Source organism: Chryseobacterium sp. BIGb0232, from assembly GCF_024810195.1.
GTDB classification, from domain to species: Bacteria; Bacteroidota; Bacteroidia; order Flavobacteriales; family Weeksellaceae; genus Chryseobacterium; species Chryseobacterium pennae.
Genome location: NZ_JANUEH010000003.1, coordinates 1 through 115,343, shown reverse-complemented (window position 1 = coordinate 115,343; position 115,343 = coordinate 1). Strand labels below are relative to the sequence as shown.

The window sequence follows — 115,343 nt, the reverse complement described above, 5'->3', positions numbered from 1 at the left end:
GTGATCCTATTCATATTGCTTCTTCATTTGGGATTTTGGCAGAGCTGGCCATTCAGGATAAAAATTACGATTTGGCAAAATCTTATTTCCTGAAAGCCTCTATGGAAATTGGAAAAAGCCCTGTCAGAGATCATAATATAGAATTATCTATTCTTGAATCTTTATCGCGAATCAGCGAAGAACAGGGCGATTATAAAGATGCATTGACTTATTATAAAAGATATGTAGATCAATACAAAAGTGTTTATGATCAGGAAAAACTGGATATTACCAAAAGATTAGAGTCACAGTTTGAAAAAGAACGACAGGAACAAAAATATATAAAGCTGCAGCTTGAAAGTGATAAAAAAGCACAACAAATTAAACTGATCAACATTCTGCGTGCACAGCGCGAACAGGTATACAATAACTTAAAACTGGTAGAGGAAAATCAAAGGGAACGTCTAAAGTTTTCAGAACTTGAATCAGAGAAAAAAGAACAGCAGCTTCGTCTGGCAAAACTGGAAACCCAGCAAAAGAACAACGATATCAACAGTTATAAAAAGCTGTTGGCCTTCAAAGAAAAAATTAACACCTACTATATTGTTTTTATTTTCATCTTCATCATCCTGATTTTCCTATTGCTTTACGCCTATAAACAACGGGTAAAATCAATTAAGCAAAGAGACGAATTACATGCCTTAGCCATGGAAAAAGAAAAACAAAACTCCAAGATCTCTACGCTTACCGCATTGCTGGAAGGGCAGGAGCAGGAGCGTGGCCGCCTGGCGCGGGATCTTCACGACGGATTAGGAGGTTTACTTTCAGGAACGAAACTTCAGTTGTCTATTTTGAATCCTGATCAATCTGAAAACATAGAAGAAGGGATTTCAAAATCAATTAATCAGATTGATGGTGCGGTAGAAGAACTGAGAAGGGTAGCCCATAATTTAATGCCTGATTTACTAATGAAATACGGTCTGGTAGCTGCTATTCAGGAATTTGCTTCCCGAATGTCTAACAGCGCATTAAATATTCATACCGAATTTATCAATTACCAAAATTCTTTATCAGAAGAAAAACAGCTGCTTATTTACAGGGTCATTCAGGAATTGGTTAACAACGCCATAAAACATGCTAAAGCCACTGAAATTATTATTCAGATCAGTGAAGAAGAGAATATATTGCATCTTACTGTAGAAGATGACGGTAAAGGATTTAACCTCTCCGACTTAGACTTTAGAAAAACAGCAGGTTTTCATAATATAGAATCAAGAATACAATTTTTAAAAGGAACAATGAATATCAATTCCCAATTAAATATTGGGACCAGTATAGAACTTCAAATTCCTACCCATTAAACATGATAAAAGTAGCCATAACAGACGATCATCCGCTTCTATTGGAAGGGTTGAAAAATATTTTAGGAAATAACGAAAATATAGACGTTGTAGATTGCTTCAAAAATGCTTCAGAGATGAATGCCGGTTTGAAAAAACAGACAGTCGATATTTTACTCTTAGACATCAATTTAGCAGATATCAACAGCATAGAACTCATAAAACCATTAAAGAAAAAATATGAGAACCTTCAGGTTATTATGCTTAGCGTTCACAATGAATTGCCTGTCATCAACAGTACTTTAGCAGAAGGAGCATTAGGATACATTCAGAAAAATGCTTCAGTTTCCGAAATCCTGGAAGGGATTAATACCGTATATGCCGGTAACCGGTTTTTATGTTCGCAAACCCGTTCTGTTTTGGAGAAAAAATCATCAGACGGCTTAAGTCAGGTACCTAAACTGACGCGAAGAGAAAAGGAAATTCTGGCTGAAGCAGCAAAAGGATTGACTACCAATCAAATGGCCGAAAAGCTTTTTATAAGCCCGCATACCGTAGAAAGTCACCGAAAAAATCTTATTGAAAAATTCCAGACCTCTAATCTGAGCTCAGCCATTAAACTGGCTATAGAATATGGTTTGATTATCGAATAATCTATTGATAAGGAAGCGCAATCTGTGGGAGCTTAAACATAGGTTCTCACAGATTGTACAAATTTCACAGATGATATTGAAAACATTCTGGATAATTACTTCAAAATCTATGTCTTTATATGGTTAAATACCTTTAACGCATCAAAAACTACCGCTTCATCAGAATCGATAAAATCGATTCAATTCTTAGCTTTAGCCATTGGCTTACCTTACCTTTTCCTCTTAAAGATCTTAATGGTTTAATATATTGCAAAACTTTAGCCATATTCAAACAACAAAAAGGCCTGCTTACATCGTAAAAGCAGACCTTTTCTATATATAATCAAATAATTAGGTGTGTAATCTTTAGTCTTTGAATCTCAACGCAGCCTGGAATAGGTTTTTCTTTCCTGTCAAATCGTATTCTTTATTATATTTAGGCTGATACATCAATAGATAAACTCTTCCGTCAAAATCTTTTAAATTGATAGTTTGATCCACCATCACATCATAAAACCTTGTAATGGTTCGCGTAGCTGTCCATTGTTTTAAGTTGCCTTTAGGGTTTTTATCAAACCTGTGATCTTTTACATCTGTATAATACCAGTATGATGGTGCAGAATCCATTAATAATAGTTCTTTATCCTTGTTATAAAGTTCCTCTGCCATTCCTGTACTCTGAAACCATGGAACCTCCGTATTGAAAATACCTAAAGCCCCTGCATAGATATCCTTATCCGTTGTAGCTCCTACTAAAAAGCCTTCAAGATTAGTAGCCGTAAACTCAAATACAAAAGGTGATTTTTTCAGATCATAAACATCATTTACAGGTTCAATTACTTTTCCATCCTGCTTAATAACTACTTTTAAAGCTTGTGCGAAAGTCATAAAACTTAATAGACAGAAAAGGAATGTCAAACTTATTTTTCTCATGGTATATCTTTAAATAACTGCTGCAAAGATATTGGACTTTACACCCACAAACACTGGCTGATTTCAGGGGTTTTTATTTGATTCCAGGCTCAAATACAGTTTCTCTTAAAACAGATTATCCTTCAGCTGAATTTTTATAAAAGCAGTTTTTTGCTTTTTACCAGGTGCTGCTGCTGAATTAATAGGATACACTTCAGCATAAAAAGTTTTATCATCCTTCCAAAAGGCCTTCGTTTCGTTAGCAATTTTAAAATTGGTAAAGTTTACATACAAAAGGTTTTCTTGATTATGGGCTTGTTCCAGATATTTATTGATCTCAAAATTGCTTCCTACATCACTATTTGAAGAGATTGAAGAAATCCAGTTTTTTCCTGGAAGAATCTGAGGATATCCTCCTGTAAACAAAGCAAAATCAGCTGTTGATTTTACATTATAAAAAGAATAGTACGTATCTATGGTCTCTACGGAATTTTCTTTGAAAACCTCCAGGTGCAGATAAGGAGACTGTCCAATATATTCATTGGATAAAGTTCCGTCTTCTGTAGATACATTTTCATGTTGTGTAATCACGGTTTCTTTAGAGGTATCCGTATAGATCCAATTTTCGCCTTTTAATTTAATCTGAGGATTCTTTACTAAAATTTCATCAATTCTATTTTTAGAAGCTGTTATAAATTCCTGTTCCGAAATTTCGTTGATTGTACCATATTTACTGAATGATTTATTTTTTAAGTCCTGAGACTTCTTCAAGGTACTGCTTCTGATCTGATAAAGATCTACACCTTTTAAAGTAAGGTCAAATGAAGCCGTGAATTCTGATTTCAAAACAAAAGCTTCAATACTGTTTGAAATATTGTTGTTAATGCTGTAATGAATAGAGTAGAAGTCATCAAACTCTTCAAATCCATAATAATTATCGAACTTATTATAAGCTATTTTCAGATGGGCAGCGTCTTTATTCGGAGATATAAAAAACTGTACAGAATCCAGCTTGGTAGAGAGTTCAAAAGGGACCTCCTGCACATTATCTACTCCTTTTATCTTTTTAAAATCAGCAAATGTTATTGTTTTCTGGCTAACTTCAGTTTTTACATTATGTGTTTCTGATGTTTTATTTTGTGGGTTACATCCCATCAGAACCACTGTAGATGATATGAAGAATTGGTATAAGGGTTTCATTTTTTATTTTTTGACAAATGTATCGGTATTCAGATGAGTGGGCAACAAAACCCCTGAATATGGACAATAAATGGCTGAAAACAGGGATATATTGAATGATGAATTTTAGGCATTTTTGCAAATGATAAAACTAAGTATTGATTGCAGATGAAAAACGTAATAACCAGCTTTTCAGTTGCGGTCGCTTTATTGGCTTCCTGTTCACCTTCTACAGAGAAAAAAGGGAACAGAGCAGATGCTGCGGTTGCAAAAATAGATACCGTTTCCAAACCTATCCCTAAAAAGGATACTGTTTCAGCAATAGAAGAGATACCGGAAGATTTCTCGGCATTGGTTCCTATTGATGTATTGAATACAAAAAGTACAGATGTATATGAGAAATATGGTATAGAGTTCTCTGGAAACTGTTATTCGTGTGATTTGGCAAGTCTGTCCATAACAAAGAATAAAATTGAATGGACCAATGTCTGTGATGAAAAGGATGCTTTTGAAATTAATGATTTTTCATTTTCCGGCGAAGGAAATAAGATGATTGTAAAAACACCAGAGAGAATCTATATTTTAACTCAGATCGATAAGGCACCCGTTTATGAGCTGGCCGTAGAAGGACAGAAACTCGAATTAAAAAATAAAAGAGTAGCAAAATATTTTACGACCCGAAAAGCTTTACCGCTTTTTAAAGAGCATAACTGTGGTGATTTTGAAGGATAAAAACTAAGACTAACCTGTAGAAATGGGGGGCAATACAAATGATGACTACATAGCCCCTCTTTCTATTTCTGATGAAACGATACCATGAAAATTTAAAATAAAAAAACCTCAAAATAATTTGAGGTTTTTTTATATGTAAAATAATGACTTAATTATTTTGCTGGTTTTTTAGGACTCATCATCATAATCATTCTCTTTCCTTCAAGCTTAGGAAGTTGATCTACTTTACCCACATGCTCCAGTTCCTGAGCAAGTTTTAAAAGCAAGATTTCTCCCTGATCTTTAAAGATAATCGAACGTCCTTTAAAAAATACGTAGGTCTTCAATTTAGAACCTTCTTCAAGGAATTTTTCAGCATGCTTCTTCTTGAATTCGTAATCATGGTCATCCGTCTGAGGTCCGAAACGGATCTCTTTCACCACCACTTTTACTTGCTTAGCTTTAAGTTCCTTCTGTTTTTTCTTTTGCTCATATAAGAATTTTTTATATTCTAATATTCTTGCAATAAAAGGTTCTGCTTTATCAGAAATTACTACTAGATCCAATTCCTGTTCCGCAGCAATCTGTCTTGCTTTGTCAATTGGATAAATTCCTGGCTCTACGTTATCGCCCACCAAACGAAGCTCTCTCACACGAATTTTATCGTTGATCAAGTGTAAGTCCTCCTGTACAGGACGTCTTTGTGGGCCCCTGTTGTTAAATCTTTGTGCTATTGTATTATAATTTTATTGGTTAACTACTTATTGATATTAAAAGATTGAGAGATTTTGAAATTAATAATCTCTCAATACCTTATTTTAATTTATTAAATGGCAGCTTCCTTTTTGAAGTAAGCTACGAAATCTTCCATATTCATTACTCCAAGGTCTCCTTCACCACGTCTTCTTACAGAAATTGTACCATCCTTTTCTTCATTTTCTCCTACTACAAGCATGAAAGGAATCTTCTTCAATTCAGCATCACGGATTTTTTTACCTGTTTTCTCGTTTCTGTCATCAATCTGACCGCTAATATCGTGATTTTCCAAAAATTGTGAAACTTTTTTTGCATAATCTACATACTTTTCACTGATTGGTAGAATAATAAACTGATCCGGGCTCAGCCATAATGGGAAATCTCCGGCAGTATTCTCCAATAAGATTGCGATAAAACGCTCCATAGAACCGAAAGGAGCTCTGTGGATCATTACCGGTCTGTGCTTCTCATTATCATTTCCGATATAGTGAAGATCAAATCTTTCCGGTAAGTTATAATCTACCTGGATTGTTCCAAGCTGCCATTTTCTTCCCAATGCATCTTTCACCATGAAGTCAAGCTTAGGACCGTAGAATGCAGCTTCACCGTATTCAACAACTGTTTTTAAGCCTTTCTTCTGAGCAGCATTGATGATCGCGCTCTCTGCCTTTTCCCAGTTCTCATCAGAACCGATATATTTTTCTCTGTTTTCAGGATCCCTTAAAGAAACCTGAGTCACAAAATCTTCAAAACCTAAAGATTTGAAAACATAAAGTGTGAGATCAATTACTTTTTCAAATTCTTCAGAAAGCTGATCCGGAGTACAGAAAAGGTGAGCATCATCCTGAGTAAATCCACGAACTCTTGTTAATCCGTGAAGCTCTCCACTTTGCTCATATCTGTATACAGTACCGAATTCCGCATATCTTTTCGGAAGATCTCTGTAGCTCCATTGTGAAGTCTTGTAGATCTCACAGTGGTGCGGACAGTTCATAGGCTTCAGCAGGAATTCTTCTCCTTCATTCGGAGTTTTAATCGGCTGGAAGCTGTCTGCTCCATATTTATCCCAGTGTCCGGAAGTTACATACAATTCTTTGGCTCCAATGTGTGGAGACATTACGAATTCATATCCTCCTTTCTTCTGTGCATCAGAAAGAAAATTTTCTAATTTTCTTCTTAAAGCTGTTCCTTTTGGTAACCAAAGAGGTAGACCGGCACCTACTTTTTCAGAAAATGCGAAAATACCAAGTTCTTTACCCAGTTTTCTGTGGTCTCTTCTTTTAGCTTCCTCTAATCTTTCAAGGTATTCCGTAAGTTCTTTCTGTTTAGGGAAAGAAATACCATACACTCTTGTTAATTGAGGGTTCTTTTCATTTCCTCTCCAATAAGCTCCTGCAGCATTTAAGATCTTTACAGCCTTTACAATTCCGGTATTCGGAATGTGCCCTCCACGACATAAATCTGTGAAGTTATCATGGGTTACAAAAGTGATTTCTCCATCGTTCAGATTAGAGATCAGTTCCACTTTGTAAGGGTTGTCAGCATATGTTTTTAAAGCATCTTCCTTTGAAACAGGATATAATGAGAATGTAGATCCTTTTTTTGCATTTTCAAGGACCTTTTTTTCAATCTTTTCAAAATCTTTTTCAGATAAACTTTCATCCCCGAAATCTACATCATAATAAAATCCGTTTTCAATTGCCGGACCAATAGTCAGCTTAGCGTTAGGATAAAATTCCAGGATAGCCTGCGCCAAAAGGTGAGCAGAAGAATGCCAGAAAGCTTTCTTTCCAAGATCATCATTCCAGGTCAAAAGTTGTATCGTAGAATCCGTGGTTATAGGTGTGGTTACTTCTACTTGTTTATCATTAACAATTGCGGAAATGGTATTTCTAGCCAATCCCTCGCTTATAGATTTTGCCACATCTAGAGGAGTAACTGCTCCTTCGAATTCTTTGACACTATTGTCTGGAAGTGTAATTTTTATCATTGTTTACTAAAAAATTTTAAGATGCAAAAATACGCATTTTTTACATAAAATACTATATTAGCCCTATTAATATTTAATAATGAAAAAGATCTTCTTCGTTTTTGTCTCACTGACTTCTACATTAAGTTTTTCCCAGAAAAAAAGCCCTAAATTTTCTGTTGCCTACAACAAGAATATTGAAACATACTTCCTCGCAGAAATACTTTCAGCAGATCATCGTAAACATAATAAGGATTTTGAACTCTATAAAATAAAAGAATGTTCTGCTTATCAGCTTGTTGTGAAAAACGCATTAAAGAAATATGAACAATTGAAGAACTCTGATATTGCGGTTGCAACGGCAAGGATCAATGATCTTTTGCTGGAAAAATACGGTTCAGGCAATGATATTCTGATGAAACCTTTACTGTACCATAAAGAATTTCCTTCCACGGAATGGATCAATGAATACCGGTATGACAGCAATAATCTGACAAAGGAACAGAATGAAGAAGTTACCCGATTAATTAAAAATTATTTTTCTGAGCTGTCAAAATTCTACAATAAGGAAAATATTGAACAGTTTTTTGCCGAAAACAAGTCGTTTTATGATGGGGGAATAAAAGAATACAGCCAGCAGATACCGTCCGGCTTTACCAATGCAATGGAAGGCTTGTATGGTGAAGCATTTAACTCTTATACTGTTCTTATTTCACCCATGATGATGTGGCCTATTGAAGATAATGAAGGCAGAGGTATTGGGACAGATGTTATTTTAAAATCAGGAGCTCAAAATATCTATGAAATAGCAAGTCCTTTTGTGAAGGTACAGAAAGAGGGACAATTTGGGTATGACAATCAGTTTCAGGCAAGATTTCTCAGTGTTCATGAGTTTGGGCATTCTTTTGTAAATAAGGAAGTGTATCAATATAAAGATGAGCTTGAAAAGTTTAAAGATTTGTTTGAAAAATCAAACTTAAAGGAAACAATGATCAAAACAGGAGGTTATGGTGACTATCAAACCTGTGTTGCTGAGCATTTGGTGAGATTGGGAGAAATTGAGACGGCAAAAATCCAGAAAGATTTTGAAAGAGCCGAAAAACTGAAAGAATATCATTTAAAGAATAACTTCATTTTTATTCCTTTATTAGAAGAAAAATTGAAAGATTATAATTCCAACAGAAAAAAATACAAGAAATTCGGGGATTTTGTCCCGCAATTACTGGAGATTTTTGAAAATACAAACATTGAATTTATCAATAATGCTTTAACTCAAAACAAGAAATAAAAGCTATAAATTGCATCCTACTATGAATACAATAAACATTGATCTGCACTGTGACCTGTTATATTATTTACTGAGGTCAAATTCAACTATTGACGACAAAGAACTGGGATGTTCACTGCCTTATCTACAGGAAGGAAATGTAAAACTTCAGGTAATGGCCATGTATGCCGGAACCGGTGAAGGAAGTACAGCTTACGGATTGCAGCAAAGCCAATTGTTTTCTGAACTGATCAAAAATGAAAACTTTTTCCTGTTTGAAAATGAAAACTATAAAAACCCGGAGAATGAAAACCGGGTAGGAGTGATTGCATCCATTGAAAATGCATCTGCTTTCTGTGACGAAAATGAAAGCCTGGAATCAGGATTTAAGAATCTGGAAGCCATTATCGAAAATACTCAGAAAGTACTTTATATCGGAATTACCCATCATTCAGAAAACCGTTTTGGAGGCGGAAATAATGCTACTGTCGGACTAAAGGAAGACGGAAAAGTCTTGATTGATTATATTGCTGACCGGAAAATTGCCATAGATCTTGCGCATACAAGCGATCAGCTGGCTTATGATATTTTCAGTTATATCAATCAGAGAAATTATTCAATTCCTATTCTGGCAAGCCATTCCAATTACAGAACCATTTATAAGAACAACCGGAATCTTCCTGATGAACTGGCAAAAGAAGTGATCAACAGAAATGGACTGATTGGCCTGAACTTCATTAAGGATTATGTAGACCTGGAGGATCCTGAAAGACTTTATGAACACATCCAATACGGACTTGACCTGGGGGGAGAAGACAACATCGCCTATGGAGCAGATTATTTCTATTGGAAAGATCATCCGGACACCTCACGTCATCCGTTTTTCTTTGAAGAACATTCTAATGCATCGGTTTATCCATCTATTAATAAAGAAATTGAACAGAGATTCTCTGCTGAGCATGTAAAAAAGATCAGTCATCAAAATGCCTTAAATTTTATAAAAAACATTTATAAATAATAGAATTAGGTTTAAAAATGAATAAAAAATGTTTCGGCGGGCTCTTTGAGCCCGCCGAAACATTTTCACACCCTTCATCAGGTAAGTTTACCTGCTCACTCTTAGCTCCTTAAAAATATCCAGCCACCATCATAAAACTTTACGTATAAATAAAAAACCTCACGCAGATCAAGCAATATCGCATATTATAACTCCAATAATCTGCTTAATCTCCGAGATCAGAGAGAAAAATTCATTAGCCTTTCCTCTTGTATCTCACTTTCTGCTTAATAATCTCGATTACATCTACATTCTGAACCTTAGATTTTATCCACCCATGGATATCAATATAAAATAATGATCGTCTATAGTATTCATTGTGAGAAAAATCTTCTAACTTCTTATCAAAAATCTCAAAAGCCTTCTGTCTTTGATCCGGTAACTGATTATTCACATTTTTAAAAAACTGAATGCTTTCAAAGTGAAATTCCTCAGGTTTTTTCATCTTCCGGGCAAATTTCAGAGTAGAAGCAATGAACTCATCATAATCTTCATCATTTCCGGATTCATACTTGGACATCAGAATCAGAATTCGAGTGTGAAACAACAGGTCTTCCTGTACATTTCCCTTCGATTCTATAACTCTCATAGAGTATTCAATCGACTTTTTGTACATCTTGCTTCCAAAGAACATGGCAGCCATTTTAAGATAAAGGATCATAAAATGGTGCTCATCAATTCGTTCTCTAAGTTTTTCCATTTTCAATTCGATTTCAGGAATAAGCTTGGTTCCTGTAAAAAACTCACCTTTAACAAAATGAATGTTCATCAGCGTATTGTAATGCGTAAGGAAAATAAGGGACTGAAGATTCTCATTCTGAGAAAAATTTTCAGCATTAACTCTTATATTAAATTCCTTAAAATTCTCCTCCAGAATATCAATATTTCCGTACAGAAACAGGATTTTCAACAGATAAGTATTTCCTTTAATATACCAAACCGGATGGCTGAAGATCATTTCCGGACTTTTATGAAACAAATCCACCCATTGATAAGCATATTTCAAGGTGTATTTATAATCCTGTAACAACTGATTTTTCCAGACATGCGCTTTAAAATACCATAGTTTCTCTGTAAAATTCAGCTTGTCGAACCTTATATTTTTAATATGAGAATTGAAAATATCCAGAATTTCTTCACGATCTGTATCATTTTTTACATAACCATGAGTCAGCATTTCACTGTATAATTTCAGAGAAAGGTTGGATAATTTTGTAGTATAACGGTTTTGTTTGCTTAATTCCTGGGACTGTCTTATTAGCTCCTCCGCACGCCCTTCAATACTTCTGGTAATGAATTGGGATTCAATTACTTTTTCAAGGTCTATAACTTCGGAGGCGATACTTTTTTCATCCAATTCCAAAGCCGTCTGTTTGGTTTTGTCAAGGATCTTTAAAGCCTGTTTGTAAAGCCCTTTCTGGTACAGAATATTGGCAAAATCCAACTGTTCCCGGAGCTGAATTCTATAATTCTGATGACTGGGGTTCATGCGGAGGCTTACAAGAATTTGTTTATAAAGATGTGCTTTAAGATTAGAAAGCTGTTGTTTCGTAGATATTTTCTTCTCGATAATTATACTTTCATCATACTCTTTCATCTTATCCATTTCAGCAAATAAAAGCAGAAATTTAGCATCTACATTAATTCCGAGACGGTTCACATATAACTTAAACTGTCGCTTTTCGGAAGTCGTCAATGACTTTACCAATACAAACAAAAAATCTTTCTGCAATTCTGCCATTGTAAATTTTTAAAATTTAAATAATTAATTATCAATAAGATAAAACTAATTCTTCAACTGTTGAATATTGTAATTTTCTGGAAAACTGAAAATGAAAAAATATTGCAAGCTGTAGTTTTGAATCAAAATTAAGTAAAAAACTTCATTTATGAATTCCGAAAAAATTGAAATTTTTGATACCACACTACGAGATGGGGAGCAGGTTCCTGGTTGTAAACTGAATACAAAACAGAAACTGATTATTGCTGAAAGGCTTGATGAATTGGGCGTTGATATCATTGAAGCAGGGTTTCCTATTTCCAGTCCTGGAGATTTTGAATCCGTTTCTGAAATTTCAAAACTCGTACGAAATGCAAAAGTATGCGGATTGACAAGGGCAAATAAAAAAGATATTGATACTGCTGCTGAAGCTTTAAGGTTTGCAAAGAAACCAAGAATACACACAGGAATCGGTACTTCCGATTCACATATCAGATATAAATTCAACTCAACAAGAGAAAATATTATAGAACGTGCAGCTGAAGCAGTAAGATATGCCAAAAACTACGTAGAAGATGTAGAATTTTACGCTGAAGATGCGGGAAGAACAGATAATGCTTACCTGGCACAGGTTTGTGAAGCTGTAATTAAGGCTGGTGCTACCGTTCTGAACATTCCTGATACTACAGGATACTGTTTACCGGAAGAATATGGCCAGAAAATAAAATACCTGAGAGAAAATGTAAAAGGAATTGAAAAAGCAGTTCTGTCATGCCACTGTCATAATGATTTAGGCTTAGCTACTGCAAATTCTATTTCCGGAGCCATCAACGGAGCCCGCCAGATCGAATGTACGATTAATGGATTGGGGGAAAGAGCAGGAAATACAGCCTTAGAAGAGGTCGTCATGATTCTGAAGCAACACAAACAGTTGAATCTCCATACAGACATCAATTCCAGAATGTTGAATGAACTGAGCACTATGGTTTCAGATCTAATGGGAATGTCTGTACAGCCTAATAAGGCCATTGTAGGAGCCAATGCATTTGCTCACAGCTCAGGAATTCATCAGGATGGCGTGATCAAAAATAGAGAAACTTATGAAATTATTGATCCGGCTGAAGTGGGTGTAAATGCTTCTTCCATCATTCTTACAGCCAGAAGTGGACGTTCAGCATTAGCTTACCGTTTTAAACATATTGGTCATGATGTCACCAAAGATGAATTGGATTACCTGTATCAGGAATTCTTAAAAATAGCAGATCTTAAAAAGGAAATCGGTAATGAAGATCTGGCTTTGATCATGGAAACATGCAGCAGAAAAATAGGATAGGGTTTGATTTAATTCAAGATAAAGTAAAAATGAACGAAAATAGAAAGACACTTTTTGATAAAGTTTGGGATGCTCATGTAGTAGATACGGTTCCTGACGGGCCACAGGTCATCTATATTGATAAACATCTGATCCATGAAGTAACCAGTCCACAGGCATTTGCAGAGCTTGAATCCAGAAATCTGGAAATATTCAGACCGGAGCAGATCGTGGCTACTGCAGATCACAATGTACCAACACTTCATCAGGAAGAACCAATACGTGATGAATTGTCCAGAAATCAGGTTCAGCAGTTAACTGAAAATTGTCAGAAAAATAATATCGAATTATTCGGATTGGGACATCAGTATCAGGGAATTGTCCATATTATCGCTCCTGAACTAGGGATTACACAGCCGGGAATGAGTATTGTATGTGGAGACAGTCATACTTCAACGCATGGAGCATTTGGAAGTATTGCCTTTGGAATCGGAACCAGTCAGGTAGCTCAGGTATTTGCAAGTCAGTGCCTGTTACTTAACAAGCCTAAATCAATGAGAATTACTGTAAAAGGTAAGCTTAATGATAATGTTCAGGCTAAAGATGTTATCCTTTATATTATTTCAAAAACAGGAACTGATGGTGGCACAGGATATTTTTGTGAATATGCCGGAAATGTTTTCGAAGAGATGTCGATGGAAGGAAGGATGACGGTGTGTAATATGAGTATTGAAATGGGAGCCAGAGGCGGAATGATCGCTCCGGATAAAACCACTTTTGAATACGTTAAAGGAAGAACATTTGCTCCACAAGGAGAAGAATGGGAAGAAAAAATAGCGTATTGGAATACATTAAAGACTGACGAAGGAGCTGTTTTTGATCAGGAACTTACCTTCGATGCATCAGATATTTATCCAATGATTACCTATGGAACGAATCCAGGAATGGGGATTTCTATCCATGAAACTATTCCTGTCCCTCAAAACGAATCTGAAGCAAAAGCTTTACAGTATATGGGACTGGAAGCCGGACAGACTCCATCCAGTATAAAAATTAATTATGTATTTATAGGAAGCTGTACGAATGCAAGGATTGAAGATTTTAGATCCGCAGCTCAATATATCAAAGGGAAAAGTAAATCTGATGCTGTAAAAGCATTAATTGTTCCGGGTTCTCAGCAGGTTGTAAAACAGATCTATGAGGAAGGACTTGATGAAATTTTTAATGATGCGGGATTCCAGATCCGCCAGCCCGGATGCTCTGCTTGCCTGGCCATGAACGATGATAAAATTCCGGAGGGAGAGTATTGTGTCTCTACTTCAAACAGAAATTTTGAAGGAAGACAGGGGCAAGGCTCCAGAACAATTCTGGCAAGTCCGCTTACAGCAGCGAAAGCCGCAATAGAAGGTAGAATTTCAGCTTTTGAAAGTTTAAATTAAAATTACATGCAAAAATTAGTTATTATAAAATCCAGTGCAGTTCCATTGCCGGCAGAAAACATAGATACAGATCAGATTATCCCTGCAAGATTCCTAAAAAGTATTGACAGAAAAGGTTTTGGAGAAAATCTGTTCAGAGATTGGAGATACAATATTCACACCCATGAACCTAATCCTGATTTTGTACTGAACAATCCAAAATTCAGTGGCAAGATTTTAGTAGCAGGAAATAATTTCGGATGTGGAAGCAGTCGGGAGCATGCCGCATGGGCATTAACGGATTATGGATTCAAGGTTATTATTTCCAGTTATTTTGCTGACATTTTTAAAGGAAATGCTTTAAATAACGGCCTTCTTCCGGTAAAAGTTTCTGAAGAATTCTTAAAGGAAATTTTAGAAGGAATCAATGAAAATCCGGATAATGAAATTGCTATTGATGTAGAATTGCAATCCATCAGTTTCAAAGATACCACAGAAACTTTTGAACTTGATTCTTATAAAAAAATATGCCTTATGAATGGCTATGACGATATTGATTTCTTAATCAGCAAAAAAAAGGCGATCGCAGAATTTGAACTAAAGACACAGAAAAAAAATGAGCAACAATTATTTTAAAATCGCAGTACTTCCCGGAGACGGAATTGGGCCTGAAATCATCAGTGAAAGCATCAAGATTTTGGATGTGATTGCTGAAGCTTTCCAATATAAATTCCACTTTGATTACGGGTTGATAGGAGCAGAGGCTATTTTTAAAACAGGAGATCCCTTACCGGAAGAAACCCTTAAGATCTGTAAGGAATCTGACGCTGTGCTTTTCGGAGCGATAGGAGATCCTGTATTTGACAATAATCCTGATGCCAAGATAAGACCGGAGCAGGGACTATTGAGACTTCGTAAGGAATTAGGATTATTTGCCAACATCCGTCCTTTAAAAACATATGCTTCTCTGATTGAAAAAAGTCCACTTAAAAGAGAGATCATAGAAGGTGCGGATATTCAGATTTTCAGAGAACTTGTAAGCGGGATTTATTTCGGAGAAAAATTTACTGATCCGGAAGGAGCGTATGCTTATGATATATGCAAGTACAGCAGAGAAGATATTCTTCCTATTGCCCATATGGCATTTCAGGAAGCACAGAAAAGAAATAAAAAACTGACTTTAATAGATAAAGCTAATGTTTTAGATACTTCCAGATTATGGAGAAAGATCTGCCAGGAAATTGCTTCTGAATATCCGGATGTACAGTTAGATTATATGTTTGTAGATAATGCAGCCATGCAGTTGATCCTTAATCCAAAGCAGTTTGATGTTATTTTAACGGAAAATATGTTTGGGGATATTATTTCTGATGAAGCCAGTGTGATTGGAGGGTCTATCGGATTGCTTCCGTCGGCATCAGTAGGAGAGAATAATGCATTGTTTGAGCCTATTCACGGTTCTTATCCACAGGCAAAAGGAAAAGGAATTGCTAACCCTATTGCTTCTATTTTAAGTGTGGCAATGATGCTGGATCATCTTGGATTACAGTCTGCCGCCAACAAACTGAGGCAGTCTGTAGAGTATGCGATCGAAAATAAATATGTGACGATAGATCTTAATACCAAACAATATTATTCTACCAGTGAAGTGGGAAGCTTTATTGCGGATCATATCAGGTATTCCGAGAAGTCCTATTATAATTTTGAAAATGTAAAAATTGGAAAATCTACCATTGTGTAGTTATATATGAAGGTTCACTTAGATAGATAGTTAGAAGAAAGGATCTGCCTCTTATGAGACAGATCCTTTCGTTTTATTTCTGAAATATTTAAACCTTAACAGTTTTTTTACTCTTTTGTATTATCCGTTTTTCCTGATTTGTTTTTGGAAGCTTTTTGAATGTCTTCCTTGTCGATATCAGGGGGATTAACCTTTTTCGATGAAGCAGGAATATTCTGGAAATCCTGATTTTGCTTTTGGGTTTCTGCGGTATTGGCAGATTCCTTTTTCTTTTTATTTCCTTTTGAGTCCATTGCTGAATTATTTTTAGAGTCCAAGAATACCGATCTTTCCGGTCTTATCTTCTATAGTATAATTCAAAGCCTTTGCCAAAACAAAAATATTATCAAGATTTTCCATCAATTGCTTTCGTCCTTCAGTTCTCAACTGGTTCTGATCAATAGATTTAGTTGCTGTTTCCTTAGCTTTTGCCGTTACATTTTTAATATCCTTCTCAGAAATTCTATTAAAAAAGGAATCATCCAGGGATTGAATTTCAACGCTGGGTGTAATCCTGATGTCTGCATCAGGAAGTTCAGTGATGACCAGCTTCTTGTTGATGGAGTCTACTTCAATCTTCATTTTATTCAGATCATAAGAAACCTGTGCATTGGTTTTTGTAAAGGTAATAATACTGTTACTGGAAACCTCTTTACCCATGAATTCATAGCCCATTTTGGTTTTCTGCATGCTGGAATTGTTCTGTTCTATCACCACCATCTTATTCATTTTGGAGATCTGGTTGGTCAGGATATAATAATCTGACTTTTCCGTTTTCTTACCAAGATTAAGACAGGATTTAAGCCCAAAAAACAGAAGAACCATAACACCGGCCCCCGCTGCAAACGATAAAATTGGTTTATAATTTCTCAAATCTATTTAAAAATTTCTTTAATTATAGAGGAGTCATTCTTTTTCAGAATTTCAGCTAAATCTCTTTCAATATATCCACTGGTAGGCATTTCTACAATTCTACCTACTTCTTTTCCATATCTTTTCAGGATAATGGTAGGAACTTTCTGGATGTTATAAAGAGATTCGTCTCCACTAGGAGATTCTTTTTTACGGTTAACAGCGATAATGGTCAGCTTGCTTTCAGGATAGCTTATATCTTCCAGAATTTTCATCAGTCTTGGAAAATCTCTGTGACTGTCTTCACACCAGGTTCCCATGAAAACTATGATATCATAAGATCCCAGCCTTTCCTTTCTCAGTTCACTGACTGCCTTCTGGTCCAAAGCATATTCATCATGCTCTTTTACATACCAGTCAGCATAAGGAGCTTTCAAAAACTGTCCCTTCAACTGATGTCCCAGAAGCATTTTGCCATCTTTTTCGGTGGTGACTTCGCGGTTAACCACTACTTTCTGAGCACTAAGCTCTTGGGTAGCTAAAAATAAACTTGAAGCGGCAACAATATTTGTAATAAATTTTTTCATATTTTATTTTTCAATAATTGACTTTAGATCAGCAGGAGAGTAGTATTTGTTTTTTAATACTTTATGATCTGCTTTTCTGTACACATTGAACTTTTCACCAGATTTCTCATAAAAAGATTCTACGTCCTTTTCTTTATAGAATTCAACGGTTTCATTAGCCTGTTCCTCATTATCACATGCTTTAGACATATTAGAACGCTGAACTTCGTTGAATAGCTCTACAAATTTGTTGCCAAGTCCGAATTCCAGTACAGCACCACTTAAAACATACTGTAAATCACAAAGAGCATCTGCAATTTCTACAATATTATTGTCGGCAATTGCTTGTTTCAGTTCATTAAGTTCTTCCTGTAGAAGTTCTACTCTAAGATTGCATCTTTCCGGAGAAGGAATTTGTGGGGTGTCTAGAATAGGGGCTTTGAAAGTAGTATGGAATTCTGCTACTTGGTTCAAACTATCAATTTTATCCATGAAATTTTTTATTTACCACAAAGATAAAAAACGAATTGTAAACTCATAAAGTAAACTTTCACAAAATATCATGAATGAAGGGAAAATAGAAGAAATGTTGGATTGAAATAGGTTTCTAGACCACAGATGACGCAGATTTTCACAGATGTTTATGTTTTTAAATGGTTTTGGATAATTTTAAGTGTCAGTAATTTTTAATATGATACAAAAAACCACAACTCTAGAGCTGTGGTTCTTATTTAAAATCTATTGGTGGTATTCAATTTTAATTATTACAATTCCTGATATTCCCAAATTCCGGAGATATTTAATATTTCTAAACCTGGCTGTTTTTCTCCATAGCTAAATATACAAATATAGTTTGTGCTGCAGGATGTGCAGGTGGTTCCGAAGTATAATGTAGGCAGATCATTTACTGTTAATTCTCCATAATGTTGCATTCTCTGTGAGGTTTCGGTAACCATTCCCCTTTTTAACAGTTCTGATTTTGATGCTACGAGATCTTCATGGTAGATCTTCATGATCGGAAAACCCGACTGATAGGGAGAGATTTCAATTGAATTTTCATGACTGCATTCACAGCAGGAAAACTGGGTTATGGCTGCCGGAATTGCTTCGTCATTAATGAACCTGTCTTTCTTGAGCAGGGCTTTTTTACCAATTCTTATTTTTTTTGATATTGAATACATCTGAGCTTAATTGTTTACTGGATCACAGTCCCTTCCAGGTTAGGGTATTTTCCACTTGGGCTTTTTTTAATGGTAATTTTAATATATCCTTCTTCTGCTAATTTATTCCAAGTTTTCGGAAATCCGGTATTAATGTCAATGGGAATTTTCCACATGGTCTGTTTTCCGTTTCCGGTTTGATTAAACCAGGGAATAATATCTGCCGTTTGAGATCTAAAAGGTAATGCATTAAGGACATCTATCTGATAATAGAAATCATATTTGTTTTCAGGCTGGTTTAAAGCCCTTTCTGTGAAAGTATATACATACCCATTGATGATTGGGCTGGTAAAATTCCCGCCTAACGTTGGATTTCCGGTTCCGTTATAGCTTCCAACGGCACCACTATATCTGTCATATTTTTGTCCGGCCTGTATTGCAACATCATCTACAATATTGTAACCGCCGTTTGCCGGTGGCCAGCCGCTATTCAGGTTATTAGTCTGGAATAGTTTTTCAAGCTCTTTCCAGTTTCCCTGTTTATACAGGTCAAATGCCTGCATCCTGATTGTTTGGTTTACTTTATTGTCCGGATCATAAGTGGTCGCAAAATCATCAGCATTTTTGAAAAATACGATTTTTACCGGGCTTGGCTGGATAATAATTTCTTCTTCTCTGTCATCAGAGCTACAGGCCATAGAAAAAGATGCCATGGCCAGAAATAAAATGTACTTAAATAAATGTTTCATATATATAAATTAAATTATGTAAAAATTTAAATAGGTATTATCAGGGATGCAGGCCAACAGCAGTGCTTATATAGAATAGATTATCTTTTACAAGTGTACAGGTATTTTCTTTATCAAAGAATATTTGATTTAATATAATGAACCTTATCTTCTAAAATGAAGGAAAAAGGAATCAAAATAATAGAATGATCCATCATAAGAAAAGCTATGGAAAGCCTCCTTTAAATACAAACTGGTAACGGTACTGGTTTTGAGTGATAAATTTAAGTTAAAAAAATGAATTTATAGTATATTTTCAACATATAAGATTTATATTATGAATTATGTGATGTTTTTTGGAATTATAGAACTATTTTTGTTAAACATAAATAATTATGAACAGTTTTTTTATTTAAAAATTACTCATACACACCAACAAAAATATTATGAAAGAAAATCAAATCTTATTTAATGGATTAAGATCACAAATGTACAAACAGGCTCTTAACGATTATCCCGACGCAAGAGAAAGTGATATATATGTAATGAAAAAATATCTTGCTCCCCAATCTCATGAAGTTATTCTGGAAGCAGGTGCAGGAAGTGGATTCTTTTCAGGAATATTGGCGGATATGTTGCCTGCAGGGAAGCTTATTGTTTCTGACCCGTCAGACGATCAGCTTAATGGAGTTAAAGGATTAAAGAAAGAAAATATTGAGGTTTTACAAGAGGGAGCAGATCATATTTCGCTTCCAGAAGAAAAAGTTGATGCTGTTTGGAGCTTTGGTGCACTACATCATTGTTTTGATAAAACAAAAGCCTTTGGTAATTTTTCCCGTATTCTGAAAAAAAATGGCAGGTTGGTAATTGGTGATGTATGGTCATCTACTAAATTAGCTGATTATTTTGACAGACATGTTGCTAAACATTGTGTGACAGGTCATGAAGTCGCATTTTGGAGTGATGGCTTTACAGAAACACTTTGTGCAATAAGTGGATTCTCAAATCCTGAAATATATGATCTGCCGTTACAATGGAAGTTTAAAAAAGAGGAAGAGATTGGTGATTTTATATACAAGTTCCACGCAATGATTTCAACAACTCCTGAAGATTGCCTGAATGCAGCACATGAATTATTGGGAATTCAAAAACAAGAAGATGGGACATTTAATCTTAACTGGCCAATGAAAATTTTTGTTGCCACAAAATTGTAATTTTTAATAACCTGATATAAAAATAAGCTACTTCAAAAAATGAGGTAGCTTATTTTGTAATAATGTGTTCTTAATATGTTATTTTTTAATGAACATCTTGGAGAATTTCTCAATTTGAATAACATAATTTCCTTTGATCAGGCTGCTTACATTGATTGTTCCGTTCTGAAGAGCACCTTCCATGATCAGTTTTCCGGACATATCATAGATTTTGTATCTTTCTGACCTTGTATTGGAAAGGGTTAGGATATCCTTCACCGGGTTTGGATACAGCTTAATTTCTACAGAATCTTTCAGTTGAGTCTCTGCAGTAGACAACTCGCCGGCAGTTACAGAAATATCAGCGTTATTGATATCAAAAAAGATATGATTGCTTCCTTTTACCATGATTCTCCCCGAATTGGTTGCAACATTAGGGATTACTACTGGTTCAGAACCGTCATTCGGTGTTCCTGTCAATAAAGTAGTCCAGGTTTCTCCATTATCAGTAGACCAAAGGATATCTACATTGGCAGCATTGATATTATTAGAGGTTGTGCCTGCCACATTCCAGGTTATTGTTTGTGAGGTTCCTCCTACATAAGATACTGCAGCATTCTGTGATGTGATAATAAAAGGACCCGCAACAGCGTTCACTCTGATTTTTGCATCATCAGAATTGTTTCCTGCCCCTCCTAATCTATTGTCTCTTACGGTTAATCTGAAATTCAGATCTCTTGAAACGGAAGATAAAGCCTCCACTCTTATTTCTGATCCCATTGTTTCTGTTGCTCCTGTTAAAATAGTAGTCATTTTAGGGAAATATCTTACAGGTGAAGCAGAGGGCACCCATGATCTGAATGTTGGCCCATTTGTTTTTGTTGATGTGGCCGCAGAGTTACTTCCTGTTTGAGAAGAAGTTCCCTTATCCATCTGTTCCCAGATATAGGTAAGTGAATCTCCATCTGTATCAGTTCCTGAGCCTGTAAGTACAAATGGTGTACTTTTAGGAATAGTGTAATCTGCTCCTGCATTGGCTGTAGGAACTGAATTACCTGTAGGTGTATTTACAGAACAGGTTTTAGATTTAATAGTATTGGTGATCTGTTGAATGCTTATGGCATGGAAAAATGTATCAGAGTGAGGCTGAACATCATAACTTGTAATTCCGGCATATCCCATAATTGTAGATCCGGAGCCCGGTTCAACAGATTGTAAATCGCTTTGTGTAGAGTAGGACCATGTATGGTTTCCTCCGAATTGATGTCCCATTTCATGAGCTACAAAATCAATGTCGAAAGTATCACCTTTAGGACCTCCACTGGAAGGAGAGGTATAGCCACTTCCTTTATAATTGATAGGAGTATTAACGCCCTGACTTACAACAACAGACATGTCATTACTGCAAATACATCCTATACACCCTGCATCACCACCACCTCCTGTAGCTCCAAATAAATGTCCGATGTCAAAATTTTCATTACCTATTTTTGAATTCAGATCATTCATAAGCTCGAAGTTCCATTTGTACATTTCTATGGATAGAGAGTAAGGATCATTGTTTGCATTAGTATAAATAATTGTGTCATTATTAGGGATCAGAACCATTCTTGCAGCAAAATCATTTTCAAAAATACCATTGACACGGGTCATGGTATTATTCATGGCTGCTAAAGCATCGGCTTTGGTTCCTCCAAAATAATTTGCATATTCCCCGGTACAGGATAATGCCAGTCGGAATGTTCTTAATACTGCATCATCAGCATTTTTGGCTGTGATTACGTTGGATGTTCCCTTTTGTGCAGATTCCAGAACTTTGCATTCAAAATTATTCAGGTCATTTTTTCTGTCTGATCTTTTGTAAACAGCATAAGTGGAAAGATCTTTGGCATAAGGTTCAATAAAAACAGCTGATTTATCACCATAAATTTCCATAGAAGACAATCCTAAAGAAGAAATACTGAAATAAACCGTAGAAGTTTTATCTTCTATTCCCTGGCCAATATAAGATTTAATATCCGGATATTTGGCTGCTAATTCAGGATCGAAATTTGAATTTTCCGTTACCCTGAAACGCTCCATCTTTCCTGTTGAATTAGGAAGAGAAATAATAACTGAAGATTTTTCTGTTGCTCTTTTTGGTGTTCTTGTGAGTGCGCTTTTTAATCCATTAATATCCAAATGGAAAATTCTCGGATTGTCAATATTTTTCATATTCTCAAAAATAGGTGAAGAATTTTCCTGGGACCTTTTAGACCATAAACGGTCTGTTTGCGCAAAAGAAATGCCTGATAACACTAGCATCCCCATCATTAATAATTGTTTTTTCATGTTGCCGTGATTTTTTTAGATCATTCAAAACTAAGGAAATTTTTATTAAAATATTATTTTTCTTTAGAATAATTTAAAATAAGAATTTGATAAAATAGATAACTGACTGAAAATAAACAAATAAAAAACTGCCCTGTAATAGAGCAGTTTCACTTCTTTTAATTATTTATATTAAGGCAATTAATCCTTAATGAATCGTTTTGTTGTTTCTCCTATCTGAATCATATAGGCTCCTTTTATAAGGCTGCTTACATTAGCTGTGCCTCTTTGAAGTTTTCCTGAGTGTACCAGTTTTCCGGACATATCAAAGATTTTATATTCTTCAGTATTTGTATTTGAAATCGTTAGAACATCTTTTACAGGATTTGGATATAGTTTCATCTCTGCTGATGTTTCTCTCAATACTTCTTTACTTACAACTTTTGTAACCTTAGGAGTTACTGAGATATTGGCATTATTCACATCAAAGAAAATATGATTGGTTCCTTTTACCATAATTCTTCCAGATGTAGTAGCAGCATTGGGGATTGTTACAGCCTGCGAACCATCATTTGGGGTTGCCGCCAGTAGAGTAGTCCAGCTGTTTCCGTTATCAGTTGACCAAAGGATGTCTACATTGGCCGTGTTTACACCATTCGAAGTAGTTCCTGCCACATTCCAGGTAATGGTTTGTGTACTCCCTCCAGCATAAGAAACCGCACTATTCTGTGAAGTAATATTGAAAGGGCCTGCAGTAGCATTTACCGTAATCTTTGCATCATCAGAATTATTTCCAGATCCTCCAGCTCTGTTATCACGAACAGTAACTCTGAAGTTTAATGTTCTTGCTACTGAAGAAAGTGCTTCAACAGTAATTTCTGAACCTGCTGTAGTGGTTGCTCCAGTTAATATGGAAGCCATTCTTGGAAAGTATCTTATAGGTGAGGTAGTAGGCGTCCATGATCTGAAATTAGGGCCTGATTTTTTTGTAGCACTGGCTGCAGAGCTAGTCCCTTTTTGAGTAGATGAAGCATTATCTATTTGTTCCCAAATATAGGTAAGGGAATCCCCATTTGCATCGGTGCCTGATCCGGTCAGCATAAAAGGTGTACTTTTAGGAATGGTATAATCTAATCCTGCATTGGCTGTAGGAATTGAATTTCCTGTAGATGTATCTACAGAACATGTTTTCGTTTTAATATTATTGGTAATCTGCTGAATGCTTATAGCATGGAAAAATGCATCAGAATTAGGCTGAATATCCTGATCTGTAATTCCTGCATACCCCATGATGGTAGAACCTGATCCGGGCTCCATATTGACTCCAGAGCCTTCATTGTCAAAAGAAAAGGTGTGATTGCCGCCGAACTGATGCCCCATTTCATGAGCTACAAAATCAATATCAAAAGCATCACCGGATGGTGGGGTACCATTTGGGGAAGTATAACCGCTTCCTTTATTTTTATCTAAAGTATCTGATGTATCATTTACACAAATACAACCAATACATCCGGCATTGCCCCCGCCTCCTGAAGCACCGAACAAATGTCCAATATCATAGGCATCATTTCCTATGACATCAGTCAGCGTATTTTGTAATTGCAAACTCCAGCCTTTAGTATTATTACTATTGATTTTAGCGGGTCCTATGCTTGCGTCTGAATAAGGGTCTGTAGAGGCGTTAGTATAAATTAATTGATCATTATTAGCAATAATGACCATTCTTGCTGAAAAATCTTTTTCAAAAATACCGTTTACACGGGTCATAGTATTGTTCATCGCTGCTAACGCCAGTGCTTTCGTTCCACCGAAATACGTTGTGTATTCTCCTGTACAGGAAAGAGCTAATTTAAATGTCCTCAGTGTTGAATCATTGGCATTTCTGGCCGCAATTTTTGAAGAAGTTCCTTTTTGGGCTGACTCTAGTACGGTACATTCAAACTTACTTAAATTATCTTTTCTATCAGATTTCTTATAAATCACATAAGAAGATAAATCTTTAGTATAAGGTTCAATAAAAGTGGCCGATTTATCCCCATAAATTTCCATAAAAGAAAGCCCTAAAGGGGAAATACTAAAGTAAACTGTTGCATCAGGATTTTCTATACCTTCTCCAATGTAAGACTTAATGTCCGGGTACTTTGATGCCAGTTCGGGCTGGAAATTTGAATTTTCTGTCACCTTAAACTTTTCCATCTTACCTTCCGCATTGGGGAAAGAAATGATAATTTGAGATTTTTCACCAGCAGTCAATCTTTTAGGAGCACTTGCCAATGCATTTTTCAACCCATTGATATTTAATTGGAGAATTTTCGGACTTCTTATATTAAGCATGTTTTCAAAAACGGGTGAAGAATTTCTTTCCACCCCTTGAGTCCATAGATGATCTGTCTGTGCGAAGGAAAAACCTGATAATACAAGCATTCCCATCATCAATAATTGTTTTTTCATATAAAAGTGTAATTTTATTTATCTTGTTTAAAACTATGAAAAAAGGATTGTTTAAAATTTAAAATTACCATAGGATATTTCAATTATTAGCAATAGATCCTGTGATTAAATGAAAAATAACAATTAAAATAGCGATAAAAAGAAAGACTGTTCCATATAGAACAGTCTTTTGTGTTATTTTAATTTTAATAGTTATTAATTTATAATAAATCGTTTTGATACTTCACCGATCTGAATGGTATAAGCTCCTTTAATCAGGTTGCTTACATTCACAGATCCTCTCTGAAGTTTTCCTGAGTTAACTACTTTTCCTCCCATATCAAAGATTTTATATTCTTCAGATGTTGTATTGGAGATATACATAATATCTTTTACCGGGTTAGGGTATAGTTTGATATCTGTAATCAGATTATTTGTATTCGAAAGTTCTCCTCTTCCTGAAGAAACAATGTTAACAGTGTAATCTTCAACTTGTCCGTAGGTATAAGCTTCACAAGATGAAGTAGGAATAGAGCTGTATTTCATCATCACTCTCATTCTTGTTGAACCAAGAGCTGCTGTTGATGGAATAGTAACTGATCCTGTAACAGGCGTTGTTGTAGAACCTGCTTTTGACCATACAAGTTCACCACTGTCTGTAAAGTCTCCATCTCCGTTATAATCAATATAAACAGCATAAGCCTCATTGTACTTCGTAGAAGTCCAAACCGGAGTGATAGAAAGTGTATAAGCAGTTCCTTTCGTTACGTTAGTAGAAACGGTTGTAAAGTTTTCATATCCTGCTGTTCCTGTTGAAGTATTATTGATAGTCCCGAATTTCACATTTCCTATTCTTTCATCAGCAGTATTGGATGCTGAAGCTGAACAGTAAGTAACAGTTCCGCCACCGGCAAGTGTTGTAACATTCACTGTATTACTTGAAGAGGAAGCATTACCTGCTGCATCTTTTGCTTTTACAGAGAAGCTATAGGGAGTGGACGGAGTTAAGCTTGTTACGGTATAGGTAGTAGATGCTGTAGAACCGATTAATGAAGCTCCCATGTACACATCATATCCTGTAACACCTACATTATCTGTAGCACCTGACCAGGAAAGGTTTGTACTTGTAGAGGTAGTTCCTGAAGCTGCAAGGGTAGGTGCTGTAGGAGCAACCGTATCAGGGGTTCCTGATCCTGCATTTACAGAAATATTGGCATTATTTACATCAAAGAAAATATGATTAGATCCTTTTACCATAAGTCTTCCTGTAGTGGTAGAAGCATTAGGAATTGTTACAGCTTGTGAACCATCGTTAGGAGTTGCTGATAATAGAGTAGTCCATGTATTTCCGCTGTCTGTAGACCAAAGAATATCTACGTTAGCTGTATTTACACCATTGGCTGTAGTTCCTGCCACATCCCATGTTACGGTTTGTGAACTTCCACCGGTATAAGTTGTTGCTGAGTTCTGAGACGTAACAGCAAAAGGCCCTGCAGTGCTGTTTACTGTAATTACAGCATCATCTGAATTGTTTCCTGAACCTCCAGCCTTGTTGTCACGGGTGGTAAATCTGAAGTTTAATGTTCTTGCTACTGAAGAAAGGGCTTCTACAGTAATTTCCGAACCGGCTGTTGTGGTTGCTCCAGCTAAGATAGAAGCCATTCTTGGGAAATATCTTGTAGGAACAGTTGTTGGTGCCCATGATCTGAAGTTAGGACCTGAAGCTTTTGTTGCGCTTGCAGCAGAGCTTGCTCCGGTTTGAGAAGAAGAAGCATTATCCATCTGTTCCCAGATATAGGTTAATGAATCTCCGTCTGCATCTGTTCCGGTTCCGGTTAATACGAATGGTGTTCCTTTTGGAATTGTATAGTCCGAACCTGCATTTGCTGTTGGAATAGAATTTCCTGTATTCGTATTGACTGAACAGGTTTTAGCTTTAATATTATTGGTGATTTGTTGGATACTTACAGCATGGAAAAATGCATCGGAGTGAGGTTGAACATCCTGGCTGGTAATTCCTGCATATCCCATAATGGTTGATCCTGAACCCGGTTCCATATTCACACCTGTGCCTTCATTTCCATGAGAAAAGGTATGATTTCCACCGAATTGATGGCCCATTTCATGAGCTACATAATCGATATCAAAATTATCTCCTGAAGGAATTGAATCTGCAGGGGAAGTATAGCCACTTCCTTTTGAGCCATTGGTACAGATACAGCCAATACAACCTGCGTTTCCTCCACCTCCGGAAGCACCGAATAAGTGGCCGATATCGTAATTCGCTTCTCCAATAACAGACGTAAGTGTACTTTGTAACTGAGAATTCCAGCTGCTCATTCCGGATGAAGCAGAGTAAGGATCCGTAGAAGCATTCGTATAAATTACAGCATCGTTATTAGCAATAAGAACCATTCTTGCCGCGAAATCTTTTTCAAAAACACCGTTCACGCGGGTCATTGTGTTGTTCATTGCTGCCAGTGCCTGAGCTTTTGTTCCTCCAAAATAAGTAGTATATTCACCTGTACAGGATAATGCCAGTCTGAATGTTCTTAATTTAGCGTCATCGGCGTTAGGTCTTGCTGCAATACTGGTATTAGATACTCCTTTTTTAGCTACATCTATTACAGTACATTCAAATTTACTAAGATCATCATTTTTATCAGATTTTTTGTAAACAACATACGTAGAAAGATCTTTTGAATAAGGCTCAATAAAAACAGCTGATTTATCACCATAGATTTCCATAGACGACAGTCCTAGTGGAGAAATACTGAAATACACTGTTGAATTAGAATCTTCAAGCCCTTGGCCAACATAAGATTTAATGTCTGGATATTTGGCTGCCAATTCGGGAGTGAAGTTGGAATTTTCTTTTACTTTGAAATTTTCCATTTTACCATCAGAGTTCGGAAAGGAAATGATAACTTCTGATTTTTCGCCGACTGCCAGTCTCTTTGGTGCTTTAGCAAGGGCATTCTTCAATCCATCGATATTCAGGTTGAATAATTTGGGATTTCGAATGCTGGCTTTGTTTTCAAAAGGCTGTGAATCTGTTCTTGAAACTTCCTGAGACCAAAGGCGGTCAGTCTGTGCGAAGGCAACTCCGGTAATAAGAAGCATCCCAAGCAGGGTTAATTGTCTTTTCATATTAAATATTTGTTTTTATTATGGTAAATCGAAATTAATAAAAATTATATTACGAAAAACAAAAATTTTTAAGAATTTTTTTGATTGTTCATTTAACATATTATGTAATACATTGAATATCCTTAAAATGACAATGTCCCAAAATGAAAAAATGACATGCGTAATTTACGCATGTCATTCATTATCAATTAAAATAATTTTTAGTTACATTTTATCATCAGCAGTAGGGCCGTAAAGTCCGGGGACTTTATTTCCGGTTGATCTTAAATAAACAACCAGCTCACCTCTGTGATGGTACAAATGATTGTAAAGAAAACCTCTTACAACCTGGATTCTTGGAGAAGCAGGGGATATAGCATTCCCATTCATTTCCATCTTCCATTCGTTGAAATAAGTGCTTTCATCGGAATCTTCCAGGACTTTCTGTGCTCTAGCTACATTTTCTTCAAATTTCGCTACAATATTTTCAGCTTTGGAAATATCACCTTTATCGTACTGATAGTTACCCATGTCAAAAACATCCTGGTTAAAGGTAGGGTCGTACCAGTTGTAAACTTCTGCAATATGAGAGGCTAGCTGACCGGTAGTCCAGTTTTTTTCAGACGGTTTCCAGTCTAAAGCGCTGTCAGGGATTGCTTTTAAAATTTTTCTGGTGTTTTCCGCTTCATGCAGAAATTCACCTAAAAGCGCCTGTTTGATCATTTGTATGAAGATTAAAATTATTTTGTAATATCTCTTCCGATCACCAGTCTCTGGATCTCAGAAGTTCCTTCACCAATAGTGCAAAGCTTAGAATCTCTGTAGAATTTCTCAGCTGGGAAGTCTTTTGTATATCCGTAACCTCCGAAGATCTGAACAGCATTGTTGGAAATTCTTACACAAGCTTCAGAAGCATATAATTTTGCCATTGCTCCTTCTTTTGTCATTTTTTGTTTCGCATTTTTCAATGTTGCTGCTCTTTGGATCAAAAGTTCTGAAGCATCAATTTCTGTAGCCATATCAGCCAGCATAAAGTTGATTGCCTGGAATTCAGAGATTGATTTTCCGAACTGGTGTCTTTCTTTAGCATATTTTAAAGCTGCTTTGTAAGCTCCTCTTGCAGTACCTAAACTTAACGCAGCGATAGAAATTCTACCTCCGTCAAGGATTTTCATAGCTTGCTTGAAACCTTCACCTACTTCACCTAAACGGTGAGAATCCGGTACGCGTACATTATCAAAAATTAATTCTGCCGTTTCAGAAGCACGCATTCCTAATTTATTTTCTTTTTTTCCTGAAGTAAATCCGGGCATTCCTTTTTCTAAAACAAAAGCCGTAGAGTTATTTTTAGCTCCTATTTCACCTGTTCTGGTCATTACTACCGCAATATCTCCTGAAATAGCGTGAGTGATAAAGTTTTTAGCTCCGCTGATGATCCATTCATCACCATCTTTCACGGCAGTGGTAGACATACCTCCTGAATCTGAACCGGTGTTGTGCTCCGTTAATCCCCAAGCTCCGATTACTTTTCCGGAAGCCAACTGAGGAAGCCATTTATGTCTCTGTTCTTCATTTCCAAACTCATAAATATGATTTGTACAAAGAGAGTTGTGCGCTGCTACAGAAAGTCCAATAGACGGGTCTACCTGAGAAATTTCATCCAGGATAGTAACATATTCGTGATAACCTAAACCGGAACCTCCGTACTGCTCAGGAATTACGATTCCCATAAAACCCATTTCTCCCAGTTGGTGAAATAAATCTTTTGGAAAAGTCTGGCTTTCATCCCACTCCATAATATTCGGTCGGATATTCTTCTCTGCAAATTCTCTAGCTGTCTCCGCTATCATTTTGATGTTGTCAATTGTCTCTGTATTCATATTGATAATAGTTAGTTCCCAAAGATAACCAAATTGACGGAATGCTAAAAAAAATTATTACATCCATAATAGGAGCGTACCCAATATTTTAATTTCCAATTTTTTATATTTCAATATTTAATGTTTTCTTAATAAAATATTCAAACTTTTGCGTATTTTATTTTACTAATTTAGCCTCCCAATTTTTAAGGCATGAAAAAAATTCTACTTCCTATTATTTTGATTTCTTCTTATATTTCTGCGCAGGCTCCTGCCGGATATTATAATGGTACAGCCGGATTAACTGGTTATGCCCTGAAATCTAAACTTCATGATATTATTTCAGAAAAAACTGTCAATTGGCATTATGATGATCTTCCTGGACTTTACAGCCAGACGGATCTAGATAAATATTATGATCATAATGCTTCTAATACGGAATACCTTCTGGATATGTATTCCGAAATCCCATCAGGACAAGATGCTTATGAATACAAAATAGATCAATTGGTTTCAGGTGCAAGTGCTGAAGGAATGGGGTATAACAGAGAGCACATGATGCCTCAAAGTACATTCAGTACAAGCTCTAAGATTAGTGATTATCCCATGTATTCAGATCTGAATTTTATTGTTCCGGCAGACGCCAGAATCAATCAGCTAAGAAATAACTATCCTTATGGAATAGCAGGTACTACTAATTATTATACTTTCACCAACACTTCGAAGATATCCAAGGCTGCAATTCCTAATTATCCTTATGCAGGAAGGGTGTACGAGCCTATTGATGAATTCAAAGGAGATGTTGCGAGAACTTTACTGTATTTCGCTGTGAGATATGAAGGTAAATTAGGCTCGTTTAATACGGCATACAGCACATCTGCAACAATAACACCCGCTACAGATCAATGCCCGCTTGACGGGACAGAAGAAAGAGCAATTGATATTCCTTATGTTGCTATGCTTAAGCAATGGAGTGCAATGGATCCTGTTTCACAGAGAGAAATCGATAGAAATAATGCAGTATATACCATACAGAAAAATAGAAATCCGTTCATTGACCATCCCGAATGGATTGACATAATCTGGTCTGAAACCCCGGATAATATTGCTCCTGCAGCTCCCGGATCTCTGGTTTCAACGCAACAAAATGCTTATTTTGTCAACCTGAATTGGGCTGCATCTCCTGATACAGATATTTTAGGATACAGGGTGTATATGAATGACTCAGTAACACCTGTTGCCGTTACCAAAGGAACTTCTATAACTATAGATCACCTGAACCCGTCTACGACCTATACATTTACAGTAAAGGCTTTTGATAAAGGATATCTGGAATCTCCGTTCAGTAATGCCGTTATAGCTGCCACTATTGCTTCAGACTCATATGCTGCTGATCTTATGATCACAAAGTATATCTCAGGAACCAATAATATAACCAATACTATTAAGAATAATGCATTGGAAATTGTAAATAAGACGGGGCATGAAGTTAATTTAAATAATTATAGGATTAATATTCAGCTTAAGAATAATGTTTCAGGAGCTATTTATAATGCAGATACTTATGAATTGGAAGGTAAAATAGGCAATAATGAAATTTTTGTAATCCTGAATCCCAAAGCTACTTTATCATGTTATTCTAATGATCAGGCTAAATTTGTCACGGCTTCTGATCCTATGACTTTCAAAGGCGAAAGTTATGTAGAACTCGCTTATAATAAAACAATTACTGTAGATGCAATTGGTACAAAATACGTATCCAATAACAACGGTAATGTTTCATTATATAGAAAGAACTCAGTCAATCAGCCTAATAGTACATTTAGTATCGGAGAATGGGACTCTTATCCATCCAATTACTGTCAAAACCTTGGAACTCTATCTACGACAGAACTTATTGCATCCAAAGATAAAAAATTGGGAATATATCCAAATCCGGTATATGATCGCCTTTTTGTAAACGGAGAAATTGAAAAAATAAAAACAGCTCAGATCATTGATTTTTCAGGAAAAGTGATTCTCACAGAGAAAGATCCGTTCAGAAACAAGAAAGATATTTCTGTACAAGGAATTCCTACAGGAACCTATATTTTAAGACTGGATGATCACACCCAGCAGTTTATTAAGAAATAGAGCAAGAGTATATACTTCATACCAACCTAACAGGTTTTTGAAACTTGTTAGGTTTTATTTTTTTAGAGATAATTTAACCTTGCCGGGGTTTGAAACCCCTGGCAGGGTTATTTAGCCCTGATAGTAGCGGTTACCCCACAGCATACGGCAGGAAAAGCTGGGCGCGAGGAGTATGAGCGGATAGCAGGAAACAGCTTCTCTAATAAAAAAAATATAAAAAAAGGTGAGTTAATATTCCGCCCATCATGAAAATTTTTCATTTTATTTTACTTTTTTGTAATTTTAAAATTTACCTAAGGTCTTAAAAACCTTACAGTTACTGTATAATCGATATAAGCATATTCACTAATAATCAATATCTATAAGTGTTTCTGCTTATATTTTTTATTTATAAGTAATTATGCTTATATTTGCAGTATGATAGCGGTCATTACTGGTGATATTATAAATTCACAGCATGCAGACACTGAAGTTTGGATCACCAAGCTTAAAAATCTTCTCGAAACCTGGGGAAGTGCTCCTTATACATGGGAAATCTACAGGGGAGATGAATTTCAGTTTAAATGCAGTATTGACTCTGTTTTCTGGCGTTTTCTAGCCATAAAATCCCTTATTAAAAGTCAGGAAAACCTGGATGTAAGAATGGCCATAGGTATTGGTGAAGAAAGTTTTTCTTCTGAAAAGATCACTGAATCTAATGGTACTGCTTATGTGAATTCCGGGAGACTTCTGGACGATTTGAAGAGTGATGGGCACACCGTAGCAATTAAAACTTCAAACGATTCTGTAGACAGGGATCTTAATATTTTATTGAAATGGTCATCTAAGGATTTTGACAACTGGACTATGGCTACTTCAGAGATTATTCATGAAATGATCATGAATCAGGATATTACCCAGGAGGATCTTGCCAAAAGATTTGCTATTTCACAGTCTTCTATAAGCCAGAGACTGAAACGAGCCAACTATGAGCTCATCGTGGAAACCAATCAGTATTTCAGAAAGAAAATATCAGAACTATAAGCATGATCTTTATCAAACTCATATTGGCACATCTACTCGGAGATTTTATACTTCAGCCAAATTCATGGGTTGCTGATAAGGAGAACAATAAACTGAAAAGTAAGTTTTTATACTTTCATGTTCTGATTCATATCGCTTTAAGTCTTATTTTTCTTTGGGATCTCCAACTTTGGTGGGTTGCTGTATTAATTGGCATTACGCACTTCATTATTGATGCTGCTAAACTTAGTTTCCAGAAGGCAAAAACGAAAAAAAGATGGTTTTTCATAGACCAGCTGCTTCATGTTTTAGTGATTGCAGGGGTATCCTTTTATTTTGGTGAATTTAACTTCAGTTTTTTACAGAATCAGGAGTTTTTAAAAATACTTATGGCAGCCTTGTTTCTTACAACACCGGCTTCCATCTTTATCAAAATACTATTGTCATCCTGGACACCCGCTCCGGATGGACCCAACACTATTCAAACCGAATCTTTAACAAGTGCCGGAAAATATATCGGAATTTTAGAACGTCTGCTGGTATTCACTTTTATTATGGTGAATCACTGGGAAGGAGTAGGTTTCATGGTGGCTGCCAAATCTGTATTCAGATTCAGCGACCTTGCCCAGGCAAAACAGAGAAAGCTTACGGAATATGTATTAATTGGTACATTGTTAAGTTTTGGACTGGCGGTCTTAACAGGAATTATAATAAAATAAATCAATAAATCTAACTACAATTTAGAAAGTAAAATTATGAGTCAAAAGAAAGAAATGTTGTACGAGGGGAAAGCAAAACAGGTATTTGCTACCGATAATCCTGATGAAGTAGTAGTACGTTTCAAAGACGATGCTACAGCATTTAACGCTCAAAAGAAAGGCCAGGTTGACCTGAAAGGAGAGATGAACAACGCGATCACAACCCTTATTTTTGAATATTTAAATGAAAAAGGAATCAAAACTCATTTCATCAAACAATTGGACGAAAGAGAGCAGTTGGTAAAAAAAGTATCCATTATTCCTTTGGAAATGGTGGTAAGAAACTACTCTGCAGGAAGTATGGCACAAAGATTAGGAGTAGAGGAAGGAATCAAGTCTCCGGTAACAATCTTTGATATCTGCTATAAAAAAGACGAATTGGGAGATCCGCTTATCAACGATCACCATGCCGTATTTTTAGGAGCTGCTACTTATGAGGAACTTGATGAAATGTATGAATTAACATCAGACATTAATGAGATCCTTATCGATCTGTTCGATAAGATGAACATCATCCTTGTAGACTTCAAAATCGAATTAGGAAAAACTTCAGATGGCGAGATCATCCTTGCAGACGAGATTTCTCCTGATACATGCAGACTTTGGGATAAGGATACGATGAAGAAATTAGATAAAGATAGATTCAGAAGAGATTTAGGAGAAGTTACTGAGGCTTATGTAGAAATTTACAACCGTCTTAAAAATCTTTTACAGAAATAAGATTTCAGACATCAGATTTCACATATCAGACATTGGTGCTGAAAATACTTTGTTAGTTAAAACAAAATTAAAATTTGAAGTTAGCTTTTAGTCTGAGATCTGAAATCTGACTTCTAAGATCTACAATTAGAAAAAATAGAAATGAAAAGTTTAGACATTCATAAAAGTGAATATTTAAAACAGTTTGAAAACCAGGTTTACGGAAGGAATCTTTTCAGAACTCAAGAAGAGGAAAGATTAGATGCTCCTAATGAAGAATGTGGGATCTTCGGACTCTATTCAGATGAAGACCTGGATACTTTTTCTCTTTCACAGTTCGGGCTTTTTGCATTACAGCACAGAGGTCAGGAAGCATGTGGTATTTCCGTTTTAAAGGACGGTAGAATTACCAATATGAAAGATGAAGGACTGGTTTTAGATGTTTATAAAGACATTCAGGAACCTGAAACTTTTATGGGAAATTCTGCAATCGGACACACTCGTTATACGACTGCAGGAGATAAAAAGAAATATAACTTCCAGCCATTCTTCGCGAAAAACGAATATGACCAGATTATACTTTCTATAGCACACAACGGTAATCTTACCAATGCGAAAGAATTAAAAACAGAATTAGAAGCTGAAGGCGTAGTTTTCAGGGCGACTTCCGATTCTGAGGTGATCTTAAGGTTAATTCAGAAAAACCTTGATCTTGGACTTCGTGGAGCCATTAAAGCTACTATGGAGAAAATTAAAGGTGCTTATTCAGTAGTAGGAATGACAAGAAATAAATTCTTTGCTTTCAGAGACTTCAATGGTATTCGCCCATTAGTTTTAGGAGCTATTAATGAACACTCTTATGTAGTGGCTTCCGAATCTGTAGCATTAGATGCTGTAGGAGCTCAGTATGTACGTGATATTCTTCCCGGAGAGATCATTTATACCAATGAAAATGAGCCTGGAAAACTTCATTCTTATATGATGGATGAAGCCAAAGGAAAACAGAGAATCTGTTCTTTTGAATACATCTACTTTGCAAGACCTGACTCTACTTTAGAAAACATTAATGTTTATGAAATCAGAGAAAAATCCGGTGAAAAGATCTGGGAACAGGCTCCTGTAGATGCTGATTTGGTAATCGGGGTTCCTGATTCCGGAGTTCCTGCTGCTATTGGATTCTCAAAAGCTTCAGGAATACCTTTCCGTCCTGTTTTGATTAAAAACAGATACATCGGAAGAAGTTTCATTGTTCCTACACAGGAGATGAGAGAAAGGGTAGTGAACCTTAAGCTGAACCCGATTATTTCAGAGATGAAAGATAAAAGGGTAGTAATCATTGATGACTCTATTGTTCGTGGAACGACCTCTAAAAGACTGGTTAAGATTCTGAAAGATGCAGGCGTAAAAGAGATCCACTTCAGGAGTGTTTCTCCACCCATTATTGCTCCATGTTATCTGGGTATTGATACCCCGTCAAAAGATGATCTGATCTCAGCGAATATGTCTACAGAAGAACTTAGAAAGTATTTAGGAGTAGATTCTTTAGAGTTTTTAAGCATAGATAATTTAAAAGAAATTTTAGGATCTTCTAACCACTGTTTTGGATGCTTCACAGAAGAATATCCGGTAGGAAAAGGAGAGGAGGTAGAATTGTTTAATTAATACTTCTTATATAAAACGGAGAGCCAGACAATAAATGTCTGGCTTTTTTTATCGCATTGATGTATTTGTAATTCTGACCCAAATTGCTGGCTGCTTCAGAAACTTTATAAGAAGTCTGTTTTATTGGGTAAAAAAGTGGCTAACCTTTAGAAATTTAAAATCTTGATTCATTTTCATTCATTTTAAAAAGAGTTTGGGAATAAACTAAGTGAATCTTGAGCCAGTCTTAATGAAATAAAGTAATTTCCTCATTTTAGTTATGACAATCCTCAATTAGGTTATATCTGAAAAATTATTTGGTTCGACCTTTGTATCAATAATTTAAAATAAAATATGATGTCAGTTCAAAATCAAATTATTTCAGTAAGCCCAATAGTTCTAAAGGTTCCAAACCGTATTGTGGATATGGAAATATGTGTAACAGCACCCCTTTCAGGTGACAATCTACCGATTATTCTTTTTTCTCACGGGGGTGGATATTCCAATTTCCTCTCTTCCTATAAAGGCGGAGCTCCGCTTTCAGATTATTGGGCTTCGCAGGGTTTTGTGGTGATCAAACCTACGCATTTAAGTTCAAAGACTTTGAACCTTGGTGCTGAGACACCAGGTTATCCAATATACGCAGAATCCAGAGTGGAAGATATGAAATCTATTCTCGACCAATTGGATTTTATTGAAAATATTGTTCCAACACTTAAAGGAAGAATGAATCATGAAAATATTGCAGCAGCAGGACATTCCGGGGGAGGCCTTACTGCAGCAATGCTTTTAGGAGCAAGTTATACTCATGACAACGGCAATGAGATTTATTTGCCTGACAATAGAGTAAAAACCGCCATTTTATTGGCCGTGAGTGGTGAAGGAGATAAAGGAATGCCAGCTCCTTGGGGTAAAGTAGACATTGTAAATTCCTTCCGGTATACAAAAATGAATCCTCCTGCATTTGTGATTACAGGTGAAAAAGATATTTCGCCTATCAGTTCCCGTGGTGCAGAATATTATACAGATGCATACTTCAAAAGTCCTGGCGAAAAAACTTTGCTTACATTATTTGATGGAGAGCACATGCTTGGTGGCATAACTGGTTACGATGCCGAGGAAACAACAGATGAAGATCCTGAACGTGTGGCAATAATTCAGGAAATGACGACAGCATATCTTCATTCTATATTTAATCCTGAGAATAGAAGTTGGGAAGAAGCAGTGAAAAAAATGAAAACCATTCAAAATGCTTTAGGAAAAATAGAAAGTAAATAGATTTCTTCTTTAAAATGGACGGGTCTTTTGTGTAAATAATCCAATATTTATTCATGATATTATTTTAAAGAAATGAAAAAAGAAGAAAATAATTTACATAGGTTTGAATCTTTATCAGAATTACATAAAATTCTAGGTTTGCCAAAACCTTTGCATCCTTTGATTAGTTTGATCAGAAATGATAGCGATGCTATCCCACCAGAAAATTTGCCATCACCGTTTATTTTAAATTTTTATAAAATAGCTTACAAGCCCAATCTCAGCGGTAAGTTTAAATATGGACAATCTTATTACGATTTTGATGAAGGCGGACTATGTTTCAGTGCACCCAATCAACTTAAAGCGACAAGTGATAATGACTCTGACGATCACACAGGTCTTGGATTGTTTATTCATCCTGATTTTTTCCTTGGGTATCCATTGGCAAAAAAAATTAAGCAATACAGCTTTTTTTCTTATGAATTGAATGAGGCATTACACCTTTCAGAGAAAGAAAAAGAAACGATAATTTCCGTTTTTAAAATCATTGAAGAAGAATTGAATAGTAGGATTGACGATTTCAGCCAGGATGTAGTTATTGCACAAATCGATTTATTATTGACCTATACAAACCGATTTTACAACCGACAATTCATAACAAGAAAAGCCGTAAACAGTACCGTTTTCCAGAAATTAGAAAGAATTCTGAATGAATATTTCGATGATGAAAAAATGATCACTCAAGGAATACCAACAGTTCAACAACTTGCAGAACAAGTGAATATTTCGCCAAGTTATCTGAGTGATTTATTACGTTCTCTGCTTGGGCAAAATGCACAACAATTTATCCATCAAAAACTTATTGATAAAGCAAAAGAAAAACTTTCATCAACAACACTTTCAGTTTCAGAGATTGCCTATGAATTAGGCTTTGAGCATCCCCAATCTTTCAGCAGATTGTTTAAAGCAAAAACAAAACAAAGTCCCTTGGAATTTCGGGCAAAATTTAATTGATTATAAGACTTTTAAAGTAAAAAAGGTGATAAATACGTTTTTAATGGTGAGTCAATTTCTTAATAAAAATACATTTTATGACAACAACAGAAAACAAAAACAAAGTTTGGTTCATCACAGGTTCATCCAGAGGTTTTGGGCGTGTTTGGACAGAAGCAGCATTAAAACGCGGTGATAAAGTTGCGGCAACTGCCCGTAAACTTTCTTCTATTGCAGATTTAAATGAAAAATACGGCGAAAATGTTTTAACACTTGAAATGGATGTTACGAATCCTGAACAGATAAAGACTGCTGTAAATACAGCTTTCGAGCATTTTGGAAGACTAGATATCGTCTTTAACAATGCAGGTTATTCACTTGTAGGAACTATTGAAGAATCACCAATAGAAGATATTGAAGCTCTTTATAAGACTAATGTTTTAGGGCCTGTTTCAGTAATTCAGGCAGCTTTGCCCTTGCTTCGCAAGCAAGGCTTTGGGCATATCATTGGAACGTCAAGTAATTTGGGACATCAGACATATCCTGTGATCGGTTATTATTGTTCTTCAAAATGGGCATTTGAAGCTATTCATGAAAGTTTGGCCATGGAAGTAAAACCATTTGGCCTTAATGTAACCATTATAGAACCCGGTGCTTATGCCACAGAATTTGGTAGCCCGGATTCTTTCAAACTGGCACCTTCAATGGATGTTTATAGTGACTATAAGAATCATTTTTTCCAAAGTATGCAAAATTATGAAAGAGGAAACCCTGATGCTACATCCAATGCAATTCTTAAGTTGGTAGATGCTGAAAATCCGCCATTGAGGTTATTCTTAGGAGACAAAAATTTACTGGAAATTCAAAAAGTATATTCTGAAAGAATGAAAACATGGGAAGAATGGAATGATGTAGCGATTGCAGCACAAGGTTAAGATGGTATATTAAAGAATATTTTTGCTAATCAATTAATATTGATTAGCATTTTTTATTCAATTCCAACCTTTGAATTATCTTCACAGCTCTATGGCCTGTTTTTAGAATCATGAGCTTTATATAGGATAATGATTAAACATAGCAAAAGCTTAATATTCCGGTATCATACAGTACACAAGTAAGTTTTAATTTTATAAGATTAAAATCAAGGATATGAAGAATGCATTTTTATCAGGTATATTTCTTATTGCCACTCAACTTTATTCAGCACAAACTTTCGATAATCAGGCACATCGTGGTGGAAAATCCCTTTATCCGGAGAATACAATTCCAGCCATGAAAAACGCCTTAAAAATGAATGTTACCACTTTGGAAATGGATCTTGCCATTACAAAAGATAAAAAAGTGATCTTATCTCATGATTCTTTCCTTTCGCCTGAATTAGTCACAAAACCTGATGGAACTTATATTCCAAAAGATTCTGGTTTTTATTACAAAATTTATGAGATGCCTTATGCAAAAATTCAGACATTTGATGTAGGACTAAAGAAATTGGAAAATTATCCTGATCAGAAGAAAATGAAGGTACAGAAACCTCTTTTTTCAGACATTATAGATGCTTGTGAATCTTATTCCCGTGAGTTGAAAAGACCATTGCCTTATTATAATATAGAAACAAAAACACGTCCATTCTCTGATCATATTTTTCATCCGGAACCTAAAGAATTTGTAGACTTAATGATGAAAATTATTCTTGAAAAAGGAATTCAGGATAGAGCTATTATTCAGTCTTTCGACCCCAGAACACTTGAAATTATTCATAAAGAATATCCTAAAATAATGACAGCTCTACTTGTAGAAAAGGTTGATGATAAGAAATTAGCCCAACAGCAGTATTATTTTAAAAATATTCCCTTAGAGAAATTTAAACTCTATCCAAATCATCTGAATGGAGTATCAGGAGATATGAAATTTTTAAGCTTTACACCAACCATCTATAGTCCGGACCACAGATTGGTTACCCCTGAACTTATACAGGAATGCCATTCATTAGGGATGAAGGTAATTCCATGGACTGTTAATACCAAAGAAAGGTTACAGGAATTAAAAAATATGGGAATTGATGGGGTGATTAGCGATGATCCCAGGATATTTGAATAATAGTTTAATGAAGAAAGGGTGAAAGTGTCAAATTTATAGTTTCATTTCTGAACTGCATCAAATATATCAGTTTCCAGATCCTAATGAGCCAAAATATAAATAGCCGGAAGAAATTCTTCCGGCTATTTTATGCGATGCATTTGCATGCATCTGGAGTTAAAAAATTGGTTAGTATTGATTAAAACTTATAGTTTAGACCTAATTGGAAAACTCTATTGTTATTGTATGCAGCTGTACTCATTTTATCAATCTTTGTTAAGCTGTTGGTATATCTTGCGTTGATTCCGATATTATTAGTAATATCATATCCTAAACCTAGAGCTAAACCAAAGTTAAATTTATTGATCTCATCTTTGTTAATGTCCTCAGAGTGAGACTGGGTTACAGTAGTGGTAGTACCTCCTACAGTATTTTTAGTAGTTACATCACCTTTCATTTTTCCGTTAATGAAATAACTGAATTCAGGTCCTGCTTCCACATAAAATTTATCCATTGGTCTCATCTGAACCATTAAAGGAACTGAAATATAATTCATTGTTACTTTATCCTGAACTGTTGTAGTTTTATCATAAACTGTTTCAGAAGAGATCACATCTCTTGCTCCCATTTGGTTATATAAAACTTCCGGTTGTAAGCTGAATTGTTTAGAGATTGGAATGTTCACAAAAGCTCCTGCATGGAAACCTAATTTCTGGCTGTTCATACCAAATTTCTGAGCACTGAAATACGCTGAGTTTCCTCCGGCTTTAATACCAAACCTTACAGGTTGAACATCTTTTTTAAGAGGTGATGTATTTACAGTTGTTGATTCCTGAGCGAAAGCTAATGTTCCAGCAGTTAATGCCAGTCCTAAAAATAACTTCTTCATAATTTTATTTTTTAATTTTACTATTTACTACTTGTTATGATCTTTCAATCATTCGCGATTTATTTTGCAAAATGCTTGCCAAACTCAAAAAACATAGACATAGAGCTGTTCTCAGAAGGTTTTAAGATTTAAAAAAGATTCATAATATTATATTTTGTATAAAATATTTCAACATATATGGAATATTTGTGATAAATTTTATGTTAAATCTCTATCATATACCAAATATCTGTTAATCGAAAAAAAAATGTTTTTTTTGAAATCGGGAAATCGGTTTTTGCTGGTGTTTTTTCTTGTAAATAAAAATACCGGGTGCTGAAAACACCCGGCATACATCGAAAAATAATAAATATCTATTTGAATTTATAGGCTACACCTACCTGAAAGGCATTGTTTCTTACCTTGTAATCATTATCAATATCCATAACATTAGTAAGTCCCGCAGTAAACCTTGCCGTTACCCCAAAGTTTTGAGTAAAATAATATCCTGCACCAATACCTATTCCGAAATTGAATCTGTTATAAAGGTCCATATTTATTTTGTTAGAAAAACTGCTTCTATCAATGCTAGTTGAATTTCCTTGTCTTATTACAGTATTCTCATCTCCTTTATTCTTTCCTCCTAGTAATAATCCAAATTCAGGACCTGCCTCTACATAAAGCTGAGGAAGAATATTATACTGAACCATAATGGGAAGAACAAGATAATTTAAATTTGTTGTGTATTCTGTGTCCTGCCTGAAATGAGCATTACCATCAATAATATACCTGTATTTTTCTTCTGTTTTTGAACCTAATTGGCTAAAAAGAAGCTCAGGCTGAACACTGAATTTCTCTGCTACCGGAATATTAACAAAAACTCCTGCATTAAAACCTGGTTTCATTTTTTCATTACTGTCATACTCATCGTAAGTATAGCTATCATGACTACGGGAAAGAGTAGTAGCATTGAATCCTGCTTTCACTCCAAAAGTAATTGGAGAAGTTGATTTGGTTTTTTCCTGTGCATTAATTAAAAGACTTCCTGCAAATGCCAATCCTAGGAATAATTTTTTCATGATTATAAAAATTTAATTTTCTCACACTGTATCAAAATTCCCGCCAAAGAGGCAAAAATTGATAAAAGTCATATAAAAGCGAAAAAGTCAGATTTAACAAGTAAACCTGACTTTTTCTATTGAAATCAAAATGTATTTTATCTGTCTGGGAAATAATATTTCTCCCTTTATCTACGTCTCAGTTGTATATCCATATGTTTTTGGTTTTTCAACACTATCATAATCTGTAAAATCATAAAGTGAGATCTATACATTAAAGATACTTTTGAAATGGATACAATCAATACATCATACGCAAATTCCTTGCCAAAAATATTAAATTCAGACATAAAAAAACCGGATTAAATTCATAATCCGGTTTTTCTTTTAGTATAAGTTTATTATTAAACCTAAGTATAACTTAGAATTTATAAGCTAAACCAACTTGGAACGCTCCATTTTTAGAAGTATCAGCACCGCTAGGTCTGTTTTTAGCAATATCAGTTAATCCCGCAACATATCTTACGTTAACACCGATATTTGGAGTGAAATAATATCCTGCACCAAGTCCAAGAGCAAAATCAAAACCTTTAGTATAATCTTTCATATCAAAAGAGTTGTTGCTATCTTTCAATTTTGAATTGATCAGGAAGCTGAATTGAGGACCTGCTTCGAAGTAAAGGTTAGGAAGTGCATTATATTGGAACATTACTGGGATAGCGATATAATCCAAGTTCAGTTTTGTGTTGCTATCATAATCGTCTTTTGCTCCCATACCACTGTATAAAACTTCAGGCTGAACGCTGAAATCCTGAGCTACAGGGATATTTGCAAATACACCACCATAGAATCCAGCTTTAGATTTCATTCCGTCACCAGAAAGAGTAGAAACGTTAAGACCTGCTTTTAATCCAAATCTAACTGGAGAAGAAGAAGCTGTATTTGATGAAGTTTTTTGTGCGAAAGAGAAAGTACCTGCTACTAATGCAAGACCAAAAAGAATCTTTTTCATAAGTTTTTATTTAATAGTTTTTTTAGTTTTGTTTAACATTTTCTTTATAATCAAATTGTGTGCCAAAAAAAGCAAAAACGACGTCATTGATCTTTATAATAGAGCATAGAGGTTTTTTTCTACATTTTTAATATAAATAATTCATTAACATATTTTAACCTAAATTGGATTTAAGAATATTAACAGTAAAAAACTAAAGAGTAAAGGATTACAAATTCAGAGAAGTGGAGGCACAATCATTTTTTTATTTTCAGATTAGTCCTGTCCCTAAGCCTGAAACTGGTTTAATAAAATTCCTTTAAAAAGATTAGAATCATTCTTTCTGTCTTATCTTTAAACTTTACTCTGAATCCATATGTATATGAGACCTTATACAAAAAAGACCAGGCTAAAAATAACCTGATCTTTCTATTGAATATAAAATTTGTTACTGAATGTTAGTAAGCTTATTTGAATTTATAAGCTAATCCTACCTGGAATACATTGTTTCTTACTGCATCCGATCCGCTAGGTCTGTCTTTTGCAATATCCGTTAAACCTGCAACATATCTTGCTGTGATTCCTAAGTTTGGTGTGAAGTAATATCCTGCTCCAAGACCAATACCAAAGTTAAATGTACTCAGGTTGTCTTTGTAGTTATCTGTAGTAGATGACTGTCCTGTAGATTCATTTTTAAACTTGTTCTTAGCACTTACCATGAATCCGAACTCTGGTCCCGCTTCTAAATAAAGGTTAGGTAAGGCGTTGTACTGGAACATTACGGGTACTGTAATATAATCTAACTTAGTAGAAGCTGAATATTTAGTTCCTCCTAAAGTATAATCTGACTTATTACCATATTGTGAATACAATACCTCTGGCTGGATGCTGAATGAAGTGGCCACCGGTATGTTGGCAAATACACCTGCATTGAATCCTATTTTAGATTTCTGATCATCCAGACCACTATCCTTCGAAAGTGAAGAAACGTTCATGCCTCCTTTTACCCCAAATGTTACCGGATTAGAAGAAGTTGTCTGTTGAGCGAACGCTAACGTGCTTGCAGTTACTGCTAATCCTAAAATTAACTTTTTCATAACTTTAATTTTTAAATTTTACTCTTTCTTAATTTTAAATTTTACTACTTGTTCACATTTCTGTGGAACGCTGGAAATCTTTCAAATTGCTTGCCAAAAAAATATTTTTGTGGAGAAAATCAGTGAAAAACACATAATCAAGCACATGGAATTAATTTCAATTAATTGATTTTCAATGTATTATTTTATTAAATAAACATTTGTTTAGAAATTGTCTAAATTGACAATTTTGTCAAAAACAGGAGATAAAACAGGAGTGAATTTTATGAAATCAGGTAATATTCTTACTGTTTATTGTAAAATGAATCGCTTTAAAAGTGTCTTTTCGATTTGCGAATGGCCTTTATTATATAGCCCGGATTTATTTAAGCAGCACAACTAAATCCAGTCTATCTCATTTTGCTTTATTAATTTTGTAGATCTTATAAAATGATAACCTGATACTCTTACAAAACAGATCATTGGATTTTGTAAGGATTCACTAATCTCTAAAATATGAAAAAGTGCACATTGCTGCTGTTATTTCTTTTCTTTGAAAATACTTTCCAGGCCCAAATTGGTATTAATACCATAATGCCCAATCCTTCTTCCGTACTTGAGGTTGCAGGTTCTGACAAAGGAATCTTAATTCCCCGAATTGCATTGACTGGAAGTTCGGATACCATAACAATACCGTCTCCTGCTCATTCTTTAATGATTTATAATACATCTTCTGCAAATGGAATGGCTTCAGGATATTATTACTGGAGTACACCTGCCGGACGATGGACAAAGGTACTGGATGATTTAACCCCTATTGTGATGACAGGATGGAGCCTTACCGGCAACTCAGGTATGGTAAACGGAGTTAACTTTATAGGGACTTCTGATAATGTAGATGTTATTTTTAAAAGAAATAATATAGTATCCGGTGTATTAAATACGACCAATACTATATTTGGAGTAAATAGCCTGACGGCCAATACTACGGGGCTTAATAATACTGCGGTAGGTGTTAATAACTTAATTTCAAATACCATAGGCAGTATGAATACAGCTATAGGTGCAGAAGTATTGAGCAGCAATAAATCCGGAATACAGAATACCGGTTACGGATACCGGGCTCTCTATTCGAATCTGGATGGAAATAATAATGTTGCCAATGGTTATTTTTCCCTTTTTTCCGCTAAAAGTACTATAGCTAATGTAGGTATTGGGGCAAGTTCGCTTAGGGAACTGATCTCCGGCGATTATAACATTGGAATAGGAGGAGATGCTTTACGGATGATTCCCGGGGGAAGAGGAAATACTGCAATTGGCGGATCTGCAGGATCTAATTTAAATACAGCTAATAATTATAACACATTTATCGGTTTCCGGGCAGGTACAGGGCTTGTTTCGGGAAAATCGAATACCATTATCGGAGCCAATGTAAGTGGATTGCCGGCTTCTCTTTCAAATAACATTATTATTGCCGATGGGGATGGAAACAGAAGAATTAATATTGATCAGAACGGAAATATCGGTATTGGAACAGATACACCAAAATTCCCGTTGGATATTCGCTTAAAGACAGCCTCATGGCCTTTGGCAGCATCAAGTCTTACCTATTATGGAATAAGCCCGGATTCGGGATCTCCTGACGGGATATTAACTACCTATCCGAATTATACCAATGATATAGGAACTTTCAATAGTAACACGTCTATTTATGCAGATGGAAATATTATATCGGTAGGAAAACTGAGTGTGGCACAAACCTCTCTTTTTTCAGATAAAAGAATCAAAAATATCCTAGGAAAGTCAGACTCTGCAAAGGATTTAACGATCTTAAAAGAGCTGAATATTACCGATTATCTTATGAAAGATGAGGCTGTATATGGGAAACAAGAATTTAAAAAAGTGATTGCTCAGGAAGTAGAAACTGTATACCCGCAGGCAGTTAGTAAGAATAGTGTGAAAACTTTTATTCCTAATATTTATCAGCCGGCCCAACAAAATAAAGAGGTTTTTACCTTTGATAAACCTGTTGTTATTTCTAAAGATGATAAATTTCTTAAAGTATATGATGAAACCGGAGAAATTGTTTTGGAAATAAAAGATAGTACCCCTAACAGTATTACAGTTTATTTGAAAGATAAAAAAATTAAAGGAAAGCTATTTGTTTATGGTACAGAAGTATCTGATCTGAGAACAGTGGATTATGACGCACTATCTATGCTGAATATTTCTGCAACTCAGGAACTGGCAAAAAAAATAGAAACGTTAGAAAATGAAAATAAAGCATTAAAAAAATCGACTATGGACATGCAGCAAAAACAGATCATTTTGGAAGAACGTTTAAAACGGCTGGAATCATCTTTTGCAAAATAGAAACATTCTAAAAATTAATAAAATAAATAGTAAACCCTGCTGAATAAATAGCAGGGTTTTAATTTAATATGATGTCCAGATAATGCTATACAAAATGATTATGCATTATTCAGGTTTCTGTAGAAAGATAATGATTCAAGGATATTTTTTTGACTGCATTGGTGATCATAATTGCAGGCACCTATTTCTGTAAGCAGAGAGAAATTAATCTTACTGTCCACATTCTTTTTATCGTTTAATAATAAAGCGGTAATATCTTCATCTTTAAAATCACTGATATCTAAGTAAGGGTAGTATCTCTGGATGTTTTCAATGATCATTTTTGCATCTTCTTCTGAAATAAGGTTTTCCAGGTAAGCCAAATAAGCTTCACTGATCATTCCCATAGCAACAGCTTCTCCGTGGAGGATAGGATTCCCCTGCTGTAAACAAAGGCTTTCAACTGCATGCCCAATAGTGTGTCCGAAGTTCAGGGTTTTTCTGATATTACTTTCATGGAAATCTTTTTCGACAACGTTCTGTTTGATATCCATAGACGTCTGAATATGTGGAGTTACCGCTTCCACATCAATTTTACTAATCTGGGTAAGCTGGTTCCAATGTGCCTTATCAGCAATCAGTCCATGTTTAAGCATTTCAGCGAATCCGCTTCTTAATTCTTTAAAAGGTAATGTTCCTAAAAATTTAGGATAAATAAAAATTTGCTCCGGGAATGCAAATGTTCCGACCATATTTTTATAATGCATCAGATCTATTCCTGTTTTCCCGCCAATAGAAGCATCACACATGGATAAAAGGGTAGTAGGGATGTTGATAAACTGTATTCCTCTTTTATATGTAGAAGCTACAAAACCGCCCATATCTGTAATCACACCGCCACCAAGATTGATAATCAATGCTTTTCTGTCTGCCTGCATTTCCGTGAGAATTTCCCAAAGCTGGTTGGCTGTCTGGATATTTTTCATTTCTTCCCCTGCTTCAATCTCAAGAATTTCAAACCCAAGATCCGTTTCCATATTGCCTAGAAGAACAGGAAGGCAGTATTCATGAGTATTTTCATCCACCAAAATAAAGATTTTACTGAATGTTTTCCCGTGAAGGAAATCGTTGAGTTGAGAAAAATTATCGTTTAATATTGTTATCATCTTCGAAAATATGTAAGGTTAAAATGTAAACTATTCTGCAAAGTTATGATTCTTAATTTTTAACTCGTAACTAAATTACTATCTTTGCAGAAATTTTTAGAATGAGCAGAGATAATAATAATTCAGACAGACCAAAGAGACCAAGAATTTCAACCAAGAAAAGTTCTGATGATTCTCGTGCTTCCAGATCTGGAAATTCTTCAGGATCAAAACCTTTTAAAAAACCGTTCTCTAAAGACGGAGAAAGAAAAGGACCCGAACATTCAGGATCCAACTCAAGATTTGAAAAGAAACCGTTCAAGAAAAATACCGGGAGTTTTAATAGCTCAAGTGATGATTCTGAATCAAAATCGGAAAGCAGAGCTTATATCACGAATAAAAGTGAGAGCTATGAAAGAAAATCTTTTGGAAAACCTAAGAGAGGTGGAAAAAGCTTCGATACAAGAGACAAGTATGAAAGAGGTAGCCTGAAATATGGTAGAAGGCCATCTAATGGAGACGATAAAGGTGAAGATAAAACAAGATCTTTTGTACAAAAGAGAAGACTGAATAAGATTGAAAAAGATGTTCATAAAGACAGCATCCGTCTTAATAAGTATATTGCAAACTCCGGAATCTGCAGCAGAAGAGAGGCTGATGAGCTTATCACTCAAGGATTGGTAGAAGTAAACGGAAAAGCAGTAACTGAAATGGGATATCAGGTACAGAAAACCGACAGAGTTGTTTTTGACGGACAAAGTATTACACCGGAAAAACCTGTTTATGTACTTCTTAATAAACCAAAAGGTTATATTTCTACAACGAAGGATGATAAGGCAAGAAAAACCGTAATGGATCTTGTTGCTAATGCTTCTCCTTACAGACTTTTCCCGGTGGGAAGATTAGATCGTTCTACTACAGGAGTTATCTTATTGACCAATGACGGACACATGACTAAAAAACTGACGCATCCATCTTTTGATGCTAAGAAAATTTATCATGTAACCTTGGATAAAAAACTGACTGGTGAAGATTTACGTCTTATTGCAGAAGGAATTCGTCTTGATGAAGGAGTAGCAGTGGTGGATCAGATTTCTTATATTGAAGGTAAGCCTAAAAATGAGATCGGAATTGAGATCCACATCGGATGGAACCGTGTTATCAGAAGAATTTTCCAAAGATTAGGATATGAAGTAGAATCTTTAGACCGAGTAATGTTTGCCGGATTGACGAAGAAAAACATTAAGAGAGGGCACTGGAGAATCCTTTCAGAACTGGAAGTAAACAATCTTAAAATGCTTTAAAATAATGATGAGCTTTGAATTTTCAGATTCAGGCCTTGATTGAAATCATTATTGCTAAACAGTAATTTTAAGCGTAAAGAATAAAAAAGCGCGGAAACTAGTTTCCGCGCTTTTTTGTATTAATAATTTAACCTAAAGCTGTCTCATTTATTTGGAATGTATATTATTTTAAAATAAATGTCTCAAAAATGAGACATTTGTCGTAGTTTTGGGACAATAAAAAATGTATGAATACTCAGCAAAAAATTATTGATGCGGCGATATCAGTTTTAAATGAGAATTTTTCGGCAACATTGGAGGATATTGCAGTAAGTTGTGGTATTAACAGAAGGACACTTCACCGATATTTTAAAAGCCGAAATGAACTGTTGGAAGCATCTCATAAGAATATGATGGAGGCATGGGAGCAGGCAGCTATTAAAGCTTGTGACAGCTCAGAAGATCCTTTAGTACAGCTTGAATATTTATTATATGCTGGAATTGACAGCGGAACAAAGTATGCTTTTCTTATTAAACTGAATGACTATGGTAAATCCTCTTCAACAGCTTATGAAAGTAAACAGATTGATGCCTATTTAAAAAAAAGAAATCAATTATTTAACACCCTTCAGGAATTACAAAAACAGCAGATGATAGATGACCAGTTTCCATTACCTTGGATAAGAATTCTTTTCACCAGTGTGATCACGGCAACGATTGCTGCGTTAAGGTCCGGAGATATTGCTCAAAATGAAGTAAAAAGACTAGCCTGGTATTCATTCAGTAGAAGTATTGGTATACAATTAAATAAAATATGATACATTCCTTTTTAATGATAGGTCAGTCGAATATGGCTGGCCGGGGGTATAGTAAAGAAGTCCAGCCTATCTATGATGAACATATTAAAATGCAGAGAAACGGACTATGGCAAATCATGTCCGAACCTATTAATTTCGACCGTCCCAGTGCTGGTATAGGGCTTGCAGCTTCATTTGCAGCGTCCTGGAGGCTGGATAACCAGCAGGATGAGATAGGATTAATTTCATGTGCTGACGGAGGAACCAGCCTTGATGATTGGGCCGTAGATGGTGCTTTGTTTGAAAATGCAATTTCACAAGCCAAACTTGCCCAACGAACAAGCCGGATTGCAGGCATCCTGTGGCACCAGGGCGAAAACGACTGTTCGCCTGAAAAAGCTGAGAGATATGGTGAAAAATTTTCTGTGATAATAGAAAGGTTACGTCAGGAATTAAATATTCCGGAAGTTCCTCTTATTATAGGTGGTTTAGGAGACTTTCTATCCAATGGGATCTTTGGGCAGTATTTTGCTTCGTATCCTTTAATTAATCATGCACTGGAAGAATTTGCGACAACTCATGCAAACTGTTATTTTGTTACTGCAAAAGGACTTACAGCCAATGTTGACAGCATCCATTTTAATGCTTTGTCACAAAGGTTATTGGGTGTCAGATATTATAATGCTTTTCGGGATTTAAAACATCTTCCTGATCCTTATCATGATGAAGATAGTATATTGGCAACAATCTATAATCGTCCTTATACCAGAACCGAAAAAATTAAACTGCTGGAACATGAATTTGCAGTTGGAAATATGGACCCTAAAGATTTTCTGTCAGAATTAACCCTATTGAATCAGGCGTAATATTAATATCCAAAAAAATAAAACAGCATCAATGGTGATGCTGTTTTATTTTTTTGATACATTTTGGTATATCATTATTATTTTATCCCAGTATGGTTACTCCTTTCTCGATCATTTCATAAATAGCGTCTCTTCCATTATCCGGCTTTACATTTACAGCTTTGGTTCCGTTAAAGTGAAGACAAGTGATATATCCATTTGTTACAGCATCCTGAGCTGTGAATTTCACACAATAATCCATTGCTAATCCTACGATTTCCACTAACTGAATATCATGGTATTTCAGGAAATCATCCAATCCGGTTTTCATGAAGTGATTATTATCCTGGAAGCCACTATAACTGTCGATTTCAATATTCTTTCCTTTCTGTATAATATGAGTAACTTTACTTTGGTTTAGATCTTTGTGGAATTCTGCCCCGAAAGTTCCCTGTACACAGTGATCCGGCCACATAAACTGAGGAACACCATTAAGAATAATACTTTCTCCTACTTCACGTCCGTTACTGCTTGCAAAACTTTTATGTCCTGCAGGATGCCAGTCCTGAGTTAAAATGATCTGGTCATATTCATTTTCTTCCATCAGAAGATTGATATAAGGAATAATTTCATTAGCTCCCGGTACGGCCAATGCTCCGCCTTCACAAAAGTCATTCTGTACATCGACGATTATTAATGCTTTTTTCATATTTTGATTTCTCGAATTTTTGATAAATTTACAAAACTACCCCGCAAAAACTTGTCCAAAAATTAATTATCGGACAAATCGGCAAAAAAATAAAGGAGGGAAGCTGGAAGAAGGACGCTGGAAGTTACTTTTAGTGTTCCAACTACTAGCTGTCACTATAAAATAGCTTTTAATAGAGGAACTTTATTTTTTTACGATCATTATTACTTCCTTTTTCTGTCACTCATCATCCAGCCTTTTAGCGTATCTTTGCAGCAAATAAATAGTTTTTATGTCATTTGAATCGTTAGGATTATCACACAATATTATTCGTTCTGTCAAAAAGTTAGGATACTTAAAACCTTTTCCTATTCAGGAACAGGCGGTACCTGTTATTCTTGAAGGGAAAGATCTGATGGGAATTGCACAGACAGGCTCCGGGAAAACAGCTTGTTTTGTAATGCCTATTTTAGAAAAATTACAGAACACAGAAGCTAAAAAAGATCGTAATGTTCAGGTTTTAGTATTGGTTCCTACTCGTGAATTAGCGATTCAGATTGATGATGTTTTCAGGGCTTTTACAGAAAATCTGAAGCGTGAAATACGCACCATGGCCGTTTATGGTGGTGTTTCTATCAATCCACAGATGAAAGGAATGTTTGGTGTGGAAGTTCTTATCGCAACACCAGGACGTTTATTGGATTTAATAGATCATAATGCTTTGAGTATTTCAGGAATTCAGCATTTGGTGATTGATGAAGCAGATAAAATGTTTCAGCTAGGTTTTGGTGAAGAAATGAATAAGCTTTTTGCTTTAATGCCTGTAGTGAAACAAACCACTTTATTTTCGGCGACTTTAAATGATAAAGTGGCTGAAATGAAAGAACGTTTATCTATTAATCCTACGATTATTGAAATTAAAAAAGAGGAAGTTGAAATTGATAATATCGAGCAATTCGCTTATCATGTTTCTCCAGAAAACAAAGGACCTTTTTTAAGATATTTAATTAAAGAAAAGAAAGTTGAGAAAGCATTGATATTTGTTTCGTCTACGAGAGCTGCTGATAATTTGGTGGAAAAGCTTAAGAAGAATAAAATCAAAGCTGTAGCTATTCACAGTCAGAAATCTCAAGGTGCCCGAAGAAATAATCTGGAGGAATTTAAATCTAATGGAGCGCAAATCCTGGTGGCTACAGACTTAATTGGCCGTGGAATTCATATCGATTATCTGCCTTGTGTTATTAATTATGAATTACCGCGTTCGCCTTTGGATTACATTCACCGTATCGGTAGAACAGGGCGTGCCAACGAAAAAGGAACTGCTATTAATATTCTGACAGATGATGAACTGCAGCACTTCAGGGTCATTCAAAAGAAAATGGGTAAAAAAGTAACCTTAGAAAGAACAGAGGGAATTGATCTTCATGGTTACTAAACAATAAATTAAAATAAGAAGCTCCAATGATATAAATTTGGAGCTTCTTTATTTTTCATAAATAATCATTACAATTAACATTTTTTTCATATTCAGGTTTCTTGAATTTTAATAAATTTACAGAACCAGATAAAGTTTTGCCTAAAACTAAATTAAGAGCAATTCAACAATAATTAAAAGTTAAAAACCTGAACAATGAGTGAGCTTGAGGACAAAAAATTTCCAATAGGACCGTTTGAAGCACCGGAAAACATCTGTGATACTACTTTAGATACCTATATTAAAGCGATTAAAGACTTTCCCGGAAAATTGAAGAACCTCATTGAACATTTTACAGACGAACAATTTGATACGCCTTACAGAGAAGGAGGATGGACTGTAAGACAGCTGGTTAATCATATTGCTGACAGCCACGCCAACAGTTTTATCCGTTTTAAGTTAGCTCTTACTGAAGATAATCCAACCATAAAGCCTTATGATGAAGCTAAATGGGCTGAACTTCAGGACAGCATTCATATGCCTGTAAAACCGGCAATGAGAATGATAAAAGGAACACACCAACGATGGACGACACTCCTTAAAAGTCTTACCAATAAACAGTTTGAAAGAACTTTTCACCATCCTGAACATAACAGGAATTACAATTTAAGAGATAATCTTGCATTGTACGTCTGGCATTGTAACCATCATTTTACGCATATTGAAAATCTGAAGAAAGAAAAAGGTTGGTAAAAAAATACCTGAACAATCCAATATACTTTAAGGAAATTACAGACAGAATTTCCAGATTATCTGCCGACAGCCAAAGAAAATGGGGAAAAATGGATGTCTGCCAGATGCTAACGCACTGTGACCTAGTTCTTCAGGTTGCCTTGCTGAAAATTGAACTTCCCCGCATTAATCTTCTGTTTGAGACAATAGGAACCGTTACAAAACTGGAAATGTATGTTTTCAATAACGGAATTCCCAGAAACATGCCTACTTTTCAAAAACTAATCGTTAATTTTGAGTGTGATTTTGATGAATCAAAAACCAATCTTCTGAAAACACTGGAGGAATTCCGGGAATTCTGTGACAACAGAAAACTGCCGGACAGCCACAGATTATTCGGGAAAATGACTGAAAAAGATTGGGAATTTTTAGAGTATAAACATCTTAATCATCACTTAAAACAATTTAATGTATGAGTTTTTTTGACAAAATATTCGGTGGAAATAATCAAGCCTCTGATCAAAAATCTTTCTGGAAAAATATAAAGTCTGAAGAAGACCTGGAAAAAGCCATTGAAAGTTCTTATCAACACAGAATAGCGATATTCAAACATTCAACAAGCTGCTTTATCAGCAAGACTGTATTGAAGAATTTTGAAAAGGAGATTGAAAATGCAGATCAGGAGGTAGAAGTCTATTACCTTGATCTATTGGCTCACCGACCTCTTTCCAATAAAATAGCTGAGGATTTCGGAATAAGACATGAGAGTCCGCAGCTGATTGTTATTGAAAACGGAAAGCCCGTTAACAGCGCTTCGCACCAGGACATTTCTTTAAGCCAGATCGTATAATGAAGAATATTAATAATTATTTAGCCAAAGTTTTAAATGTTCCTCTTCAAAGTGTGAACACCTGCAGCCTGCATTATGAAGTGAAGAAGATTCCTAAGAACCAGTTTCTTCTTCAGTATGGCGAAATATGCAGACATATATTCTTTGTAGAGAAAGGATTGTTGAAAATGTATTCCATTGATAAGAACGGAAAAGAACACATTATACAGTTTGCCCCTGAAAGCTGGCTGATCTCTGACCGAAGCAGCCTTTATTTCAATGAAAAATCCAATTATTATATAGAAGCGGTAGAAGATTCAGAAGTTTTGTTTCTGCATCCTGATTTCTTCAACAAATTAGTAGAACAATTCCCAAACAGTATTGAACGCAGTGATTTTCTGCTTCAGAAGCATATCAGAAGTCTTCAAAACAGAATCAATTCGTTATTAGGGGAGACTGCAGAAGAAAGATATATGAAATTCATTAAAATGTATCCGGATTTACTTCTCAGAGTTCCTCAATGGATGATTGCTTCTTATCTTGGTATTACTCCCGAAAGTTTAAGCCGTGTAAGGAAAGAGTTGGCAAGGAAAAACTTCGTTCCGGATAATAAATAAAAAAAGGCTGGAAGCTGGAAGAGGGAGGTTGGAAGTTATATTGAACATAAAATGACTTTAACAGCTATTGTTGTAGCATTTTATAATTATCAATAAGAATACCTTCACGCTTCAATAACTTCCATCTTCCAGCCTCTCTCTTCCTTACTTCAAATAAATCCTTTTTGCTAATTGCCCAACCTGTCTGAGTTTAGCTTGCGTATCTTCTGACCATGGAAGTCCAAAGCAAAGCCTCATACAGTTTTCAAACTGTTCCTGAAAGGTAAACATTCGGCCAGGTGCTATGCTTATATTCTGCTTAATGGCAAGATCATAAAGTTCTGTAGTCCGAATTTTCTTATCGAATTCTACCCATAAGGATAAACCTCCCTGTGGACGGCTGGTTTTGGTTCCTTCCGGAAAAGATTCCGCTATGGTTTGTACATAATTCTGATAATTACTCTGCAGCGTTTTTCTCAGCTGTTGCAGATGCTTTTCATACCTGCCGGATTTCATGAAATTAGCCACCGCTTCATTGACTATCGAAATAGAGGAGGTGGAATGTAAAAGTTTAAGCTTTAAGATCTTGTCCTTGTATTTTCCAGGAGCAATCCAGCCTACACGGTATCCGGGAGCCAATGTTTTTGAAATGGAGTTGCAGTAGAGTACATTTCCATCCTTATCAAAGGATTTACAGCATTTTGGACGACTGGATCCAAAATAAAGATCTCCATACACATCATCCTCAATTAACGGGATGTTATTTTCTGACAGAATTTTTACAATCTCTTTTTTATTTTCATCAGGCATACAGCTTCCCAAGGGAGAATTGAAATTAGGAATCAACAGGCAGAGATCAATTTTCGGAATTGATTTCTTTAAAGCATCAATTTCTATCCCTGTAGTGGGGTGAGTGGGAAGTTCCAGAACTTTTAGCCCTAGTCCGTTAGCCAATTGCAAAATTCCTGGATAACACGGACTTTCAATCGCAATGGTGTCACCGGGTTTTCCCAATGCCATTAAACAGAAGGACAAGGCATTCATCCCGCCATTGGTCGTCACTATATCATTTTCATTAAGATTTCCGCCCCATTGCAGAGAACGGACAGCAATCATTCTTCTGAGTTTCAGATTTCCCTGAAGTTCTTCATACTCCGTTCCGCCTTCTTTTAATTCTCTGATGGCATGTACAATTTCTTTTTTCAGTTTAGCCTGCGGGAGAAGATCTCCGGACGGAATTCCAATGGAAAAGAACGTGATATCCTTTTTTCCCATATTTTCATAGACTTTACTGATCAGTTCATCAGGTTCGTCATTATTGGCAATTAAAGAAGGACGACTCACTTCAGGTAATGGAAGCTTCGCAGACAATAGCTGACTTACAAAATAGCCGGATTGTGGCTTAGATTCTACCAGAGACAGAGATTCCAGCTCAAGGAAAACACGTTTTGCCGTATTCATGCTCACCTGATGCTCACTGCATAACATTCTTACAGAAGGAAGTTTGTCACCCGCCTTTAATACACCGTTTCTGATCTGAGAAGCAATGCCGTCTGCAATTTCTGTATATAAAAATTCTTTACTCATCTTTTTCAACTGTACTCATGCAAATATACAAAACTGATACTGTGTTTGTTTAATTATCCTATTTAATTTTGCCTAATAATTAAAACTTTTCAAAATGATGACAGATACAATTTCAAAAGACCAGGCTGTAAGTGGCTGGATTAATGGTTTTATAGGAGTATTGCTTTTTAGCGGCTCTATGCCGGCGACCAAGCTCGCAGTGATGGAAATGAGTCCTATATTTGCTACTATTGCACGTGCTGTAATTGCCGGAGTTCTGGCTCTTTCAGTATTGCTGATATATAAAGAAAAACGTCCTGCAAAAAATCAGTTATTTTCTCTGGCTCTTGTAGCTATAGGCTGTGTAATAGGATTTCCGCTGCTTTCTTCACTGGCATTGCAATATCTTACCTCTGCCCATTCTATTGTATTTTTAGGAATGCTTCCTTTAGCTACTGCTATTTTTGGGGTGTTCCGGGGTGGAGAAAAACCACATCCGGTATTCTGGATTTTTTCTGTAATCGGAAGCCTTTTAGTGGTTGGATATGCTTTTTCTCAGGGAATCTCAGCTTCTCCAATTGGAGATGTCCTGATGCTTCTGGCTATCATCCTTTGTGGAATGGGATATGCAGAAGGGGCTAAGCTTTCTAAAACACTGGGCGGATGGCAGGTGATTTCTTGGGCACTCGTTTTATCTTTACCGGTTATGCTTCCTTTATTCTTTATTTATTTTCCCTCTAATATTGAAACGATAAGTTTCAAAGGATGGTTTGGACTGGGCTATATTTCCCTGTTCAGCATGTTCATTGGGTTTATATTCTGGTATAAAGGATTAGCTCAGGGTGGAATTACTACGGTAGGACAACTTCAGTTATTACAACCGTTTTTCGGGCTTGCTTTGGCAGCTTATCTTCTTCACGAGCAGGTAAGTATCGGAATGTTGGGAATTACTGTAGGGGTAATCTTATGTGTGGTAGGAACTAAAAAGTTTTCGAAATAATTAAAAATAAAATACATTATCGATATAAACAGCTGTTTCAAAACAGTCTATGTTAATCCATAACATTACAATATATAGAGTTAAAACCCCATTTTCACCTTTATGAAAATGGGGTTTTAAATTCATAAAAACACACATATTGTAATTTAATAAAAAAAACATCAATTAATATAAATAGGATAATTAATAAAAGGTATTATTTAAATATTGATTAATATATTTAACTTTGTTTAACATTAATAACAATAATTAAGGTTTGATTTTTGCATTTATTTGTCATCAATTCCTAATGATATTTTTACTAAGACTGAAAGAAGGAGAAAGCAATATTTAAAAAAGTAATTATGGTTATTGACGAAAGCATTTTACAATCAGCGGGAGCTGAAATAAGAGAATATAAGTCTACGGAAAATATTTTCTGTGAAGGAGATACTCCCAATTATTATTATCAGATCATTAGTGGAGAAGTAAAGCTCAACAATTATAATGAAGAGGGAAAAGAATTTATACAGAATTTTTTATCAGAGGGACAAAGTTGTGGAGAATCTATTCTTTTTATAGAGAAACCTTACCCTATGAATGCGGAAGCAGTTACAGACTGTAGCATTTTGCGGCTTCATAAATCTGCATTTTTTAGTCTATTGAATCAGTCTCCCAAGCTATGTATGGAAGTAAGCAGCTTTTTATCACAACGGCTTTATTATAAATTTGTTATGATGCTCAATATCTCTTCTCAAAATCCAGCCATCAGACTGAAAGGATTAATGGATTACCTTAAGAGTTTTCAGGATGATGAAAGTCCCTATTCTTTTATGATTCCATTAACGAGGCAGCAGATGGCCAGCCTTACAGGTCTTTGCGTAGAAACTGCCATTAGAACAATCAAACACATGGAAAAGGATAAGATAGTCAGAATTGAGAATCGTAAAATATTGTATTAATGATATAGCTTTTCGCAATTTTTCACTAAAATTTATATGACAATATGAAAACAATAAGCTGCATGAATATTGATGAGGACCTTCTTTATTCTTTTGGAGGAGAAGACAGAGTCTATAAAAAAAAGGAAATGATTTTTAAAGAAGGAGATCATGCACAGTATTACTTCCAGATCGTTAAAGGGAAAGTAAAACTTAATAATTATAATGAAGACGGAAAGGAATTCATTCATAATATTTTAGGAAAAAATCAAAGTTTCGGAGATCCACTTCTCTTTTTGGATCAGACGTATCCTTATCCCATGAATGCTGTATGTCTGGAAGGTTCTGAAATTATAAGATTGCCCAAAGATCATTTTATAGAAATGATAAAGAAACACCCTAATCTTTCTCTTGAAATGAATGCCTGTTTTTCACAGCAGGTTTATTTTAAACTCATTATGATGCAAAGTATGTCTGCTCAAAATCCGATACAGCGTCTGAAAGGACTTTTGAACTACCTAAAAAGCTATCATGACGGTGACTGCACTCAGTGTTTTACTATAGAGTTTACGAGGCAGCAGCTTGCCAATCTTACAGGATTGCGTGTAGAAACAGTGATCCGTACCTTAAAAAAAATGGAACAGGGTGGGGATATCCTCTTTAAAGACAGAAAAATTCTATATTAATATTCCATAACATGATTCAAGTCATAAAAAAGTGAGTTATTCGGACGTACATTTGATTGATCAGTTTTCTAAAGCTCCTACGAACAAAGGCATCCAAAAACTCAGAAACAATAACCAATTCTAACAACTAATAACTTTTTATATATGGTATTTGAAAATGACACTTTACAGCATTCTGAACTGAATGATAAAAATAATGTGATTGAAAATGAGTCTTTATTTCCGAGTATTATCAATTCATATGGAGTGACAGCCTTTCTGATTAAGTCTTTAGAAAAGGTGAAAAAAAATGCAAAATGTGAGATATTAAAAAATACTATTGATAACTATATAAAAGAATATATTCTGCATATCCGTGAATTTCATATTAGAAATGTAATAGTTATTTCTGATATGGATACTGAAATAAGAATTGACAATCCATCCTTTACTTTATATGCCAAAACTGCTTATTATAAAGTATTGAAAGAAGAAGAATCTATTAATAAACTGCTTAATATGCTGGAACATGGTAAGAAATAAACAGTGTTTCTTTTAATTACCTATAAAAACACCTTCACACCAATCCTCTTCAATATATTTATTATAAAAGAGCACTTTTTACCTTTATAGATCCTGAAATTGTTGTGGTAGCTAGCCAAAAGTAATTTTTATCTCCATGACCTTTAAAAATAAATGTGCAGAAACCCTAATCAAATTTTTTAAATAATAATGTTATGGAATTTCAAAAAAATCTTCTCGACTATATAAGCCATTGCCTGATGACGGCAGATGAAACCATTTCTGTCGCTGAAAGTGTAACATCAGGATGTTTACAACTGGCTTTTTCACAAATGCCTAATGCTTCTTTACTATACAAAGGTGGAATGACTACCTATACTTTACCAGAAAAAGTAAGATTATTAAAAGTAAACAAGAAAGAGGCTGAGGAATGCGAATGCGTTTCGGAAAATGTTGCAAAAACCATGGCATTACAGGTAGCTAATCTTTTTGAATCTGACTGGTTGGTCTATTTCTACAACGGGCTATTGTACCCCAATCCGCAACTCATCCTATAAAATCTTTGCCTATTTCTCATTTTCCTATAAAGGAGAGATCATTCTTACTAAAAAACTGGAACTACATCCCAAAACTCAAGCTCTGAATGCCCAGCTTTATTATACAGAGTTTATTTTAGGATGCTTTAAAAGTGAGCTCAACAGGCTTTTAATTTTAAAATAAATTTTCTTTTAAAAACTGAAGCAGAATCAGCAATATAAAAGCTTTAGCTTTTTGGCACTTTAGGTTTTGCTTTCATCACAGCAAAATACGATGAGGTAAAGGCAGAAAGACTTTGATAACCTACTTTATATGCCACTTCACTTAAAGTAAACTGTTGCATATCAATTAACTCAATACTTTTTAAAATCCGGGTCAGCTGAAGGTATTTTTGCAGGGTAATTCCTGTTTCATTCTTAAAAATTCTCTGCAGACTTCGAATTGACATCTGAGCCTTAGCCGCGAGAGCATCAATATCCAGGTTATATTTAAAACTGGAATTGATATCATTACACACAGGAATCAGTCTGGTGTCTTTGGGTATAGGAATTTCCAAACCATTACTTTCTTTACAAAAGTTAGGAAGACTTCTTAGAATTGCTTTAAAGAAAATATCCTGCTCTTCATTTTCAACCAATGATTGGTTCCATTTTGAAGCATAAAGCAACATTTCTTTTAAAACGGGAGGAACCGCAAATACGTGGACATTCTGATAGAACTCTTCTTCGAACACCGATTTAAATAAAAAAGCCATTAGATTAACCGTTTTTGCTTCGGAAGTAATTTTATGGGCTCTTCCGGAAGGAATCCAGATTACATGATGCTGGGGAACAAGGTAGATTTTCTGATCAATATGAAAATACTGATAGCCATCTTCCACAAAAGTTAACTGAGCACGATTGTGAACGTGCTCATAATCATCATGTTTCCAGTCTTTTTCACACCAAACATACGCTTCTTTTTCAATGGTGTCTACAAACTGGCTCTCTGTTTTTTCAATCAGGCCGCATTTCATACTGTCGTTTTGTATATATTTTTTGGCAAATTTAATAAAAACGCCATTATTAATTTTGTATTATTAATTTATATACTCTTCAGAATGAAAAAAATATGTTCTTTTTTTATTTTAATTTTACTATTTAACACCACACAGATTATGGCACAGAATAAAGCTAAAATATTGGTTCTTATCCATTCAGATAACGGTGGAACTTATGAACTTGCAAAGGAAATTGCCAAGGGCATTGAGAGTGAGAACAACGCAACTTCTTATATCAAACTGGTAAAGCCATCGCAGAATCCAAGCTTAAAGGGCCTTCCTGTTGCAACCATAGATGAACTTCCTAGTTATGATGGAATTGCTTTCGGATCACCAGTTTATTTCGGAAATATCAGTACTGGCATGAGTGAGTTTTTATCTAAAACCGTTCCGCTTTGGACCAATCATGCTTTGGAAGGAGTTCCTGCAAGCGTTTTTATGTCTGCAGGAAGCGGGGCAGGAAAAGAATTGGCTCTTCAGGCCTTCTGGAACAGCCTTGCCGTGCATGGAATGATTTTAGTTTCTAATGGTATCCGCGGAACTGAAGAGCTTAATAAAGCTATTCCACAAGGAAATTCGGTATTAGGAATTACCACAATGGCTTCTCTGAAAGATGTTGAACGCCCTACCAAAGGAGAGAGAACTCTGGCCGAACTTCAGGGGAGAAATTTTGCAAAAGTATCATTGGCGTTGAAAGATACCCGTCCGAAAAAAACAACTTCCATCGTTGAAAATCACCAGAATTTTAATGAAATTTTAAAACAAAAGAATATTGTTCTTCCACAAGTTCCCAAACCTGCAGGAAGCTACCAGCCCTTTGTACGTTCCGGAAACCTTGTTTTCATCAATCAGGTTGCTTTAAAAGACGGAAAGATCTTAAATCCAGGAAAGTTAGGGGTAGATGTTACCGAACAACAGGTAAAAGAGGCTACCAAAGCTACTATGCTGAATGTTCTGTCTGTTCTTAACGAAGCTGTAGGCGGTGATCTGGGCAGAGTAAAACAATGTGTACAGCTTACCGGCATCTTCAATACAAAAGATGATTATACCCAACATGCGGATCTGATGAACATAGCTTCTAACCTTACAGCTGAGGTTTTTGGTGATAAAGGAAAGCACGCGAGAGCAACATTTGGAGCTTCTTCTATTCCTGTGAATTCTTCCGTGGAGATTCAGGCTGTTTTTGAAGTGGAGTAGTTGTTTTCTCGCGGATTTCACAGATGATGTGAATAAAAATATAACTAGCTGATAGCGCAGATCTTATGTATTTGCGCTATTTTTTTGTATCTCGCAGATCTTGCTGATTCCGCAGATTTTCAACCACGGATTTCACGGATTGGCACAGATGATTATGTAAAATAATAATCATGAAATTATAAAACAGAAGAATAAGATCTGCGTTATTTGCAGGATCTGCGAGACTTTTTTATATCTTGCGGATCTTGCTGATTCAGTAGATTTTTAACCACAGATTTCACGGATTGGCACAGATGATTATGTAAAATAATAATCATGAAATTATAAAGCAGAAGAATAAGATCCGTATTATTTGCGGGATCTGCGAGAACTTCTATTAAGAAAACTGTTTAAAGATTTCAGCTATAATCGGTATGCTTTGTTCCAGCTGTTCTTCTGAGACTGAACCATAGCTTAATCTGAACCCATTGATATAATTCCTGCTGTATTGTTTTGGATGAATGATCTTGATGTTTTTTTCCAAGAGTAATGCCGTCACTTTATCCCAATCTAATGTTTCTTTTGGAATAATCCAAAATGCCAATCCGCCTTCAGGTAGAGTAAAATGGGCAACCACTTTCATATATTTAGTTAAAAGACCATATACAAAATCTCTTTTATTTTTATAGTGAGCTGTTGCTTTTCTGATGTGTTTCTTTACCGCTCCTTCTTTGATGAGCTGCAAAACGGCCTGTTCCATGATAACATCTCCATGTACATCAATGATCTTTCTTAAGCTTCCTATTTTTCGCAGTAAATCCAGGTTCTTTGTTGCCAGATAGCCAATCCTTAATGCCGGAGCTACCACCTTACTTAAGGTTCCTACATAGACATAATTACTGAGTTCAGGAAAGCTTGAAATAGGCAGGATAGGGCGATATCCGAAATGAAATTCATTATCATAATCATCTTCGATAATGGTAATATTATGTTGATTAGCAAGCTCAATCAGTTTTAGTCGTCTTGATAAGCTTAAAGTAACCATTGTAGGATACTGCCTGTGAGGAGTGATATAAATGGCTTTGATATTCTTATGCTGGGTTAAAAGCTTTTCTATAACCTCTACATGAATACCGTTTTCATCTACAGGCACAGGCAGAAGCTTTGCTCCTGCGTACTCAAAAGCCTGCCATGCCGGCTGATAACCCGGATCTTCTACAATAATGCAGTCCCCGGCAGTTAAAAGACTCTGAGCTGTCAGAAACATTGCCATCTGGCTTCCTCTTGTAATGGATATTTCATGTTCATTAATCTGCATGCCCCGTTGATGGTTCAGCATCTGGGAAATCATTTTTCTGAATTCTATATCTCCATGCTCATCTCCGTATCCCATCATCTGCCATTTCGCTTTGATTCCGAAGATCTGTCGATAAGCTCTTGCCAGTTCGGTAACAGGAGCTATTTTGCTGTCTGGGTGACCATCATCGAAATTAATCATAACACCTTGAACAGTTGTGGGATGATCCAAAGCATCAGAAGCTCTTCTTATCCTTTTTTCATGCAAAGCAGGAAGCTGTTCTGAAACAAAGATGCCTTTTCTTTCTTTAGAAATTACCCATTCTTCATTGAGTAAAACCTGATAAGCTTCCACCACCGTATTTCTATTAATTTTCAGCATCATTGCCAGATTTCTGCTGCCTGGAAGGGCATCACCGGGCTTCAGTCTTCCTGAACGGATATCTGCAATAAGGGTATCTGCAATTTGTAGATAAACTGCTTTATCAAGCTTTTTATCAATTTCGAATTCTAATTTCCAAGGTCGTAACATCTGGACTATCTATTTATATAAAAACTGAATCATTTAAACAGTCCAAATATAGAATAATTTTGTCATGCAATAAAGCACAGAACTTTAAAATTTTAAAATCATGGACAAAAAAGAGTTCAGTTCAAAAGACTTTCACGAAACGTATGCAAGACCAAAGTATGTAAAGCCTGGCCATTTAATTCATAAAAATGTAGAAAACGCAGGAGAGCATAATCAGTTTTCAACAGAAAGAAAGCATCCGGTTTTCTTTGTAGATCTTCCAAGCAAAAATGTAAGTATGACAATTGGTGGCTTACTTCCGGGACAGCAAACCAACAGACATCGCCATACTTACGAAACTGTATTGTTTGTTATGGAAGGAAAAGGCTGGACAGAAGTGGAAGATGAAAAAGTACATTGGGAAGCCGGAGATGCCGTTTATATTCCCTCATGGGCATGGCATAAGCACCAAAACCTGAGCAATACGGAACCTGCAAAATATATTGCCTGTGAGAACGCTCCTCAACTGCAAAACTTAGGAGTTGCGCTGAGAGAAGAAGAAGGCAGGGATCTTTAATCCCAATGATTTAAACCATTAAGAGACCATCTTTGCCGATTTTACTGACCACGGATATGATTTTTTTTCAAAGTGAAATTTTACCTAGACTTAAACCTCTCTTAATGGTTAATTATTTTTAATTTTTAAACAAACAAAACATGAAAAATGTGCCATTTAAAGGGATTATAGCTTATCCCATAACACCTTTTGATGAAAATGAAAAAGTAGATATTCCTCTTTTCAAACGCTTGGTAGAAAGACTGATTACTTCAGGAAGCCACGGTATTGCTCCATTGGGAAGTACAGGGGTAATGCCCTATCTGTCTGATGAAGAAAAGGAAGAGGTTACAGAAGCGACGTTACAACAGGTAAAAGGAAGAATCCCGACTCTTGTAGGGGTTTCCAATCTTACCACAGAGAAAACGGTTCATCATGCTCAATTTGCGGAGAATGCAGGGGCTGATGCAGTGATGATTATTCCTATGAGTTACTGGAAACTCACAGATGATGAAATTGTAACGCATTATGATGCTGTTGCCCGTAAGATTTCTATCCCGATTATGGCTTACAATAATCCGGCAACAAGTGGAGTAGATATGTCTCCATCTCTTTTGAAAAGACTGCTTGAAATTCCTAATGTAACCATGATTAAAGAAAGTACAGGAGATATTCAGAGAATGCATTATCTGAGAAGAGAACTGGGAGAGGACGTGGCTTTTTATAACGGTTCAAACCCTTTGGCTCTGGCTGCATTTTCTGCTGGTGCAAGAGGCTGGTGTACTGCCGCACCCAATCTTATTCCTGAGCTTACTATCAGTCTGTATAATGCGGTTGAAGAGGGTAATCTTGAGAAAGCAAAAACTATTTTCTATCAACAGTTCGATCTTTTAAAATTCATTGTCAGCAAAGGATTGCCACGAGCTGTGAAATCTGGTCTGAATATTCTGGGTGAAGATGGCGGGAATTTGAGAAGTCCTTTAAAACCTTTACATGAAAAAGAAACAGAAGAATTAAAAAATATTATGAAAACCCTTATTAATTAGTACAATCTTATGAAAAAATCCATTTTTTATCATGCAGGATGTCCTGTATGTATCAGTGCAGAACATGATATTATCAGCCTTATAGGGTTAGAAAATGTTGAAATTATCCACTTGGGTAATGAAAAAAATAAAATTGAAGAGGCCGAAAAAGCAGGGGTGAAGTCTGTACCTGCTTTGGTAACACCTGGCGGAAACGTTCTTCATATTAATTTTGGAGCCTCTATAGAAGATGTGAAAAATTAGCATTATTAATATTGTATAAACGGCCCAATTTACTGGGCCGTTTTTTATGGTATTAAATTATAGCATTTCCTTCTACACCATCAGCATTATTAGTTTTATGGCCTGTTATTGCTGAAGCCACAAAACTAAAGAGGCTTACCAGTTTCCCAGCTTTGGTATCCCAATAATAGGTTTCTTTAGGTTCTACACGGATGATGGTAACATTGGGGTCATCTTTTCCGTCAAACCAGGCTTTTGCAAGAGGTGACCATTTTTCTTCTATTGTTTGTTTATCTTTATAAACAGAAGCTTTTCCATATACTGAAAGATACTGAGCGTCTTTATTGTTCATGAAAAACAGTTGTACTCTCCGGTCTTCTTTTATTTCAAAATTCTTATTGCTGGTTCCACTACTGATAAACCAGAGGTTTCCGCTGTCATCTGTCTCCTGTAAGGTCATAGGTCGGGAATTGACAGGTACCGTTTCCAGTTCCGTACAAAACATACATATTTTAGCATTTTCTGACAGTTCTTTGATCTTTCTAATCGCTTCGAGATGGGTTAAATTGTGTGTTGACATCGTATTATATTTTAAGTGATTGGTTGAATAGTAAAGAGTTCTATAGAAAATAGAATCATATCTGTTAAAACATTCAAATACCTGACCAAATGGGATAAAAATGTGGTACCTGTGCTTAAGTTTAACATATACTTTACAAATTTTTTGTAATTGTTGGAAAACGCAAGGTCGCAAAGATTTTAAACAATATGCCTATTTTAAGGCGCAAGAAAATCAAAGATTCTCAGCAAGAGTTCCGCAGACTTTTATTAATGCTGTATCCTGTAAACTTATATACAGAATATTTGCTGTTATAAAAAGAGATGAATCTTTTGTAAATTTAACAAGATATAATTTACATACATCTTAGAGTACATTATGATTTTATTCGTGTATCCGTGGCTAAAAAAATATTATGAATCCTTGACAATAATACATTCTAATTTGTTGCATTTTCTTCCATATTATCAGCATTCTGTGGTAAAAATTTTACGTACATTTGAATATGCAGATTTCACCTCCAAAATATCTGGCCCCCTTCATCCGGCATTATCTCTTTTTGGAAAGCAATGAAAAGGATATCAAGAACGTCAGGTTATTTACTGATGGCAGTACCGGATTGATTTTATCTGCTAATATGCATCTGTATTCTCATCTTTCCGGAGACCAAATGCCCCTTTCATTTTTTTACGGAAGTTTGAACAGCTATAAAGATTTTTATTCAAAAGGTACATTTTCATTCATAGCCGTCGTTTTTCAACCTTACTTTTTAAATATTCTCCTGAAAATTTCTGCAAAAGAGGTCAGAAACCAAATTATTTCTGTTGAAGATGTATTGAAAGATAAGTTCCAGCCTTTTCAGGAAAAACTTTTTTATAAAACAGATCCTTTGACCCTTATTGCTGATCTGAATGCCTTCTTTATGAAATTTTTATTTGAGGAAGTTGGCCCCGATTACCATTTAATAGCTGCTGTTCAGCAATATATCCTTCAGCATAAAGGTGTTGTCCCTTCAAAAGATCTGGAAAAATTCACCGGATACTCTGAACGTCATCTGGAACGGAAATTTGAAGATTCTATAGGACTATCTCCTAAAAAATACAGTAATATTATCCGGCTTCATTATTTCCTAAGTCTTATAAATCAAGGAATGACTAATGAAAATATGACTTTGCTTTCTTATTATGCAGGGTATTCCGACCAATCCCATCTGATCCGAGAATTTAAAAAAAATGTGGGATTAACTCCGGGACAATATGCTAAAACGAAAAATAAAATGGCGGTCAACTTTATTGAATTATAATCCTCATGTCGGTTTTATACAATTTTTCTTTGGCAGACTGAAATAGATTTGCTGAAAAAAAACAATGAATATTAAAATTTCAACGGCACAGTTTGAAAACAAAAGTGGAGATAAGGAATATAACTTATCTGTTATTGAAAAACTAGCTCAAAAAGCTTCTTACGAGGGCTCTGATGTAATTGTTTTTCACGAATGTTCCATCACAGGATATACTTTTGCCCGAAAACTTTCCAAAGATCAGCTTCTGGATATTGCTGAGTTTATTCCTGATGGTGAAAGTATTCAAAGGCTACAGCAGATCGCGAATCAATATAATATCACAATTCTGGCAGGACTTTTTGAAAAGGATGAAAATAACAATCTTTTCAAAGCGTATGTATGCGTAGATAAAACAGGATTGAAGGCAAAATACAGAAAATTACATCCTTTTATCAATCCTCATCTTAGTCCGGGTAATGAATATTGTGTATTTGAAATTCTGGGATGGAAATGCGGTATTCTGATCTGCTATGATAATAATATTATTGAAAATGTAAGAGCGACCAGACTTCTGGGTGCTGATATTATTTTTATGCCTCATGTTACCATGTGTACGCCTTCCACAAGACCGGGAGCGGGTTTTGTAGATCCCCAGCTTTGGGAGAACAGGGTAGAAGATCCTACGTCTTTACGTCTGGAATTTAATGGAATGAAAGGGAGAGACTGGCTGATGAAATGGCTTCCCGCCAGGGCTTATGACAATGGAGCTTATATTGTTTTTTCAAATCCTATTGGGATGGATGATGACCAGCTTAAAAATGGATGTTCTATGATTATTGATCCTTTTGGTGATGTTATTGCAGAATGTTGTTCGTTTGAGGATAGTTTTGAATCGGCTGTTATTATTCCTGAAAAACTTACTCAGGCAGGAGGATACAGATATCTGAATGCAAGAAGACCGGAACTTTACAGAGAAATTATAGGGCAGGAACATTCATCTGTACAGAAAGTAGTATGGCTGAATGAGGAAGAAAGTTAAACAATCATTTTATGATAGAAAAATAAAGATATAATAAATAAATCAGGGCAGATCTTCGATCTGCCCTGATTTATTTTAACTTGACGCAAAGTTTATATTATTATGCTGCTTTATTTTAAGGGCAGTAAAGTTATAGGAATCAATAAGTTGATTTTGACTAAGCTAATGATATAATCTTACAATCTTGGTCTGTCTGGTTTTGTTGGATCAATGGTCTCGTCTGGATTATCAGGTTTGATGGGTTCTGTCCCCTTAGAAGTAGATAATTTTATTTTAGTGGAATCTATTTTTACCCCTTGTTTACTTAAATTCGCATCAATTTTCATGGCCGCATCTTTCGGAGTAACATTTTCATCTCGTTCAGAAGAGCAGGAGTGAAGTGCAAATACGATAGCAATACTTGCTACTAAAATAACTAGTTTTTTCATGGTAATTGTTTTATATTAAGGTGTAAAAATACTAATTAATAGATGATATTAAAAATACTACCAAGGTTTATCTGATTTTGTTGGATCAACGACCTCATTTGTATTTGAAGCCTTGCTTTTGAATTTTTGTTTTGTATCAATTTTTGTGACTGTCTCCTGCGAAATAATATTTCCTGTCCGCTCAGAAGAGTAGAAATGAAACGAAAATACAATAACAGTACTTAAAGTAACTAATTTTTTCATAGTAATTGTTTTACAATAGGTTGTGAAAATACTATTAATCTATAATATTTCACTATGTATTTTATGCATTTATTAATTCACAATATAACAGATAACTCTTAAATGAAATTTCTTTTAAACCTATCATAAATAAAGATTTACGATAAACCGTGAAATTGTAAATAACTTATATTTCTATATTTGTGGAAAAATTAATACATGAAAAGACTTTATGCGTTTCCAATTTTGTTTTTCAGCATTATTGTGTTTTCTCAGGAATTAAAATTTGAGGAAGTCATTCAAACGGATTCAAGTTTAACAAAAGAAGAACTTTTTAGCAGAGCAAGAACTTGGGCAGGGCAGAATTTCAAATCAGGCAAAAATTCAATAACAACTGAAGAAAAGACTGGAGCGAAAATTAAATTATTAATAGCTCAATTAATAGATGTAATGAAGAAATCAAATGAAACTAATAACGATTGGTAAGATGAAAAATATATTAATGATTGGAGTGCTACTTTTTGGAACCTTACTAAGTGGGCAGGAGTTAAAATATGAAGAAGTAGTTACTGTAGATTCTACAGCAACGAAAGATGAATTATACAACCGCGCACGAAATTGGATTGGTAGTAATTTTAATAAAAAAACAAGTTCAGTTGAAGTTGAGGATAAAGTTCTTGGAGAAATTAGTGCCAGTGGAATAATAGAATATAGGAATAAGAAAAGTTATTTTGGATCTGGATGTGTTGAAGGACCTATTAGGCTAACATTAAGTATTTACCTGAAAGATGGGAAGTATAAATATTCGTTTCACACATTTGATCATCAAGGCTCTGGAGGCTATGGATGCAGGAAAACGGACTATGGTATTATAACTACTGCTGAAAAAGCGCCAAAGCCCACTTGGGGAGAGCCAAATGAAAAAGCATGGAACGATTTAAAGGATGTAATTGACATGAATGTGCAGCTGAATATAAAAGATCTAAAGGAAGCAATGAACAAAAAGCACGAAACAAGTAACGACTGGTAATATAAAAAGGAGATCTTAAATCTCCTTATAATTTTTTTATAATCACTGATCAGAATTGTAACTTATCAAATTATAGTAGGTATTTAGAAATTAAACTCTTTCATTTAAAAAATCAAACTTCATAAATCTCAGCATCAGTAAACACAAAAAACCTGCTGTTTTTAGGAAGATTTTTCGTGTCCAAACCTGTAAATTCACTGAATGCGGGAAGTAACAGCTGGTTTTCACTAATTGCAAAACAGGGAAGTCTGATTCTTTTTACAGCAGAATTTAAAACAACTCCAGGGTGAATATGACCGGTGATCTGAAACCCGGATCTTTCCTTATCAAAATCATGAATGAAAGTAAACATCCCCAATTCTAATAATGAGGCTTTAAAATCCAGACAGAGCTTTTTCTCCAAGGCTTCTGAAATACGGTCATGATTTCCCTCAATAAGATAAAACTGTAAATCAGGATACTGATTTCTCCATTGACAAAATTCATCCACATCAGAATTGTCACCGGCATGAAGTAAATCGCCAACAACGATAAATTTTTCAGGCTGAAAATATTCAATCAATGCGGATAATCTCTGCAGATCACTTTTCATAATATGATTGGCTACTGCAATACCGTTTTTACGGAAATGAGCCGTTTTACCTATATGGAGATCAGAAAGAATCAGAGCTTTTTCTTTTTTCCAAAATACAGCACGCTGATTGGTAAGGGTAAAGCCCTCATTCTGAATGGTAATTTCTTTAAGGGTTATAAACACGGTGGATCAGTTCAGGGTTTTGGGATTAAAATGTAACGTTTCGTACTCAAGGTTCTTTTAATAATAATTATTATTCTTCTCTTCTGCTTACATGAAAATTTTCATCAAAAATATAAGTGATCGGAATTCCGGTTGCAATTTCTCTTTCCAGAATTTCGTCAGGAGACAGGTGCTCCAGATACATGATGAGTGCACGAAGGCTATTTCCATGAGCAACAATCAGTACATTTTCATCTTTTTTCAGGAGAGGAGCAATTTCCTTTTCGAAATAAGGAATCACCCTGTTATAAGTATCTTTAAGGCTCTCTCCACCCGGTGGAGCCACATCATAAGAGCGGCGCCAGGTATAAACCTGTTCATCTCCGTATTTCAATGCTGTTTCGGCTTTATTAAGACCTTCAAGATTTCCGTAAGAGCGTTCATTCAAAGCTTTATCCATCACAATAGGAATATTGGGTTTTCCTATTTCATCAAGAATGATGGAAAGGGTATGTTTTGCTCTGAGTAATACCGAAGTAAAGGCAATGTCTATTTTTTCTTTTTTTAAGGCAATTCCTACATTTTTTGCTTCTTCAATTCCTGTTTCTGTAATATCGATATCCTGCCATCCCGTGAATCTGTTTTCAAGATTCCAGAGCGACTGTCCGTGACGGACTAAAAACAATTTTGCCATTATTTGAATTTTTTACTCTTCTAAGAAGATACTCTAAGTTACGAAATTATTGAAATTTTATCGCTATAAAAAGAAACATTTTTTAACCCCTTTAAAGCTGATAATGATCATCAGTAAAGGGGTTTCAAAGTTTAAGCATTCTTTTAATTCTTGCATCCAGCCCTTCACTGGAAAGGGTCTGTCTAAGGCTGTCTACCTTGATTGGGAAACTTAAAGGAGTAAAAGAACGGGAATGTTTTAAAATAACCGTAGATTTTTCAATTCTTTTAAAAGCTTCCACAAGCCGTTGTTCCTGGAGCTGCATGTTAAAAACTTCGGTGTAGGCTTGTCTGATTAAAAAATGCCCAGAATCATAGTCCTCCAGTACTTTAAAAATCAATCCGGCTGAACTCTGTAATGATTTATTGGATCGTTGTTTCCCTGCATAATTTTGAATCACCATCCCGGAAATCACTGCAATATCTCTGAATTTTCTTCTTGCCATTTCAGCAGAATTGATGCTGGCAATCACATCGTTCATCAGGTTATCCCTGGTTAGGATCTGTTGCAGATTATCATCATTCAAAGGAATTTCTTTATCACTGAACAATTCAAATCCGTAATCGTTCATTGCCATTGAAAAGGAAATAGGCGCTAATTTTGAGATACGGTAAGCAATTAATGCAGCCATCACTTCATGTACCAGACGACCTTCGAAAGGGTACATAAACAAATGATATCCTTCACGGTTTTTGATCATTTCCACCAGAAATTCATTTTCCTGGGGAATATGAGAGTTTTCTTCCTGATTGATTAAGAGCGGATGCAGGAACTTCAATTCTTTTTCTGAAGCCTTCGGGTTTAAAGCATGGGAAAGCTTTTCTCTTAAAAAATGTCCAAGATCAGAACTTAAAGGCAGCCTTCCGCCAAGATAACTTGGAACCAGAGCTTTTCCTTTTGCCGATCTTACATAAACGGTCATATCTTTAATCATCGCTACCTCCAGAGTTCGGCCTGCCAGAATAAACCTTTCTTCTTTTTTCAGCTTGGAAATAAAATATTCTTCAATCATTCCTACATAACCGCCGGAAATAAACTTGACCTTCAACATGGCATCGCTAACAATGACTCCCATATTCATACGGTGAAGCATGGCTATTTTTCGGGAAGTTACCTTGTACAAACCATCTTCCATAATCACCACTTTATGGAACTCTTCATAGTTTTTTAAAACACTGCCGCCAATGGTGAGAAATTCAAGGATGCTTTTCCATTCTTCTTCCATGATTTCCTGAAAAGCATATACTTTTTTAATTCTTTCGTAGGTTTCATCAGGATAAAAACCGTTTCCAACAGCTAAAGTCATCAGGAACTGAACCAAAACATCAAAACACAGAACCACAGGTTCTCTGGGTTCCACTACTTTCTGTTTTACAGCTTCTTTTAAGGCGGATACTTCAATCAATTCTAAAGAATGGGTAGGAACACAATAGATCTTAGAGGTTTCAAAAGGGGAGTGCCCGCTGCGTCCGGCCCGCTGAAGAAATCTGGCTACTCCTTTTGCTGATCCGATCTGAATCACTGTATCAACAGGTTTAAAATCTATTCCAAGGTCTAATGATGAAGTGGAAACAACAGCTTTTAATTTTCCTGAGCTCAGGTTTTCTTCGATCCAGATTCTTAAATGGGCATCAATGGAACTGTGATGGATTGCAATCTGTCCTGCAAAATCAGGATAGGCGTCCAATAATAGCTGATACCACATTTCACTCTGACTTCTTGTATTGGTAAAAACAATGGTAGATTTTGAGTCTAAAATAATAGGAACTACTTTATCTGCGAGTTTATGCCCAAGGTGCCCGGCCCATGGTAATATTTCAACTTCATCCGGAAAGACAGGGATAATATCTATTTTTTTATGTTCTTTGGCTGTGATTTTCGTTTTCTTAATATCATATGGAATCAGAATATCCATTGCTTCATCCAGGTTTCCAATGGTAGCCGTAATTCCCCAGATTTTTATTTTGGGGACATATTTCCTAAGCTGTGATATTCCCAGTTCTATCATGACACCTCGTTTTGAACCTAGTAATTCATGCCATTCATCCACTACAACAGATTTCATATCCCTGAAAAAGTTCTCATGGTTTTTCTGAGCGAGCAGAAGGTGGAGACTTTCAGGGGTTACCACAAGGATTTCAGGCATCTTTTTTACCTGCTGCTGCCGGACTTTAGGATCCGTATCGCCATTTCTTACACCTACCACCCAATCTAACCCGATTTCGTCCATGGCTTCCTGCATGGCTTTGGCTATATCCTTGGATAAAGACCGAAGTGGTGTAATCCATACCATTTTAAGCCCTTTTTTATAACTTTCAGGATGGTTGAGAAAATCGGTGACCAATGCTAAAAAAACAGAAAAGGTCTTCCCAAATCCTGTAGGCGCAACAACCATACCGCTGTATCCGCTTCCGAATTTCCGCCATGTATCGGTCTGAAATTTAAATGGGGACATATCCTTATCTTTCATCCACTGCTGAATGATAGTAAATCCATCGGTATTTTCAAAAGCTGCCACTTTATTGTATTAATTTTTTGATTTCTTCGAGGGTATCAATTTCATCCACAGTTTTATCTTTCCGCCATCTTACAATTCTTGGAAACCGAAGTGCTACACCGCTTTTATGACGGTTACTGAATCCGATTCCTTCAAAAGCAATTTCAAAGACAAGCTCTGCTTTTACGGTTCGTACGGGTCCGAATTTCTCAACCGCATTTTTAGTCACAAATTTACTGACCTCCATTATCTCTTTATCAGTCAATCCTGAATAAGCTTTCGCAATGGTCACCAATTTATCTTCGTTTTTCACAGCAAAAGTATAATCAGTGTAATAGGCACTTCGCCTGCCACTTCCTTTTTGGGCATAGATCAGTACCGCATCAATGGTAAAAGGATTGATTTTCCATTTCCACCAGTCGCCCTTTTTTCTTCCGGCATGGTAAGGTGAGCTTTTTTGTTTTAGCATTAAGCCTTCACTGTTTATTGCTCTTGAGTTCTCCCGGATCTCGTTCAGCTCTTCCCATTCTTCAAAATCAATACGCTGCGAAAGCTTTATATTTTCTGTATTTTCATTCAATAATAATTCTTCCAACAGGGCCCTTCTTGCTACAATGGGTTTGTCTCTCAAATCATTGTTCTCCAGTTCCAACAGATCGTAGGTAAATACTTCTATCGGGATTTCAGTAAGCATTTTTCTGGTTAAAGTTTTTCTGTTTAATCTTTTCTGTAATTCATTGAAATTTAAAATTTTACCATCCTTTACTGCAAGTATTTCTCCATCTAAAACAAAGTTTCCTTTCATCATCTTTACAGCTTCTGTAATCTCAGGAAACTGGTCTGTGACAAGTTCTTCGCCTCTGGACCAGATAAAAACTTCATCATTTCTGCGGATGATCTGTCCGCGAATGCCATCCCATTTATATTCTACCTGCCATTCATCGGGCTGTCCCAATTCTTCAAGATTCTTTTCAAGAGGATAGGCCAGACAGAAAGGATAGGGTTTGGAATTATCAGGATTGATATTTTCAGCTGAAATTAATTCTTTAAAAGATGTTTCATCAGGTAGCCATTTTCCCATTAAACTGTGCATCAGTGTACTGGATTCCTGCCCGGAGAATTTTGTCAACGAATTGATCAATGTTTTGTCTGACACTCCAATTCTAAAACTCCCACCAATTAGTTTATTGAAAATTAAGCGTTCTGTATAATCCAATCCGTTCCATGAATGGAGTACGAATTCTTTTTTATCTGTTTCTTTTTTATCTTTTAAATCAATAATATCCTTCATCCACTGAGAAAGACCACGTTCAATTTTTTTCTGTGGCGGCGGAAGGATCAGCGAAAGAGTTTCTCCAAGGTCCCCAACAGAGGAATAGCTTTCCTGAAAAAGCCACAAAGGAAGTCCTGTGATTTCCAATGCCCATTCTTTCATAAGATTGGTATTAACATTTCTTTTGGGCCTTTTTCCTGTGAACAGTGCAATAAACCATACTTTATCTTCATCCGGAGCACGCTCCAGATAATCAATGATAGCATCTATTTTAGCATTGGTTTTATTGGTGGTTTCCAAGGCGTTGATAAGATCTGCAAAATGTCTCATGATTCAGAATTTTCAATGGTTTCTTTTTCTGATACTTCTTCATCTTCACCAAACAGCGTTTCTACAACATCTGCTTTAATCCCGGTTTCATTCAGGTATTTTGAAAATACCTCTGTCTGCCCGTGGGTCACATGTACAAGCTCTGCTTCTGTAGCTTTTACTATCTGCAGTAGGCCTTTCCAATCGGCATGATCGCTCATGGCAAATCCGGCATCTGCACTGCGCCATCTTCTGGCCCCGCGAACCTGCATCCACCCTGAACATATTGCCGTAGCAGGATCAGGAATTTTTTTGATCACATTACTGTCTAGCAAAGCCGGGGGAACAATAACAATTTCATGCTCCATCTCTTTCGGACGTTCTCTGAAATCGCCAATAGTATATTCAGGAAGATTGATTCCTACCGCTTCAAAGGCTTCATTAAGTTTTCCAATAGAGTAGTGAACATAGAGTTTACCCAGTCCTTCTACAGCTTTCATAATACGCTGGGCTTTTCCTAGAGAATATCCAATGAACACTGAGGTTTTGCTGTTTTCCTGGTTTTTCAATACCCAGTTCTGAAGCTTATTATTAAGATCATCTACTTCCAGCCAGTTATAAATAGGCAGTCCGAAAGTACTTTCTGTAACAAATTCATTACACTTCACCAGTTCAAAAGGAGTGCTCAGTCCATCTTCCTGAACTTTATAGTCTCCGGAAATGACAGTCACAAATCCTTTGTATTCTAATCTTATCTGTGCAGAACCAATAATATGTCCGGCAGGATGAAGCGAAACATTTACACCATTAATATTGGTCTTCTCACCATATTCCACGCTCTGGCATTCAATATCCTTTCCAATTCTTTGATATAAAATAGGTTTGGTAAAATGGTGACAAAGATATTTCTTCATTCCCCAGCGGGCATGATCGGCATGTCCGTGAGTAATAATTGCCATATCTACAGGCCTCCATGGGTCTATATAGAATTTTCCCTGAGGACAGTAAATTCCTTTTTTGGTAAATGTGATTAGCTTCAATGGTGTGATTGGTTTGTATAAAATGCTTCAAAAACTTAACCAATTTACAATAAACTGTTTATTTTTTTATAGTTCAAAGTTAAATATAATCGATGTTTTGATTGAAAATATGTAATTGGAAAACGAAGTCGTGCGGGTTTTTCAGTAGATTCTGTTTCTAAACGCATAAGGATTTTATCTGCGATAAAATTGTAGACGGCTGATGATTGCCACTAATTCACGAATATTTTTGTTTGTTAATAACGCAATATGTCATTCCGTAGGAATCTAAACTATGTGTTAAATTCCCAATGTAAAAAGCAAAAATTTTATGAATCATACTATTTATTAAGTTTTGGCTAAAGCCAATGGAATTTGGGTTATTTAAATAAATTAGCTAAAGTCTGTTTCTATTGAATTCACATTTAGAGAACTCTGAATCATATAGAGAAAAAAACAAGCTGTTTCATCTTGAAACAGCTTGTTTTGTTATTTTGCATTTAACACTTCATTTACATACTCAATCCATTGATGTTCCGGAATGGTCGTATCTATAAAATAATCCGGTTGAATTCCTTTTCCGTCTATGGCCATGTCCGGAATACGGAAGCTTTTTGAGAGGCTGTACCCGAATTTGATATCGTTGCATGGAGAAGTAACGTAATACATATTTGAAATATCCAGCACTCCAGCAGTTGTTGTTCCAAAAAGTTTAACCTTTTTACTTTGTTTTGAGGCCAGTAAAAATTCTTCAGCAGTACTTCCGTTTCCTTTATTGATAATGATTCCTACGTTTTTCGGATAAGGATAAATGGTATCAAGTTTATCAATGCCTACTGTGTTGTCATCCTCCTGTAAAGAAACAAACTGTCCTAATTTTGCATTTAATTTATCGTAAGATTTTTTCAGAAACTCTCTGTCTTCTTTTGATATTCCATATTTTTCATAGTTCTCATAAAGAAACATCATTCTTTGATTATTCAGTTTGGTAGAATAAAATTGTGTTCTGACAGTTCTGATAGGGTTGGTATAAAGATAGGGGGTGATATTCTTATAACTGGAATCATTTCCGCCACCGTTGTTCCGGATATCAATAATCAGATTTTCAGTGCTTTCAATTTTTGTTTTATTAGCTGCAATTACACTGTCAATATTTTTTTTCAAGGCTCCGTTAAAAGAGGGAATTCTCAAAAGAAGGGTCGTCTTATTCAGCTCTTTTAAAAAAGGTTTCTGGGCCATAGCTGCTTCATAATAGGTTTCAACTCCTTCTTCACGTTCAAACTTCGGAGAAATTCTTTTTAAGGTAAAATCTCCGATTTCCAGATAATTTTTGCCCACAAAATGAATATTATTCACCTCCTGTTTGGTTTTATCTCTTACATAAAAAACACCTGTTGTTTTATCAGAATTGATGATCAGCTTTACTTCATTAGGTTTCCAATTTTCAGCACCTGACTTAATAATAAAGCCTTTGTAAGTATCTCCAAACTTTTTAATTCCTATAGTATAAGGAACAGTCTCCCAAATTCCTTCCAGGTCAGACTCTTTTTTAGATTGAATTTCTTTTTTAAACTTTTCAAGATCTACCTTTACAAGATCAGATTTTATTGTTTCCTTAGCCTGAGGTTGAGGCTGTGCCTGCTCTTTATTACTTTCTATTTTTGAAATTGAAAAATGGCCGGATCTGAAAAACTTGAGCCAATCATAAATTGTCTGGTTACATTCTGTATCTGATTTTATATTTCGTATTTTGTTAAGAAATTCATTATTGTGAGCCTGATAAGCCGGAACTCCTTTTTTATCAATAACATACTGAAAACCGGCATCATTTTCCTCGAATGTTTTTTTCACCCACTGATAATTACTTTCACATGTACAATTCTGGGCAAAGGTCCAGGCAGAAGATGTGACAAGAATTAAAACGAGTGTTTTAATTTTAATCATAAATTAGTTTTTATTTTTGAAAGATACGAATCTAAACAATAATCCAATTGTTCTATTATCTTATTTCACTTCTAAAAGTTAGCTTTTGAACAATAAAACAATGAGCTTTTGATATGGGATGCTTAATTCAAATGAGGGAGTATCAAGAACTCTGAAGGAAAGATATTAGGCGCCGTTGCGTCTTCGGGCGGAACTCCAGAAAAGGATAAAGAAATTGCAGGTGCAATGGGTTAAATTTCAGATATTTGTTAGATGGAAAAGACTTCTGAGATCATATTTGATAAACTTGTGTATTCATGTGCTTTTGAGTCTTATAAAGGACATGAAGAATTTATTCCTGATCATTTTTTAGGATTTCAACTGTCGGGAGAAACGCATGCCTTCCATGAACAGGGCAAAACTGTAATTAAGGAAAATACAGTAGTTCTGGTAAGGAAAAATCAACTTATCAGGACGATGAAATATCCTTCAAAGAATGAAAAGTATCAGTTTCTTTCCATTACCCTGGATACAGATACCCTCAGACAGTATTCTGCAGAAAATAAAATAATGGCAGATCTTCCATTTTCTGATCAGCAAAAACTGTTTTTTGAACCGGATGCTTTTTTTAAGACCTATTTTATGTCACTTATCCCTTATGTTGATAAAACAAAAGGCATCCCGCCAAGATTGGCCGCTTTAAAAGTAAAAGAAGCTATAGAACTTCTTCTGCAGATTAATCCTGATTTAAAAAACCTCTTATTTGATTTCTCGGAACCTCATAAAATTGATCTGAAGGAATTTATGAATAAGAATTTTATGTTTAACGTATCTCTAGAATCTTTTGCCAAGCTTACAGGACGTAGTCTTTCCGGATTTAAGCGTGATTTTAATAAGCTCTTTAACATGAGTCCAAAACAATGGCTGAAAGAAAGAAGATTAAAGGAAGCCTATTATTTAATTAAAAATAAGGAAAAACGGCCGTCAGATATTTATCTGGACCTGGGGTTTGAAAATCTGTCTCATTTTTATTTTTCATTCAAACAGAAATTTGGAGTTACAACCACTGAAGTATAAGATAGAAACACAATAAATATAGGCTACACCAGCTGCTGAAAATAAAAATATCAAATTTTATAATAGGCTGAAAAGACACAGAGGTTTTACTTACCTTGTGAATACTAGAATATTCCGCTCAAGATGTGATTTTCAGCAAACTTACACCTTATTTTTAGCCACGAATGCACGAATGATTTTTATTCGTGCATTCGTGGCGATTATTTTTTATGGGATTATATTTTCAGCTCGCAGCCTTTCAAATACTTCTGTAAAAGAATCTTCTGTACTTTTATATGCGGTAAATCCTAAGTTTCTGCTTTTTGACATATCACACATTACTTCAAGAGGTCTTCCAAGATCCAGATCGGTGTGCCATGCTGATGATAAACGGCTTAATCTGTTCTCTTTCAGACTGTATTTTTCTGCAATAGCTTCCCAGGTTTCCTGATCATTTTCCAGTTCTTTTTCCAGAGATCTTATGGTTCCGCTGAAACCTTCAGCCTCTATATCAAACCAGTCTGCCAGTCTTTTCCAAAGCCATTTCCATCGGAAAACATCTCCATTCGTAATATTGAACGCCTGATTCTTTGCAGCTCCCGTATCAGATGCCCAAACCAACTGTTTAGCCAGTATTTTAGCATCCGTTATATCAGACACCCCATTCCATTGTGCTTCTGATCCGGGCCAGATGAATTTTCTTCCTGTTTCTTTACAGATACTGGCATAGACTGCGAGGGTTGCAGCAATATTCATTAGGTTTCCAACAGCATATCCTACAACGGTATGAGGCCGGTGAATACTCCATGTAAAGCCATCTCTTTCTGAAGCTTTGTAAATTTCATCTTCCTGAGCATAATAGAAATTAGGAAGCGGAAGCCTAGGGTGTTCTTCACGAACAGGAGTTTCCGGTAATATCCCATTCTGAACATAAGCTTCGAAAGGTCCCAGATAATGCTTCAGTCCGGTTACTAAAGCAACATGCTGAACCGATTTTTTAAGAGATAAAACGTTAAGAAGGTTTCTGACAAGAGCACTGTTGATCCGGATATTTTCTTCTTCGGTATCATTCCGCATCCAGGTTGTAAAATAAATATGAGTAGGAGAGAGGTCTGCCAATACCTCAATCAGGCTGTTCTCATCCAGTAAATCAGCTTTGATGGAACGAAGGCCCGGGATATTCTCATTTGGGTTTCTTGACAGCCCATAGGTTGTCCAGCCCTGTGCAATAAGTTCTTCTGCAAGATTACTTCCTGTAATTCCGGTAGCACCAACTACCAATGCAGTTTTCTGTGTATTTTCCATAAGTATTGTAAAAATTCTCTGACAAAATTATGGACATACGTTTCCTTTTACACTTGATCTGGATCATGCGTTTGAGTTGATCTGGATCAAGTATTATTCGGAAAATTCTTTTTACGGATTCTGCTGATGGTTTCCGGAGCCAGCCCAAGATAAGAAGCAATCAGATTATGAGGAACTCTTTTGATTATTTCCGGATTTTTCCGGATCAATTGCAGGTATTTTTCCTCAGCAGTATAGCCATTGGACACAATAAGCCTGTAATCTTTCGTAACAAGACTGTTTTGATAAAGAATTCTGAAATAACGGTCCATGACAGGAATTTCCAGCATCATCTTCTCATAGTTTTCCAAAGTAACCATTAATATTTCCGTATCTTCTACAGCATCAATGTTTAAGACCGCTTTTTCCTGATGAATAAAACTGTTGAAATCTGAGATCCACCAGCCTTCAAAAGCAAACATATTGATATGCTCATTTCCTTTCTCATCAGGATAATAAGATTTCAATAATCCTTTGTTTACAAATGACAGACATTTACAGATATCTCCTTCCTGTAACAGATATTGTTTTTTCTTAAGCTTTTTTACAGTAAAAAAGGTCTGAATCAGGTTTTTCTGTTCAGCACTCATCTCAACCTTATTCTGAATATGGGAAAGCAATACATCAAACATCCAACAAATTTTCCTCAAAAATAAGGCTTTCACCAGGAATTGAAGGTTTATTTTTCAAAATCGTAAAGGTTTATTCCTATTTCTCTGTCTTTGATTTTTACCACTCTGGTAGATAAAGGATAAAAAATAAATTCAGCGGCACCATTGATTCTTGCATCTAAAAGATGTCCTGCTAAAGCGGTATAATCTTCTCTGCCTAAGGTAATATGCAAGTGAAGTACAGGATTTTCTTCTATCAAAGAAACATTTCCTGAGATATTGGTGACTTCCATCTGTTCCTTGAATGTTTTATCAACATATTTTTTTGTTTCAAAACTAAAAAATCTAAGTGTTGCTTCACTTACAGCCCCAATTCCTGTGACTTCGCCCGCCTGAATATTTTGGTTTTGAACAAAGTCCGTTAATGCTTCCACAACACTGGAATCATTTTTAAGGCTTACAATATAAATCTGTCCTACCTTTCTTGCAGTCCAGTGATTTCCTTTAAAATTTTGTATTTCCATGATGTTTAATTAATTAGAATATGTTGGAAAATGCAAAGACTTGGGAACATTGTAAACAGTAATAAGTTCAAAATGCAAGTATATTTCACCTTAACCCAATATATGATTCTTAGTAACCGTAATGCTTATATTTAGTCACAGATACACAAATGGTATGTGATATTTAATAATGGAATTAAGATTCTACAGAATGACAAGCATAAAATTATAGCCCACAGAAATTATTCGTGTATTATCGCGATAAAACGTGTCTTTATATTCCCAACAATTACAGCTAATACAAGAATCATGCTTTTCAATCTACATTTTAATGCTTTTTTAAAAAGAAAAAAGATCTTATTAATAGAAAATTAATAGTCATTTTACTAGTTAAGATCAGGGAAATTACGGAAATTTGCAGCAAATTAAAATCAATGAAGATTGTAGACCTCCAGCAATGGAACAGAAAGGAGCATTTTGAATTTTTCTCTCAAATGGCAAGCCCATACTTTGGCTTTACAACAGAAGTAGATTGTACAACAGCTTATGACAAAGCTAAAGAAAACGGATATTCTTTCTTTGCCTATTACTATCACAAGTCTATGATTGCTGTGAACACTGTTGAGGAATTAAAACTTAGAATTATTGATGGTCAGGTAGTTCAGTTTGATACTGTTCATGCCGGAAGCACCATTGGCAGACCTGATGGAACTTTTGGCTTTTCGTTTACTCCTTTTTCTGAGGATTTTGCAACTTTCAATGCCGCATTGCAGGAAGAAATAAAAGGGGTGCACAATTCGTCCGGGCTTAGATTAAGCAATGAGAGGCTGGGAAAAGATCACGTGAGACACACTACCATTCCCTGGAATTCGTTCAGCGCAATTCTTCATCCTACAGATTTTAACAATGGAGAATCTGTGCCAAAGATCTCTTTTGGTAAATTCAGTATCCGTGATGGCAGAAAATACATGCCGGTTTCCATTGAAGCTCACCATGGTCTTGCAGACGGTATTCACATTGCAAAATATCTGGAGGAGTTTCAGAGACAGCTTGACCTATAGGGTTTAGACTTGAAGATTCTTCTAATAATAGATCTTTCTTTTCTCAAGCTTCACAATCTTATCTTTTTCCATTTGTTTTATGGTTCTTATCACTGTTTCTACACGAAGTCCTACCAGTGAAGCAAGTTGCTGCCTTGTCAGAGGGATCTGGAAAGAATAGGGTGCTTTATCATCATGGTAGCTTTTCAGATAATCCAACATGAGTTTCAGTTTGGATAGCGGATTCTGAAAGGATAGATTGTAGAACATGATGTACTTATAATACATTCTTTCTGCCAGGCATTGGTAAATATTCAGTGATATTTCCGGATTGCTTTGTATCAGGTTTAAAAAACTGGATTTGGGCATTCTGAAAACCAATGAATCCTCTATGGCAATGGCATTCATAGGATATGGGCGTTCTACAAACAAAAGAGATTCCCCAAAACTGTGACCATCAGAAAATATATTCTGAATAAATTCCTTTCCATCCTCAGTATAATTATTAAGCTTGATCTTTCCCTTTTCTATCTGATAATAGTACAGAGGCAAATCTTTTTCGTGGAAAATAACTTCTCCTGCTTTAAAATTTTTTGTTTCTGCCCCAAATGAAATTAATAAATTTTCAACGATCATATCTGTGATTTATTTATTAGTTAAAATTTTATGAACCTTTGTAAATACACATTTTATTCATCATTTAAATACTATAATTAAGTTCAGAGTTTTAAAAGAATAAAGAAACGTTTATTTCAGTCATTAACCATGAAATAAGGTACCATTCAGATACCACAAATATTTATTTTGATGATGTTATGTTTTTAAAACTATTGATTTGGATCATAAAAAGAGAACCGGGTAACCTCCTATATTTATCTCAGGCAAAAAAAGATGATAAACGGGCTGCTAAAAGGGGTTGTGATATTTTACCGAAAAGCATAACGTGGTATGTATGTGGTACTCTATTTTAATAGAATTTTAATCATTTTTTATTTCTTTGCCCTATATAAAAATGAATGGAAATTCATATGTATGAATTTTTAACCTGATCACTTAGTAAATACTGCTTGGAGTGTACATATTGTTGAATATTATTTATAAAAAATAAAGAGATTTTGAATGTGTGAAAATTATTTTATTCCCATGTAATTATTTATAAAACAAGGGTTTGTAAAAATAAAAAAGATTTCATAATGGTATACAAAGGATGTATATCAGAAATGAGTAGAGATGAGAACGTATTATGAAAAATAAAAAAACTGAACCGAACTTAGAGGATTTGAATCAGAAGATTCTTGTACAAGATGAAATTATGGCTTTAGCTAAAGCAAATTCTCCCCGTCTGCTTAACAAATTCAGATTGGTCTATCCGGATTTTTTCGACAAGTTATCTGCTATACAGCCTGGTCTTAAAAATTCCGAACTGATTTTTTGTATTTATCTTAAGCTCAATATGACGACAAAAGAAATAGCTACCTGTATTTTTGTCACACCCAAAGCGATACAAAACCGGAAAAACAGAATCAGAAAGAAACTCAATATTCCATCTGAATTCGATATTTACAAATGGTTTAATGAAAATTAAACCATTTTTTGTTTTTAAACTTCAATGACAGCTTTCTCCAAATCATGATAAAGTAGTATTTTCCAACTGTCTGCTCTGGCTTCACTTTCCCATAAAATTCTTAATTGCATTGCTTTTCTGCCATCAAAATCACTCTTGTAAGCCAAATGATATTTTAAATAAGATGCCTGAGGGAGATCATCTGCACCATAGAATACGGTTTCTTCATTCTCTCTGATCCAGAAAACCTGCATAAATGGAGTATGGCCACCCACGACTTCATACGATATTTCACTGGTAATCTGTCCTTTATCTTCATTCATCCAGATGATATTCGGTAACTGAATCAGTTGTTCCAAAATATTGAAATCAAAAGAAGGATTTCCTTTATTTTCCATTGCAAAATCCAGTTCACGTTTCTGGATATAGATCTGTGCATTGGGAAAGGTTGCCTCATAGCCATTATCGGTAAGTTTTACTGCACCATCAATGTGATCTTTATGGAGGTGGGAGAGTAAGAGTTTGGTAACCTGTTCAGGTTGTATATTCTCTCTTTCCAGAATTTTCATCACCACAGATTGTCCTTCTTCATTTTTCCATCCAATACCTGCATCTAAAAGGATATAATCATTTTCAGTAATGATAAGAAAGGGTTGAACAGACATTTTAATGCCGGAAACAGTATTAAAATTTTCGTTTGTTAAAAGTGTAAAATCTTTGGTTTTGCTGGCTGAAAAATTGCCTTCTTTAAGTGGTATGATTTTCATTCTGCAAATTTCCTGAATATTTCCAATATCCGAAAGGTTTTTCATCAATACCTAACATCGGCAGAAACAATGGAAACTGCTACCAATTATTTAGACCATTTTCCAGTGCTTTCTCATAATTTTCCATATCAAAAGAATAGAGATCAGGAGATCTGTGAGCTCCTACGCGTCTTTGTTCATCAAGTTTTTTTAAAACATTTAAGTTTTTGATCTTTCTGTAGAAGTTGCCTCGGTTAAGCGGCTTGCCTAATATCGCTTCATATAGTTTCTGTAGCTCAGGAAGGGTGAATTTTTCAGGCATCAGATTGTATCCGATTGGTTTGGAAGAAATCTTTTCCCGTAGGGTAAGCAATGCCTTTTCAATAATTTCACGGTGATCCATCCCAAATTCAATTTCAGGTAACTGGCGAAGATAAACCCATTCACAGGCTTCACTCACATCATCAGCTATGGGATTGATTTCAGAGGAATTATAAAGCGCATAATATCCCACAGAAACAAAACGCTGCTTTTGAAAAAGGGTTTCATCAAATTCCTCAAAATACAGCTGACTCCTGTTTTTTCTTCCAAAAACGCCAAATTCTTCCAGGAATACATCAGTAACACCTGCACGGTCTTCCAGTACTCTTACTACTGCTTCATCCAGATCGTCATCTCTCCTTACATAGCCACCGGGCAGCAGCCACTGTTTTCTGTAATTCATTTTCACCAGCAATACTTTAAGCTCATTCTGATCAAAACCAAAAACAACCGGGTCTACTGAAATATGAGGAAGATAAAGTTCTTTTGCTTCAGCAGATTTCTGTAAGATCTGTTCCCTGGAATCCATATAATCCATAAAAATAAAATGTGTTACTACAAATGTAAAGATAAAATTGGATAATATTTTAAAAAACTCTTTACTGAAGCAGACTGCAAGCAAAACATTCTATAATACTAACAGCTTAAATCAATTATAATACTCTCCCTTTTTTATGAAAATCCCTACCTTTGAAGCCATTAAAAAGTATATCCAACTATTTAAATCATCAGGATATATTTCTATTCAATAAAAATTTTAAGATGCAGGTGAATTCTACCAACGGTATTTCCAGAACAGTGGTGTGGTTAATGGCTATTATTTCAGGACTTGTAGTAGCCAACAATTATTATAATCAGCCTTTACTGGCCCTGATCTCGGAGGACCTTAATGTCTCAGAAGCTGCAGCCAGTAAAATTTCTGTACTTACTCAAATAGGCTATGCACTGGGATTGTTACTGATCGTGCCGCTTGGAGATAAGTTTTTCCGTAAGAAATTAATTCTGATTGATCTTTTTCTTGTTTTTGGATCTCTGCTGTGGATGACCTTTGCTAACCAGCTGTGGATGCTGTATGCTGCCAGTTTATTGATTGGAGCTACTTCTGTAATTCCGCAACTCTTTGTTCCTATTGCAGCAGAACTTTCCTCAGATAAAGAAAAATCGGCCAATATCGGACTGGTGATGTCCGGACTTTTATTGGGAATCCTTCTTTCCCGTTTCATTGGAGGAATTGTAGGAGAAGTCTGGGGATGGAGAGCCATGTTCGGAATTGCTGCGGGATTGATGATCTTAGTCTGGTTAGCCGTTTACAAAATGCTTCCGGAGCTGCAGCCAAACTTCAAAGGTACCTATAAAGAATTAATGCGTTCCGTTGCTCATCTTGCCAAAACACAGCCTATTCTTCAGCTGGCATCTTTCCGTGGAGCTATGGCTTTCGGATCTATGTGTGCTTTATTTACGACATTGGTTTTCCATATGGAGAAACCGCCTTTTAATGCAGGTTCATCTGTGGTAGGAAGTTTTGGTCTTGCAGGAGCAGTAGGAGCATTGGCTGCAGCTAAAGTAGGGAAGCTTCAGAAATACATGGATATCAACCGTATTATACTGTATTCATTATTAATTCTCATAGGAAGCTGGGGATTCACTTATTTTGGAGGGGAAACCTATTGGGGATTGGTTGTAGGAGTAATCCTTGTAGACCTAGGAGTACAATCCAGCCATATTATGAATCAGACCAATTACTTTTTAATTAAATCAAATGCGGTTAACAGACTGAATACAGTCTATATGGTTTCTTATTTCATTGGAGGATCGCTGGGAACATGGCTGGCTTCCGTAGCCTGGCAGAAAGCACAATGGACGGGTGTTTGTGCGGTAGGAACTGCGTTTGGTATTTTAGCTTTGATTGCTCATGTTCTGTTTTGTAATAAAGTCAGTAAATCTTAAAAAAAGATACAGCGAAGATGAAGTTGCGTCTTTGTCTATTCCCAACAACTTCAAAATAATAATTAAGGAACTTTATAAAATGACTTTTAGCATATTTTCAATATTGCAGGTGTTATTTAATGCATAATTAATTAAAAAAGCAATACTTTTAAGCAGTGAATTAGTTGAAAGAATTTTTAGTTGCATTAAATAAAGAACTTTTATTGAAACATAATGACAACTAAACCGTTACACAATTTCCATATTCCTGTGATGGGACTGGCTTATACTATAGACAGCCCGATCCGCGTTGCACAATATGGAATTTCTTCTGTGATTTCCATCATTGATGATGAGATTCTGGAAAAAATGAAAAACTTTTACAACAAAAAGTTTAATCTTGATTATTCAGGAATCTCAACAAAAACAGAGGATTACAGAGCCAAAAGGATTACTGCTTATCTGGACATGGTAGATGATATCGTGAATGAAAAATTCGAATCTTTCAAACAGGATATCAGTAAGAATAAAGAAGCCCTGAAAGACTTTGTGGCAATGTTACCTAATACTTCAGATCTGAAGAACAGCCTTCAAAACCTTATTGTTCAAAAAGATAACTGGGGCGAGACTATCAAAAACTTTATTGAAACAAACCTTATACCGGGAAGTATTGATGTCAATATCATGACGAAAGTTGATAAAGACAATTATAAAAAGAATGAGCAGCTTCCTGTGATGTACAACGATGCCCATGCTTCACTCCGGGGATTTGCAAAGAGTAAATTATCTTCCTCTATGGTTCTTTCTGCCGGGATGAATCCGCGCCTGTACAGCTATATGGAAGAATTCAATGATTTTTTTCCTGATGAAAACGGAATTCTGAAAAAGAAAATTATTCTTAAAGTGAGCGATTTCCGTTCTGCTATGATTCAGGGAAACTTCCTGGCTAAAAAAGGATTATGGGTTTCAGAATACAGGATAGAATCCGGATTAAACTGTGGTGGCCACGCATTTGCCACAGAAGGAATGCTTTTGGGTCCTATTATGGAAGAATTCAGACAGAAAAAGAATGATCTGATCCAGTCTGCCCATACATTAATGAGCAATGCTCTAGCACAAAAAGGTAAACCCGCTGTCTCCAAACCTTTAGAAATGAAAATTACCGTACAGGGCGGGGTAGGAACTTCTGAAGAACATGAATTTTTACTGGCCCATTATAATGTAGACAGTGTAGGATGGGGATCTCCCTTTTTATTGGTTCCTGAAGCCACTTCTGTAGATACCGAAACCAGAAATCTTCTTTTAAAGGCTAAAGAAAAAGATTTTTACCTGAGCCAGATTTCACCTTTGGGAGTTCCTTTCAATACGATAAAGGGAACTTCCAACGAATTACTAAAAGAGCAGAAAGAGGCTAAGGGAAAATACGGAAGCTCATGCCCGAAGAAACTATTGGCATTAAGCAAAGAATATTCTCCCGAAGGAACCTGTACAGCCTCCCGAAAATACCAGGATATTAAACTAAGTGAACTTTACACTCAGAAAGAGTCTCTCTCCACAGAAGAATTTGAGAAGAAAAAAACTGAAATTACAGATAAAGCCTGTCTTTGTGTAGGACTTGTGAACGCGGCTTATATGGAACAGGGAATCGAGATCAAAGGAGAAAAACAAGGGGTTGTCATCTGTCCGGGCCCGAATATCGCATTTTTTGACAAAGAAGTTTCTCTTTTGGAAATGGTCAAGCATATTTATGGAAACACCAACATTCTGTCTGATAACAACCGTCCCAATATGTTTATTAATGAACTAAAAATGTATGTAGACTATCTGAAAAAGGAAATAGCAGACACTTCTGTACAAATTACCCAATCCCAAACCAAACAATGGAATGCATTCAAAAAGAACATGTTGGAGGGAGTAGAATATTATCATCATCTTTTTAATACATCATCTTTCTTCAAACAGGGATTAGAGACAATTAATCACCAGCTTCAAGAATATACACAAATGCTTACAGTACTTGAAATTCCTCAGACTGAAAAGTAGTTACAGCATGCTGGTAAACGCAAAGACGCAAGTTTTTTAATCAATAATATGGTAAAAAATATCTATGTTACTCTTGCTGAAAATCTTTGATTTTCTATTGCCTTAAAATACACGTATACAGATAAAACTTGCACCTTTGCGTCAATCCAACAATTACAGCAGAACAGTCTTATATTAGGCTGTTTTTTATATTATAGCGTTCTACAAAATAAACGAGTAAGCATCGGCTTTTTCATTTATATTAACTATAGATTATATGGCTATTTTGAATAGCGAGGAAGGATAATATTCGCTACCTTAGATCTCAGTTAGTAAAATTATTTTTATGGAAAAAAGAAAGATTAAAAATACTGATTTAGAAGTGGCTCCTATTAATTTTGGAGGAAATGTTTTCGGATGGACACTGGATGAAAAACAATCCTTTGATACACTGGATCAGTTTACAGAGGCAGGATTCAATTTTATAGATACGGCAGATACGTATTCATGGTGGGTAAATGGAAGAGGCGGACAATCTGAAGAGATCATTGGAAAATGGATGAAAAGCCGTAATAACCGCAAGGATATTGTTCTGGCCACCAAAGTAGGTTCTGAAACCAAAGAACATGGCTATGACATCAGTAAAAAGCATATTCTGAAATCAGTGGATGAATCTCTGCAAAGACTTCAGACAGATCATATCGATCTTTATTATACGCATTTTGACGATCATACCACTCCCGTAGAAGAAACTCTTGCTGCCTATGATGAAATTATTAAAGCCGGAAAAGTGCGCTATATTGCAGCATCCAATCTTTCTCCGGAACGTTTAAAGGCATCCTTTGAAGCTTCTGAAAAAAACAATCTGCCTAAATATGTAGCACTGCAGCCTCATTACAACCTATTGGAAAGAGAAGGATTTGAGAAGAACTACGCTCCTTTGGTAGAAGAATTTGATCTTAGTGTGTTTTCGTACTGGTCTCTTGCTGCAGGCTTCCTAACCGGAAAATACCGTGATGAAGCAGATCTTGCCAAAAGTGCAAGGGGGGAAGGCGTAAGAAAATATTTAAATCCAAAAGGGCTTGGTGTATTAAAAGCATTGGATCAGGTGAGTGAAAAGCATCACAGTAACCAGGGAACTGTTGCTCTGTCATGGCTGTTATCCAATCCACTAGTTACCGCTCCAATTGTAAGTGCAACAAGTTCTTCACAGCTTCAAACATTATTCAATGTACCGAAGCTTGTTTTGGATCAGGAAGATATTGATTTGCTTAATCAAGTGAGTCTTTAATTTCAAACTTTCATTATTAGATTAATAAATCCGTTCAGTATTTGTGAACGGATTTATTTTTTATCTAAATATTAGAGTCATTTGGAGAGGTAATTATATCTTAATCCGAATACTCCTTTAACAGCTGTCTATAACTCATCAGAATAGAAGATTTGGAAATAAATCCGATAAAATCATTATTCTTGTTCACAACAGGAAGATTCCACACACCGGTGTCATCAAAAGTCTGAAGAATTTCCAGCGGTTTATTTTCAGGATAAACTATTGCCGGCGGAGTCTTCATGATTTGAGCAACCGTTTGTGAAGTATCCATTTCTTTGTTAAAAAGATAAGGCCTCACATCATCCAGTGTTAAAACACCTTTTAATGCTTTGGTATCATCCACTATGGCAAAAATATTTTTATTGCCATTCTTTACCAGTTCAAAAAGTTCTGTGATAGAAGCATTTTCCTGAATAGTCTGAGAATATTTATCAATAAAATCTTCTGTTCTTAAGGCAAAAAGCAGGTTTTTATCATGTTTATTGGTGAAAATTTTGCCTTCATCGGCAAGAGATTTCAGCTCCGGAGAAATAGGAGAGAACCATTTGGCGATAAGGTAAGAAATGATGGAAACAATCATCAGCGGGATAAAAAGATCATATCCGAAGCTGGATTCTGCAATCAGAAATATGGCTGTAAGCGGAGCATACATCACACCACTCATGGCCCCTGCCATTCCTACCAGTACAAGATTGGTAACCGGAACATCCGTAAATCCAATATGCTGACATACCAATGCAAATAAATATCCCACTGTTCCGCCTGCAAAAAGAGAAGGAGCAAAATTTCCTCCGTTTCCGCCACTGAATATTGTAAATGATGTAGCAAATGCTTTTAATAATAATACCAGGACTAAGAATATAATAATCGTCCAGTCACCAATTTCAAAGTATCTGAAGAGACTGTTTTCAATAATAGAATGGGTATTTCCGTTGGTAAAAGCTTTCACCGTATCATAGCCTTCTCCGAATAAAGGCGGAAACAATACACAAAGCAGCGATAGTACAGCACCTCCAAACATTGCTTTACGCATTTTTGAAAGCTGAAGTCCTTTTATAAAATGTTCCACTTTTTGAGAGATAATCACAAAATACCTGGCATAAAGCCCCGTTACAAGACCTAAAATAAGATAATATGGTAGATTTTTATAGTTAAAAGCTTCTCTGGTATAAAATCTGAAAAGAACATCTTCCTGAAGTAATATCCTTGATAAAAGACTTCCGCAAACCGCAGCAACCACCAATGGAATAAAGTCTGTAAAAACAACTCCGGTCAACAGAATTTCAAAGGCAAACATGATTCCGGCAATAGGAGCATTGAAGGCAGATGCAATTCCGGCAGTGGCTCCGGCAGCCAGCAATAATGTACGTTCTTTATAATTAAGTCTGTAAGTCTGTGCGTAATTGGATCCTATCGCCGCTCCGGTAACAGCAATGGGACTTTCCAATCCTGCAGACCCCCCTAATCCAACGGTGACTGCACTTTGAATCACCTGTGAATACATTTTTACAGAGGCTACAATACTTGAGTTTTGGGCAATTTCATAAAGAATAGCTCCAATACCTTTCCGATCCTGTCCTTTGAATAAGGTAAGAACTATCATCGTGGTTAAAACAATTCCTAAAAAAGGAAAAACGATATAGAATAGGATCTGATATTCAAAATGAACTTTATTGGTAATGAAATAATGAATATTATGTACCAATGTCTTCAAAATAACTCCAGCCAATCCTGCTGTACATCCTACAAGAATTCCGGAAAGCACAAGAAACTGGTTCCGGCTCAGTCTGTTGTTCAGCCAATGCAGAATAAGCTCATAACTGCGGGCTTTTTCCAGTCCATATTTCTGGAAATCTCTTTTAAATTTTAGAAAGCTTAGGTACTTTTTTTTGTTGTGAATTTTCACCTGGGAAGAATTTTAATGCGGGCTTCAATTTGAAACAGCTGTGTAAATTTATGAAATATATGGTAAAAATACTCCTAAAATACTCTTTAAAAATTTCCCCGGAATTGGATAAAAGACTTTGATTTTCTAGTTAATTTCCCTGAAAACACCTTTTTAATGAAGTAAATCAGCTGCAAAACACTCTTTTGCAGCTACTATTACAGGCTGATGTATATTTGCTGTGGCTTCGTTAAAACAAGATCTTCTTCCTGCCCGTCAAAGGCTTTTGCAATATATTGAATAGTGAATTGATTTTTATCGGATTCAGACAGATCCGTTTTCTGTATTCTTTTTCGGATAAAGGATCAGCCTGATGGAAGGGTTATTGGTGATAAACAAACGAAACCAGTCAAAGGCAAGCTGAAGCTTATTTTTAAACCCAACCAGAGGAATAATATGGATAAAAAGCCAGGTAAGCCAAGCCATAAATCCTTTAAAGGAATGCTTCGGAAGATCAACTACTACATTATATTTCGAAATAATGGCCATACTTCCTTTGTCATTATACTGAAAAGGCTCCAATACCTTTTCATCTTCTATCCGTTTAAAATTGGCTGCAAGGTTTTTTCCCTGCTGAATAGCCACCTGGGCAAGCTGAGGATGACCATTAGAGTATTTCTCTTCAGAAAGCATCAAACAGAGATCACCCAATGCATATATATTTTCAGTTTCTTCTACTTTATTGTAAGCATCTACCAAAATTCTTCTTCCTTTTCCGATGCTTTTGTCAGGTAATCCCCAAACCTCACGACCGATAACTCCGGAGGTCCAGATCAGGGTTTCTGTTTCAATTGTTTTACCATCACTTAAAATAACTTTACAGTCCAGATAATCTTTTACAGCCACATTCAGGATAATTTTCACGCCCAGTTCTTTGAGTTTTTCATAAGCAGTTTCCTTGGCCATGTCGCTCATCGGCGAAAGCAGAGAAGGAAGAGCATCTACCAGATACAGATGGGAAAGACCTAACTTAATTTCCGGGTATTCTTTTTGGGCTATATATTTTCCCATTTCTGCAAGCATTCCTGCCAATTCTACTCCTGTAGGACCACCTCCTGCGATGACAATATTCTGAAGTTTCTCCGCTTGTTTTATGTCTTTATTTCGGGCAGCTTCTTCAAGAGTTAACAGGATATGATTTCTAAGATAGAGTGCTTCTTCTATGTTTTTCATGGGTAGGGCATGTTTCCTTACATTTTCCATCCCGAAGAAATTGGATTCTGTACCCAATGCAAGTATCAAATAATCATAAGCCAGCATTCCTGTATCCGTTTCTATGGTTTTCTCCTTACTATTAATTCTTACCAGACTGCCCATGTGAAATTTTACGTTTCTATTATTTGAAAACAGTTTACGAAAAGGGTAGCTGATATTGGAGGCTTCTATAAAAGATGTTGCTACCTGATAAATTAATGGCGGAAAAAAGTGATAATTATTTTTATCTACCAGTGTAATTCTGAAGCGGCTGTCGTTTCTGAGGGATTTGATAAGATTAATGCCGGCAAATCCTCCTCCTACGACTAGAATATGCTTTTTCATATTAAATGGATCTTGAAATGGTCTTAATTCCACCAATAACAAGACCAAAGATTCCGAAATACAAACATTTAACATAAAATAAGAAAACCGTAATATTCTCTTATCAATGTTTAATAAACAGGCAAAAAAGACTGGAATTCTATTACCCGTTTTTCTGTTTAAGTCTGCATGATGTTTGCAGCATATATTCAACACCATAAAAATTATCGATATGAAAACGCAGGTTTTAACAGAAAAACACAGATTAGGAATAGGAGGGGTTGCCATTGGAACTGCTTTTGAAAATATAACGGACGAAGAGGCTTATGATATTCTTCAGACTGCCTGGAATTCAGGAATAAGATATTATGATACATCTCCCTGGTATGGCCTCACCAAAAGCGAAAGAAGGTTTGGGGATTTTCTTAAAGATAAAGATCATAAGGAATTTATATTTTCTACAAAAGTAGGGAGGCTTTTCCATCAGGTTCCTGAATCTGAGGTTCCGCCTACGATGTGGAAAAATCCTCTGAACTATGATTTTGAACACAATTATACGGCAGATGCTGTAAAAAGGTCTATTGAAGAAAGTCTGCAAAGAATAGGATTGAACCACATTGATATCGTTTACATTCACGATCTGTCTGAAGATCAGGTAGGGGATCGTTATCCTTATTTTCTGAAACAGGCTAGAGAAGGAGCATTTAAAGTTCTTTCTGAACTTCGGAATCAAGGTATTATCAAAGCCTGGGGAATGGGGGTTAACAAGATTGAACCCATTCTTGACTGTATTGAATCTGCAGATCCCGACATCTGTCTTTCTGCCACACAATATTCTATATTAGAGCATGAAGATGCTGTAGACAGGCTTCTTCCTGCAGTAAAAAAGTCAGGAGTAAAGCTGGTTTCAGGCGCAGGATATAATTCAGGATATATTACCGGAAGGGAACGATATAATTATAAGAATCTGATTCCAAAGGGTATGGAACAAAAACGGGCAAGAATAATGGCCATCGCAGAGAAATACAAAATCAATATTGTGGATGCGGCACTTCATTTTGTCCTTGCATCTGAGGAATTTGTTTCTATTATTCCAGGTGCCAGTAAACCGAACCAGGTACAGGATAATGTGAAAGCACTGCATGCCCAGATTCCTCCTGGTTTTTGGCAGGAATTGAAAGCAGAAGGCCTGATCTATGAAAAGGCCCAAGTCCCTTTTTAGTACATTTTATTCTCAAGATTATTTATTTGACGTTCAAAATTTCTTCAAAATTTAATCTTAGATTTATCGCATGAAAATTCTAATTGTTGAAGACGAAGCAGAACTCGCCAAAAGTATTTCCGAATATTTATCTTTGGAAAATTACCTCTGTGAAAATGCAGTTACCTTCAGTGAAGCCATAAATAAAATAGAAATGTTCGACTATGACTGTATCTTACTGGATATTATGCTTCCTGATGGGAATGGCCTTAAGATTCTGGAGGAATTAAAAAAGCAAAATAAGGAGGATGGTGTTATTATTATTTCTGCCAAAAATGCTCTGGATGACAAGATTGAAGGTCTGAAGCTGGGAGCTGATGATTATCTTACCAAGCCTTTTCACCTTTCTGAGCTTATGGCAAGGGTGTATTCCATTATCCGTAGAAAGCAGTTCAGCAGTTCTAATGTGGTCAGACAAAATGAACTTCAGATCGACCTTCTGGCGAAAACAGTAGCCGTGAATGATGAAACTGTTTCTTTAACCAAAAAAGAATTTGACCTTTTAATCTATTTTATAGGAAATAAAAACAAAGTAATCTCTAAAAGTACACTGGCAGAACATCTTTCCGGTGATTTTGCTGATATGCTTGATAATCATGACTTTGTATATGCCCATGTGAAAAACCTTAAGAAAAAACTATATGATGCAGGTTGTGAACATTATTTGAAGACTGTATATGGAACGGGGTATAAATGGGAAGCCTAGGTTAGAAAGTATATTCCTTGCTATGATTGGAAGGATACAGATGACAGTCTATTTTCAAATTTTTAACCCTTAAATAAAATGCTAAATTGCAAAGAGTAAAAACGATTCAAACGATCAGCTTTAAACCTTGAACCATACAATTTGAAACCTCTACTAAGCAAAACCACCAAACCTTTTATTATCTATGTACTTATTGTTCTGATGATAAGTATTCCCGTGTATTATTTCGTAGTGGATTCCATTTGGCAGAATGAACTGGATGAGCATAATCAGATTATTGTAGAGAAAACGGCTTATAAATTCAATCATTTAAAGCTTTCTGATGAAAATCTGGAACGGAGTATTGATCTTTGGAACCATATTCAGCCCGAAACAGATATTGAAAGAATCACCCAAAACCAAATAAGGAAAGACAGCGTTTATATTTCGGAAAAACATCTACCATTTATTTCCGAACAAAAAAAAGAACGCTACCGATGCCTGAAAAAGGTAGTGTATATCCATGGAAAACCTTATCTGTTTACAGTAGAGACCAATATTGAAGAGTCTCATGAAACAATTGGTATCATTGCGATGATCACGATATTCTTCTTTGTGGTCATTTTGGTAGGGCTTCTTTACCTGAATAGGAAGTTTTCTGCATCCATCTGGAAACCTTTCAGGGATACGCTTAATCAGCTCAAAACTTTTAATCTTAACAATCAAAGTAAAATTGAATTTCCAACTTCTGACACTATGGAATTTCAAGAGCTGAATCAATCTGTTCAAAAGCTGATAGAACGTAATATCTCTGTCTATAAAAGCCAGAAAGAGTTTACTGAAAATGCATCCCATGAACTGCAGACTCCATTAGCTATCATTAAAAATAAACTGGATCTTTTGCTACAGGATCAGGATCTTACTGAAAAACAGTATGAGATTGTTGAGGATATGAACAAAGCACTTACAAGAAGTTCCCGTATTAATAAAAATCTGTTATTACTTGCTAAAATAGATAATCATCAGTTTGATAATTCTGAAACTATTTCATTTGACCAGATGCTTCTTCAAAGTATTGATATTCTTGAGGAACATTTTGAACAGAAAAACATATCTGTAGAGAAAAATATAATCCCTATTAAGGTAAATGGAAACAGCAGCCTTACAGAGATTATGATAAATAATCTTATCATCAATGCGATCCGTCACACTGCTTTTGGGGGCACAATTTCTATTCAATTAATGAATTCTGTGTTCGAAGTTTCTAATTCAGGAGCTCAACAGCTGAATGGAGAATTATTATTTAAAAGGTTTTCAAAATTATCTGCGGATACTAATGGAAGCGGACTTGGTTTATCTATTATCCAGGAAATCTGCAAATTTCATCACTGGACAATCAATTACAGATTCGAAAATGGACGTCATATTTTTTCTGTTAGTTTATTATTTTCTTAACATTTAAATTTTAAAAATTCAAAATTAATTCTAAATCGGAGGGCATCTTTGTACTGAAAATATTAGGTACTGAAGTGTAAATTTTATTTAGAAATGATTTTAAAAATTGCTTTTTTATTCGCAGGAACTATTCTTGCATTCTGGATCAGCGCTATCTGTGGAGGTGGTGCAAGCCTTATTCTGATTCCGATCCTGAATCTTTTGCTTCCTACCTCACTGGTTCCTTTTTCTCTAACGATTGGAACCTTTACAAGTTCAGCTTCCCGAATTGCTGTATTTAAACAACATATTAACTGGAAGATATTTTTATGGTTTGTTCCGTTTTCTATTCCGGCTGTTCTGTTGGGTGCCTATCTGATTAAATATGTAAACCCCAATTATCTGCAACTGATGGTAGCATTCTTCCTGATCGCCAATCTGCCGCAGCTTTTTGCTTCTAAAAATAAAATTGAAGAAACAGGAAAAGAATATCCAAAATCAGCATTGGCTCTTATTGGTTTCTCTGCAGGTTTTATTTCGGGGATTACAGGAGCTGTAGGATTGCTTTTTAACCGTTTTTACTTAAAATTCGGACTTAAAAAAGAGGAAATTGTAGCAACCCGTGCGGCTAATGAAATTTTTCTTCATCTTATTAAACTTATCATTTATATTTCATTAGGACTATATTCCAATACTGCTCTTTGGTTAGGAATTGCGATTGCAGTAGCCGCTATTCTTTCTTCTTATACCGTGAAATATATTCTGCCGCATCTGAGTGAAAACCTGTTTAAAAAGATAGGGTATGGGGCTATGGTTATTTCCGGGATCACTTTAATGACAAGTACTTCAGGAAAGATTATCCAGCAGGATCAGATTGTGATTAATTCTTCATCCACCGTGCATAAAAATGTTTATACAATGTCCTGGAGAAACACCCGGATGGTTCTTGAATATAAAGGTCAAGAAGGAATAGAAATAGAGAAAAATGTACAGCCTGAGGAACTGTCCGGATATCTGAAAGAAAAGTATCATACCCTCATAGAACACTACGATGAGGTTCATATTGAAAAAGTATATGTATTAGGAAAAAAGACCTCTCATGAGTTTTATTGTTATAAAGGCAATGTGCTTACAAAATTCAAAGCTTAATAGTATAATTCTGAATTATAAAATATAAATACACAGTGTTTTACCATGGAGTTTTTCGCAGATTGACACAATTTATCCTTCCGAATATTTTAACCCAATAAGAAAATAAATACAATGAGAACGGCAAATAAAGTAGCAGCAGTCACTATCCTTTTCTGGCTTATGAAAATTGTAGCGACCACTTTAGGGGAGACCCTTGGTGATTTTATTTCCATGACCCTGAATTTGGGTTACACGAAAGGAATCTTCATTACCTTATTCTTTTTCATCTTTATATTATCAATACAACTCAGCGTCAAAAAATATATCCCGGCTGTGTACTGGTTGGTTATCATCGCAACAACCACACTGGGAACGGAAATTTCAGATTTTATTGACAGAACATTGAAAGCCGGATATTTAACAGGAAGTCTGATACTTCTTTCCGGGCTTTTACTTTCGCTTTTTTTATGGTATAAAAAGTATCGTAATCTTGAGGTATTCCCCCTATTTGAAAGAAATAAAGAATTCTATTACTGGACTGCTATATTATTCTCCAATAGCCTTGGAACTGCATTTGGGGATTTTTTGAGTGATAATTTAGGACTTGGATATATGACCGGAGCTTTGATTACCGGACTGATCATTCTGATTGTTATACTGCTCCATTATTTTACAAAGATCAATCATGTGGTTTTGTTTTGGATTGCCTTTGTATTGACCAGACCATTTGGAGCTACTTTTGGAGACCTTTTGACTAAACCTCTTACAAAAGGAGGTCTTGATCTGGGAACAATCAATGCTTCCTTGGTATCTCTAGCCTTAATGATCGTAATGATTTTTATTTCGCAAAGAAAACAAATTAACGAACCTAATCTTCAAAACTGAAATTTTATACAATAAGTAATTAAAGCCCCCAATTATAATGAACAGATCAAAATTTTTACTTTTCCCAACCATTGCTATTTCTTCTATGGTGACCGCACAAGTAAGTTCAGTCACTTTTTCCGGAAAAGTAACCACTAAAGATAAGAAAGCCATTCCTTATTCCAATATAATTTTAAAAAAGGAAAAAGATACAGCATTTGTTGCCGGAACAATTACCAATGAAGAGGGAAGATTTTCTATTAGCGGAGTTAAACCAGATCATTACTTACTGGAGGCTTCCATCGCAGGATATAATATGCATAAACAATCTGTTTTTATTGGAGGTCTTTCTGAGTTTTTAGAAATTCCGCCGATAGAACTCAATCAAAAACAAGAAAAAGAAACAACAATTGAAGAAGTCGTTGTATCTGCTTCTAAAAAAAATGACCTGGATAACAAACTTGATAAAAAAACCTATTCTGTAGCGGATAATATCAGCCAAAGTGGAGGATCAGTATTGCAGAGTATGCAGAATCTTCCCGGGATTACTGTACAGGACGGAAAAGTACAATTAAGAGGAAATGATAAGGTAACCGTTCTTATTGATGGTAAACAGACCGCCCTTACGGGATTTGGAAGCCAGACCGGACTTGATAATATTCCGTCTTCAGCTATTGAGAAGATTGAGATTATCAACAATCCTTCTTCAAAGTATGATGCCAACGGAAATGCCGGAATCATCAATATTATCATGAAGAAAAACAAACAGAATGGCTGGAACGGAAAAATAGGATTTACAGCAGGTCTGGGCTCATTGTGGGTAAGAAAAGACAACTTGCCAACCATCAGGCCTCAATATACGCTGACTCCAAAGATTAATCCGTCTCTTTCTCTTAATTACAGAAAAAATAAGGTCAATCTATTTCTACAGGCTGATAATTTATACACAGAAACTCTCAATAAAAATGAATTTGTAACCCGTACTTATGATAACGGAACGGTTATTAACTCTCAATTGAAAAGAAACAGAAATACCAACTTCTTTAACACAAAAGCAGGATTGGACTGGAATATTGACGCCCAGAATACTTTAACCATTTCAGGAATGTACGGAAGTGAAAAAATTATAGATCGTGGAGATCAGCCATTTTTCAATGGAGATAAGTCTCAGCGCCTTCGTTTGTGGCAATTTCTGGAGGATGAGCTGAAAACGACCATAATGGGGAGTGCTTCTTATCAGCATAAATTTAAAGAAGCAGGTCATTTATTAAATGTTGGATTCAATTATACTTTTCACAGGGAGGATGAAAAATATTTCTATGATAATTATTTACCGGCATCTACCGGAACTGATGCTTTCAAACTCTTATCAGATGAACAGGTTTATGATTTCAATGTAGATTATATAAAGCCTTTAAAATATGGCAGAATTGAAACAGGTATTAAACTGAGAAGCAGAAGTATTCCTACCAATATGAACTTTATTCCCGGAACAAATTCAGTACTGGATGCATCTGCCGGTGGTAAAGCTGACTATAAAGAATTTATTCCTGCTGTTTATGGAAACTATATTTTTGAGAATGAAAAATGGGAGGCTGAGCTTGGGCTAAGGCTGGAATATGTAAGAATTGAATATGATGTGAATCCTAATCATCCAACGTATAAAAGTGATGGATACCATTATACTCAGCCATTTCCCAATTTTAGACTAGCCTATAAACTGAATGACCATAACAAGTTTTCAGTGTTCTATAACAGGAGAGTAGACCGTCCGAATGAAGTGGATATCAGAATATTTCCAAAATATGATGATGCCGAAATCATTAAGGTTGGAAATCCGGCATTAAGGCCACAATTTACCAACTCTATTGAATTGGGATATAAATATAATTGGGATAATGGATATTTATATTCTGCCATATATCATCGCTTTGCCAATGGAACAATTACCCGGATCTCGAGTATTGTACCAGGCAGTAATCTGATCTATGCGATTTTTCAAAATGCCGGTAAAAGCTATAATACAGGATTAGAAGCAATCTGGAATCAAAAGGTTTCGGATGTCTACTCATTCAATATCAATGGAAATATCTATCGTAACCAGATCAATGCATTTACAGTTCAAAATCTATATCCTCAGCCTAATATATTTTCAGCAGACAGGCAGAACGCTGTTTCCGGAAATATAAAGCTGAATAACATCTTTCGTTTTTCAAAAGGACTGAATATTCAGCTTACAGCTGTTTATCTGGCCCCGGATGTTATTCCTCAGGGAAAAATAAAAGAAAGGTTTACCATGGATATTGGGTTGAAAAAAGCAATTCAGAAAGGAAAAGGGGAACTTTTCTTAAATGCCTCTGATCTCCTCAACACAATGGTTATTAAGAAAAATATTCAAGGGATGGGATTTGCATATACCAGCAATGATTATTATGAAACCCAGGTTGTAAGACTGGGATACAGCTATAAGTTTTAATATAAAACAATCTGCGTAAAATGAAAAGGTCCTGTCAAAAATCACTCATTTATCTACTGATTTTCACCTCTGTTATCAGTAGAATCAATGCTCAGAATAATGATACTATTATGGCTGATGAGTCTAAAAAAGATAGTTTGTCTGGTATCCATACAAGTAAGCTGAATTATAAAAGTCTGATTATTCCTGCAGCATTCATTACGTATGGAGTAGCAGGCCTAACAACAGATAAGCTCAAACAACTTAATTTTTCTACCCGTACAGAGATTAATGAACACCAACCGGCACCAATGAACCTGGATAATTATACCCAATATGTTCCTGCAGTAATGGTATACGGATTGAATGCCATAGGAATAAAAGGAAAACATAATCTAAGAGACCGTACTATTATTTATGCTTCTTCACAACTGATTTCTGCGGCATTTACCATGCCTTTAAAATACCTTGTCAAAGAAGAGAGACCCGATCAGTCAAACACCCTTTCTTTTCCTTCCGGGCACTCTGCCACAGCATTTTCTTCTGCACAGTTTATGTTCAGGGAATATAAGGATACCAATTTCTGGCTTAGCCTTTCCGGATATCCGTTTGCCATTTTTACAGGAGTATACCGGATGCTGAATGACAAACACTGGCTTGGAGACGTAGTTGCAGGCGCCGGCTTTGGAATTCTTTCTACAGAACTGGCTTACTGGCTTTTCCCAAGGATCGATACTATCCTTCGTGGAAAGAATAAAGCTAAACCCCTCTCAAGTTCTACCATGATTATGCCTTTCTATCAAAATAAAATAGTAGGAATAGGATTGGTTAAAAATTTCTGAATCTATTTTCAGAATCAACCTTTTGTAGCTGAACGTTTGTTAATTTTTAACCATTAAGGATATTGATCTTAAAGTTAAGATTCAAATAAATTTGAATGAAGCATTTAATTTATTGATAAAGTGAATCGGCGGCCTGTGGCCGCCGATTCATATTCTTTCAAACTAAAAACATTGTCTATTGATGGATAATATATTACAAATTTTCCCTGTAAAAAGGGATCAATTTATCCAATGCTATTTTTACAGGCTCCGGCTGATCATACAGTTCGTAATGTGACCATCCTTCCGCAATCACAAGTTCCTTTTTCTCTGATCTGGCTCTTCTCATAATCTCCAGGCCATCTCTGTACGCTCCAAAACCTCCGGGCTTATCCCCAATTACTACCATTAATGGTTGTGTGAGTAATACCTCTGCAAGATAAAAAGCATCCCAGCTTACTGCGGCACTGCTTCGGGAATATAGATAGCTGGTTGCTCCGTGTGGTTTTTCCCCTCTTGAGGTTTTGTAATATTCTGTAGCTTCCAATACATCAATATCCTTGATTCCAGCTGCTTCCCCAGCTTCTACAGATGGTGGTAAAAATTGGTCAATACGTCTTTCTGCTCCTCTTGCTTCTGCTGTACGTTGTTCCGCAATCTTCTCCAACGCATCAATAGGGTTCCAGTTTCCGAATGCTTCTCTCCAAAGTCTTCCATAATTAGCTCCTGTAATGCTTCCTACAGCCTTGATACGACGTTCTGTCATAGCTGCGTTGATTGCATAACCACCGCCACCACAAATTCCCAATACCCCGATACGTTTTTCATCTACATAGGGAAGGGTTACAAGATAATCGCAGGCACAACGGAAATCTTCCACTCTTAATGTGGGATCTTCAATGAAACGGATATCTCCGCCACTCGCTCCCTGAAATGATGCATCAAATGCCAGCACTACAAATCCTGCATCTGCCAATGCCTGTCCATACACATTTCCGGAAGTTTGTTCTTTACAGCTTCCTATTGGATGTGCACTAATGATGGCTGCATATTTTTTATTTTCGTCAAAATTAGGAGGGAAATAGAGATCTGCTGCAACGTCCCAGTTAAGGTTTTTGAATGTTACTGATTGAATCATAATACTTGTTTTTTAGTGATTAACACTGTGATTATTTTATGATACAAATGTACAGGCATTCATTTTCAAAGCAGGTAAACATATTACCTGAAAACGGATACATTTTACTGATAGGAAAACCTTCAGGTTTCGAAAGACCTAGTGTTTATTTTAAAACAAGATTAATTTACATTCAGGATTATTAATCCAACAATGACGTTAAAAAATTTTAAAATATGAATGTTTATTCCTTTACAAATTATATTTTTACTCTTTCTAATTCAAATAAACTAAAAACCATGAAATTCAATTACAAAAAAACACTACCTGTATTGGCCGGTATTTTTTTTTCGGGCTTTGCTATGGCACAAGCTCCGTCCATACAGTGGCAAAAATCTTTTGGAGGCACTGGAAGTGACTATGCAAGTTCTATCATACAGACAGCAGATGGTGGATATATGATTGCTGCATCGTCTAACTCAACTAACGGTCATGTTACCGGAAATCACGGAAATTCAGATTACTGGCTCTTAAAATTAAATTCTACAGGAGTTCTTCAATGGCAAAAAACTTTTGGAGGAACTGGAGATGACAGAGCCACTTCAGTTATTCAGACTACAGATGGTGGATATGTGGTTGCCGGAAATTCTGATTCAAACAATGGTGATGTAACAGGCAATCATGGGTTTACAGATGGATGGGTTTTAAAATTAAATTCTGATGCCGGCGTTACTTATTGGAAAAAAGCTTTTGGAGGAACAAATTATGATACAATCAGTGAAATAGTCCCAACAACAGATGGTGGATATATATTTGTGGGAAGTTCTTCTTCAAATAATACAGGTGATGTACCCGGAAATAATGGTTATATAGATTATTGGATCGTAAAAATAAATTCGGATGGAAATGTTCAATGGAAAAAATCTTTAGGGGGAACAGGAGATGACCGGGCCAGTTCTGTTGTTCAGACTACAGATGGCGGATATGTAGTTGCCGGATATGCCGAAAACAACAATGGTGATGTAACAGAAAACCATGGAGGGAAAGATTATTGGATCATAAAACTGAATTCAGATGGTGGAGTAATTTACTGGAAAAAATCTTTAGGTGGCTCACACCAGGATTTAGCAACATCTCTTGCAAAAACTTCAGATGGAGGGTTTATTGTAGCAGGTCATGCATTTTCTAATGACGGAGATGTAACCGGAAATCATGATGGAACTGATTACTGGGTTGTAAAAATAGATGCCACAGGAAATATTCAATGGCAAAAAGCTTTGGGGGGAAGCAAAGCTGACTTTGCCTCTTCTGTCATTCAGACAAATGATGGCGGGTATTTGGTTGTAGGAAGTACAGCTTCAAATGACGGCCAGGTGACAGGATATCATCCATCTACAGGTTCAGGTTCAGGAGAAGTGCCCTCTTCTTATGATTATTGGGCTGTAAAACTGGGTGCTACAGGAAATATTCAATGGCAAAAATGCTTGGGAGGATCAGGAGTTGATGATGCAAACTCTGTTATTCAAACAGCAGATGGGGGATATATAATTGCCGGAGGTTCTAATTCAAACAATGGCGATCTAACCGTTAATCAAGGAAATGATGATGTCTGGGTAGTAAAACTTGCTCCGGAGAATCTGGCAACAAACGAGGTTTCGAAAGATATTGTAGTTACAGCGAATGTTTTCCCTAATCCGGCAAAAGATTATATTACCTTAAAGCTTGATTATTTTACCCCTTCTATGCAGGCTGTGATTACAGATATGTTAGGAAAAACAGTTCATCAGCAGAAATTAGAAGGACTAAGAACAAAAATAAATACAAGTCATCTTGAAAAAGGAGCTTATTTTTTAACCGTACAGGGCGGTACACAAAAAATAACTAAAAAATTCATTATAGAATAATTTTACATTAAATATTGACCCCACTAAAACCCATACTTGAAGTGTGGGTTTTTATATTATAAACTGCATCCTTATCTCATTCATTCTAAAATTTTCTTTCAGACTACTTTTGCTTTTCGGATGATTTTTGCCAACAGGGCAGGGAAGAACCTTTTCAGATAAACTCCTAATATTTCTTTGCCACCAATGGCTTTTTGATTTTTCTTTTTTTCAATGGCATACAGCATTTTTTTTGCGAAAATATCCACAGGTATTCCGTTATTGGTAGCATCGTCCATTGTTCCTTGTTTTGATCCGTCACCGGTTACTGCATGAATGGATATATTGGTTTGTATAAACCCAGGGCAGATTATCGTTATTGAAATGTTTTGAGCATATAATTCTGCGCGGAGAGCATCAAAAAAACCATGAAGTGCATGTTTGGCAGCAGCATAACCACTGCGCATCGGAGCTCCAAATATTCCCATAAGGCTTGAAACTACAGCAATCTGTCCGCCTTTATTTTGAATCATATAAGGAACCACAGCTTTGGTTAATGCCACTGTCCCTATAAAATCAACATCCATTAAGCGTTTATCTACTTCTATATCGGTTTCCATAGCCAGAGAACGTTGTGATAATCCTGCATTATTAATCAGAATATCTATTTTTCCAAATGCAGCCTTGGCTTTGGCTGCTATTTCAGGCATTTCTTTATAGTTCTTCAGATCTAAAGGAATTACAGTATACCTGTTAACAGTAAGCCCGGCACTCTCTGCCACTTCATAAAGCTGTTCTTCATTTCTTGAGGAAAGAATAATTTTAGCATTGCTTGTTTGTACCAATTCTTTTACCAGGGCTTCACCAATTCCCGATGATGCTCCTGTAATCCAGATTACTTTATCGTTATAATAATTGCTCATTTTGTGCTTTTATCCATTTGAATTATTCTTTTAATCCGGCAATATACTTTCCAGCTTTCATTCCTGAGAAAATACACCCACCGAGAAATGTTCCTTCCAAAGCCCGGTAGCCATGCATTCCGCCACCTCCAAATCCTGCCACTTCCCCTGCTGCATAAAGTCCTTTAATGATGCTGTCGTCTTCTCTTAAAACCTGTCCGTTCAGATTGGTTTTTATTCCGCCCAATGTTTTTCTTGTTAAAATATTCAGCCTTACCGCAATCAAAGGTCCGTTTTCAGAAGAGAGGATCTTATGGGGAGCAGCAACTCTTCCAAGCTTATCTCCCAGGTAACTTCTGGTGCTTCTGATGTAGTTAATCTGCGTATCTTTTGAAAACTTATTATCAAGTTCCCTGTCTCTGGCTTCGATCTGGGATTTTATTTTTTCATAATTCAGGAGGTGGTTGCCCGCCAGCTGATTCATTCTTTCTACCAGATCTTTCAGATTGTCTGAAACGATGAAATCTTTTCCATGCTTTTTAAAAGCTTCAACAGGGCCGGGAGCTTTCTTTCCAAAAATTCTCTTCAGAAAAAGAGCATAGTCTCTATTGGTAATATCCGGATTCTGTTCTGAACCGGATAGAGCAAATTCTTTTTTGATGATTTTTTGGGTCAGAATAAACCAGGAATAGGAATATCCTGTATCCTGAATGTATTTCAATGTTCCCAGCGTATCAAATCCTGGAAGAAAAGGAGCGGGGAGACGATTTCCCTTAGCATCAAACCACAATGAGGAAGGTCCCGGCAATATCCGGATCCCATGATTGGGCCAGATGGGTGCCCAATTTTGCAACCCTTCTGTGTAATGCCACATCCTGTCACGATTGATGATACTGGCATCTGCATTTTCAGCAATACCAATCATTTTACCATCTACATAGGCCGGAACACCACAAACCATATTCTCGGGAGGAGTTCCCAGTCTTTCGGGCCAGTTTTTCCTTACCAATTCATGATTGGCACCGATACCTCCTGAGGCAATGATAATGTGAGGTGCAGAATATTCAAATTGGGAGATGATGTTTCTATTGGTAGCAACCCCTCTTTCCTGAGTATCATTTTCGAGAATATCACCTTTCAGACCGGTTACTTTTCCGTTTTCTACAGTCAGTTCCGTCACTCTGTGCCGGAATTTCATTTGCAGAAGCCCTTTTTCTCTGGCTTCATATGCTTTTTCCACAAAGGGTTTTATTACTCCTGTACCGGTTCCCCAGCTCACATGAAAACGGGGGACAGAGTTTCCGTGCCCGCTGGCAGATCCGTCACCACGTTCTGCCCAACCTACCATAAACATCAGTCTGATGCCCATTTTGGAAATGTACTCATACTTTTCCCCTGCAGCAAATTTAAGATAGGCTTCTGCCCATTTTCGGGGCCAATAATCTTCATCACGATCAAAACCTGCAGTCCCTTTCCAGTCCTGTAAAGCCAATTCATAAGAATCTTTAATTCCCACTCGCCGTTGCTGGGGTGAATTAATCAGGAAAAGTCCCCCGAATGACCAGAAAGCCTGCCCGCCAATATTCTGTTCAGTTTCCTGATCCAGAAGCAGTACTTTTTTCCCAACATTTGTAATTTCCATTGCTGCTGTAAGTCCTGCCAATCCGGATCCTATGATTATGGCATCAGGCTGGAATGTTTCTTCCATGATAAGGTGTTTTTTATTCACAATACTTTATATAAATGTATAAAATATTTGTATTTAAATACATACAACCCTTTCAAAAACAATAAGAAATTATTAAGATACCAGAGACTTACAATATTGAAGATCTTTTAATCCAAAGTTTCAAATTCAACTATAGCACCGAGATCTTCCAATTGTTTAGCATCATATTCCAGCCATTTTCTGTATCCGGTTCTGAACAATATTTTAGGTTTTTTACTGAGTTCAAGTGCTTCTGATCCTGAGAGCCCGAATTGTTTCTTCAGTAATGCAATAACCTTCATTTTATTGGGTCCTATATCCGTAATATACAAATTGACTTCTGAACCTATTGATTCATAAGTTTCTATTGATTCTTCCTCTTCTTCCTCTTCAATACTTGTATAGACTTCTTTCCATAAAGGATTTTCCAGATCTATATTTTCATCAAAATATTGAATTAATGCTTCTTTACCAAATCTTAGATTCTGAATTTCCTGCAGTATTTCCTGAAATGTACTTAAACTTTCAGCTATTTTTACAGGTTCCCAAACTCCCTGACCGTGATAGGCGAAATAGACCGGAAAATCATCTTTAGCCTCATTTAGATCAATAAAAAAAGGATCTGCAAAATAATTGGAAGCCACAACAATCCAATCTGATTTAAATTTTCCCGGAGCATCACTCGTCAAGTCTTTATTTTCTACTGAGTTATAATGATATCCATCCTGAAAATAATAAATATGTTCTACAGAAGTATAATTTTCCGGCAATGCAAGTCCTTCAATAATGGCTGGTTCTTTCAAAAACTGTAGAATAGAGGGGAAAGAAGCTATTTTTTGAGCTAAAATAGTATTTTCATTTTGCTTTCTCTCAAGGTTAGCCTCCGAAACGGCATTCTGTTTTCTTTCAAAAGGAAATTTCCGCTGCATCCAGTGCATCAGATCGCGATCCAGTACTTCAAAATCTTTTTCCTGCAATACTCCATACGAACTCAGGTACACTTTTGTATTTCCTTCATCTTTGGAAATAACAGCAACCTGCCCACCGGAATCGTCTGCCACCGGAAGATATTCGGAAATATATTCCCCAAATTCATAAGTATCATAACGTTCCTGTATCTCTTCTACTGTACGAAACACACGGACTACATCAAAAATAATCTCGTCTTTGTATTTTTTAGTAAAAGCCTTAATAAAATTTGCCCAGTGCTCAGGAGGATTCATTTTCATAGAATAAAAATACTTTTAAGTTACCTTAAATCATAGCTAAGCCTTACTATGATTTGTTTTTCTCTACTAAAATACAAAAAAGAGAAATTCATCTGAAGTTTTATCTTTGTTAAAAATCATATTACAATGGAAGAAACTAAACCTTATCCAATATTTGCAGTAGATAAAGACGGAACCCGCCACAGCATTGATGCTGCATCCATTATTATACAGCTCGAAGAAGAGGATATTGAAATATCACTGATCCCGCCACATCCTGTTTTTCAAGGAAAACTGACCTTAGCAACCGGTTCTGCTATTCAGGGTAGGGAACAGGAGAGAGGTTCCGGAACCCGATTGATCATTGAACCGGGAGCTGCCAATGTCATTCACATCACTCCTAAAAAGAATAAAACCCTCTAAAACCCTGGTAATTGCTGGAAAATACAGTCCTGAAACCTTTTAAAATTCAACAAATCATTTATATATTTGTGAAAAATAGAAGTATGAAGTATTTGTTTATGATGGTGTGCTTTGTCTGTTCCGTTTTCAGCCAGGCACAGCAAACACAGAATCCGTGGAAAGATAGTCAGCTAATGGATCCGGCATTATTGGCCTCCAGAATTGTAAAACACAAAACCAAGGATTTATTAATCATTTCTGTAGGGCCTGAGGCTATTATTAAAGGTTCTGTAGATATTGGCCCTACTCATGAGCCTGAGAATCTGGAAAAATTAAGAACTTATCTTAAAGATATTCCTAAAAATAAGGAAATTGTAATCTATTGTGGATGCTGTCCTTTCGTAAAATGCCCGAATATTCGTCCTGCATTTAATTTATTGATGGAAATGGGTTTTAAAAATGCAAAACTTTTAAATCTTCCTAAAAACATAAAAACGGATTGGCTGGATAAAGATTATCCAACAAATGATTAATATGAAAACGAGTTGTATACTATTATTTTTAATCCTGTTTTCAGGATATACCTTCGCACAAAATAAGATAGAAGTAGGGAAGAGGGCTCCTGAAATAGCAATGTCTCAAGCAGATGGATCTCCATTTTCGCTTTCAAGCTTAAAGGGAAAATTGGTTCTTGTTGATTTCTGGGCCACCTGGTGTGCTCCGTGTGTAGGAGAGCAACCGGAATTGAAAAAGCTATATGACACCTATTCTGATCAGGTAAAAGCTAATAAATTTGAAATCCTGGGTGTTTCTCTGGATAAAAATAAAGAGAGCTGGCAGAAAGCGATCGATCGATTTAGTATCAACTGGATACAGGTCAGTGATTTAAAATTTTGGAAAAGCCCTGTAGCAAAAGCCTATGAAATAGATGAACTGCCTTTCAATGTTATTATTGATGGGGAAGGAACCATCATCGCTATAAATCTTCATGAAAAGGAGCTTGAAGAATTTTTAAAGAAAAGTTTAGGTCAGAATTAAGATCGGAAGAATAACGATACAAAAGAGTGGTCAGGGTGGCCACTCTTTTTGTTTTTTGACAGTTGTTTGTGCATTAGAATCGGAGCTGATTTAGCTGTTGTTATCAATCAGAAAGTTATAGAGGGAAGACGTTCCCGATTGATACGTTTTTTTCAGTCAAGTTTTATTAATTTCTTGAATTAATGCGGTAAAAGTAAGGAATAAATTTACAAAAATCACAATTAAGGGAATAATTAATATGTTAATCTTTGCTTTTAAATAAGTAACAATTAGTTAATAATAGAAGATGAATAAAGGAAAATATTTGTTAACCATCAGAGACAAAACAGGTTAGAATACTTTGAATATTCATTTTCAAAAAGTGGAAAAGAATTTCATATGCTGTTAGAAGCAATTCATATACAATAAAAACAAATATTTCTTCGTGATATCTACCTTAGATTCATGAAAAAGAACTTCTACCTCAGATTTGCATTGTCTGTTATCTTACTTATGCATAGTGTGATTTCTATTTTTAGTGGCGATGTTAATAATTTTGGAATCAATTATCTTAATACCATAGGGTATGCACCTATAGGATTATACCTTGCGTGGGTAATAAAACTGACACATCTTGTTTCAGTTCCATTACTTTGGCTGGATCGTTGTATACAACCGGTTTCCATCAGTAATATCATCATTTTGATTTTTGGAATTTATTATATTCATTGGGGGAATGGCTGGTTTGTGGTAGGAGGCGGAAGCAATGGAATTGAATTTAATATTCTTTTGATATTTTCTTTTATCAACCTCATGTATCCTGAAGTTCGTTTAAAAAAAGGATCAACAAAAATATTGTAATTTGATCTTTATTTTGAACTGTTAAGAAGGATTAATAAAATATTTTTGATATTACTGTATTAATCCTATAGGTTGTTTGTAGATGAATGAACTGTTTTTATAGCTTTTATATTTTTATATTTGACTGAACAATATTACTTTGTACTTTTAAATCATAATAAGCTTGAAATCAATCATAAAATCCAAGGTACAGATTCATTTGCTTTTTTGGATATTGTATTATATTCTGGAGGCATATCTTGACTTTTACTGGTCCAGATACCAGTTTCCGGATTTCACTTGGCAGATACGGCTTCAGAATACCCTTCTTCTGGAACTGGGGTATCTTCTGATTAAAATTCCTCTTGCCTATTCCTTGCTGTATGTGTATGAAAAGATTCATTTTAATAAGGTTATTAAATGTATTCTCTATATTCTGATTATTATACTCGCCGTTTTAGGACATCGGTTTTTCACCCATTATATTATTTATCCTTATATCTATGGAGTCACTGAGACTTTAGGTGACAAGCAGCCTTCCGGATTTATCAACGGTCTGGTGGCTTTCAATTCCTTTATGGATCTTATTTTTATGGTTGGATTGGTTTTCGGAGTAGAAATTACAAGACAGAAAAACATGCTGAAAGAACAGATTTCTCAATTGAGATCGGAAAAACTGGATCAGGAACTTACCATGTTAAAAGCCCAGATCAATCCTCACTTTCTGTTTAACACTCTGAATAATATCTATGGAATGGCTCTTAAAAAGGCAGATGAAACCCCTGATGTAATTCTCCAGCTCTCCAAAATCATGCGGTACAATATCTATGAAGCGGCTGAAAAAAGTATTTCCATAGAAAAAGATATTGAAAATATTAAGGATTTTTTACAGATTCAGAAAATAAGACATCACCATCTTAGTGTGCAATTACAGGAAAGCATTGATAATCCTTCTCAGGAAATTTCACCGCTTATCCTGATTCAGTTTGTTGAAAATGCTTTTAAGCATGGTGTTTCCGAAAGTCTGGGAGAGTCTTTTATTACCATTGATATTAAACTGGCAGACGGAATCCTTACCTATTCTATTGAAAATTCCAAAGAAGAGAGATCTCATCAGCATTCTACTAAAATAGGACTGAAAAATATCCGTCGCCAGCTTGAACTGCTTTATCCTAAACACAGACTAACTGTTGAGAATAAAACTGACCGATATATTGTGCAACTCAAAATTGATTTCAATGATACATCCAACCTCTAAAAAATACAACTGTATTATTGTAGAAGACGAGCCCATTGCCGCAGAAATTCTCGAAACTTTTATTTCCCGGGATCCGGAACTGAATCTGACAGGCACATGTTCTGATGCTGTACACGCAAGCAATCTTTTGAGTATTCATAAAGTAGATCTGATGTTCTTAGATCTTCATCTCCCGGTGGTTAAAGGCTTTGAATTTTTGAAACAATTGAAGAATCCGCCATTTGTGATTGTAACAACAGCCTATCATCAATATGCAGTAGAGGGATATGAACTGGATATTGCAGATTATTTACTGAAACCTATTCCTTATGAACGGTTTGTAACAGCCGTTGGTAAATTTAAATACTTAATGGAAGCTGAAGATGCCTTACTGGAAATGGCTGAACGCGATCATATTTTTATCAGCAGTGGCAAGAAACAGATTAAGATCATTCTACAGGACATTTTTTATATCGAAAGTTTAAGGGAATACATTCATATTCATACTAAAACAGAGATATTTATCTTTAAAATGCCAATCAGTAAAATAGAGGCAAGTCTAAACCCGAATATCTTTACCCGTATTCATAAGTCCTATATTATTTCCAAACCAAAAATCGAAGTAAAATCTGCAACCATTGTACAGATTAAAGGCAAAAAGCTTCCTATTGGCCGGACTTACAAGCCATTTATTGACTTGTAGGGTTTAAAACCACCCCGTCAAAAATTAGAGGAATTTTTGCCACCCCTTCAGAGGCTCATCTTGTAGTGGTTTTGAAATAAGATTAAATTTGTACTGTGAAAGATTTTGAAAATATCAAGGGCCTACGTCCTCAGAAAATAAATAATTT

The 115,343-nt window shown here is 35.7% G+C and carries 107 protein-coding genes (1 of these 107 running past the window's edge); 61 read left to right on the top strand and 46 right to left on the bottom strand.

Features of this window, described 5'->3' with window-relative positions:
* Together M2372_RS10125 and M2372_RS10120 are read left to right on the top strand one after the other, a co-directional pair.
* A protein-coding gene (locus tag M2372_RS10125; protein ID WP_123319194.1) for an ATP-binding protein crosses the window boundary here: on the top strand, positions 1–1,340 show its 3' portion. The gene continues 868 nt to the left of window position 1, outside the view; the window shows 1,340 of its 2,208 coding nt (coding positions 869–2,208); the start codon falls outside the window, past its left edge; the stop codon is at positions 1,338–1,340.
* Between the two features lie 2 nt (positions 1,341–1,342).
* The gene (locus tag M2372_RS10120) at positions 1,343–1,972 is read left to right on the top strand and encodes a response regulator transcription factor (protein WP_115972567.1); all 630 of its coding nucleotides are present in this window, start codon (positions 1,343–1,345) and stop codon (positions 1,970–1,972) included.
* A 345-nt stretch (positions 1,973–2,317) separates the two neighbouring features.
* Here the strand turns inward: M2372_RS10120 and M2372_RS10115 are convergent, their stop codons facing one another.
* Positions 2,318–2,884, bottom strand: a complete 567-nt coding sequence (locus M2372_RS10115; protein ID WP_123319193.1) for a hypothetical protein — start codon at positions 2,882–2,884, stop codon at positions 2,318–2,320.
* A gap of 105 nt (positions 2,885–2,989) precedes the next feature.
* Complete coding sequence (locus tag M2372_RS10110; protein ID WP_123319192.1) at positions 2,990–4,063, bottom strand: resolvase; 1,074 nt, start codon at positions 4,061–4,063, stop codon at positions 2,990–2,992.
* Positions 4,064–4,210: 147 nt separating this feature from the next.
* Here M2372_RS10110 and M2372_RS10105 point away from each other — a divergent pair, with 147 nt between their 5' ends.
* Positions 4,211–4,774: a hypothetical protein gene (locus M2372_RS10105; protein ID WP_123319191.1), complete on the top strand. Its 564-nt coding sequence runs from the start codon at positions 4,211–4,213 to the stop codon at positions 4,772–4,774.
* A 152-nt stretch (positions 4,775–4,926) separates the two neighbouring features.
* On the opposite strand, the gene infC is transcribed toward M2372_RS10105, so the two are convergent.
* On the bottom strand, positions 4,927–5,427 hold the full coding sequence (infC, locus tag M2372_RS10100) for a translation initiation factor IF-3 (protein ID WP_172625635.1): 501 nt from the start codon (positions 5,425–5,427) through the stop codon (positions 4,927–4,929).
* A gap of 152 nt (positions 5,428–5,579) precedes the next feature.
* Positions 5,580–7,499: a threonine--tRNA ligase gene (gene thrS, locus M2372_RS10095; RefSeq protein WP_115972563.1), complete on the bottom strand. Its 1,920-nt coding sequence runs from the start codon at positions 7,497–7,499 to the stop codon at positions 5,580–5,582.
* Between the two features lie 79 nt (positions 7,500–7,578).
* Between thrS and M2372_RS10090 the strand changes: the two genes are divergently transcribed.
* Both M2372_RS10090 and M2372_RS10085 read left to right on the top strand, forming a co-directional pair.
* Entirely contained in the window at positions 7,579–8,766 is a 1,188-nt protein-coding gene (locus tag M2372_RS10090; protein ID WP_123319190.1) for a DUF4932 domain-containing protein, read from the top strand.
* A gap of 22 nt (positions 8,767–8,788) precedes the next feature.
* Positions 8,789–9,763, top strand: coding sequence for a dipeptidase (locus tag M2372_RS10085; RefSeq protein ID WP_123319189.1), 975 nt, complete (start codon positions 8,789–8,791; stop codon positions 9,761–9,763).
* 235 nt (positions 9,764–9,998) lie between these two features.
* Here the strand turns inward: M2372_RS10085 and M2372_RS10080 are convergent, their stop codons facing one another.
* On the bottom strand, positions 9,999–11,543 hold the full coding sequence (locus M2372_RS10080; RefSeq protein WP_115972560.1) for a hypothetical protein: 1,545 nt from the start codon (positions 11,541–11,543) through the stop codon (positions 9,999–10,001).
* 148 nt (positions 11,544–11,691) lie between these two features.
* Between M2372_RS10080 and M2372_RS10075 the strand changes: the two genes are divergently transcribed.
* Genes M2372_RS10075 through leuB form a run of 4 tightly spaced genes read left to right on the top strand, consistent with a single transcriptional unit; the run spans position 11,692 to position 15,993 of the window.
* Positions 11,692–12,855: a 2-isopropylmalate synthase gene (locus tag M2372_RS10075; RefSeq protein ID WP_115972559.1), complete on the top strand. Its 1,164-nt coding sequence runs from the start codon at positions 11,692–11,694 to the stop codon at positions 12,853–12,855.
* A 29-nt stretch (positions 12,856–12,884) separates the two neighbouring features.
* Positions 12,885–14,273 carry a 3-isopropylmalate dehydratase large subunit gene (gene leuC, locus M2372_RS10070; RefSeq protein ID WP_123320076.1) on the top strand — a complete coding sequence of 463 codons (1,389 nt, stop codon included), beginning with the start codon at positions 12,885–12,887 and terminating at the stop codon, positions 14,271–14,273.
* A gap of 6 nt (positions 14,274–14,279) precedes the next feature.
* Entirely contained in the window at positions 14,280–14,888 is a 609-nt protein-coding gene (gene leuD / locus M2372_RS10065) for a 3-isopropylmalate dehydratase small subunit (protein ID WP_115972558.1), read from the top strand.
* Positions 14,869–15,993, top strand: coding sequence for a 3-isopropylmalate dehydrogenase (gene leuB, locus M2372_RS10060; protein WP_123319188.1), 1,125 nt, complete (start codon positions 14,869–14,871; stop codon positions 15,991–15,993). Before leuD ends, leuB begins: the two co-directional genes overlap by 20 nt.
* 107 nt (positions 15,994–16,100) lie before the next feature.
* Here the strand turns inward: leuB and M2372_RS10055 are convergent, their stop codons facing one another.
* The 6 genes from M2372_RS10055 to M2372_RS10030 form a co-directional block, all read right to left on the bottom strand.
* Complete coding sequence (locus M2372_RS10055) at positions 16,101–16,286, bottom strand: hypothetical protein (protein ID WP_123320075.1); 186 nt, start codon at positions 16,284–16,286, stop codon at positions 16,101–16,103.
* A gap of 13 nt (positions 16,287–16,299) precedes the next feature.
* A complete protein-coding gene (locus M2372_RS10050; RefSeq protein WP_115972556.1) occupies positions 16,300–16,905 on the bottom strand; it encodes a DUF4230 domain-containing protein in 606 nt (201 codons plus the stop codon).
* 2 nt (positions 16,906–16,907) lie between these two features.
* Positions 16,908–17,471: a thioredoxin family protein gene (locus M2372_RS10045; RefSeq protein WP_115972555.1), complete on the bottom strand. Its 564-nt coding sequence runs from the start codon at positions 17,469–17,471 to the stop codon at positions 16,908–16,910.
* 3 nt (positions 17,472–17,474) lie between these two features.
* Positions 17,475–17,942 carry a nucleoside triphosphate pyrophosphohydrolase family protein gene (locus M2372_RS10040; RefSeq protein ID WP_045496588.1) on the bottom strand — a complete coding sequence of 156 codons (468 nt, stop codon included), beginning with the start codon at positions 17,940–17,942 and terminating at the stop codon, positions 17,475–17,477.
* Positions 17,943–18,214: 272 nt separating this feature from the next.
* On the bottom strand, positions 18,215–18,631 hold the full coding sequence (locus M2372_RS10035; RefSeq protein WP_123319187.1) for a hypothetical protein: 417 nt from the start codon (positions 18,629–18,631) through the stop codon (positions 18,215–18,217).
* Positions 18,632–18,645: 14 nt separating this feature from the next.
* A complete protein-coding gene (locus M2372_RS10030; RefSeq protein ID WP_123319186.1) occupies positions 18,646–19,359 on the bottom strand; it encodes a glycohydrolase toxin TNT-related protein in 714 nt (237 codons plus the stop codon).
* A 425-nt stretch (positions 19,360–19,784) separates the two neighbouring features.
* Here M2372_RS10030 and M2372_RS10025 point away from each other — a divergent pair, with 425 nt between their 5' ends.
* Entirely contained in the window at positions 19,785–20,552 is a 768-nt protein-coding gene (locus M2372_RS10025) for a class I SAM-dependent methyltransferase (protein ID WP_123319185.1), read from the top strand.
* A 78-nt stretch (positions 20,553–20,630) separates the two neighbouring features.
* On the opposite strand, the gene M2372_RS10020 is transcribed toward M2372_RS10025, so the two are convergent.
* The 5 genes from M2372_RS10020 to M2372_RS10000 form a co-directional block, all read right to left on the bottom strand.
* Positions 20,631–22,862: a zinc-dependent metalloprotease gene (locus tag M2372_RS10020; RefSeq protein ID WP_123319184.1), complete on the bottom strand. Its 2,232-nt coding sequence runs from the start codon at positions 22,860–22,862 to the stop codon at positions 20,631–20,633.
* 180 nt (positions 22,863–23,042) lie between these two features.
* Complete coding sequence (locus tag M2372_RS10015) at positions 23,043–25,292, bottom strand: zinc-dependent metalloprotease (protein WP_123319183.1); 2,250 nt, start codon at positions 25,290–25,292, stop codon at positions 23,043–23,045.
* 195 nt (positions 25,293–25,487) lie between these two features.
* The gene (locus M2372_RS10010; RefSeq protein ID WP_123319182.1) at positions 25,488–28,421 is read right to left on the bottom strand and encodes a reprolysin-like metallopeptidase; all 2,934 of its coding nucleotides are present in this window, start codon (positions 28,419–28,421) and stop codon (positions 25,488–25,490) included.
* Between the two features lie 204 nt (positions 28,422–28,625).
* A complete protein-coding gene (locus M2372_RS10005; protein ID WP_123319181.1) occupies positions 28,626–29,123 on the bottom strand; it encodes a DinB family protein in 498 nt (165 codons plus the stop codon).
* 17 nt (positions 29,124–29,140) lie between these two features.
* Positions 29,141–30,280 carry an acyl-CoA dehydrogenase family protein gene (locus M2372_RS10000; RefSeq protein WP_123319180.1) on the bottom strand — a complete coding sequence of 380 codons (1,140 nt, stop codon included), beginning with the start codon at positions 30,278–30,280 and terminating at the stop codon, positions 29,141–29,143.
* A gap of 192 nt (positions 30,281–30,472) precedes the next feature.
* Between M2372_RS10000 and M2372_RS09995 the strand changes: the two genes are divergently transcribed.
* The 9 genes from M2372_RS09995 (at position 30,473) to M2372_RS09955 (ending at position 40,839) form a co-directional block, all read left to right on the top strand.
* Positions 30,473–32,392, top strand: coding sequence for an endonuclease (locus M2372_RS09995; RefSeq protein ID WP_123319179.1), 1,920 nt, complete (start codon positions 30,473–30,475; stop codon positions 32,390–32,392).
* Between the two features lie 417 nt (positions 32,393–32,809).
* Positions 32,810–33,415, top strand: a complete 606-nt coding sequence (locus M2372_RS09990; protein WP_115972546.1) for a SatD family protein — start codon at positions 32,810–32,812, stop codon at positions 33,413–33,415.
* A 2-nt stretch (positions 33,416–33,417) separates the two neighbouring features.
* Complete coding sequence (locus tag M2372_RS09985) at positions 33,418–34,113, top strand: DUF3307 domain-containing protein (RefSeq protein WP_123319178.1); 696 nt, start codon at positions 33,418–33,420, stop codon at positions 34,111–34,113.
* A gap of 36 nt (positions 34,114–34,149) precedes the next feature.
* Positions 34,150–34,872 (top strand): phosphoribosylaminoimidazolesuccinocarboxamide synthase, encoded by a 723-nt coding sequence (gene purC / locus M2372_RS09980; protein WP_115972544.1) that lies wholly within the window; start codon positions 34,150–34,152, stop codon positions 34,870–34,872.
* A gap of 141 nt (positions 34,873–35,013) precedes the next feature.
* Positions 35,014–36,513, top strand: a complete 1,500-nt coding sequence (gene purF / locus M2372_RS09975) for an amidophosphoribosyltransferase (protein ID WP_115972543.1) — start codon at positions 35,014–35,016, stop codon at positions 36,511–36,513.
* Positions 36,514–36,846: 333 nt separating this feature from the next.
* The gene (locus M2372_RS09970; RefSeq protein WP_123319177.1) at positions 36,847–37,770 is read left to right on the top strand and encodes a chlorophyllase; all 924 of its coding nucleotides are present in this window, start codon (positions 36,847–36,849) and stop codon (positions 37,768–37,770) included.
* A gap of 72 nt (positions 37,771–37,842) precedes the next feature.
* Complete coding sequence (locus M2372_RS09965) at positions 37,843–38,763, top strand: AraC family transcriptional regulator (protein WP_123319176.1); 921 nt, start codon at positions 37,843–37,845, stop codon at positions 38,761–38,763.
* 77 nt (positions 38,764–38,840) lie between these two features.
* Complete coding sequence (locus M2372_RS09960) at positions 38,841–39,677, top strand: SDR family NAD(P)-dependent oxidoreductase (RefSeq protein WP_123319175.1); 837 nt, start codon at positions 38,841–38,843, stop codon at positions 39,675–39,677.
* Between the two features lie 214 nt (positions 39,678–39,891).
* Complete coding sequence (locus tag M2372_RS09955; protein ID WP_123319174.1) at positions 39,892–40,839, top strand: glycerophosphodiester phosphodiesterase family protein; 948 nt, start codon at positions 39,892–39,894, stop codon at positions 40,837–40,839.
* 178 nt (positions 40,840–41,017) lie between these two features.
* On the opposite strand, the gene M2372_RS09950 is transcribed toward M2372_RS09955, so the two are convergent.
* The 4 genes from M2372_RS09950 to M2372_RS09935 all read right to left on the bottom strand — a co-directional run bounded on the left by M2372_RS09950 (position 41,018) and on the right by M2372_RS09935 (position 44,832).
* Entirely contained in the window at positions 41,018–41,707 is a 690-nt protein-coding gene (locus tag M2372_RS09950) for a porin family protein (protein WP_115972541.1), read from the bottom strand.
* A 353-nt stretch (positions 41,708–42,060) separates the two neighbouring features.
* Positions 42,061–42,765: a porin family protein gene (locus M2372_RS09945; protein WP_123319173.1), complete on the bottom strand. Its 705-nt coding sequence runs from the start codon at positions 42,763–42,765 to the stop codon at positions 42,061–42,063.
* Positions 42,766–43,165: 400 nt separating this feature from the next.
* On the bottom strand, positions 43,166–43,756 hold the full coding sequence (locus tag M2372_RS09940) for a porin family protein (RefSeq protein WP_115972539.1): 591 nt from the start codon (positions 43,754–43,756) through the stop codon (positions 43,166–43,168).
* Between the two features lie 446 nt (positions 43,757–44,202).
* A complete protein-coding gene (locus M2372_RS09935; RefSeq protein ID WP_115972538.1) occupies positions 44,203–44,832 on the bottom strand; it encodes a porin family protein in 630 nt (209 codons plus the stop codon).
* A 495-nt stretch (positions 44,833–45,327) separates the two neighbouring features.
* On the opposite strand from M2372_RS09935, the gene M2372_RS09930 reads away from it, so the two are divergent.
* The gene (locus M2372_RS09930) at positions 45,328–47,184 is read left to right on the top strand and encodes a tail fiber domain-containing protein (RefSeq protein ID WP_123319172.1); all 1,857 of its coding nucleotides are present in this window, start codon (positions 45,328–45,330) and stop codon (positions 47,182–47,184) included.
* A 98-nt stretch (positions 47,185–47,282) separates the two neighbouring features.
* Here the strand turns inward: M2372_RS09930 and aroB are convergent, their stop codons facing one another.
* Entirely contained in the window at positions 47,283–48,329 is a 1,047-nt protein-coding gene (gene aroB / locus M2372_RS09925; protein WP_123319171.1) for a 3-dehydroquinate synthase, read from the bottom strand.
* Positions 48,330–48,430: 101 nt separating this feature from the next.
* On the opposite strand from aroB, the gene M2372_RS09920 reads away from it, so the two are divergent.
* From M2372_RS09920 to M2372_RS09910, 3 genes are all read left to right on the top strand, one after another.
* Positions 48,431–49,612, top strand: a complete 1,182-nt coding sequence (locus tag M2372_RS09920; RefSeq protein ID WP_123319170.1) for a pseudouridine synthase — start codon at positions 48,431–48,433, stop codon at positions 49,610–49,612.
* A gap of 227 nt (positions 49,613–49,839) precedes the next feature.
* Positions 49,840–50,409 carry a TetR/AcrR family transcriptional regulator gene (locus M2372_RS09915; protein ID WP_123319169.1) on the top strand — a complete coding sequence of 190 codons (570 nt, stop codon included), beginning with the start codon at positions 49,840–49,842 and terminating at the stop codon, positions 50,407–50,409.
* A complete protein-coding gene (locus tag M2372_RS09910; RefSeq protein WP_123319168.1) occupies positions 50,406–51,254 on the top strand; it encodes a sialate O-acetylesterase in 849 nt (282 codons plus the stop codon). Before M2372_RS09915 ends, M2372_RS09910 begins: the two co-directional genes overlap by 4 nt.
* A gap of 82 nt (positions 51,255–51,336) precedes the next feature.
* On the opposite strand, the gene pncA is transcribed toward M2372_RS09910, so the two are convergent.
* Positions 51,337–51,942 carry a bifunctional nicotinamidase/pyrazinamidase gene (pncA, locus tag M2372_RS09905; protein ID WP_123319167.1) on the bottom strand — a complete coding sequence of 202 codons (606 nt, stop codon included), beginning with the start codon at positions 51,940–51,942 and terminating at the stop codon, positions 51,337–51,339.
* A gap of 271 nt (positions 51,943–52,213) precedes the next feature.
* Between pncA and M2372_RS09900 the strand changes: the two genes are divergently transcribed.
* The 5 genes from M2372_RS09900 (at position 52,214) to M2372_RS09880 (ending at position 55,513) form a co-directional block, all read left to right on the top strand.
* Positions 52,214–53,356 carry a DEAD/DEAH box helicase gene (locus M2372_RS09900; protein WP_115972531.1) on the top strand — a complete coding sequence of 381 codons (1,143 nt, stop codon included), beginning with the start codon at positions 52,214–52,216 and terminating at the stop codon, positions 53,354–53,356.
* Between the two features lie 195 nt (positions 53,357–53,551).
* Positions 53,552–54,088 carry a YfiT family bacillithiol transferase gene (locus M2372_RS09895; RefSeq protein WP_123319166.1) on the top strand — a complete coding sequence of 179 codons (537 nt, stop codon included), beginning with the start codon at positions 53,552–53,554 and terminating at the stop codon, positions 54,086–54,088.
* Positions 54,082–54,543, top strand: coding sequence for a DUF1569 domain-containing protein (locus tag M2372_RS09890; protein WP_228455687.1), 462 nt, complete (start codon positions 54,082–54,084; stop codon positions 54,541–54,543). Before M2372_RS09895 ends, M2372_RS09890 begins: the two co-directional genes overlap by 7 nt.
* Positions 54,540–54,917: a bacillithiol system redox-active protein YtxJ gene (gene ytxJ / locus M2372_RS09885; protein WP_123319165.1), complete on the top strand. Its 378-nt coding sequence runs from the start codon at positions 54,540–54,542 to the stop codon at positions 54,915–54,917. Before M2372_RS09890 ends, ytxJ begins: the two co-directional genes overlap by 4 nt.
* Complete coding sequence (locus M2372_RS09880; RefSeq protein ID WP_066693650.1) at positions 54,917–55,513, top strand: Crp/Fnr family transcriptional regulator; 597 nt, start codon at positions 54,917–54,919, stop codon at positions 55,511–55,513. Before ytxJ ends, M2372_RS09880 begins: the two co-directional genes overlap by 1 nt.
* Before the next feature lie 144 nt (positions 55,514–55,657).
* On the opposite strand, the gene M2372_RS09875 is transcribed toward M2372_RS09880, so the two are convergent.
* Entirely contained in the window at positions 55,658–57,079 is a 1,422-nt protein-coding gene (locus tag M2372_RS09875) for a PLP-dependent aminotransferase family protein (RefSeq protein ID WP_115972528.1), read from the bottom strand.
* Positions 57,080–57,173: 94 nt separating this feature from the next.
* On the opposite strand from M2372_RS09875, the gene M2372_RS09870 reads away from it, so the two are divergent.
* The 5 genes from M2372_RS09870 (at position 57,174) to M2372_RS09850 (ending at position 60,722) form a co-directional block, all read left to right on the top strand.
* Positions 57,174–58,058, top strand: a complete 885-nt coding sequence (locus M2372_RS09870) for a DMT family transporter (protein WP_123319164.1) — start codon at positions 57,174–57,176, stop codon at positions 58,056–58,058.
* 344 nt (positions 58,059–58,402) lie between these two features.
* Complete coding sequence (locus M2372_RS09865) at positions 58,403–58,999, top strand: Crp/Fnr family transcriptional regulator (RefSeq protein ID WP_123319163.1); 597 nt, start codon at positions 58,403–58,405, stop codon at positions 58,997–58,999.
* Between the two features lie 44 nt (positions 59,000–59,043).
* Entirely contained in the window at positions 59,044–59,664 is a 621-nt protein-coding gene (locus M2372_RS09860; protein WP_228455686.1) for a Crp/Fnr family transcriptional regulator, read from the top strand.
* Between the two features lie 144 nt (positions 59,665–59,808).
* A complete protein-coding gene (locus M2372_RS09855) occupies positions 59,809–60,186 on the top strand; it encodes a hypothetical protein (RefSeq protein ID WP_123319162.1) in 378 nt (125 codons plus the stop codon).
* Positions 60,187–60,380: 194 nt separating this feature from the next.
* Positions 60,381–60,722: a CinA family protein gene (locus M2372_RS09850; RefSeq protein ID WP_228455685.1), complete on the top strand. Its 342-nt coding sequence runs from the start codon at positions 60,381–60,383 to the stop codon at positions 60,720–60,722.
* A 206-nt stretch (positions 60,723–60,928) separates the two neighbouring features.
* On the opposite strand, the gene M2372_RS09845 is transcribed toward M2372_RS09850, so the two are convergent.
* Positions 60,929–61,717, bottom strand: coding sequence for an AraC family transcriptional regulator (locus M2372_RS09845; protein WP_228455684.1), 789 nt, complete (start codon positions 61,715–61,717; stop codon positions 60,929–60,931).
* A gap of 84 nt (positions 61,718–61,801) precedes the next feature.
* On the opposite strand from M2372_RS09845, the gene M2372_RS09840 reads away from it, so the two are divergent.
* Positions 61,802–62,938, top strand: coding sequence for an Atu1372/SO_1960 family protein (locus M2372_RS09840; protein WP_123319160.1), 1,137 nt, complete (start codon positions 61,802–61,804; stop codon positions 62,936–62,938).
* Between the two features lie 376 nt (positions 62,939–63,314).
* On the opposite strand, the gene M2372_RS09835 is transcribed toward M2372_RS09840, so the two are convergent.
* Positions 63,315–64,745 carry a PLP-dependent aminotransferase family protein gene (locus M2372_RS09835; protein ID WP_123319159.1) on the bottom strand — a complete coding sequence of 477 codons (1,431 nt, stop codon included), beginning with the start codon at positions 64,743–64,745 and terminating at the stop codon, positions 63,315–63,317.
* A gap of 100 nt (positions 64,746–64,845) precedes the next feature.
* Here M2372_RS09835 and M2372_RS09830 point away from each other — a divergent pair, with 100 nt between their 5' ends.
* From M2372_RS09830 to M2372_RS09820, 3 genes are all read left to right on the top strand, one after another.
* The gene (locus M2372_RS09830; protein WP_123319158.1) at positions 64,846–65,301 is read left to right on the top strand and encodes a cupin domain-containing protein; all 456 of its coding nucleotides are present in this window, start codon (positions 64,846–64,848) and stop codon (positions 65,299–65,301) included.
* A 140-nt stretch (positions 65,302–65,441) separates the two neighbouring features.
* Positions 65,442–66,326 (top strand): dihydrodipicolinate synthase family protein, encoded by an 885-nt coding sequence (locus M2372_RS09825; protein ID WP_115972519.1) that lies wholly within the window; start codon positions 65,442–65,444, stop codon positions 66,324–66,326.
* A 9-nt stretch (positions 66,327–66,335) separates the two neighbouring features.
* Positions 66,336–66,569, top strand: a complete 234-nt coding sequence (locus tag M2372_RS09820) for a thioredoxin family protein (protein ID WP_123319157.1) — start codon at positions 66,336–66,338, stop codon at positions 66,567–66,569.
* A 52-nt stretch (positions 66,570–66,621) separates the two neighbouring features.
* On the opposite strand, the gene M2372_RS09815 is transcribed toward M2372_RS09820, so the two are convergent.
* Positions 66,622–67,128: a pyridoxamine 5'-phosphate oxidase family protein gene (locus M2372_RS09815; protein WP_123319156.1), complete on the bottom strand. Its 507-nt coding sequence runs from the start codon at positions 67,126–67,128 to the stop codon at positions 66,622–66,624.
* A gap of 484 nt (positions 67,129–67,612) precedes the next feature.
* Here M2372_RS09815 and M2372_RS09810 point away from each other — a divergent pair, with 484 nt between their 5' ends.
* On the top strand, positions 67,613–68,410 hold the full coding sequence (locus M2372_RS09810; protein WP_123319155.1) for an AraC family transcriptional regulator: 798 nt from the start codon (positions 67,613–67,615) through the stop codon (positions 68,408–68,410).
* Positions 68,411–68,474: 64 nt separating this feature from the next.
* Entirely contained in the window at positions 68,475–69,428 is a 954-nt protein-coding gene (locus tag M2372_RS09805; protein ID WP_123319154.1) for a nitrilase family protein, read from the top strand.
* Positions 69,429–69,604: 176 nt separating this feature from the next.
* Here M2372_RS09805 and M2372_RS09800 read toward each other — a convergent pair whose 3' ends face one another.
* Positions 69,605–69,856 (bottom strand): hypothetical protein, encoded by a 252-nt coding sequence (locus M2372_RS09800; protein ID WP_123319153.1) that lies wholly within the window; start codon positions 69,854–69,856, stop codon positions 69,605–69,607.
* Between the two features lie 57 nt (positions 69,857–69,913).
* On the bottom strand, positions 69,914–70,099 hold the full coding sequence (locus M2372_RS09795; protein ID WP_123319152.1) for a hypothetical protein: 186 nt from the start codon (positions 70,097–70,099) through the stop codon (positions 69,914–69,916).
* 198 nt (positions 70,100–70,297) lie between these two features.
* Here M2372_RS09795 and M2372_RS09790 point away from each other — a divergent pair, with 198 nt between their 5' ends.
* Positions 70,298–70,564, top strand: a complete 267-nt coding sequence (locus M2372_RS09790) for a DUF4468 domain-containing protein (RefSeq protein WP_123319151.1) — start codon at positions 70,298–70,300, stop codon at positions 70,562–70,564.
* Position 70,565: 1 nt separating this feature from the next.
* Complete coding sequence (locus M2372_RS09785; RefSeq protein WP_185018784.1) at positions 70,566–71,108, top strand: DUF4468 domain-containing protein; 543 nt, start codon at positions 70,566–70,568, stop codon at positions 71,106–71,108.
* Between the two features lie 112 nt (positions 71,109–71,220).
* On the opposite strand, the gene pdeM is transcribed toward M2372_RS09785, so the two are convergent.
* From pdeM to M2372_RS09755, 6 genes are all read right to left on the bottom strand, one after another.
* Positions 71,221–71,865, bottom strand: a complete 645-nt coding sequence (gene pdeM / locus M2372_RS09780) for a ligase-associated DNA damage response endonuclease PdeM (RefSeq protein WP_123319149.1) — start codon at positions 71,863–71,865, stop codon at positions 71,221–71,223.
* A gap of 70 nt (positions 71,866–71,935) precedes the next feature.
* Entirely contained in the window at positions 71,936–72,538 is a 603-nt protein-coding gene (locus M2372_RS09775; RefSeq protein WP_123319148.1) for a 2,3-diphosphoglycerate-dependent phosphoglycerate mutase, read from the bottom strand.
* Positions 72,539–72,662: 124 nt separating this feature from the next.
* Complete coding sequence (locus M2372_RS09770) at positions 72,663–75,095, bottom strand: ligase-associated DNA damage response DEXH box helicase (protein ID WP_123319147.1); 2,433 nt, start codon at positions 75,093–75,095, stop codon at positions 72,663–72,665.
* A 1-nt stretch (position 75,096) separates the two neighbouring features.
* Positions 75,097–76,677 carry an ATP-dependent DNA ligase gene (locus M2372_RS09765; protein ID WP_123319146.1) on the bottom strand — a complete coding sequence of 527 codons (1,581 nt, stop codon included), beginning with the start codon at positions 76,675–76,677 and terminating at the stop codon, positions 75,097–75,099.
* A complete protein-coding gene (locus tag M2372_RS09760; RefSeq protein ID WP_123319145.1) occupies positions 76,674–77,696 on the bottom strand; it encodes a ligase-associated DNA damage response exonuclease in 1,023 nt (340 codons plus the stop codon). Before M2372_RS09760 ends, M2372_RS09765 begins: the two co-directional genes overlap by 4 nt.
* A 468-nt stretch (positions 77,697–78,164) precedes the next feature.
* Positions 78,165–79,619 (bottom strand): S41 family peptidase, encoded by a 1,455-nt coding sequence (locus M2372_RS09755; protein ID WP_123319144.1) that lies wholly within the window; start codon positions 79,617–79,619, stop codon positions 78,165–78,167.
* 252 nt (positions 79,620–79,871) lie between these two features.
* On the opposite strand from M2372_RS09755, the gene M2372_RS09750 reads away from it, so the two are divergent.
* Entirely contained in the window at positions 79,872–80,675 is an 804-nt protein-coding gene (locus tag M2372_RS09750; RefSeq protein WP_123319143.1) for an AraC family transcriptional regulator, read from the top strand.
* A gap of 207 nt (positions 80,676–80,882) precedes the next feature.
* Here the strand turns inward: M2372_RS09750 and M2372_RS09745 are convergent, their stop codons facing one another.
* The 3 genes from M2372_RS09745 to M2372_RS09735 all read right to left on the bottom strand — a co-directional run bounded on the left by M2372_RS09745 (position 80,883) and on the right by M2372_RS09735 (position 83,133).
* Positions 80,883–81,959 (bottom strand): SDR family oxidoreductase, encoded by a 1,077-nt coding sequence (locus M2372_RS09745; protein WP_123319142.1) that lies wholly within the window; start codon positions 81,957–81,959, stop codon positions 80,883–80,885.
* Positions 81,960–82,045: 86 nt separating this feature from the next.
* The gene (locus M2372_RS09740; RefSeq protein ID WP_123319141.1) at positions 82,046–82,630 is read right to left on the bottom strand and encodes a Crp/Fnr family transcriptional regulator; all 585 of its coding nucleotides are present in this window, start codon (positions 82,628–82,630) and stop codon (positions 82,046–82,048) included.
* A gap of 47 nt (positions 82,631–82,677) precedes the next feature.
* Positions 82,678–83,133: a PPC domain-containing DNA-binding protein gene (locus M2372_RS09735; RefSeq protein WP_123319140.1), complete on the bottom strand. Its 456-nt coding sequence runs from the start codon at positions 83,131–83,133 to the stop codon at positions 82,678–82,680.
* A gap of 413 nt (positions 83,134–83,546) precedes the next feature.
* Between M2372_RS09735 and M2372_RS09730 the strand changes: the two genes are divergently transcribed.
* Positions 83,547–84,173, top strand: a complete 627-nt coding sequence (locus M2372_RS09730) for a chloramphenicol acetyltransferase (RefSeq protein WP_123319139.1) — start codon at positions 83,547–83,549, stop codon at positions 84,171–84,173.
* Positions 84,174–84,194: 21 nt separating this feature from the next.
* Here M2372_RS09730 and M2372_RS09725 read toward each other — a convergent pair whose 3' ends face one another.
* On the bottom strand, positions 84,195–84,788 hold the full coding sequence (locus M2372_RS09725; protein ID WP_123319138.1) for a Crp/Fnr family transcriptional regulator: 594 nt from the start codon (positions 84,786–84,788) through the stop codon (positions 84,195–84,197).
* Positions 84,789–85,395: 607 nt separating this feature from the next.
* On the opposite strand from M2372_RS09725, the gene M2372_RS09720 reads away from it, so the two are divergent.
* On the top strand, positions 85,396–85,737 hold the full coding sequence (locus tag M2372_RS09720; protein WP_123319137.1) for a hypothetical protein: 342 nt from the start codon (positions 85,396–85,398) through the stop codon (positions 85,735–85,737).
* A 14-nt stretch (positions 85,738–85,751) separates the two neighbouring features.
* On the opposite strand, the gene M2372_RS09715 is transcribed toward M2372_RS09720, so the two are convergent.
* Both M2372_RS09715 and M2372_RS09710 read right to left on the bottom strand, forming a co-directional pair.
* A complete protein-coding gene (locus M2372_RS09715) occupies positions 85,752–86,483 on the bottom strand; it encodes an MBL fold metallo-hydrolase (protein WP_115972943.1) in 732 nt (243 codons plus the stop codon).
* Between the two features lie 79 nt (positions 86,484–86,562).
* Positions 86,563–87,321 carry an NrtR DNA-binding winged helix domain-containing protein gene (locus M2372_RS09710; RefSeq protein ID WP_310473122.1) on the bottom strand — a complete coding sequence of 253 codons (759 nt, stop codon included), beginning with the start codon at positions 87,319–87,321 and terminating at the stop codon, positions 86,563–86,565.
* 224 nt (positions 87,322–87,545) lie between these two features.
* Here M2372_RS09710 and M2372_RS09705 point away from each other — a divergent pair, with 224 nt between their 5' ends.
* From M2372_RS09705 to M2372_RS09695, 3 genes are all read left to right on the top strand, one after another.
* Complete coding sequence (locus tag M2372_RS09705; RefSeq protein ID WP_115972878.1) at positions 87,546–88,730, top strand: MFS transporter; 1,185 nt, start codon at positions 87,546–87,548, stop codon at positions 88,728–88,730.
* Positions 88,731–88,943: 213 nt separating this feature from the next.
* On the top strand, positions 88,944–90,752 hold the full coding sequence (locus tag M2372_RS09700) for a hypothetical protein (RefSeq protein WP_123319136.1): 1,809 nt from the start codon (positions 88,944–88,946) through the stop codon (positions 90,750–90,752).
* Positions 90,753–91,077: 325 nt separating this feature from the next.
* Positions 91,078–92,022, top strand: coding sequence for an aldo/keto reductase (locus tag M2372_RS09695; RefSeq protein WP_123319135.1), 945 nt, complete (start codon positions 91,078–91,080; stop codon positions 92,020–92,022).
* A gap of 100 nt (positions 92,023–92,122) precedes the next feature.
* Here the strand turns inward: M2372_RS09695 and M2372_RS09690 are convergent, their stop codons facing one another.
* Positions 92,123–93,970, bottom strand: a complete 1,848-nt coding sequence (locus M2372_RS09690; protein ID WP_123319134.1) for a chloride channel protein — start codon at positions 93,968–93,970, stop codon at positions 92,123–92,125.
* 303 nt (positions 93,971–94,273) lie between these two features.
* The gene (locus M2372_RS09685; RefSeq protein WP_123320072.1) at positions 94,274–95,548 is read right to left on the bottom strand and encodes an NAD(P)/FAD-dependent oxidoreductase; all 1,275 of its coding nucleotides are present in this window, start codon (positions 95,546–95,548) and stop codon (positions 94,274–94,276) included.
* A 211-nt stretch (positions 95,549–95,759) separates the two neighbouring features.
* On the opposite strand from M2372_RS09685, the gene M2372_RS09680 reads away from it, so the two are divergent.
* From M2372_RS09680 to M2372_RS09650, 7 genes are all read left to right on the top strand, one after another.
* The gene (locus tag M2372_RS09680; protein WP_123319133.1) at positions 95,760–96,749 is read left to right on the top strand and encodes an aldo/keto reductase; all 990 of its coding nucleotides are present in this window, start codon (positions 95,760–95,762) and stop codon (positions 96,747–96,749) included.
* Between the two features lie 70 nt (positions 96,750–96,819).
* The gene (locus tag M2372_RS09675) at positions 96,820–97,494 is read left to right on the top strand and encodes a response regulator transcription factor (protein WP_123319132.1); all 675 of its coding nucleotides are present in this window, start codon (positions 96,820–96,822) and stop codon (positions 97,492–97,494) included.
* Positions 97,495–97,635: 141 nt separating this feature from the next.
* Positions 97,636–98,928 (top strand): HAMP domain-containing sensor histidine kinase, encoded by a 1,293-nt coding sequence (locus tag M2372_RS09670; protein ID WP_123319131.1) that lies wholly within the window; start codon positions 97,636–97,638, stop codon positions 98,926–98,928.
* Between the two features lie 93 nt (positions 98,929–99,021).
* Complete coding sequence (locus M2372_RS09665; RefSeq protein ID WP_123319130.1) at positions 99,022–100,056, top strand: sulfite exporter TauE/SafE family protein; 1,035 nt, start codon at positions 99,022–99,024, stop codon at positions 100,054–100,056.
* Between the two features lie 114 nt (positions 100,057–100,170).
* A complete protein-coding gene (locus M2372_RS09660) occupies positions 100,171–100,923 on the top strand; it encodes a hypothetical protein (RefSeq protein ID WP_123319129.1) in 753 nt (250 codons plus the stop codon).
* Positions 100,924–100,960: 37 nt separating this feature from the next.
* Complete coding sequence (locus tag M2372_RS09655; RefSeq protein ID WP_123319128.1) at positions 100,961–103,378, top strand: TonB-dependent receptor domain-containing protein; 2,418 nt, start codon at positions 100,961–100,963, stop codon at positions 103,376–103,378.
* Between the two features lie 20 nt (positions 103,379–103,398).
* The gene (locus tag M2372_RS09650) at positions 103,399–104,199 is read left to right on the top strand and encodes a phosphatase PAP2 family protein (protein ID WP_123319127.1); all 801 of its coding nucleotides are present in this window, start codon (positions 103,399–103,401) and stop codon (positions 104,197–104,199) included.
* 193 nt (positions 104,200–104,392) lie between these two features.
* Here the strand turns inward: M2372_RS09650 and M2372_RS09645 are convergent, their stop codons facing one another.
* Positions 104,393–105,316 (bottom strand): alpha/beta hydrolase, encoded by a 924-nt coding sequence (locus M2372_RS09645; protein ID WP_228455683.1) that lies wholly within the window; start codon positions 105,314–105,316, stop codon positions 104,393–104,395.
* A 278-nt stretch (positions 105,317–105,594) separates the two neighbouring features.
* Between M2372_RS09645 and M2372_RS09640 the strand changes: the two genes are divergently transcribed.
* Positions 105,595–107,199: a T9SS type A sorting domain-containing protein gene (locus M2372_RS09640; RefSeq protein ID WP_185018782.1), complete on the top strand. Its 1,605-nt coding sequence runs from the start codon at positions 105,595–105,597 to the stop codon at positions 107,197–107,199.
* Between the two features lie 98 nt (positions 107,200–107,297).
* Here the strand turns inward: M2372_RS09640 and M2372_RS09635 are convergent, their stop codons facing one another.
* From M2372_RS09635 to M2372_RS09625, 3 genes are all read right to left on the bottom strand, one after another.
* The gene (locus M2372_RS09635) at positions 107,298–108,101 is read right to left on the bottom strand and encodes an SDR family oxidoreductase (protein ID WP_123319125.1); all 804 of its coding nucleotides are present in this window, start codon (positions 108,099–108,101) and stop codon (positions 107,298–107,300) included.
* Positions 108,102–108,123: 22 nt separating this feature from the next.
* A complete protein-coding gene (locus M2372_RS09630; RefSeq protein WP_123319124.1) occupies positions 108,124–109,788 on the bottom strand; it encodes an FAD-binding dehydrogenase in 1,665 nt (554 codons plus the stop codon).
* Between the two features lie 128 nt (positions 109,789–109,916).
* Positions 109,917–111,017, bottom strand: a complete 1,101-nt coding sequence (locus tag M2372_RS09625) for an SMI1/KNR4 family protein (RefSeq protein WP_123319123.1) — start codon at positions 111,015–111,017, stop codon at positions 109,917–109,919.
* Positions 111,018–111,143: 126 nt separating this feature from the next.
* Between M2372_RS09625 and M2372_RS09620 the strand changes: the two genes are divergently transcribed.
* The 6 genes from M2372_RS09620 (at position 111,144) to M2372_RS09595 (ending at position 115,195) form a co-directional block, all read left to right on the top strand.
* Positions 111,144–111,419 (top strand): hypothetical protein, encoded by a 276-nt coding sequence (locus tag M2372_RS09620; RefSeq protein ID WP_123319122.1) that lies wholly within the window; start codon positions 111,144–111,146, stop codon positions 111,417–111,419.
* A gap of 83 nt (positions 111,420–111,502) precedes the next feature.
* Complete coding sequence (locus M2372_RS09615; protein WP_123319121.1) at positions 111,503–111,931, top strand: rhodanese-like domain-containing protein; 429 nt, start codon at positions 111,503–111,505, stop codon at positions 111,929–111,931.
* Position 111,932: 1 nt separating this feature from the next.
* Positions 111,933–112,436 (top strand): TlpA disulfide reductase family protein, encoded by a 504-nt coding sequence (locus M2372_RS09610; RefSeq protein ID WP_228455682.1) that lies wholly within the window; start codon positions 111,933–111,935, stop codon positions 112,434–112,436.
* A gap of 444 nt (positions 112,437–112,880) precedes the next feature.
* Positions 112,881–113,276, top strand: coding sequence for a DoxX family protein (locus tag M2372_RS09605; RefSeq protein ID WP_123319119.1), 396 nt, complete (start codon positions 112,881–112,883; stop codon positions 113,274–113,276).
* 163 nt (positions 113,277–113,439) lie between these two features.
* On the top strand, positions 113,440–114,513 hold the full coding sequence (locus M2372_RS09600; protein ID WP_123319118.1) for a sensor histidine kinase: 1,074 nt from the start codon (positions 113,440–113,442) through the stop codon (positions 114,511–114,513).
* On the top strand, positions 114,494–115,195 hold the full coding sequence (locus M2372_RS09595) for a LytTR family DNA-binding domain-containing protein (protein ID WP_185018780.1): 702 nt from the start codon (positions 114,494–114,496) through the stop codon (positions 115,193–115,195). Before M2372_RS09600 ends, M2372_RS09595 begins: the two co-directional genes overlap by 20 nt.
* The last annotated feature ends 148 nt before the right edge of the window (positions 115,196–115,343 follow it).

What these genes read in the sequence shown, in the direction of transcription:
- M2372_RS09615 (WP_123319121.1), top strand. Translation starts at nt 111,503, where the DNA reads ATGAAGTATTTGTTTATGATGGTGTGCTTTGTCTGTTCCGTTTTCAGC.
- M2372_RS09825 (WP_115972519.1), top strand. Translation starts at nt 65,442, where the DNA reads ATGAAAAATGTGCCATTTAAAGGGATTATAGCTTATCCCATAACACCT.
- M2372_RS10120 (WP_115972567.1), top strand. Translation starts at nt 1,343, where the DNA reads ATGATAAAAGTAGCCATAACAGACGATCATCCGCTTCTATTGGAAGGG.
- M2372_RS09645 (WP_228455683.1), bottom strand. Translation starts at nt 105,316, where the DNA reads ATGATTCAATCAGTAACATTCAAAAACCTTAACTGGGACGTTGCAGCA.
- M2372_RS09725 (WP_123319138.1), bottom strand. Translation starts at nt 84,788, where the DNA reads ATGATCGTTGAAAATTTATTAATTTCATTTGGGGCAGAAACAAAAAAT.
- M2372_RS09630 (WP_123319124.1), bottom strand. Translation starts at nt 109,788, where the DNA reads ATGGAAGAAACATTCCAGCCTGATGCCATAATCATAGGATCCGGATTG.
- M2372_RS09610 (WP_228455682.1), top strand. Translation starts at nt 111,933, where the DNA reads ATGAAAACGAGTTGTATACTATTATTTTTAATCCTGTTTTCAGGATAT.
- M2372_RS09620 (WP_123319122.1), top strand. Translation starts at nt 111,144, where the DNA reads ATGGAAGAAACTAAACCTTATCCAATATTTGCAGTAGATAAAGACGGA.
- M2372_RS09990 (WP_115972546.1), top strand. Translation starts at nt 32,810, where the DNA reads ATGATAGCGGTCATTACTGGTGATATTATAAATTCACAGCATGCAGAC.
- M2372_RS09865 (WP_123319163.1), top strand. Translation starts at nt 58,403, where the DNA reads ATGGTTATTGACGAAAGCATTTTACAATCAGCGGGAGCTGAAATAAGA.
- M2372_RS09850 (WP_228455685.1), top strand. Translation starts at nt 60,381, where the DNA reads ATGGAATTTCAAAAAAATCTTCTCGACTATATAAGCCATTGCCTGATG.
- M2372_RS09945 (WP_123319173.1), bottom strand. Translation starts at nt 42,765, where the DNA reads ATGAAAAAATTATTCCTAGGATTGGCATTTGCAGGAAGTCTTTTAATT.
- M2372_RS09790 (WP_123319151.1), top strand. Translation starts at nt 70,298, where the DNA reads ATGAAAAGACTTTATGCGTTTCCAATTTTGTTTTTCAGCATTATTGTG.
- M2372_RS09810 (WP_123319155.1), top strand. Translation starts at nt 67,613, where the DNA reads ATGCAGATTTCACCTCCAAAATATCTGGCCCCCTTCATCCGGCATTAT.
- M2372_RS09680 (WP_123319133.1), top strand. Translation starts at nt 95,760, where the DNA reads ATGAAAACGCAGGTTTTAACAGAAAAACACAGATTAGGAATAGGAGGG.
- leuC (WP_123320076.1), top strand. Translation starts at nt 12,885, where the DNA reads ATGAACGAAAATAGAAAGACACTTTTTGATAAAGTTTGGGATGCTCAT.
- leuB (WP_123319188.1), top strand. Translation starts at nt 14,869, where the DNA reads ATGAGCAACAATTATTTTAAAATCGCAGTACTTCCCGGAGACGGAATT.
- M2372_RS09775 (WP_123319148.1), bottom strand. Translation starts at nt 72,538, where the DNA reads ATGGCAAAATTGTTTTTAGTCCGTCACGGACAGTCGCTCTGGAATCTT.
- M2372_RS09785 (WP_185018784.1), top strand. Translation starts at nt 70,566, where the DNA reads ATGAAAAATATATTAATGATTGGAGTGCTACTTTTTGGAACCTTACTA.
- M2372_RS09840 (WP_123319160.1), top strand. Translation starts at nt 61,802, where the DNA reads ATGAAAAAAATATGTTCTTTTTTTATTTTAATTTTACTATTTAACACC.
- M2372_RS10045 (WP_115972555.1), bottom strand. Translation starts at nt 17,471, where the DNA reads ATGAAAAAATTTATTACAAATATTGTTGCCGCTTCAAGTTTATTTTTA.
- M2372_RS09605 (WP_123319119.1), top strand. Translation starts at nt 112,881, where the DNA reads ATGAAAAAGAACTTCTACCTCAGATTTGCATTGTCTGTTATCTTACTT.
- M2372_RS09735 (WP_123319140.1), bottom strand. Translation starts at nt 83,133, where the DNA reads ATGGAAATACAAAATTTTAAAGGAAATCACTGGACTGCAAGAAAGGTA.
- M2372_RS09815 (WP_123319156.1), bottom strand. Translation starts at nt 67,128, where the DNA reads ATGTCAACACACAATTTAACCCATCTCGAAGCGATTAGAAAGATCAAA.
- thrS (WP_115972563.1), bottom strand. Translation starts at nt 7,499, where the DNA reads ATGATAAAAATTACACTTCCAGACAATAGTGTCAAAGAATTCGAAGGA.
- M2372_RS09875 (WP_115972528.1), bottom strand. Translation starts at nt 57,079, where the DNA reads ATGAGTAAAGAATTTTTATATACAGAAATTGCAGACGGCATTGCTTCT.
- M2372_RS09635 (WP_123319125.1), bottom strand. Translation starts at nt 108,101, where the DNA reads ATGAGCAATTATTATAACGATAAAGTAATCTGGATTACAGGAGCATCA.
- M2372_RS09720 (WP_123319137.1), top strand. Translation starts at nt 85,396, where the DNA reads ATGAAAAATAAAAAAACTGAACCGAACTTAGAGGATTTGAATCAGAAG.
- M2372_RS09950 (WP_115972541.1), bottom strand. Translation starts at nt 41,707, where the DNA reads ATGAAGAAGTTATTTTTAGGACTGGCATTAACTGCTGGAACATTAGCT.
- M2372_RS09595 (WP_185018780.1), top strand. Translation starts at nt 114,494, where the DNA reads ATGATACATCCAACCTCTAAAAAATACAACTGTATTATTGTAGAAGAC.
- M2372_RS09650 (WP_123319127.1), top strand. Translation starts at nt 103,399, where the DNA reads ATGAAAAGGTCCTGTCAAAAATCACTCATTTATCTACTGATTTTCACC.
- M2372_RS09895 (WP_123319166.1), top strand. Translation starts at nt 53,552, where the DNA reads ATGAGTGAGCTTGAGGACAAAAAATTTCCAATAGGACCGTTTGAAGCA.
- M2372_RS09745 (WP_123319142.1), bottom strand. Translation starts at nt 81,959, where the DNA reads ATGGAAAATACACAGAAAACTGCATTGGTAGTTGGTGCTACCGGAATT.
- M2372_RS09755 (WP_123319144.1), bottom strand. Translation starts at nt 79,619, where the DNA reads ATGATTAAAATTAAAACACTCGTTTTAATTCTTGTCACATCTTCTGCC.
- M2372_RS09860 (WP_228455686.1), top strand. Translation starts at nt 59,044, where the DNA reads ATGAAAACAATAAGCTGCATGAATATTGATGAGGACCTTCTTTATTCT.
- M2372_RS09740 (WP_123319141.1), bottom strand. Translation starts at nt 82,630, where the DNA reads ATGTTTGATGTATTGCTTTCCCATATTCAGAATAAGGTTGAGATGAGT.
- M2372_RS09955 (WP_123319174.1), top strand. Translation starts at nt 39,892, where the DNA reads ATGAAGAATGCATTTTTATCAGGTATATTTCTTATTGCCACTCAACTT.
- M2372_RS09900 (WP_115972531.1), top strand. Translation starts at nt 52,214, where the DNA reads ATGTCATTTGAATCGTTAGGATTATCACACAATATTATTCGTTCTGTC.
- M2372_RS09730 (WP_123319139.1), top strand. Translation starts at nt 83,547, where the DNA reads ATGAAGATTGTAGACCTCCAGCAATGGAACAGAAAGGAGCATTTTGAA.
- M2372_RS10015 (WP_123319183.1), bottom strand. Translation starts at nt 25,292, where the DNA reads ATGAAAAAACAATTATTGATGATGGGAATGCTTGTATTATCAGGTTTT.
- M2372_RS09685 (WP_123320072.1), bottom strand. Translation starts at nt 95,548, where the DNA reads ATGAAAAAGCATATTCTAGTCGTAGGAGGAGGATTTGCCGGCATTAAT.
- M2372_RS10030 (WP_123319186.1), bottom strand. Translation starts at nt 19,359, where the DNA reads ATGAAACATTTATTTAAGTACATTTTATTTCTGGCCATGGCATCTTTT.
- M2372_RS09625 (WP_123319123.1), bottom strand. Translation starts at nt 111,017, where the DNA reads ATGAAAATGAATCCTCCTGAGCACTGGGCAAATTTTATTAAGGCTTTT.
- M2372_RS10025 (WP_123319185.1), top strand. Translation starts at nt 19,785, where the DNA reads ATGAAAGAAAATCAAATCTTATTTAATGGATTAAGATCACAAATGTAC.
- M2372_RS10005 (WP_123319181.1), bottom strand. Translation starts at nt 29,123, where the DNA reads ATGATCAAACAGGCGCTTTTAGGTGAATTTCTGCATGAAGCGGAAAAC.
- M2372_RS09820 (WP_123319157.1), top strand. Translation starts at nt 66,336, where the DNA reads ATGAAAAAATCCATTTTTTATCATGCAGGATGTCCTGTATGTATCAGT.
- M2372_RS09870 (WP_123319164.1), top strand. Translation starts at nt 57,174, where the DNA reads ATGATGACAGATACAATTTCAAAAGACCAGGCTGTAAGTGGCTGGATT.
- M2372_RS09960 (WP_123319175.1), top strand. Translation starts at nt 38,841, where the DNA reads ATGACAACAACAGAAAACAAAAACAAAGTTTGGTTCATCACAGGTTCA.
- purC (WP_115972544.1), top strand. Translation starts at nt 34,150, where the DNA reads ATGAGTCAAAAGAAAGAAATGTTGTACGAGGGGAAAGCAAAACAGGTA.
- M2372_RS10105 (WP_123319191.1), top strand. Translation starts at nt 4,211, where the DNA reads ATGAAAAACGTAATAACCAGCTTTTCAGTTGCGGTCGCTTTATTGGCT.
- M2372_RS09675 (WP_123319132.1), top strand. Translation starts at nt 96,820, where the DNA reads ATGAAAATTCTAATTGTTGAAGACGAAGCAGAACTCGCCAAAAGTATT.
- M2372_RS10040 (WP_045496588.1), bottom strand. Translation starts at nt 17,942, where the DNA reads ATGGATAAAATTGATAGTTTGAACCAAGTAGCAGAATTCCATACTACT.
- M2372_RS09710 (WP_310473122.1), bottom strand. Translation starts at nt 87,321, where the DNA reads ATGGATTATATGGATTCCAGGGAACAGATCTTACAGAAATCTGCTGAA.
- M2372_RS10110 (WP_123319192.1), bottom strand. Translation starts at nt 4,063, where the DNA reads ATGAAACCCTTATACCAATTCTTCATATCATCTACAGTGGTTCTGATG.
- M2372_RS09995 (WP_123319179.1), top strand. Translation starts at nt 30,473, where the DNA reads ATGAAAAAAATTCTACTTCCTATTATTTTGATTTCTTCTTATATTTCT.
- M2372_RS10035 (WP_123319187.1), bottom strand. Translation starts at nt 18,631, where the DNA reads ATGTATTCAATATCAAAAAAAATAAGAATTGGTAAAAAAGCCCTGCTC.
- M2372_RS10115 (WP_123319193.1), bottom strand. Translation starts at nt 2,884, where the DNA reads ATGAGAAAAATAAGTTTGACATTCCTTTTCTGTCTATTAAGTTTTATG.
- M2372_RS09660 (WP_123319129.1), top strand. Translation starts at nt 100,171, where the DNA reads ATGAGAACGGCAAATAAAGTAGCAGCAGTCACTATCCTTTTCTGGCTT.
- pncA (WP_123319167.1), bottom strand. Translation starts at nt 51,942, where the DNA reads ATGAAAAAAGCATTAATAATCGTCGATGTACAGAATGACTTTTGTGAA.
- M2372_RS09855 (WP_123319162.1), top strand. Translation starts at nt 59,809, where the DNA reads ATGGTATTTGAAAATGACACTTTACAGCATTCTGAACTGAATGATAAA.
- M2372_RS09845 (WP_228455684.1), bottom strand. Translation starts at nt 61,717, where the DNA reads ATGAAATGCGGCCTGATTGAAAAAACAGAGAGCCAGTTTGTAGACACC.
- M2372_RS09715 (WP_115972943.1), bottom strand. Translation starts at nt 86,483, where the DNA reads ATGAAAATCATACCACTTAAAGAAGGCAATTTTTCAGCCAGCAAAACC.
- M2372_RS09640 (WP_185018782.1), top strand. Translation starts at nt 105,595, where the DNA reads ATGAAATTCAATTACAAAAAAACACTACCTGTATTGGCCGGTATTTTT.
- M2372_RS09765 (WP_123319146.1), bottom strand. Translation starts at nt 76,677, where the DNA reads ATGAGACATTTTGCAGATCTTATCAACGCCTTGGAAACCACCAATAAA.
- M2372_RS09835 (WP_123319159.1), bottom strand. Translation starts at nt 64,745, where the DNA reads ATGTTACGACCTTGGAAATTAGAATTCGAAATTGATAAAAAGCTTGAT.
- ytxJ (WP_123319165.1), top strand. Translation starts at nt 54,540, where the DNA reads ATGAGTTTTTTTGACAAAATATTCGGTGGAAATAATCAAGCCTCTGAT.
- M2372_RS09655 (WP_123319128.1), top strand. Translation starts at nt 100,961, where the DNA reads ATGAACAGATCAAAATTTTTACTTTTCCCAACCATTGCTATTTCTTCT.
- M2372_RS10085 (WP_123319189.1), top strand. Translation starts at nt 8,789, where the DNA reads ATGAATACAATAAACATTGATCTGCACTGTGACCTGTTATATTATTTA.
- M2372_RS09935 (WP_115972538.1), bottom strand. Translation starts at nt 44,832, where the DNA reads ATGAAAAAGTTAATTTTAGGATTAGCAGTAACTGCAAGCACGTTAGCG.
- M2372_RS10000 (WP_123319180.1), bottom strand. Translation starts at nt 30,280, where the DNA reads ATGAATACAGAGACAATTGACAACATCAAAATGATAGCGGAGACAGCT.
- M2372_RS10020 (WP_123319184.1), bottom strand. Translation starts at nt 22,862, where the DNA reads ATGAAAAAACAATTATTAATGATGGGGATGCTAGTGTTATCAGGCATT.
- M2372_RS09830 (WP_123319158.1), top strand. Translation starts at nt 64,846, where the DNA reads ATGGACAAAAAAGAGTTCAGTTCAAAAGACTTTCACGAAACGTATGCA.
- M2372_RS10090 (WP_123319190.1), top strand. Translation starts at nt 7,579, where the DNA reads ATGAAAAAGATCTTCTTCGTTTTTGTCTCACTGACTTCTACATTAAGT.
- M2372_RS09920 (WP_123319170.1), top strand. Translation starts at nt 48,431, where the DNA reads ATGAGCAGAGATAATAATAATTCAGACAGACCAAAGAGACCAAGAATT.
- M2372_RS09915 (WP_123319169.1), top strand. Translation starts at nt 49,840, where the DNA reads ATGAATACTCAGCAAAAAATTATTGATGCGGCGATATCAGTTTTAAAT.
- M2372_RS09705 (WP_115972878.1), top strand. Translation starts at nt 87,546, where the DNA reads ATGCAGGTGAATTCTACCAACGGTATTTCCAGAACAGTGGTGTGGTTA.
- M2372_RS10075 (WP_115972559.1), top strand. Translation starts at nt 11,692, where the DNA reads ATGAATTCCGAAAAAATTGAAATTTTTGATACCACACTACGAGATGGG.
- M2372_RS09700 (WP_123319136.1), top strand. Translation starts at nt 88,944, where the DNA reads ATGACAACTAAACCGTTACACAATTTCCATATTCCTGTGATGGGACTG.
- purF (WP_115972543.1), top strand. Translation starts at nt 35,014, where the DNA reads ATGAAAAGTTTAGACATTCATAAAAGTGAATATTTAAAACAGTTTGAA.
- M2372_RS09665 (WP_123319130.1), top strand. Translation starts at nt 99,022, where the DNA reads ATGATTTTAAAAATTGCTTTTTTATTCGCAGGAACTATTCTTGCATTC.
- M2372_RS09795 (WP_123319152.1), bottom strand. Translation starts at nt 70,099, where the DNA reads ATGAAAAAATTAGTTACTTTAAGTACTGTTATTGTATTTTCGTTTCAT.
- M2372_RS09880 (WP_066693650.1), top strand. Translation starts at nt 54,917, where the DNA reads ATGAAGAATATTAATAATTATTTAGCCAAAGTTTTAAATGTTCCTCTT.
- M2372_RS10080 (WP_115972560.1), bottom strand. Translation starts at nt 11,543, where the DNA reads ATGGCAGAATTGCAGAAAGATTTTTTGTTTGTATTGGTAAAGTCATTG.
- M2372_RS09695 (WP_123319135.1), top strand. Translation starts at nt 91,078, where the DNA reads ATGGAAAAAAGAAAGATTAAAAATACTGATTTAGAAGTGGCTCCTATT.
- M2372_RS09910 (WP_123319168.1), top strand. Translation starts at nt 50,406, where the DNA reads ATGATACATTCCTTTTTAATGATAGGTCAGTCGAATATGGCTGGCCGG.
- M2372_RS09985 (WP_123319178.1), top strand. Translation starts at nt 33,418, where the DNA reads ATGATCTTTATCAAACTCATATTGGCACATCTACTCGGAGATTTTATA.
- M2372_RS09970 (WP_123319177.1), top strand. Translation starts at nt 36,847, where the DNA reads ATGATGTCAGTTCAAAATCAAATTATTTCAGTAAGCCCAATAGTTCTA.
- M2372_RS09965 (WP_123319176.1), top strand. Translation starts at nt 37,843, where the DNA reads ATGAAAAAAGAAGAAAATAATTTACATAGGTTTGAATCTTTATCAGAA.
- M2372_RS09750 (WP_123319143.1), top strand. Translation starts at nt 79,872, where the DNA reads ATGGAAAAGACTTCTGAGATCATATTTGATAAACTTGTGTATTCATGT.
- M2372_RS09940 (WP_115972539.1), bottom strand. Translation starts at nt 43,756, where the DNA reads ATGAAAAAGATTCTTTTTGGTCTTGCATTAGTAGCAGGTACTTTCTCT.
- M2372_RS10010 (WP_123319182.1), bottom strand. Translation starts at nt 28,421, where the DNA reads ATGAAAAGACAATTAACCCTGCTTGGGATGCTTCTTATTACCGGAGTT.
- M2372_RS09805 (WP_123319154.1), top strand. Translation starts at nt 68,475, where the DNA reads ATGAATATTAAAATTTCAACGGCACAGTTTGAAAACAAAAGTGGAGAT.
- M2372_RS09930 (WP_123319172.1), top strand. Translation starts at nt 45,328, where the DNA reads ATGAAAAAGTGCACATTGCTGCTGTTATTTCTTTTCTTTGAAAATACT.
- aroB (WP_123319171.1), bottom strand. Translation starts at nt 48,329, where the DNA reads ATGATAACAATATTAAACGATAATTTTTCTCAACTCAACGATTTCCTT.
- M2372_RS09800 (WP_123319153.1), bottom strand. Translation starts at nt 69,856, where the DNA reads ATGAAAAAACTAGTTATTTTAGTAGCAAGTATTGCTATCGTATTTGCA.
- M2372_RS10055 (WP_123320075.1), bottom strand. Translation starts at nt 16,286, where the DNA reads ATGGACTCAAAAGGAAATAAAAAGAAAAAGGAATCTGCCAATACCGCA.
- leuD (WP_115972558.1), top strand. Translation starts at nt 14,280, where the DNA reads ATGCAAAAATTAGTTATTATAAAATCCAGTGCAGTTCCATTGCCGGCA.